The organism is Myxococcales bacterium, assembly GCA_016712525.1.
Classification (GTDB): Bacteria; Myxococcota_A; Polyangia; order Polyangiales; family Polyangiaceae; genus JAAFHV01.
In genome coordinates, this window is record JADJQX010000001.1 from 402,437 (window position 1) to 517,779 (window position 115,343).

Genomic DNA, 115,343 nt, shown 5'->3' on the forward strand with positions numbered 1-115,343 from the left:
GTTTCAGCCGCACGGTCGCGATCAAGCGCCTCCACGAGGGGTTCGCGCAAGACCCGGACTTCGTCGCCATGCTGCTCGACGAGGCGCGCCTCGCAGGGCGCATCTTGCACCCGAACGTCGTCTCGATCGTGGACGTGGTCGCCGAGCAGGGCGAGGTGTTCCTCGTCATGGACTACGTCGCGGGGGAAGCGGTCGGCACGATCGCCCGCTCGATCGCCGAGAAAAACAGCCTTATTCCGCTCCGCATCCTCTCCGCGATCCTGACGGGCGCGCTGTCCGGCCTCCACGCCGCGCACGAGGCGAAGAGCGATCGCGGAGAGCCGCTCCTCATCGTTCACCGCGACATGTCCCCGCAGAACATCTTGCTCGGGGCCGACGGTGTCCCTCGCGTGATCGACTTCGGCGTCGCCAAGGCCGCGGCGCGCATCCAGGTCACTCAAGACGGCCAGGTGAAGGGCAAGCTCCGCTACATGTCGCCCGAGCAGGTCATGGGCGGCGAGGTGACGCGCGCGACGGACATCTACGCCGTGGGTGTGATGCTGTGGGAGCTCGCGACCGGGCTCAAGCTCCGCGAAGGCGAGAGCACCGCGCAGATCGCGCTCTCCATCATCTCCGACGAGATCCCCGACCCGATGGAGGCCCTCCGCTCTCGAGGGATCGCCTTCGACGAACAACACGCGAAGTACCTGCCCGAGATCGGTCGAGTGGTGCGCCGCGCCACCTGCATGGCCCCCGAGAACCGCTACGAGAGCGCCAAGGAGATGGCGCGGGATCTGGCCGAATCGGTGCCCGTGGCGACGACGGCCGAGATCGCTGACTGGCTCGAGTCCGTCGCGGGTCCGTCGCTCGCCGAACGGGCGGCCCTGGTCGCCGAGGTCGAGAGGGAGGTGGCCGACGCCTCGGGAGAAGCGCGACCGTCGCAGGTCATGCGCGCGCTCGCCGCGTCGCGCCCCGATCCCATCGAGATCGCCTTAGGCACCCCGAGCGGCATCGCGCGTTTCACCCCGACCGTCCCCCCACCGCAGGTGTCGACCGTCCCCGCTCCGGAGGTACCGAAAGACACATCGGGTGGTCCGAACGCGAGCCACAAAACGGCCATCCTGGTCGCGATCTTCTTGTGCCTCGGGGCCTTCTTCCTGTGGCTCTCTCGCGGTGAGCCCCACGGGCCCACGGTCGACGCCGCGGTGCCCCTCCCGCCTCTCACGGGGGTCATCTCCCCGATCGCGTCGAGCTCGGCCACGCTCTCGGCCGACGCGAGCACCTCGGCGACCGGCACGAGCGCCCCGAGCGCCGCGCCGCCCCCCACATCGAAGGGCCCTCCCCCGCCGCCAACCCCTTGCCAACCGTTCACGTACGACGAGCAAGGCGTGAAACGCTACAACCCGAAGTGCCTTCAATAAGCGCACCCTCCCCTACACTTCGTGTTTGACGTCGCCCCCGCTGGCCGCATCATGGTAGCGAGTCTTTCGTGGGGAACCTTCGCTTGTCCTGGAAACGGCTGCTGGTCGCGACGTTGGTCGTGGCTCCACCCGCTTCCATGCTCGCGTGTTACTCGGTCGATGGCCTCGTAGGGCCGGGCGTCGCGCCGGCAGACGCAGCACCGGAGGCGGACACCTCGTCGCCTCCGCCCGACGCGCCCCTCCCCCCCGCGGACGCCGACGCCGGACACGACGCCCACGACGCCGAGGACTCGGCCATCACGCCGTTCGATGCCTCGTGCGGCACGCCCGCCTTCGCGGACGACTTCGACGATCCCGCGGTCGATCTCAACCTCTGGTCTCCCGATTTTTCGTCCGGGAACGGGGTGAGGATCGAGCCCGGGCGCGGGGGCACGGGTGGAGCCGCGGAGCTCTCCGTCGATCCAGGCGCCATCGGGTACGCGCAGCTCGGGTACTCCATGGAGCTCGCCGATCGAACGGTGGTGCGCTTCTTCTTCCGGGTCACCGAGGCGACGGCGGCCGTGAACGTGTTCGAGGCGCTGAACGGCCCGAATTTCCGCATCGTCGTCGAGGCCCCCACAGGAGACGCCAGCGCCCCCGAGCGCACGATCACCGCCATCGTGCCGGGCAACACGGCGCAGCGGTGGGTGAACATCCGCGTCAACGAGTGGCACGAGATGCAGGTCGTCCTCGACAAGCGCAAGACCGACGGAGGCTTCATGCTCGTCGCGCAGGTGACGCTCGACGACATGTTCGTCCGGAGCTTCCCCGCGCGCTTCTTGGCGCCCGAGATCTCGTCGTTTTTCCTCACGGCGCGGAGGGTCACCGCGCGCCCCACGCGGGCCGCCGTCGAGTTCGACGACGCGCGCTTCTGGGCGTGCACGCCTCAAGACGAATAGGGCGAGAGCGCCCTACTTCGAGCGAGAGAACAGGCGACGGACAGCGAGCCACAGCCTGTGGAACCGCTCGCCGACTCGGTCGAGGCGCATCTTGAGCAGGTTACGCTTCACGTTGCCCCGGGCGACGAGGTTCGTCGGGCGCGCGGCGGCGTGCATGCCGTACGTGGAGTAGAGCCCGATGAGATCGGCCACGAGATCGCTGATGCCACGCGTCTCGAGGTCGTGCGGCTGGCAGTAGCTGTCGGGTTTGTTGCGAATCATGCACTTTGCAATGATCAGCATCACGTTGCCGTCGATGAGGTCGCCGTTGCCGTCGAGGTAGTGTTTGTAGGAGAAAAAGCGGTCCGCCGGGGCCACCTCGCCGCCGTCTTGGCGGGGGGTGCGGAGAGACTGGATGACGCCGTACTCGTGCTGGAGGTAGGCCTCGATCGTGTTGGTCTCTTCGGCCTTCTCGTACTCGACGAACTTGTGGAACGCGTCGTAGAGGGTCTTCGGGTTCGCGTACGCGCCCGAGATCAAATAGTAGAGCATGGCGCCGAGCGAGTAGATGTCGGCCGGCCGCCCTACCGCCTTCTGGATGCGCGCGCGGACGTTCGACTCGGTCACGTCCTTGTAGGGCCGACCGAGCACGAGGCGCTTGCGCGACCGGTCCGCGTACAGGATGGGATACTGGTCGCCCCGGTTGAAGAGCGAGAACGAGTCGTTCTTGGCGATCTGGATGTAGAAGTCCTCGAAGAACTCGACCTCGGGGGACCCTTGCTGCACGTTCACGAGCAGCTCGATGATGTTCGTCTCTTGCTCGGGGCTCTGGAAAAATAGGGTCCCCGGGACGGCGGTGCGCATCTGCGTCATGCCGAAGCTCACCTCTTCGTCGTTCAACTTGGCGACGTTGAAGTCGGCGAGGCGCACCTGGAGCGCCGAGCCTCGCAGGTTCGGATCGGGCAGCGCGATGAGCACGTTCGCCGGCTTGAGATCCCGGTGGCAGATGTTCCTCACGAGGTGCGCGTACTCGATGGCCGACGCGATCGGGATCACGTAGTCGAGCACGCGGAACACACGCTCGGCCATGTTGGCGCCGAGCAGGTCGTCCTTCTGGCCACGCGAGCGCGACCCCTTGAGCCGCTCCTCGAGGGACATCTCGAGGCGCTCCAGGATCATGAACTCGGGGTCGACCTTGTCGCGGATCGAGGGCGGTACGAACGAGTCGTCGCCCTCGCCCGAGGCGAGCAGCTCCACCACGTTCGGGTGCCCCTGCACCCTCTCGAGGAGCTCCTTCTCCATCTGGAAACGCATGTGATCTTCGTCACTTACGCCCTTCTGGAGGATTTTGATGACGACCTCGCGGCGAAAGTCGGTCTTCGACTCGAGCCAGCGCTCTTCGCCGAGGTAGGCCTTGGCGAAGCGGCCCGAGCCGAGCTCGATCGGCATGCCTCGCGCGTCGAGCACGAACGAATACGCGCGCGAGCGGACCACGTGGAAGGGGCTCTGCGAGCGCTGGCCTTGAGGAAGAGACGGACCTTGCGCCTGGACGGGAGGGAACGCTTGCGGTGGAGCCGGGGTGAAGCCCTGCGGCATCGGCGCGACCTGCTGCGGGGGCGGGGTGAACCCGGTAGCCGGAGCGGCCTGGCCGAACGACGGCGCCGGCGGTGCGAACCCCATGAGAGTCGCGGGGTGCGCTTGGGGCGGCGGCGCGGCGGGGGCGGGGTGCTGCGCCGCACCGTTGACGTCGTGAGGTGTCGTCGCGGGAGCGGGTGGCACCTCGGGCATGGCCGACCCGGTGAGCACGGAGACGCCCACGGGCGGCGCTTTGGCGGGTGGAGGGCGCGACGGCACCGCAGGCACGGGGGGAGCCGTCACGACGGGGAGCGTCCCCATCGGGGCTCGCATGGGAGAGACGGGAGGCTGCGAGGGCGGCGCGGCCGAGCCGATCATGGCGCTCCTCGGCGGAGTGACCGCCGGGGGAAGCGACGGGCTGCGCGGCGACGAGGGGCCCGCCGAAGCCCCGACCTCACGCCCGTCGTGAGGCGTGAAGGCCGTGGGGGTCGAGGTCGACACGTTGTACGCGGGCGGCGAGATACGAGGAGCGGGGCGCTCGGCCGTGGACGGCTCGTCGGTCAGGTCGACGATGGCCGTAGCCTTCGCGTCCCCGTCGGAGTCGGGGTCGAGGTCGAACGTGAGGAGGTTCAGGTCGTCTCGGTCTTCTGTCACGGCCGTTCCAGGAGCAGGTTATTTTCGAGCCACCACGACGACTTCGCGCGTGTCGGCGACGAAGAGGGCCACGGCCTGCGACGCCCGCGACGAGGGTACCAGAACGGGCTGACCGTCTACGAGAAACACGGTGCCTTCGGCGGTTCGCTGGCCGAACGAGAGGCTCGCCGTGAGGTGCACCGACTGATCGGCCGCCACGAGCTGGAACGCGCTGTCCTCTTCGACGAGGAGCGCAGCCGACGGGCGAGCTCCTTCGCGGCGCACGAAGCCCGACAAGCTCTTGACGTTCACCCGCCCGTTCGTGGGCTGGAACGTGAGCCTCACGCGGCTCTCGCCCTTCGGTCCGACGAACGCGAGATCGGCGCGCTCCGAGGTCTCGACGAAGCGGACACGCGCCTCGATGGGCGCGAGCGCCGGGGACGACGAGACGGGGCTCGACGAAGGGCCTGTCGCGCGACGAGAAGAGACAGGCGCGGGGACGTGCATGAGCGCCGCCCGCGCCGCGTTCGCGAACGAAGGCGCGTCGGGGAAACGCTCCGCGGGGTTCGTACGAAGGCACCGGAGGAGCAGCGGCTCGACCGCGGGACCGAGCCCCGCGCGACGCACGAGCCCGGAGACCCACCCGTCGTCGGCGAGGCGCGGGCCGAACGTGTCACGGATGCGCGGGACGTCGAACAGGGGGGCACCGACCAGCATGAAATGCAGCACGAGACCGAGGGCGTACACGTCGGTCGAGGGGCCCTCGCCGGCGTTGGCGAGCTGCTCGGGCGCGGCCCACCGAGGTGAGCACAGCGTGAGGTTCGCCATGGTGTCCCCTCCGCTGCCGAGCGGCGCCGCCGAGCGCGCGATGCCGAAGTCCGCGAGCTTGGGGACGAACGTACCCGACACCTCCGCGAAGAGGATGTTCGACGGCTTGATGTCCCTGTGGAGGATGCCGTGCGAGTGCGCCTCCGCGAGCGCGCCCGCGATCTTCTCGACCACGTCGATCGCCACGGCGGGGCCCACCGGGCCGCCCTCGCGGACGCGTGTGTCGAGGTTTCCACCCGACAAAAACTCGGACACGTGAAACGGGGAGCGCTCCTCGAGGGGGAGCGCCGGATCCCCGTAGAAGCCGAAATCGTAGATGCGCAGCGTGTGCGGGTGCTGCAGCTTCGAGAGCGCGAGCGCCTCTTTCAAGAAATGCGTGTAGGTCGACCGGTACACGGCCGTGTTGCCCGTCGAGCCCGAGCCCTCGGCCATCGTCGTCCGAAGGACCTTCACGCAGACCACACGCTCGAGTCGCTCGTCCCATGCGCGATAGATCGACGCCATGCCGCCGCCATCGAAGCGATCGTGCACGACGTAGCGATCGAGGAGCCGCGTTCCCTGCGGAATCTCCGTTTCGGGACGAGGTAGGCCCATTCCTTACGGCAGCCTACTCTGGATACGCTTCGTTGCCAGCGCCCACGGCATGGACGCCCGAAGATCCATGTAGGCTACAAATTTATGCCCGAGCTGCTCTCGGCGAGGCGCTCACGATCCGTGGCGACGCTTGGGCTTCTTGTCGGCCTTGCCGCGCCGCTCGAGCGCCGACTCGTAGGCTCGCCGCACCTCGCGGAACGCGGCGTCCGAACCGCCTCGATCGGGGTGCGTCTCGAGAGCCTTCGTGCGGTACGCGCGCTTGATCTCGTCGGCCGTGGCCGCGGGCGTGATCCCGAGGATGTCCCACACCGAACGCGGGGTCGTGGGCTCGTCGGGCTTCGTGACCACGGCCTCGGTGCGAGACGTCGCGGGAAACGGCGCCTCGCCGCGCAGCGTGCGGGCGTACGCGCGGGCCCACGTGCCCTCGATCTCGACGAGGCGCGCGCCCGCGAGCGCCGAGGCCTCGGACAAGGCCTCTTCGCGCGTCCTCGCGCCTCCGCTCGAAGCATCGGGCTTTCGGAATGGAACGCGCGTGGGCGGCCCGGTCCACCAAGCCGCCCACAGGAACCTGCGCCGCTTCGTCGCCGTGATCGACACCACGGGGACGAAGAGATCGCTCATGGTTCGCGCCGAAGAGGCGAGCGCCGAGCGCCCCGCGCCTACTTCTTCTTGCCCTGGGTGGCCTTCATGAGAAGGTCGCCGAAGGTGCCGAGGGAGGTGGGCGCCTTGACCTTGGCGCGGGCCTCTTCGTACTGCGCGCGCTCTTCCGCGTCTTTCGCGGCGCGGAACGAGAGGCGCACCTTGCCTTCGCCCGTCTCGAGCACCTTGGCGGTGACCTTGGTGCCCTCGGGGAAGGCCTTACGGAGATCGGTGCCGCGCGGGACGCCCGTCTCGGCGTTCGGGACGAGACCACGACCACCGCGACCGGTCACGCCGTCGATCTGGACGAAGAGGCCGAAGGTCTCGTGCTTCTCGACGACGCCCGTGACGAGCGCGTTCACGCGGACCACGTTGCCCGCCGCCTTCACCTCGACACGGCTGCCGGCCTCGGCCCCCTCGGGCGCGACGCCGAGCCCGATCTTCTTCGTGCCGCGGTCGAGCTTCTTGACCACGACGCGCAGGGTCGTGCCCTCGGCGAGCTCTTGGCCCTTCGCCGTCTCGCTGACGTGAAGGAGCCCTTCGACCGCGGGCGCGATGCGCACGAACGCGCCGAACGGCTGCGTGCGAACGACGGTGCCGTCGAGCACGGAGCCCTCGGAGAGCGCGAGGCCCTCCCAAGGGTCGGCCATGAGCGCCTTCAGAGAGAGCGTGATCTTGAGCTGAGGGCCCGAACGACGGCCTTTGCCTTCGGCCGGGGGCGCGTCCTTCACCTCGCGGACGAGCACCTCGACGGTCTCGCCGGGGCGGAGCGCATCGGCGACCGCGACGGACCGGTCGTGCCCGATCTCGGAGCGCGGGATCATGCCCTCGATGCCGCCGAGGTCCACGAAGGCGCCGAAATCACGCACGGAGGTGACCGTTCCGCGGAGCGTGGCGCCCGGGACGATCTTCTCCTGCACCTTCCCGAAGGCCTCCTGCGCTTCACGCTCGAGCAGCGCGCGCCGCGAGAGGACGACGCTCTTGCCGCCGTCTTTGATCTCGTTCACGAGGAACGAGAGCGTCTGGCCGATGAAGGTATTTGCATCTTGCACGAACTTCGCGTCGAGCTGGCCCATCGGGCAGAACGCGCGCACGCCCCCGACCTCGACCTCGGCGCCACCCTTGTTGATGGCCGTGACCTTGCCCTCGACGGGGACCCCGGCGGCCTTCGCGCGCTCGAGCCCATCGACCCCGCTCGTGCGACCGAACGACCGGCCGAGGCGGAACATGCCCTGGGCGTCGTTCGCTTCGAGCACGTGGGCCGTGATGCGGTCCCCGGCCTTGACGGTGATCTCGCCGGACTCGTCCCGGAGCTCGTCGGCCTCGAGGAAGCCTTGCCGCTTGCCGTCGAGCTCGACGAACACGGCGTCTTTGCCCACTTGAACGACGAGGACATCGAGCTTTTGCCCGACCTTCACGCCGCGGCTGCGCTTGGGGGTGGCCTGCTGCTCGAAGAGGGCTGCGAACGACTCGCCGGGAGATTCGGAGGACGACATGGTAGGCGTCTCCTACCACGCTCCTCGCGGGGCGAAAGAGGCACGGAGAGGCTTTTTTTCTCCCCGCCGCCGAGGGACCGCGGGCTACGCGCCGCGACGGCGCCGAGCCATGCGGCGCGACCCGACGAGGAAGGCGGCCACGGCGCCCGCCGCAAAAACACCCGAGAGGGAGAGCGAAGCGCCCGAGGTGTTGCAGCCTCCGCCGTCGTCGCCGCCGTCGAGCGTACCGCCGCTGCCGTTTCCGTTGCCGTTTCCGCTGCCGTTCCCATTCCCGTTTCCGCTCGGGAGCGGAGTGACCGCGCCGTCCGGGAAGGTGACCACGGCGCCGCCGTCCGGGAGAGGTGTCACGGTGCCGCCGTCCGGGATGGGCGGGAGGCCGCTGTCGGTGCCGGGGTTCGTGCCGCTGTCGGGGCGACCTGCGTCGGTGCCGCCGCCACCCCCCGTCACGGTGATGTTCATCGTCTGGCGGGCGTAACCGTCGCCCCCGGTTCCGTTTCCGTTCGCCGCGAGGCCCGCGTAGTAGAGCGTGAACGAGCCCGCCGAAGCTCCAGTGATGGTGAACTGATAGGTCTTCGTGCTGGTGTTGATCGGCGTAAGCTCTTGGTTCGAGGCAAACGGCTTCTCGAGACCCGAGACCGCGGTGATCGTGCCCGAGCCGTTCGGGATCGCGACCATGCCTTGGCCGAGGGGAAGACCGGTCGTCACCGTAAGCGTGTAGGATGCAGCCACCCCGGCCTGAATGGTCGACGGCCCCGTCAGGTTCAGCGTGGGCGCCCCGCCGCCGCTGTGGCAGTTGTTGCACCCGCTCGACACGCCCATCGAATTCGGGAGCCCCGTGTAGCCCGGAAGGGCCGGGCGGTTCGCCTGCGCGTCGTGGACGAGACCGACCGAAGCCAGGAGGAGCGCGAACGTGAAGGCGGAGCGTTTCATTCTGAAATTCGTGATAGCAGACGCAAAAGCTTCGCCAACTGGAAGACTTTTGCCCGGTCAAGGCGCGATCCACGCGCATGTTCATGATGCCCCGGCGCCCCGCGGGCGAGCTGCTACTCTTGGGATTCGTGACCGAAGCCGGTGAACAGTGTTTGGAGCGGGCCTGCCGAGAGATGGGCCTCGCGCCCGAGTACCTCGACTGTGTGAAGCCGCTCCTGCGCCTCCCCGAGAGCGCCTACCCTCGCTGTTGTGGGGGCGGGTGCGAGCCGTGCGCCGAGGCGCTCATTCGGGTCGCGCGGCGCACGCTCGAGCTCATGGACGAGAGCGCGAAGGCCGCGCCCTGAACGCGGTCGAGGTCACTGTCGAAGCGCCTTGGCGAGCGCGCGCCCCCAGGGCAAATCCGGGGCGTGCGCGTGGCCTTCGACACATGCGCCCGCGAGCTTGATCGCGTGGTCGTCGCCGCTCGCGATCGCGGCGCGGACGAGGTCGACGTCGAGCTGCTCGGGCACGTAGGCGACCGGGCGCACGTCGGGCACGTAGGCGATCCGGAGCGCCGTGAGCGCCGTGGCCATCGCCGACAGCAGGTGGGGAGTGGCGGGACCAGCGAACGGGACGAGCGCCGCGACGGCATCGACGGCGGTCACCCCATGGAGGAGCACGAAGTCGGCGCTCGGGTCGTGCGAGGTGCCCAGATAGAGGCTCAACGCGGCGCGACGCAGGTCGCCCTCGGCCACGCGCGGATCCCCTGATATTTCCAGGGTTTCACAGGCGGCGCGGAGGAGGTCCCCGCCCCCAAGGCGCGCCTCGAGGTCGGGTGTGATGAGCCCCTTGCGCGGCGAGACGGCGCCAGGTGACGCCATGACCCGCGCGAGCGCCTCCGAGAAGGTGCGAGGAGCCCCGCCCGAGGACGGACGCACGTAGGCCACGGGCGACGCAGAGGCGCGGACCTCGGCGTACGCGAGGGCCCGCGCGAGCTCCTCTCGGCGCTCCGGGGTGTCGGCGCGGCCGATCGCGCGCGCGGCGTGAGAGACGCGAATGAGCCCGTGGAACGCCGCTCCGAGCAGGCCCGAAGCGAGGTCGGGCATGGCATCGGCGAGCGCTCCGAAGGGTCCGAGTCGATCGACCCGAGAACGAGCGCGCTCGAGGGCGACGGGGTACGCGTCGAGCTCCGGATCCGTGCGCGGCGCAAGGGGCCGAAGGCGCCGCGTCCAAACACCAAGGTAGCCTTCGGCTGCGTCGAGGCGGCCCACCCGGTCGAGCACCTCGAGCACCATCGGCACGTGCGAAGAGAGGCTCGGCCCGTATTCGGGGCCGAACGGAGCGAGGCGGGAGAGTGCAGCGTCGAGCGAGAGCATGTCCCGAACATGAGCCGTCGCGCGCGAACGTCTCGTCGTTTGCTCACGCGTTGGAGCCTGTCCAACACGAGAGAGCGCCCTACCTCGCGAACGTCGGACCGCGCCTGACGCGAAACGGCCCACGTGGCACGACGTCGAGGCGAAGCTCGGTCTCCCCTTGCGTGAGCCGCACGACGCCGCGGCCTGCGAGCCGAAACGCCGCCGCGCGAACGGGATCCATCACGCTCCTGAATTTCTGCCCCGAGAGCGCTCGCGCCGCCTCGGAAGGGCAGATGGACGCCTGTTCCCCTCGCGACGCGAGCAGCGCCACGATCGCCTGCTCGAAGCGCTCCCCGGCGCTCGAGGTCTTCCCTCGGCGGCACCCCTCGGAGCAATGGCGCACATCGCCCCACACTCGCTCCCAGCGTTTTCTCCACGCGAAAGGGCGACCGCACGTAGCGCAGATTTTCTCGACGGTTTCGGGCACCTCGCCGTTGGATGCCGCACGAGCGCTCGGCTGGCACCGCCGCGGCCATGTGCCACGATGAGTTTTTCGTCGGGCGACCCACACCTTTCGGCGGGTCGCACGTCGAACGCTCCCCATGACCTACCGCAGCGCCGAAGACGCCCTCGTGGAACGCACAGCAGCCCTCGAGGCGGAGCTTCGGGCTCTCGAGCAGAAGCGCGCCTCGGCCACGGCGATCGACGGCGCCATCGCGCGCGTCGTAGGCGAGCTCCAGAAGACACGCGCGCTGCTCGACCGGGTCGAGAAGAAGCGCGGCCTCCCCATGCTCGATCAGGTCCGCGTCGCATCGCCGTGCGACGCGAGCTGGGCCGAGATGACCGGCGACGACAAAGCACGCTTCTGCGGCAAGTGCGAAAAACACGTCTTCAACCTCTCGGCCATGACACGCGAAGAGGCCGAGCTCGTCATGCTCGAGCGCGAAGGCTCGATCTGCGTGCGGCTCTATCGCCGAAAGGACGGCACCGTCATCACGGCCGACTGCCCCGTCGGGGTGCGGCGAAAGCGCCTGCGGCTCGTCGGAGTCCTCGCGATCGGCGGAGGGGTCGTCGCGGCGGGAGCGGGGTTCGCGGCGGCCATGTTCACGCGCACGCAGGGAGAGGTCGGCCCACCGCGCTCGGGATGCGACAAGACCCAGCCCGCCGCGAGCTCGGCCCCCTTCGTCCCACCCCACGACGCGGTGCCCACCATGGGCGAAGCACCGATGATCGACGACGACCCCGGTCAGGTCGAAATGGGCCAAAAGGCAGCCACTCCCAAGCCCGTACCCGCTCCGAAGAAGAAATAGAGCGCCCCCGAGAACCTTTTTTGCTCACGCCCGTTCGAGGCAGACCGATGACGTACCGAAGCGCCGAAGACGCCCTCCGCGAACGCACACGCCTCCTCGAAGGGGAGCTCTCCTCCCTTCGTGAAAAACGCGCAGCCTCCGAGCGGCTCGACGACGACATCGCGCGCGCGCAGGAGCGGCTCGACAAGGCCAAGATCCTCGGCGAGCGGTTCGCCCAGAAACGCGCGCTGCCCATGTTGGACAAGGTGCAGATCGCGTCCCCCTGCGGCGAGAGCTGGGCCGACATGACCGGCGACGACAAGGCTCGCTACTGCGGAAAGTGCGAGAAGCACGTCTACAACCTCTCGGCGATGACCCGCGAAGAGGCCGAGCTCGTCATGCTCGAGAAAGAGGGCAACCTCTGCGTGCGCCTCTACCGCCGAAAAGACGGCACCGTGATCACCGCCGACTGCCCCGTCGGGGTTCGACGAAAGCGCCTTCGCCTCGTGGGCGTGCTCACCGTGGGCGCGGCGGCCATGGCGGCAGGCGTCTCGGCGGCGCTCCTTACGCAGTCACGTCACGCGACCGTGGTGCAGGGAGGGATGGAGCCGATCCCCACGGCGGTCCTTCAACCCCAGCCCATCGAGCAGGTAGAAATGGGGGACATCGCCGAGCCGCCACCGCCGAAGGCGGCCCCGAAGCCTCCGCACGTGCAGAAGCCCCAAGGAGGCGTGCGATGACCGAGCGCGATCCCGTCGAGGCCCTCCGCGAGCGAACCGCGCTGCTCGAAGAGGAGCTCCGGCAGCTCGACGCGAGAAAACGCGAGCGGGCCGCCCTCGAGGGAGAGCTCCACCGCGTGACCGACGAGCTCGACAAGAGCCGCGCGCTCCTCGATAGGTTCGGGAAGAAGCGCGCGCTCCCCATGCTCGATCGCCTCGAGATCGCGTCGCCCTGCTCGGCGAGCTGGGACGACATGAGGGGAGACGAAAAGTCTCGGTATTGCCTGAAATGCGAGAAGCACGTCTACAACCTCTCGGCGATGTCTCGCGAGGAGGCCGAGCTCACCATCCTCGCGAAAGAGGGCGACCTCTGCGTGCGCCTCTACCAGCGCGCGGACGGCACGGTGCTCACGCAAGATTGCCCCGTAGGAGTGCGACGAAAACGCCTTCGGCTCGTGGGCGTGCTCGCCATGGGCTCTTCACTGGCGGGCGCGACCGCGGCGATCTTCGCGGGCATGGGCGACGACTTCGGCGACGATGCGCCGTGCGATGCGGTCGTGGAGGCCCCGATCGAGTACGTCCCGCAGGCGACCATTCCCGTGCCGACCGTGCGCGTCGACCCTCCTTCTGACCTGCAGCCCGTCGTCGGGCCCGACAAGCCCGTGGGTCGCTGGATGGCCGGGGCGCCGCGGGTCGTTCCCCCTCCGCCGGCTCACACGACGAGGGAGGTCATGGGCAAACCTTCGGTCTCGCCGCCGCGGTCGACGAAAGACGAAGAGGCCAAGGCCCGCGAGGCCCTCGCCAAGGCAAGGCTCGAAAAATCGCTCTAGATCCAAGGACATAGAGCACACGGCGCGCCGCTCGACGGGGACGGCGCGCCGTTCTCGTTGCCTATTTGATCTCGTCCTCGAGCTTCCGAAGCTCCGATTCGAGGTTCGCTTCGTTGATCTGCGAATCGCTCTCGTCCTCGAAGTCTTCTTCGGTCTCGAGGTCGTCTTCGGCCGCTGCGACGGCCGAGGCGGAGGGGGCCGCCGAGGGAGCGACGCTCGCCGCCGCGGGCGCCACGGAGGCCGAGGGAGCCGCGCTCGTGACGGGCTTGGGCTCCTCTTTTTTCTCGTCTTTGCAGGCGACGAGGCCCGCGCCGAGCACGAGGGCGACGGCACACAGCGATACGTTTCGAGCTTTCATTTTGCACCTCCCGACGCGGCCGGGGCCGGCTGGGCCTTGAGCTCGTCCATCTTCTTCTGGTGGCGCGCCTTCTCCTTTTCCTGGGCGGCGACCGCGCGCTTCACGAGCGCGTCTTTCTTCTTCTCGGTCGCGACCTTCTCGATGCGACGGAGGCGAGCCATCCGCCTCGAGTGAAGGCCCATCTCGGCCTTCACGCCGGGCTTCTTGAGGATCTCTCCCCACTTGGCGCGCATCTCGGCCATGTGCTCGGCGCGCTTCTTCTTTTTCTCTTCGCTGAGCTCCTTCTTGGCCGCCTTGACGTCCTTCTTCTCGTCGGCGACGGCGCCCGCATCACCCGACTTGCGGGCCTCTTTGAGCTCTTTCTTCTCTTCTTTGACCTTCTCCTTGGCGTCCTTCACCGGGTTGTCGGCAAAGGCCGGCCCGGAGAGGGCGAGGGCGCCGAGAAGCGTGGCGACCCAGAGGACGGCTTTTTTCATGGGCGCGATGATTCCACACGCGCCTCGACAAACCGAAATTTCGGGGACTCGGAGATGCCCCCGCGACACGACACTACGGCTTCGTAAGGTGGCGATGCAGGACCACCCAACGCACGCCGAGCGCAGCCACCACGAACACGAGGACGAGCGCCGCCCACCTCGCCACGGAGAACGAGGTATCGCGACCTTTCGGGCGCTCGTACACCCCCGAAGCGGGACCGTGAGGGGACGACGCCGGCTGCCCGTCCGGCACCCTTCGCTCGAGCACGAACGCCTGTGTGGGTGGGCTCGCGGCGCCGTGCGGAGGGATGTCGGCGAACGAGCGGGCCTCTCGGAGCGTGGGCACGTTCGACGCGCTCGGGGGGCGGGATGGGTCGTAGGCCGTCCTCGCGAGCTCGTCGGGGCTCGTCGCTCGAACGGCGTGCTCGAGGTCGGCACGCATCTCGGCGGCGGTGGGATAACGAGCGTCGACGTGGAACGACACGGCGCGCTCGAAGACGCGGAAGATCTCTCGCGGCCCGCGGAGCCCCATGTCCTCCGCGCTCGGGAGCGGCTCGATGGCGGCGAGAGCGAGCTCGTTTCCTTCGCGGAGCGGGCCCGCCTTGAGCAGCACGAACGCCGACGCGCCCATCGCGAAGATGTCGGTCTGAGGTCCGACGAGGTCGCGGCGCGCGAGCGCCTGCTCGGGTGACATGAACGCCGGAGTGCCGAGCATCATCCCCGACTGCGTGAGCTCGTCGAGATCGCGGGTGCGCGCGATGCCGAAATCGAGCAGCTTGAGGTCGCCGTTCGAACAGAGGAAGAAATTCGAGGGCTTCAGATCGCGGTGCACGATCCCTTGCGCGTGGGCCGCTTCGAGCACCGACAGGAACGTCGAGACGATCGTGACCACCTCGCCCACGGTGCGGGGCTCGCCGCGCTGCACGCCGGCGCCGAGCGGCTCCCCTTCGAGGAGCTCCATGACGAAGAACGGGAGGCCGTCCTCGGTGGTGCCGTCGTCGAAGACCTTCACCACGGCCGGGTGGCCGACCCGGTTCGCCAGGTAGGGCTCCCGCCGGAAGCGCTCGAGCTCGCTCGGATTCATGAGCGGCCCGGGGTGCGCGATCTTGATCGCCACGCGGCGACCCGCGCGGTGCGTGGCCGAGTACACGGCCGCGCTCCCTCCCACCCCGAGCAGGGAGTCGATGCGCCACTTTCCGAGCAGGGTCGTACCCTCCCGCGCGCGGAGGTGCGCGAGCGGATCGGTCGACGGCCGAGGTGGAGCTTGCATCGCCCTCCAAAGAGACCCGTCTCTCGTGAGGATTTCAACGTTGGCGCGCTCTCGAAACGACGTTTCGCCGCACGGGTGGACGGGTGTACCGTGATGGGAATGATCGCGTCCGCACTCGTCACCGGGGCCACCGACGGCATCGGAAAGCAGACCGCCCGAGCGCTAATTTCCAAGGGGTTTCGGGTATTTGTACATGGGCGCACCCTCGCGAAGGCCGAGGCGACGTGCAACGACCTGGGCGGAGGAGAGCCCGTCTTCGGCGATCTGTCTCGCCTCTCCGAGGTGCGAGGCCTCGCCGAGCGCATGCTCCGGGCGACGCCCACGTTGGACGTGCTCGTGAACAACGCCGGTGTGTTCGTGCACGAGCGCTCGACGACGGAGGACGGCTTCGAGCTCACGATGGCGGTGAACCACTTCGCGCCCTTCGTCCTCACGCACGCGCTCCTTCCTGCCCTCGACGCGGCGCGCGCGGCCCGCTGCGTGCACGTGAGCTCGGTCGCCCATCAACGAGGCGGGCTCGATCCGGACGACCTCGACGCCGCGAAGGGCTTCGACGGGTACGGCGCCTACGCGCGGTCCAAGCTCGCGAACGTGCTGTTCTCGTCGGCCATGGCGCGGCGAACGAAGACCACGCACAACGCGCTCCACCCGGGCGTCATCACGACGAAGCTCCTCAAGAGCGGCTTCGGGATGAGCGGCGCGGGCGTCGAGACGGGCCAGAAGACCTCCGTCATGGTCGCGACCGATCCGGCGCTCGAAGGCGTCACGGGCAAGTACTTCTCGGACGAGCGCGAGGTCACGCCGTCGAAGCTCGCGCGTGACACGGAGCTCGCAGAGCGCCTCTACGCGGTCTCGTGTGCGCGCACGGGTGTCACGCCGCTGCCTCTTCGCGGGTGAGGGTCAGAGCTTCGCACGGGCGAGGATCTCGCGCGCCGCGACCACGTCTCCACCGGCGGGGAGCGCAGGACCACGGCGCTCGGCCCGCGTTGCGCGGCGGATCGCGTCCTCGAGGTCGCCAGCGTAGAGCGCCTCGGTCGGGAGCATCACGGAGCGGAGAGAGCGGTCGAGCGCCTCGACGAGGATCGGCTGCTCGCGAAAGGCGTCACGAGGAGACCACACGATGGGCTTGTCGTTCACGGCGCACTCCGAGACAACGCCGTATCCGGGCTTCGTGACCACGACGTCGCACGACGCGAGGAGGTCCGAGTACGAGACGACGGCGCGGTCGAGCACCTTGAGCCGTGGGCTCGCGAGCTCGAGCGGCGGCAAGGACAAGAACGAGATGCCCCGCGTCGCCGCCACCTTCTCGAGGGCGCGCGCGCCCCACTCGATCGACGTGAACGACAAGAGCGCCCACACGTCGTCCAACGGGAGCCCGTATCGCTCCGCGAGCTCGGCGCGGCGGTTCACGCCCGGGGTGGCGACGAGGGGGAGATCCACACGCGCGCGAAACGGCCGCATCGGCTCGGCGAACGGGAGGCGAAGGAGCACGTCGGCGCGCGCGTAGCCTTCGCGAAAATGAGAGACGAGCGGGGCCCAGCGTGCGTCGTGCTCGGCGTGCTCTTCGTAGATGTAGTCCCACCCGAAGTTGCCGACGGCGATCGACGGGAGACCTAGGTTCGCTGCGGCCACGAGCGGAATGGCCGGGATGTCCGCCACGACGGCTGCCACGCCCTGCTCGCGGAGGAAGGCCTCTTCGGCGTGGACGAGTGACGCCACGCTCGCGAGGAACGTGTCGCCCTCGGCGAGGGTGGCCTCGAGATCGACCCGAAGCGAGTCTCTTTGGACCATGCCTACGTCGAAGCGTCCGCGCCGAATCGAGACGTTCGCGAACGGGAGGCGAGAGCGAAGGAAGCCCTCGGCGAGATCCGTGACGACCACGAGGCCGACATCGGGGCGCGCCCTGGCGAGCGCGGCGAGCACGTCGCACGAACGCGTGCCGTGGCCGAACCCGTGCGCCGTGACGTAGTACGCGACCTTGCCGCTCATGCCCCCGAGGGTAGCGCCGCACTCGAGACGAACCGTGCGACATCGCCGAGGTCGCGGCTCTTCGTCCCCGAGCTCGCTGACACACGGGTTCGACGAGAGGCATGGCACGTGCACATCGAGCCCGACAACGGTCGGGCGGCCGACTCCTAAACCATTGAAAGAACTTAACAATGCTCAAGAAGCTCTCTACGCTGGCCGCGCTCGTCGGCGTGTCAGCCTGTGCCACTCTCTCGGCGTGCACGGTCGAAGGGATCGTCATTCAAGACGACGACGCCAGCGACTCCGGCGCGGCCGTCTCGTGCGACGCGGCGATCTGGCAAGAAGCGAGCCCCGACGGATCGCGCGAAGCGGGCCCCGACGCGACGCGGCCACGCGACGCAGGTCCGGACTCGACCCCTCCACGGGATGCGAGCCCCGATGTCATTCGCCCCATCGATGCGGGCCCCGATGTCATTCGCCCCATCGATGCGGGCCCCGACGCCGACGCAGGTCCCGATGGCTCGACGCGTCCACCGGCGTGCTACGACGAGACGGCGGCACTGGCGCTCCCGGGTACGGCGCCCACCTTCGGCCAGAACGTCTGTACCCAGGCCGACGTTCAATCGCTCTTCACGGCGTGTTTCGGACCTGGCGCATCGGCGGCCACGTGCAACGCGTTCTCGGCCTCGCACCCCGACTGCATGCGCTGCGTCGTCGGACCGCTCCCGGGTGACGCACCGGCGACCACGCCCATCTCCGCGCTCATCCCGGCCGGAGATGCGTCGCTCATGGTGAACGTCGGCTCGTGCGCGGCGCTCGCGATCGGGCGCCCCGACTGCGCGGTCACGGTGCCGAAGCAGCTCACGTGCACGGCGTCCGCATGCGAGACGTGCGCAGACGAACCCTCGGACACGGCGTGCCGCGAGGCCGCGGAGGTCGGCATCTGCAGCTCGACGGTCGACTCGGCGTGTATGGCGGCGCTGACGAGCACGGCGGCGACGTGGAGCCCCATCTGCCGCGGCCCCGATTTCGTCGCGACCTACCAAAAGGTGGCGATGGCGCTCTGCGGTCCCTGATTCGCCGTGCGACGGCGGCGCGGGCTCGATCCGCGCCGCCCGCGTACACGCCGCAGTGGAAGTTGACCTCGAGTCGACTTCACGTACACATCCTTGGCGGTCGAGGCAGGACCTCGCCCCAACGGAGCCTTCATGCGCAAGTCGACCCTTGTCCTTCTTCCTCTCGCCCTCGTCACCTGCGCGGGCGGTGCCCTCGGGATCGCGTGCGGCTCGACGAGCGCCACGTCGATCGACGCCGATGCAAGCGCCACCGCGACGAGCACCTCGCCCACGGGCACCACGACCGGCACCGGCACGACCGTGACACCTGGGAAGAACACGACCTACGTCGTCGCGCCGAGCGGGAACGACGCGAACCCGGGCACGGCCGAGCTGCCCTTCGCGACCCTGCAAAAAGCGGCTGACGTCGCCGGCGCGGGCGACACCGTGGTGGCGAAGCCCGGCGAGTACGCAGGGTTCAACGTCGAGGACAAGAACGGCACCGCCGAGGCGCCGATCGTGTTTCGTGGCGAGACGGGAGCCAAGGTCGTGCGCCCCGGCCCCACGGCCAAGAAGCCACCCGTCAACACGGCCTCCAAGAGCTTCGATTGGCCACGGTGGCCTCACGGCATCACGGTGCAGCGCGCGAGCTACGTCGTGATCGAGGGCTTCGAGGTGACCGGGATGCCCGGGGAAGAGCGCGAGGGAGCGAAGCTCCTCCACCGTGGAGGCGCGGGCATTCGGCTCGAGGCGACTCGCCACGTCACGGTGCGAAAGAACAACTCCCACGACAACGGGCGCTGGGCCATCTTCGGGGGCTTCTGCGACGACGCGATCGTCGGAGAGAACACGGCCGCGGGCTCGAAGCTCGAGCACGGGATCTACCTCTCGAACAGCGGCGACCGACCGATCATCCGGAAAAACAAGGTGTTCGGCAACCTCGCGTCGGGAATCCAGATCAACGCGGACAACAACTTCGACAGCGAGGAGTACAAAGCGTTCGCGATGGTCGACGGCGTCACCACCGGCGCCCGCATCGAGGAGAACGAGATCCGCGACAACGGGCGCGGCGGCGGCGCGGCGATCAACCTGGACGGCGTCTCCGACTCGACGATCCGCGGGAACACCCTCACCAACAACCACGCCACGGGCATCGCCCTCTTTCAGGAGAACGGCGCCACGGGCTCGCGGAACAACACGGTCACCGAGAACACCATCGACATGGCGGCCGACGCGCGCTGGGCCATCCAGATGGTCGGCTGCCAAGACATCTCGGGTACGACCTGCACCACGGCGAGCGAGCCGCCCCTTGTTTCGTGGACGCGCCCGGCCGCGAACGCCACGGGCAGCACGGGGAACACGATCACCAAGAACACGCTAGGAAACCGCAGCGCGACCAGCGGGAGCATCCGCATCGACGCGCGGAGCCTCGCCACCGACGGGGCCAAGGCCTTCACGAGCAACGACAACGTGGTCGTCGACCGCTTCGGCGTCGACGCGCAGACGCTCACGCTCGCCGCGTGGCGCACACGGACCGGGCAAGACGCGGCCTCCAGGCTTGCTCCGTAAATAGAAGCAACTTCAAAGACTTACGGCAGATCACGGGGCCTCCGAAGCGAGGCCCCCGACGACCGGTGGTCTACGCGCGGCGACGTTTGGCAGCGACGAGCGCGACTCCCGCGAGGGCCAGGACCGCGAACGAGCCGCCGTTCGACGAGCCGGACGTGCTGCATCCACCCGACTCGGACGATCCGTCGGCAGGGAGCGGCTGCCCGTCGGGACCGATCCCCGGCCCTGCGCCGCCGTCGGCATCGCCGCCACCGCCGCCACCGCCGCCGCCACCACCACCACCACCACCGCCACCACCACCGCTCGGGGGCGCACCTCCGATGAGCTTGTCGGCGACGTCGTTGATGTACTCCTCGATGGCCGTGTACTCGGAGGGCATCACCTTCTTGTTGTCGGTGGCGTCGTTCGGGTTGAGGCCCTTGGCCGTCTCCCAGTCGTCGGGCATGCCGTCGTTGTCGGTGTCTTTCGGGGCCGCACCTGCGGTGAGGCCGGTCATGAGATCGGCCGGAGGCTTGGCGCCGAACGACCCGGTGCGAGCCTTCACCTCGTCGATGGTGCGCAAAGTGACGCTGTCGCGGGGGAAGGCGCCGGCCTTCTCGAGCACCAGCTTGTAGGCGTCCTGCACGGGCTGGGTCGTCACCTTGTAGGTGAGGTTGGGGAGGTTGTTCTCGGCGCCGACCTTGCGGTTGCCGTTCTCGATCCCGGAGAGGCCCGAGTACTTCGACGACTCGGCCCACGGGTCGTTGATGACTCCCGAGAAGGACGCGTCGTCGATGTACGTGTCACGCACGTAGTACGCGGGGTTCGCCGTCGTGGGCTCCTCGTCGTCGAAGACGAGCGGGAAGAGCTGCGCCGAGGGGCCCTTCTTGAAGTAGTTTCCGACGATGTTGAACGCGCCCGTCGCCGGGTTGTGGTGAACGAAGCCCTGGCGCACGTCGTAGATGACGTTGTTGCGGATCTCGGTCGGCCCGGTGGCGACGGCCGGCGTGCGCGCGAGGTGATGCGCGAAGAGGTTGTGGTGGATGGACATGCGGATGCCATCGGGGCCGTTGATGAAGCCGTAGTTGTGCGCGCCCTCGGAGTGACCGCGGTTCGACGACTCCTCGATCGTGCAGTACTGGATGGTGGCGTCTTTCGCCTCGTACATGTCGACCGTCTCGTCGGAGGCCCACGACGCCGTCACGTGATCGAGGATGAAGCGCGTGTTCAGCGAGAACTGGATGGCGTCGTACTGATCGCCACCCGAGGTGCCGGTGAGGGGGCGCGGCCTCACGCGGATGTGCCGCACGATGATGTTCGAGACGGCGGCGTCGTACTCGGCCCAGAGGTGACCGTTGATGGTGATTCCGGCGCCGGGGGCGGTCTGCCCCGCGATGGTGACGTTGCCCGTGGGGATGTCGATGTCGCCGGTGATGACACCCGAGACGGCGAACACGATGATGCGCGGGCCTGCCTGGTTCAGCGCGTCTTGGAGGGACCCGGGCCCCGTGCGGTTCAGGGTGGTCACCTTGATGACTCGCCCGCCGCGCCCGCCCGTAGCGACCGCGCCGTAGCCCTCGGCCCCGGGGAACGCTGGCACGGCCGCGCTCGCGAGTGAGCTTGTGAGGAGCCCGAGGGCCAAAGCGGTGGCGAAGAGGCTTTTGCGCATGTGCGTCAGACTAGCCCATGCGCCCACATCTTCAATCGAGGTCGCACGAAGCGCCGAACACCTCGAAATTGCTCGGTTCGGGGGCCGAAAACGCCGCACGGACGTTCACCCCTCGACGAAGCCCTTCCACGAACGCATGTAGGTTGCAAACTTCGGGGAGAGCCCGTTCGCGACGAGCTCGTCCTCGGTGTGCGGCGGGCGGCGCGGCTCCCACGCGGGGTCGTGCACGCGGCGGGGCCAGTCGGGGTTCGCGAGGGCGATGCGGCCGAGGGCCACCATGTCTGCGCCTTTGGAGAGGAGCGCCTCGGCCTCGGCGCGCGTTGCGATTTGACCGGCGACGACGAGCCGCACGTCGGCTGGCAGCACCTCCTTGAACACCTCGAGCGCGTGCGCCTCGGGCCGCTTGGTGGTCGGCAGCGCGGACCTCCAGAGAGACAGGTGCACGTAGTCGACGCTCGCCGCGAGCGACCGAGCGACCTCTGCGGACTCGTCGAGGTCGAGACCGACCGCGTTTCCGAAGTCCTCCGGGGAGAGGCGGATCCCCACGACGAAGCCCGGACCGACCGCGGCGCGCACCGCGGCCACGACCTCGCGAGCGAGCCGCGCGCGGTTCTCGAGAGATCCGCCGTAGGCGTCGCCGCGTTGGTTCTGGGTGCGGCTCAGGAATTGGGTGAGCAGGTAGCCGTGCGCGCCGTGGATCTCCACACCATGGCACCCCGCGCGCTTCGCCCTCGCGGCCGCCGCAGCGAAGGCATCGACGATGCGCGCGATGTCCTCGAGGGTGGCCTCGCGGCACCCGTCGACGGCAGATGGACCGAGTCGCTCGAGCCCGCTCGCCGCCTCGTTCGCGCGCAGACCGCCGTGGAAGATCTGGACGATCGTCTTGGCGCCGCGAGCCTCGAGGCCGCGCGCGACACGGGCGAGGCTCGGCACGTGGGCGTCGTCGAAGGAGCCGAGCTCCCCGGGCCAGCCCTGCCCGTCCTTCGTGACGTGCGACGCACAGGTCATGATCGACCCGAAGCCGCCGTCGGCGCGGCGCAAGAGGAAGTGGAGCTCGTCGTCTCCGAGGGTGCCGTCGTCGTGGCTCTGCTGGTTCGTCATCGGCGCGAGGGCGATGCGATTCGGGACCTCGAGGCCCGAGCGGAAGGTGAGCGGCGCGAAGAGCGGAGAGGACATGGTCCTCCCATAGCCGACAGAGCGGTCCGTGCGCACCCCTCTTGGCGCTGCCTGAAGCCCCGGCAAGGAGAAGCAAAAACCATATACAATCAAAGACTTGAGAGCACGCAGCATGGCAAACCGGGGCGGCGACGCAGGCTTTTACGGGCGTCGACCAGGCCACGTGCTACGCGGGAGTGCATGCGCGTTCGCCGTGGGGCTTGGCTGCTCTCCACCATCGTCGTGACGGGGCTCGGGTGCGAGCACGTGGACGACGCTCGTGAGGAACGAGACGCGTCACCGACGGCGGTCCCCACGCCCGTGACCGCTCCGGCTCCTGTCGACGCGAGCGCGGACACGGGCGAAGCCGGGGTGACGGCGCCCTCTCGGCTCGCACGGCTCGAGGCGCTCGTCGCGGCGCTCCGGGCCGAGCCCGATGCCGCGAAGCGCGACACGCTCGTCGACGGGTTCATCACCACCACGGAGGGCGACGGAGGCTTTCCGATCCTCGAGGCGGGCAAGCTGGCGATCGTCCACGTGGATCGCGAGCGGCGGGGCGGGACGTTCGCGGTCGCCGGCGATCACAACGGCTGGAGCGTCACCGCGTCTCCGCTCGAGCGCGTCGTTTCGGGGTCGGACCTCTACGTGCGCGTCGAGCCGTTTTCCCCGGCGGGGGTGCGTTCGCGCTACAAAATCGTGCGCGGCGGCGCGGAGTACTTCGCCGACCCGCTCGCCCGTCGTTTTGCGTTCGACACGTTCGGAGAGCACTCGCTCGCCGTCGCGGGCAGCGCGGAGAGCCATCGACAGCGCCTCCGCGACGTCCGAGATCGGACAGGGCGCCTCCCCATGCGCACCGTGGAGATCCATGTCCCCGCCGTGTACGAGGCCACTCCGGGAGAGGGGCTCCCCGTCCTCGTCATGCAAGACGGGCAGAACCTCTTCGCGAGCAAAGGCGCGGGGAGCTGGAACGTCGACGTAGCCGTCGACTCGGCGATCACGCGCGCCGAAGTGCGACCGTTCCTCGTGGTCGCCGTGCCCCACGGCCCCGACCGATTTGCAGAGTACACGCACACGACGGACTCCCTCCCAGGGATCGGCGCGGTCGGAGGGCTCGCGGACGCCTACGCGGCCTATGTCGTGGACGACGTGCTCCCGGCGGTACGACGGCAGCTGCGGACTCGTGAAGGCGCGGCGAGCACGGCGATCGGGGGCTCCTCGCTCGGGGGGCTCGTGAGCCTCTACGTCGCGCGCGCGAGGCCCGACGTCTTCGGTGCGGCGCTCTCGTTCTCGGGCACCATGAGCTGGGGGACGCTCGGCCGCACGAACCCCACGATCGAGGCGCTCTACCGGGCGCGCGCTCCGCGAGGCCTCGCGATCTACCTCGACAGCGGAGGGAGCGACGGAGGTGGCTGCGCGACCCTCACGCCCCTCGTCTCGGAGGAGCGCTTCGATCAGTACTGCGAGTCACGAGCGATGCGCGACGCGCTCGTCACGCTGGGATGGACGCCCGGGAGCGACCTCCACTACGCCTGGGAGCGCGACGCTCTCCACGACGAGGCCGCGTGGGCGAGGCGCTTTCCGTCCGCGATTCGAGCCGTTTTTCCGCGCCGCTGACGACGAAGCCCTCCCTGCCGGAGCAGAGAGGGCTTCTTGTGTCGAGGTTCGCCTCGGCTCAGACCTTGAGGCCGGGGTGGGCGTTGGCGCCGAAGGGGTTGCCCGGGGCGTTGACGAGCGACGAGAGGAGCGACCAGAAGCCGCGGCCGCTCGGGATGTTCGGGTCGAAGCCGACGTTCGCGGTGACCTGCTGGAAGCCGCCGACCTTCACGTTGGCGCCGATGACCGTCGCCGCGCAGCCCGTCGCGTGGTCGCTGCCGGGCAGGCTTCGCGAGAAGTCGCCCATGATGACCACGTTCACGTTGCGGTCGACCGGCTCGGGGTTGTTCACCCACATGCGGTTGAAGAACGTGATGAGCGGCGGAATGATGCGTGTATTCATCATGTTACGCACGTTCGAGCCGTCGCGGTCGCCGTGCGTGTCCCACCCGCCGTCGATCGCGAACACCACGTTCGTCCCCGACCGGATCATGAGCTCCGCCGCCGCGATCTTCGAGTTGAAGTTGTTGACCGCGGTGCCGTTGGTGATGCCGTACCCCGGCAAGATCGACGCGTAGTCGTACGCCGCCGCGCTCTTCGCGAGCGTCGCGCGCACCGTGTCGTAGCCGTCCTTCAGGTGCGTGAGGCCCTTCGGGCTCGAGGCCAATCGACCCGCGCTCATGTTCTGCGACTGCTCGATCGCCTTGCCCGAGATCGCGCGGTCCGGGAGCGTGTCGTTGCCCTTCAGGGCGTCGATCGTCGAGCGCACGTCGCCGATGTTCTGCACCGACACGCCGTTCATCGTGCCCGCGAGGCCGTTGACGTTGCCGCCGCCGACCGTCGCCATCTTGATGCTCGCGTCGCCGCCCATCGCCGCCGCGAGCTGCACCGCGAAGCCCACCGCGCCCTCGGTCATCCCGTTGCGCTGCGCGCCGCCGTGATCGCTCGAGCGGTGGTTGATCTGCACCGTGCTGATTTTGTTGAACGCCGCCGCCGGGAGCCGGTTGAACGACGCGTCGACGAGCGGGCCGCCAGGGACCTGCGCCGTGTTGCCGGCCGTGACGCCGAACGTCTGGTTGAGGAACGAGCGGGCGCTCGGGAAGAGCGCGTTGTACCCGCCGCCGAGGTACACGACGAGGACCGCGCCTTTGCCGGTCGGCGTGTTCGCGGCCCGAGCTTCACCGAGCAGGCCCGGCGCCATACGCGCGCCCATCGCGGCGCCTGCGCCGACACCCACCGCCTTGAGGAACGAACGACGATTGAATTTGCTCATGGTCTCGCTCCAGCTTTCAGTAGGTCAAAAACCCAGCAGAGGTGAGGACGCTCGCGCAAGCATACGCCCAGCGCCGAACCGGCGTCGTCTGACGTGCGCCCGTCGCCGGGTTCTCCGTCACCGAGTCGGTCACTGCCACCTTCACGCACGCGTCGATCTCCGCCGGGGTCGGCGTGCGGCTCCAGTACTTGCGCTCCCAGTTCGTGCACTCCGTGCGCGCCGTCGCGTCGCTCGGGGCCGTCGCGTAGGTGCCGCCCGTGTTGTTCGCCTCGCAGAGGCGGAACGCCACTTGATAGGCCTCGAACAGGTTCACCGCCGTGGCCTTGGGCTCCGCGTAGAAGCGCGCGGGCGCCTCGCCGAACGTCGCCGCGGACGACTGAAGGTTCGGCGCGGTCGTGAGCCCCATCACCCGACGAAACTCGCCCGACAGCGACGAGAACGGCTTGAACCGGTCGCGGTCGACACCCGCCACGGCCTCGGCGCGCGTGCCGTGCAGCGCAATGCCGCCGAGCCCCACGTAACCCGTCTGCGTCTCGGCGCAGGTCTTCTCGGGCGAGTTGGGGTTGTTCGGGTTATTGGGGTTGTTCGGGTTATTGGGGTTGTTCGGGTTATTGGGGTTGTTCGGGTCGTTCGGGTCGAGCCCGCCCGTGAGCTCGTCGGAGCCGCCCGAACAGGCCGCGAGGGCCACGAACACCGGAATTGCGAAAAGGAACGTCGATGCTTTCATGATGCCCTCCGTTCTCACTGGCAAAATCCGGGATCCTTCGCGACGCTGGCGAGCGCCGCTTGGATCGTGCCCTTGGACTTGAACTCGGTGACGCACGCGTCGAACACCTTCGACTCGCACACGTTCTCGGCGCGCCCGTAGAGGAACTTGAACGCGAGACGGCACGCGTTGAAGCTGAAGTTCGGCGAGTCGACGAGGGCCTGCACGAGCTCCTTGTCGTCGTTCACCATCTTGTCGGCCACCATCTGCGGCGCCTCGGTGGGCGGCGTGAAGGTCACCATGCCGTTCTGACGGCGGACCTTCGTGAGCACCTTCGCCGCGCGATCGAGCGCGAACCAGGGCGCCGCCGCGTTCTTGTCGGCAGGGCCGTGACAGCCCGTGCAGCCCGGGTTCGACGTACGCGCCGCCGTGCTGATGTCCGCGCCCGGCACGTTCGTCGACGCCACCAGGTTGAGGCCCACCGTGTTCCACATGATGCGGTACGCGGTCACGAGCTTGTAGCCCTCGAGCTCGTTGCCCGCGTAGCGGAGCTGCCACGGCTGGCTGCGGAAGTACCCGAGCCCGTTCGGGTCGGCCGTGACCTGCACGTTGTTGCCCTGAGCGTCGCCCGCCACGCGGTACTGCCCGAGGAACATGTCTTTGTACGGGAGCTTCTGCTCGAGCACGTACTTCATCATGTGGTACGACGAGTCCTCCGCGGAGGTCGCGCCGGGCGTCTCGTTGAAGTCGCCGTTGATGAAGCGGGAGAACCGCTCGATGAACGCCGCGTCCGTGAGGAGCGTGTCGATCGACCCCTGCGGGTTCGCGAGCACAGCCGCGCTCGCCTCTTTGCCCGTGAAGGCGATCGAGACGCGCGTCGCGCAGCGCTCGTTCTTGGCGGTCGGGTCGGTGTCTTCGGCGGAGGCGCTCTTGCCGCTGCCCGCCATCACCGCTCCGACGATCATGGCCGGGACGAGAAGAAGGGTCGCTCGCCGACCGAGGTGTGCCACGCTCATGGGTCCTCCTGGGGGGCGCCTCGTCCAACCGTGGATTCGCGCCGCACTGACCATTAAGCACCGGCCGTGCCAAGGTCGGGCGCACCTCATTTCGCGCAATTGCAGCACGATAGAAGCCTTCACCTGGATGGTCGGTGATCCATGACGGGAAAGGGGCCCAGCCGGGGGCCAGCCCCCGCTCCTGGTTCGACCCCTAAATGCGCAGAAACACCTACATTGTCGACATCGCGGGCTATCGTGCACCCGTGAGGGCTCGCTCGAGCCCCGCCGCGCCCACGAGCCCCGCATCGTCGCCTAGCGAGGCCTTGGCGAGGCGCACGGTCATGCCGGGCGGGCCTTCGGCGTCGAGCTGCGCGCGAATCGCGGGGTGGAGAAGGTCGTCGTTCAACCCGAGGCCTCCGCCGATGACCACGAGCTCGGGGGTGTAGGCGTAGGCGACGTTGCGGATCCCGATCGCGAGGGCGTCGCGCGCTTCGGCGAGGGCGGCGAGCGCGCCTTCGTGACCCGAGCGGGCGAGCTCGACCACGTCTCTCGCAGAGCCCGTGAGCCCGTGACGCCCTGCGATCCTTGCGAGCGCGGTGCCCGACGCGAGCTGCTCGAGGGTGGACGGCTCGCCACGAGCGTGCGCCGCCCTGTCGATGACCATGTGCCCGATCTCGGCGAGCGAGCGGCGCCCGACGAGGAGCTTCCCGCCGAGCACGATGCCCCCGCCGACCCCCGTCGACACGGTCACGAAGGCCACGTCGTCGACCCCGCGCCCCGCCCCGAAGAACGCCTCCCCGACCGCCGCGAGATCCGCGTCGTTGACGAAGCGGACCGGCAGCCCGACAGCCGCGGCGAGCCTCGCCTCCGTGAGGTGCGGCTTCCACGAGGGCGGCAAATTGGGTGCATGATCCAGGCAACCCTCGCGATGATCGACCCGGCCCGGGACGCCCACGATCGCCCGTTCGGGCCTCGGCTCGCGGGCCGCGAGGTCTCGCATCAGCCCGATCAACGCGGACGGCTCGCTGTCTCCCTGGGGCGTGTCACGCACGTCGCGGTACAGGATGGCGCCATCGTCCCCGAGGATCGCGCCACGCATACGGGTTCCACCGAGGTCTACGGAGAGGACGGTCATGCGCGCATCGTAGTGCGAGGCCCTGCGGGCGAACCACGGTTTTCCGAGGGCGCTTCGTCGCGCTCCCACGTAGGCTTGGGGCATACTCTCACGCCCCGACCACGTCGCCGAGCGCCGCTCGCCCCCCATCGGTATCGCATGAAAGACGCAGCACTCGAGGAGCTCTGGGCCACGACGCCACCGTCGACGGAGACGTTCTCTCGTTCGAGGATCACGCACCTGCCAGCGCAGGCTCGCGCCTATCTCTCGCACACGCTCGCCGAGGGGGCGCTGCTCGCCCGGGCCGTGCGCATCTCCATGCACGGGCGCATCAAGCTCGGTGAGGCGTGGAGCCCCTTCCACGCGACGCAGGTCATCTCGTGGGCGCGTGGCTTCGTGTGGCACGCCCACACCCTCGTCAAAGGGCTGCCCGTCTCGGGATCCGACGTCGAAATCGACGGTCGCGGCGCGATGAAGTGGCGCATCCTCGGCATCGTGCCGGTGATGGAAGCGAGCGGCCCCGAGATCACGCGGAGCGCCATCGGGAGGCTCCACGCCGAGGCGATGTGGCTCCCTGGCGCGCTCCTCACCGAGGAGGTCGAGTGGAGCGACGGACGCCACGGCCCCGCCTTCACCGTGCGAGCGCACGGGGAAGAGTCCCACGTGGAGCTCCGAACCGACGCCGACGGCGCCGTCGGCGCGCTGAGCCTTCTCAGGTGGGGAGACGTCGGTCACCCGGGGACGTTCGGGTACGAGCCCTTCGGCGGATACGCCAGCGAGGAGAAGACGTTCTCGGGCGTCACGATCCCGACCGAGTACAGGATCGGTTGGCACTTCGGCACCGACCGCTTCGACGAGGGCGAGTTCTTTCGGTGCACGCTCGACTCGGTCGAGTACCGCTGACCCTCGAGCCTACTCGGTCGGCGAGGAGGACGCGGCCCGGGGCGTGGGTGCGGGGGAAGGGGCGGCCGATCCGGACGTGGCGGGGGTCGCGCTCGGGAGCGCGCACGACGAGGTGGGCACGTACATGGGCTCGCCCGCCGTGGCCCTCGACGCGGAGGGCCCGCACGCCATGAGGCTGGAGAGCCCCGCCGCGACGAGGCCTGCCCCGAGCGCGACGCGCCGCCGAGACGACGCGCGCACGTTGGCGAGGGGCACGAAGCCCGGCTCGGGCGCGCCGTAGAGAACATTGCCATCGGCGTCCGACAAAAAGCGCACGCAGACCCTCGACGTGCGGGCCGCGAGGAGCTCTCGAGCCTCGTGCTCCGTCATGCGAGAGACGTCATGAACATGCATATTGCACAGGTTGCAGAAGCGCCCCCTTCCGTCCTCCTCCATGGCGGACCAGTCTTCGGAGCACGGCACACGCACACGCAGGAGGGGTTCGGTCGGCGGCATTCCATGAGCGTTCCTCGTCGCGGCCGAGGATTCAAGGGGAGACTCCCGGGCGCGCCCCGCCCCGTCTCGACCCGCCACCCAACCTGTCGGAACCCATGGTCTTTCGTGGATTCGTGCGACAGGTGAGCCTCCGAAGGGGCTGCGGGGCCGAAGCTTTTTTCCCACGATCGCGCTCGCGATGGCCCGCGGCCCTCCCGAGGCCGTCTATAAACGTCGAGTGGACGACCGGACCGCATCCTTCGACGACGTGGACGTGCTGCGTGCCCGCATCCGCGATCTCGAGGCCGAGCTCGCGAGGGCCCGGGCGCGCGTGGGGTTCTTCGACGAGATCCTCGCCAATGTGCCCATCTACGTCGTGCGCGCGAACGCGGATCATCGCATCACGTTCGTGAGCCGCACGCAGGCACCCATGCGCAACGAGGACGTCGTCGGGGGGGACCTCTACGACTTCGTCGCTCCGCCGGCGCGCGAGGCGATGCGACAAGCGATCGCCGAGAGCCGCACCCTCGGGAAGGTGGTCCGCTACGAGACCCTCGCCCCTGGGCCCGGGGGCACGACGGCCGCCTACGAGTCGTACGTGTGGCCCTCGGCCGACGGGTCCGAGATCGTCTTCGCGGCCCTCGACGTCAGCGAGCTCCGGAGGCAGAGCGCGACGATCGGAGAGCGCGACGTCACGCTCCGCCTCGCCGCCGAAGCCACGGGCCTCGCGCTTTGGACGTTCGACCTTCGCACGGGCGAGGTCGTGTGGGACGAGGCGATGTACGCGCTCTGCGGCTGCGAGCGCCCCCTCGCCCCCGAGGCCTATATCACCATCGTCCACCCCGACGACCGCGCGAGGGTGCTCGCGTCGATGGAGGAGACCCGAAGCACGGGCAGCTTCGCCTCGCCATCGCACCGGATCGTGCGCCCCGACGGTCAGGTTCGCTGGGTCTTCACCATGGGGCGGGTGCTCACCGACGAGACGGGTGCACCCTACAAGTACATCGGGGGCTCCCTCGACATCACCAAAGACAAAGAGGCCGAGAGCGCGCTCCGCGTCGCCCAGCGCATGGAGGCCGTCGGGCAGCTCACGGCCGGAGTGGCCCACAATTTCAACAACATGTTGTCGGTCATGTTGCCGACCCTCGAGCTCGTGGGGCGCACGGCCGGAGAGCGCGAACGGCGCCTCATTCGGGCGGCGCTCGAGGCAGGGGAGCGCGCGTCACGCCTCGTCGCGAACATGATGACGCTCGCGGCCGATCGCTCGAGCCAGCACAAGGTCGGCGCGCCGCTGACCGAGCTCGTCGCCCACGCCGTCGAGATCGGCCAGACGTTGATCGGCGAGCACGTCGAGATTCGCCTCGACCTCGGCGCCGACGAGGCGCGCGCGCTCGTCGACGTGGGAGACATCGAGCAGGTCGTGGTGAACCTGCTCGTCAACGCCCGGGACGCGCTCGAGTCGACGCCGAGCCCACGCATCGACGTACGCCTCACGAGGAGCGCGGGGCACGTGGAGGTCGCGGTCGCTGACAACGGCCCGGGGATCCCGCTCGAGGTTCGTGACCACATCTTCGAGCCGTTCTTCACGACGAAACCACCGGGAAAGGGCACCGGGCTCGGGCTCGCCAACGCGTACGCCGTGATGCGTGATCACGGGGGCTCGATCACGTGCGAGTCCGATGTAGGTCGAGGTACGGTGTTCACCCTGCGTCTGCCGAGCGCGGAGCCACGAGCGCCCGGTGAGGCGGCTCCGCCCGTGGCGCCCGTGAGCGCCGCGCCCGCGCCCGCGATGGTGCTCGTGGTCGACGACGAGCCCCACATCCGCGCCATCCTCGAGCGTGTGCTCGCCGACGCGGGACATCACGTCCTCCTGGCCGAGTGTGCGAGCGCCGCGCTCGCGGTGGTGGCAGGCGAGCCGCGTGTGCGGGTCGCCCTCGTGGACCAGGGGATGCCAGGAGGCGTGACACCTCGGGATCTCGACGGCCTCCGCGCGGGCGCGCCGGGGCTCCGCGTCGTGCTCCACACCGGGAACGACGCGCTCCCCGAGCTCGCGGCCGTCGCGGATCTGGTGCTGACGAAGCCGGTCTCCATCCCCGTCATGCTCGCCACGATCGAGCAGCTCATCGCCGACCCACGGAGGTGATCCTCGCGCCGCGCCCTGGCGAGGCTCGACGCGCGGGGCGCGATTCGCGATGATGCGAGCATGCCAATCCCCACGACGACAGCGCTCTACGGCGCGCTGAACGCGATCTTCACCATCGCTCTCGCGGCTCGGGTCACGGCGTACCGTGTGCGCGAGAAGGTGAGCCTCGGGACGGGCAAGTCGGATCCGCTCTTGGTCGCGGTGCGGACCCACGGGAACGCCGCCGAGCACGTGCCGCTCGCCATCGTGATGATGCTCGTGGTCGAGCTGTGTAGCGGCTCCAGCACCTGGCTCCACGTCGCCGGAGGCGCGATCTTCGTCGCGCGCATCGCCCACGCGATCGGCATGCCCCGGCCGGCGCCGAACCCGTTCCGCTTCCTCGGCACCGCCATCACGTGGACGACGATCGTGCTGCTCTCGGCGTGGGCCCTGTGGCTCCGCCGCGGAGCCTGAGGGGCGTCACGGCTCGAAGATGCCGCCGAGGTTCGTGCGCACCTTCGCGATCGACATCGCGTCCTTGAGGATCCCAGGGTGGTCGACGCCGGGGACGACCTCGTGCTGCATCGCTTGGGGGTGATCCGCCGAGCCGAAGCCCACGAGCAGATCGCGTTGCCCGCTCATGACCCAAAACTGCGGCGCGATGCGGGAGGTGGTCTCGTGCGCGAGGAGGTGCGAAGGCCACCCGCCCACGCCCGCGAGACCGCAACGCTCGAATTTGATCGCCGACAAGAGGCCGCCCGAGTCGAGCTCGGCCATCTCGTGTTTTCCCATCCACGGCTCTCCGAGCCCCACGATCGACCCGAGCTGGGCGAGCGACACTCCGCCGACCGGGCTCGCGAGCAAGAGCAACCTGTCGACCTTGGCGTTCCCGCCATGAAACGCGAGGAAGCTGCGGGTGATCACGCCACCCATGCTGTGGGCGACGATGTCGACCTTGGGCTCCCCCGTGGCGCGGATCAGGTCGTCCACAAAATCCGACAAATCTTGAGCGTATTCGTGGGTATAGCCAAGGTCGTAGTCGGCCTTGTCGGCCAGGATGTGGCCCTTCCCCGCGGGCTGGTTGCAGACGTACGAGGCGTTCGAGCCGATGCGCCCTGGCCCCGCCGTGTAGCTGCCGCGCGCGTCCTTGGCGGACTCGACGTAGTAGTCGAACGCGAAGAGGTACTTGCGACGCGGCAGGGAGCCCGAGGGGTAGCTGTGGTCGCCTCGCCCCGCGAGCACGTAGCCGTCGTAGCGGCCGTCGTTCGCGACGAGCGCGTCCATCATGGGCAGCCAATCGTGGTTCGAGCCCGTGAAACCGTGCACGAACACGATCGGGCGATCGGCGCAGGGGAGCTTCGGGCAAGGCGGGCGGAGCGGGGCGGCGTCGAGGACGGGGACGTCCGGAGGGCCGGCGTCGACGATCGGCGGCGTCGGCGCGGGTCGTGGCGCGCTCGAGGCCGTGGCCGACGGGGCCGTCGCGTCGGGAGCGTCGAGAGGCGGCGCCTCGCCTCCGCAGGCCGCGAAGAGCCCCGAGGCCGACGTCATCGCGACTGCCAAGCACCGAAGGCCACGGCTCGACCTCGCGACGTGAGACAACCTTGGACCGCTCCGCATCCTCGAAAGGTCGGCGAGAGACGAAGGCGCGTCAAGGCACGTGGGGCCGATCACGCGGGCGACCATCATGTAAGGTAGGAGGGCCTTGCCCGCCATCGCACTCTCCGCGCTCGATCTTTCTCCCATCGCCGAGGGGGAGTCCGCCACGTCGGCCCTCCACGCGACCGCCGAGCTCGCGGGGCACGTCGAGTCGCTCGGGTATACGCGCTTTTGGGTGGCCGAGCACCACAACGCGGGCGGCTTGGCGTGCCCTTCGCCCGAGCTCGTCGCGTCGTTCGTGCTGTCGCGGACGTCGACGATCCGTGTCGGCTCGGGGGGCGTGATGCTCCCGAATCACGCGCCGCTCCGCGTGGCCGAGGCGTTTCGAGTGCTGTCGGCGATGTTCCCGGGTCGCGTCGACCTCGGGATAGGCCGCGCACCCGGCACCGACAAGCGCACCGCCAAGAAGCTTCGGCGCGCCCCCGAAGAGGAGCTCCCTGCGATGCTGGAGGAGCTCCTCGGCTACCTCGGAGACGCGACGACTCGGCGTGAGCCCTTCGCGACGAGCGTCGTCGCGGCCCCGCTGGGTGTGCCGGCGCCGCCGACGTGGCTCCTCGGTACGAGCGTCGAGAGCGCCGAGCTCTCCGGCCGTATGGGGCTCGGGTACGCGTTCGCCCAGCATTTTTCGCCTCTCGGTGCGGTCGAGGCCCTCGCGGCGTACCGGCGCGCGTTCACCCCTTCGCCCCGCCTCGCCGCGCCGCACGCGATCCTCGCGGTCGCCTGCGGCGCATCCGACGACCCGCAGACGGCCGAGGACCTCGTCGCCCTCGCGCGGCTCGGAGCCCTTCGTATGGCCCGCGGGGAGCGCGATCTCCCCTCCCCCTCGGTCGCGACGGCGCGCACCACCGAGCTCGACGACGAAGCACGTGCCATCGTAGCTCCGTACGCCGAGCGTGCGTTCGTCGGGCGCACCCGGGACGTCGTCTCGGGCCTCGCGAGGCTCGTCGAGACAACGTCGCCGGACGAGCTCATGATCACCACCACCAGCGCACCCACGCACTTGCGGCGCGACACGTACACGGTGCTCGCGAGGGAGCTCTCGACGAGAAAAGCCCATTCGTCACGATGACGAGAGGGCGCTTCTATCGGCCGGGCTCGTGTGATGGGATGGCCGAATGACACCGCACGACGACGACGCGCTCGCCCTGCGAGAGGCCATGGTGCGCACCGTCGCGCGCGACGTGAGCGCGACCTCCGTGCTCGAGGCGCTCCGCGAGATCCCGCGTCACCTCTTCATGCCCGGAGCTTCGCTCGAGCGGGCCTACCACGATTCGCCCGCCGCCATCGGCTACGGCCAGACGATCTCGCAGCCGACCATCGTGGGGATCATGACCGAGGCGCTCGACCTCTCGGGCAACGAGCGCGTCCTCGAGATCGGCACGGGCTCCGGATATCAGGCCGCCGTGCTGTCGCTCCTCGCGCGGGAGGTCTTCTCGATCGAGGTGGTCGCGCCCTTGGCCGACGAGGCCAGAGAGCGGCTCGCGCGGCTCGGCTACACGAACGTGCACGTGAGGTCCGGCGACGGGTACCTCGGCTGGCCCGAGGCCGCGCCCTTCGATCGCATCGTGCTCACGGCAGCCCCCGAGACGGTCCCCAGCCAGCTACTCTCCGAGCTCGGGGACGGCGGCGTCCTTGTGGCTCCCGTAGGCGCAGACGGCACGGACCAGCGCCTCGTCCGCATCGTGCGACAGGGCGACACGTTCCTCCGCGACGACCTCATGGGCGTCCGTTTCGTCCCCATGGTGGCGCTCGGAGAGGCGCGCGAAGCGGACGGCTAGAACGGCCGGGCACCCTCGTTTTCCTCGGGCGCGCGCTTCGCGGCGAGGCGCACGAAGCGCAAATATGTCAACACTTCCAGAACCTTAGGCATCTCTGGACCACGCGCGCCGCAGGGAATCGTCCCTCTTGCGTGTCCACGCGCGCACGGGCAAAAGGCCTTCGGGCATCGTACCCGTGATCGAGCGCCCTCACCGCCACACGCGCCCTCGCGCCTCGGAAACGAACTAGCCCATGTCCGACGAGCCCCAGAACCTCGAAGCTCCCGCCGCGCCGCCGCGGAGGACGAGCGCGCTCTCCGTCGTGCTCACGGTCGTGGCCCTCGTCGCCATCGTGGCGACCCTCGCCGGCATCAAGGGCTCGCAGATCGGCATGCTCATCGGCATGGGCAAGCAGATGGAGAAGGACGGGCCGCCGCCCGAGTCGGTGCGCACGCAGGTAGCGAAGGCCGACGCGTGGGAGACGACGGTCCCGTCGGTCGGGAACGTGGTCACGGTGCGCGGCGTCGCCGTATCGAACGACGTGCCCGGGGTGGTCAAGGCACTTTACTTCGACTCGGGCAAGGTCGTGAAACAGGGAGAGCTCTTGGCCGTGCTCGACTCGAGCGTAGAGCAGGCGCAGCTCGCCTCGGCCAAGTCCCGAGTCCAGCTGGCGCAGGTCACCTACGACCGTTCGCAAGCCCTCGCGAAGACGAGCTCGATCCCCCAAGCCCAGCTCGACGCCGACGAGGCGCAGCTCCGCACGACGAAGACCGATATCGCCGCGATCGAGGCTCAAATCGCCAAAAAGTCGATCCGCGCGCCGTTCGCCGGGAAGCTCGGGATCCGCACGGCGAACCTCGGGCAGTACCTCGCGCCGGGCACGCCCCTCACGGTGCTCGAGTCGCAAGGCTCGGGGGCCGTCGACTTCTCGATCCCGCAGAAGCGCCTGCCCGAGCTCGCCCTCGGCCTCCCCGTGCGGATCACGTTGCCCGGTGGGCCGCCGATCGTGGCGACCGTCTCCGCCGTGGAGCCGACGGTCGACGCGGCTTCGCGCAGCATCAAGGTGCGCGCGACCTTCACGTCGGACGCGAAGACCGAGGCGCTGCTGCGGCCAGGGATGTTCGTGAACGTCGCCGTCGTGCTCCCGACCAAGGTGAACGTGGTGGTCGTCCCGCGCACGGCGGTGGTCTCGGCGCCGTACGGAGACTCGGTGTTCGCCGTCGAGGACAAAAAGCCCGAAGAGACGGGGCTTCGCCAGACCTCGGACGGGAAGCCCGTGCGTATGGCGCGCCAACGCTTCGTGAAGCTCGGCGAGGCGCGAGGCGATTTCGTGGCGGTGCTGAACGGGCTCGCGGCAGGGACCGAGGTCGTCTCGTCGGGCGCTTTCAAGCTGCAGAACAACGCGCCCGTCTACCTGACCACCGCGACGGAGCCCTCCCCCGAAGAGAACCCCCACCCGGTCGAGCGCTGACATGAAGCTCACCGATCTCTTCATTCGGCGGCCGGTGCTCGCCATCGTGGTCAATCTGCTCCTGCTCATCGCGGGGCTCCAGGCCATTCGCTCGGTCAACGTAAGGCAGTATCCGAAGCTCGAGAGCGCGACGGTCACCGTGCGCACGGTGTACGTGGGGGCGAGCGCCGATCTCGTGCGCGGCTTCGTGACGACCCCCCTCGAGCGCGCCATCGCCGCGGCCGACGGGATCGACTTCATCGAGTCCCAAAGCGTGCAGAGCGCATCGACCATCAACGTGCGCTTGAAGCTGAATTTCAGCGCGTCGGCCGCGTTGGCCGACATCAGCGCGCGCGTGAACCAGGTGAGGGCGGAGCTCCCTCCCGAGGCCGAGGTGCCGGCGATCTCGATCGAGCCCTCGGACGCGCAGATCGCGGCGATGTACCTGAGCTTCGGCTCCGACATCCTCGAAGAGAACCAGGTCACCGACTACCTCATACGCATCGTGCAACCGCGGCTCTCGGCCATCGAGGGGGTGCAGCGCGCGGACATCCTCGGGGCGCGCACGTTCGCGCTCCGGGCGTGGTTGAAGCCCGATCGCATGGCCGCGCTCAACCTGAGCCCGTCCCAGGTGCGTCAGGCGCTCGCCGGGCAGAACGCGCTCGCCGCGGTGGGCCAAGCCAAGGGCTCGCTCGTGCAGCTCAACGTGACGGCGAACACCGACCTGCGCTCGGTCGAGGAGTTCAAGCGGCTCGTGGTTCGGAACGAGGGCGGCGCGCTCGTTCGCCTCGAGGACATCGCCGAGGTCTCCCTGGGCGCGGACTCGTACGAGCAAGACGTCCGCATGAACGGCGAAAAGGCCGTGTTCATGGGCATTTGGGTGCTCCCGAACGCGAACTCGCTCGACGTGATTCGGGCGGTGCGCAAAGAGATGACCGCGCTCCAGCGGGATCTGCCGACCGGCATGAAGGCGAGCGTCTCGTTCGACTCGACCGAGTACATCGACGACGCGCTCGCCGAGGTGTCGCACACGCTGCTCGAGACGGTGCTCATCGTGGTCGTCGTGATCTTCCTCTTCTTGGGGTCGATGCGCACGGTGCTCGTGCCGCTCGTGGCCATTCCGGTGTCCCTCGTCGGGGCGATTTTCTTCATGCAGCTCCTCGGGTTCACGCTGAACCTGCTCACGCTGCTCGCGATCGTGCTCGCCGTGGGCCTCGTGGTGGACGACGCGATCGTCGTGGTCGAGAACGTGGAGCGCAACATCCGCGACGGGAAGACCCCGGTGGACGCGGCCATTCACGGCGCACGCGAGCTCGTGGGCCCGATCATCGCCATGACCATCACGCTCGCCGCGGTGTACGCGCCGGTGGGCTTCCAGGGTGGCCTCACGGGAGTGCTCTTCCGCGAGTTCGCGTTCACGCTCGCGGGCGCGGTGTTCATCTCGGGCATCGTGGCGCTCACGCTCTCTCCGATGATGTCGTCGCGGCTCCTCAAGGCCGAGGCGTCGCACTCGATCTTGACCAAGAAGATCGACGCCGGCTTCGACGCGCTCCGGCGCCTCTACGGCCGCATGCTCGACGCGACCCTCGCGCGGCGACCGCTCGTGTACGGGGTGTGGCTCACCCTGAGCGCGCTCGTCGTGCCGCTCTACATGTTCTCTCCGGGCGAGCTCGCGCCGAACGAAGATCAGGGGATCGTCTTCGGCGCCATCGACGTGCCCGCCAACGCGACCCTCGAGCAGACGACGCACTACACGCAGCAAATCGGCAATGTGTTCAAAGGTGTTCCGGAGTTCGAGCAGAGCTTCCAGATCACCTTCGCGAGTGGCGGCTTCGGGGGCATGCTGCTCAAGCCGTGGAGCCAGCGGAAGCGCACGGTCTTCCCCATTCAAGGGGAGCTCGGCGACAAGCTCAACGCGATCTCCGGCGTGCGCGCGCCCGTGTTTTTGCCCTCGGCGCTGCCGAGCGCGGGCTTCTTCCCCGTCGAGGTCGTGATCGCCTCGACGGCGAGCCACGAAGAGCTGCTCAAGTACGCCCAGAAGCTCGCGGACGCCGCGGCGGCGAGCGGGCAGTTCGCGTTCCCCCCGATCATCGACGTGCGCATCGACCAGGCGACGACCGAGATCGTGGTCGACCGCGACGAGGTCGCCTCGATGGGCATGTCGATGCAGGGCGTCGCGTTCGATCTCGGGTCGATGTTGAGCGGCGCGTTCGTGAACCGGTTCAACCTGGACGGGCGCAGCTACAAGGTCATTCCGCAGGTCGAGCGCGCCTCGCGCCTCACCCCGGAGCAGCTCGCACAGATCCACATCGGCGGGCCCGCGGGCAAGGTGATCCCGCTCGGCGCCGTGGCCTCGTTCCAGAGGCACGTCGAGCCTCGCACGCTGAACCGCTTTCAACAGCTCAACGCGATCAAGCTCTCGGGCGTGACGACGCGCTCGCTCGAAGGCGGTTTGAAGGTGCTCGAGGACAAGGCCGCCGAGATCCTGCCTCCAGGCACGCGCGTCGACTACACGGGCGAGTCGCGTCAGCTCCGCCAAGAGGGGCAAAAGTTCCTCCCGGCGATGGGGCTCGCGGTGGTGCTCATCTTCTTGGTGCTCGCCGCGCAGTTCAACTCGTTCCGAGATCCGTTCGTCATCCTCGGCGGCTCGGTGCCGCTCGCGATCTTCGGCGCGCTGGTGTTCACGTTCTTGAAGTTCGCCGGGCCCCCGGGCATGGGCTTCGCCCTCACCGATGGGTGGACCACCACGCTGAACATCTACTCGCAGGTCGGGCTCGTGACGCTCGTCGGGCTCGTGTCCAAGAACGGCATCTTGATCGTCGAGTTCGCGAACGCCGAGCAGGAGCGCGGAAAGACCAAGCTCGAGGCCGTCCGAGAGGCCGCCCGCACCCGCCTCCGCCCCATCCTCATGACGACGGTCGCGACGGTCGTCGGCCACTTCCCGCTCACGCTGGTCTCGGGCCCCGGCGCCGCCGCACGAAACTCGATCGGCATCGTGCTCGTCGGCGGCATGACGATCGGCACCCTCTTCACGCTGTTCGTCGTGCCGTCGGTCTACATGCTCCTCGCGAAGGACCGCGGCGGCAAACGCGCGGCCTCCGAGAGTGTGCCGACCGAGGCCGTGCCCGCCTGACCCTGCCGCCGGCCCGTGGGGGCGTGTCGCTCGTCGCCGCCACGCCGAGACATCCGCCAAATGGCCGACTTTACGAGTATTTTCGCTCACGGAGCCACCGAGGCGCGCCTTCGGGCATCGGTTCGGGGAGACGCTTCGGGTTTCCGCGGTGGCCATCTGCGCAGGGCGCGGCGGGCTCGCTCGAGTGGTACCCTACGCGCTCACGTCATCGAGTGAAGGAGCAGAGCCCATGTTCAAGAAGGTCGTCGAGGCCGCATCGTCCGCCGTCAACCGCGCCGTCTACGGGAAGGCCCCCGAGGGTGGACCCGGGTCGCTCGACGCGATCCCGTTCTCCCGCCTCGACGGGACCGACATGCCCCACGCCGACCTCACGGGCAAGGTGGTGCTCTTCGTGAACGTGGCGAGCCGCTGCGGCCTCACGCCCCAGTACGAGGGCCTCGTGAAGCTCTACGAGAAGTACAAGGACAAGGGCTTCCTCGTCGTAGGTGCACCCTGCAATCAATTTTTGGGGCAAGAGCCCGGCTCGGAGGCCGAGATCGCGTCGTTCTGCAGCGCGACCTACGGGGTCGACTTTCCCCTGCTCGCCAAACAAGACGTGAACGGCGCAGGCCGCAGCCCGCTCTACCAGTTCCTCGTGGGCAGTGAGGCCGGCGGCGGCGCGGACATCGCCTGGAATTTCGAGAAGTTCCTCGTCGGCCGCGACGGCAAGGTCGCGAAGCGCTTTTCGCCGCGCACCGTCCCGGAGGATCCCGAGGTCATCGCGGCCATCGAAGCGGCGCTCTGAATCGGAGGTTCGGAGGAGAAGAGGCGAAGAGGAGAAGAGGAGAAGAGGAGAAGAGGAGAAAAGAGGGGTGCCCCCTCCCGCCGCGGGACAGAAAGCGCGCGGTCCCCACGGCCCCCGTGGTTTCCCACGGCCCGGCGTTTTCCCCGTGATTTTGCTTTCTGCCCGCGTCGACCTCCCCCAAATCGCGAGCTCACGCTCGCTCAGGGGGAGGTAGAGAAGTCGCGGCGCCACGTGGCGCCCTCTCGGCACGACCTGGCCTTGGTGATTGGTGCTATCCGGGCGGCCCTTTGACGGCCCATGGAGGGCTCGCGTGGTTTCGCGAGCCCTCTCCCATTTCGACCTATTTGGCCTCGAACACGTCCGCGTGCGCTCCGTCGACTCCCTTGTTGCTCGCTCCTTCTCTCCTTTTTCTCAAAGACTTACACGTGACAAAGCTCCGCCCAGGACCGCCGCGGGAGACCCCACGGCGGTTCGGGCCACCTTCGGACTTCGGCGACTAGAGCGACAGCTCCGCGGCCGTTTTTCCGTCTGCGCCCGCCGTCGCGGCGGTCGCGCCCGCCCCGGTCGACCCGGGATCTCCGCCCTTCGCCGCGGCCGTCGCGGGCTCGGCCGTGACGCTCTTTTGGGTCGGCTTCGTCCCCGAGTAGGCGACCGCGACGGAGTGCCCACCCGCGCCACCTCCGCCGCCTCCCCCTTGGCCTCCTTGACCTCCGGAGCCACCGGGACAGCCGATTCCTGCGCCGGCCTGCGAACCAGCGAGCCCGCCCGCTTGGCCCGTTTGGCCGGCCGAGCCCGCGCCGCCCTTGCCGCCCGCGCCAGCCTTCACCGTCACGTTCTCCAGCGTCACCGTCGCGCCGAGCGACAACACGCCGAAGCTCGAGCCGCCGCTCTGGCCGCCCTGCCCCTTCGCTCCACCGCAGCCCCCGCAGCCTCCGCCGCCTCCACCGCCCACGGCCGCAGATGCGCCTCCCGAGCCACCGCCGCCGCCTTGTCCGGGCCTCGCCGTCTCTCCCGACGCGCCTCGGCTAACTTGCCACTTCCCGCCTTCGACGCTCCCGGGAGTCGTCGCCCCGGCTCCGCCGTTCGCGGCACGACCCGCGACTCCTTGAATTCCGTTTCCACAGGCCGGAACGGGTACCGTTTGGTACGTGCCGCCCTTACCGAACGCCTCAGATCCGGCCACTACCGTCTTGCCGTCTCCGCCGGGTGCGCCTCCCGTGCCCCCGCCAACACCTCCTTCGCCGCCCTCTACTGCGACTGCAGGCGCCTCGGCGCATAGCGCGGCGCACGTCTGTTTCGCTCCGCCCATGTTACCACTCGCGTTGTTCCCCTTGATTTTCGGGTCACTCGCGTCCAGCGCTACATCGTAGTTCGTGCCCGTCGTGCCCGCGCCTCCGGCAGCTCCGGCCCCGGCCGTCACGGTCCCGCCAATGACCGTCAGGACCACTCCACTCTCGGCGAGCACGCCGACGCTCGACTCGCCTGCCGTCGCCGCGTCCGTCGCCGTCACGTTCACGCCGTTCAGCGTCACCGCGCCTTGGCTCGCCGTCAGCCCTACGGCTTTCCCGCTCGCGATCGCCGTCGCTCCGCCGGCTTTGCCGAAGTCGCACGCCACTCCACCATAGAGCCCCACCGTTCGACCGATGCCGAGGCTCTCTCCGTACGTCCCCTCGCACGCCACGATGAGAGGCTTCGCTCCCTCCAGCGCCTTCCCGATCGTCTTGTACGGCTGCGCCTTCGTCCCGGGGTTCGCGTCGTTCCCATTCGGAGACACGAACGCCCACACCTCGTCCGTGAAGCATTTCTCGGGGTTCTTCAGCGGCTCCTTCACCGACTCGCACCCGGGAGGGTTCGGCACGTTCGAGTCCGGTCCTGCGTCGGGGATGCTCACGTCCGGACCGGGGCCCGTCTCCGAGGTCGAGCCGTCGGCGTCCAAGCAGCCGCCGTAGTCACACGCCGACGGAAACGACGGACACCCCACGACCAGCACCGAAACGCCCACCACCCCCAGCACGGCCAATAGCTTCTTCATCGTTAAGCTCCTCAAAAAGTCCCCACCAGCGCGCCGCCACCAAGACCGGGCACGAGCTGTACCTTGGTCTCCTTCACGCGCGCCTGCCACGGCTTCATCACCACGGCCGTCACGATCGCTGCCCCAAGAAACACACCTCCGCCCACATATCCAATCACCGACCCGGTTCCCAGCCCGCTCGCCGACGACGCCTTGTCCTCGAGCTCGGCGCACGCGACGCCGCTGCCAGCTCGGCACGGGTTCGTCGCGCTCAGCGACTTGAGCTCGTCGTTCTGGCTCGACGACAACGCGCCGAGCACGCTGCCCACCGCGATGCCCGCCACACCGACCCCGCCGAGCACGATCGTCGGAACCCAGCTCGGGTAGACGGCCTTCTCCCCCGGGGGTGCGATGGGAACCTTCGGGTCTTCCTTCACTTCGAGCTCCACGGTCACCGTCTGCGACAAGGGGCACGACACGGGAGACTTCTTCTCCTTGTCGGCATACCGCAGCACGATGTCGTGGGTCCCGGCGCTCACCACAATTGGCTCCGCGAGCGGCGTTTCACCCGCGTCGACGCCGTCGATGATCACCTTCGTCCCCTTGGGCGTCTGCGAAGTCACCGTGACGAGAGAGACCTTCTTCGCAAGCTCTCCATAATACTTCCGAGCCAGCATCGAGCGGTCCAAGTCAGTCTGAGGCATCTTCAAGAAGTCACGAAAGAGCTTGTAGGCCTCCACATCGTGACCCACCGTCATCTCCGCCCGAGCCAAATTGAACAACACCCCAGGAAACTTCAGAACCGCATAAGCCTGCACATATTTCAGACGCGCCTCCTCATGTTTCCCTGCCGCCCAAGACAGAGAGAGAGGTGCCCCCACCCGCCACGGGGAAGAAAGCGCCTGGAAGCCCGCGGCCCCGTGGTTCCCCGCGGCGCGGCGTTTTGCCCGCGATTTTTGCTTCTGCCCATCGCGATCGGCCGTTTCGGCGCATCGCGATCACGGAAATCGGGTCATCGCGATCGGAGCGAAGCGGTCTCCCTGAGGCTCTGGATGATCGGTTCCAGGCTCGCGAGCAGGGTAAGCGGCCCGCCTTGCTGGGCTCAAGTTTCTGACTTCGATTCTTCCTGGTCTTGCGCCGCAGGGCCCGGTGAGGCGATCTTGTGAGCGCCGTGGAGCACACGATCGCAGATGGCGTCCGCGACGGTGGGGTCGGCCAGGTGCGTGCCTCGGTCGGGTCCGATCTGGCTCGTGAAGACGGTCGCGCGAAGGCCGTAGCGGTCTTCGAGGATCTGGAGAGACTCTGGGGCGCCTCCTCGGTAAGGGGCGAGCGCGAAGTCGTCGAGCACGAGGACGTCCGCCTTCGGGATCCGAGACAGGACGCGGTGGTAGCTGCCGTCGCGCGATGCGGAGCTCGTCGAAGAGGCGCCACGCGTCGATAGACGACGCGGAAGCCTTTGCGGCACGCTTCATGGGCGAGGGCGCATGCGAGGTAGCCTTGCCCGTCCGGTGGCTCCCGTGACGATCACCGTCTGGTGCTCGGTGACCCAACGACATGTCGCGAGCCGGCGCACCATGGGCTTGTCGAGCTGACGCTCACGGGCGAAGGAGATTCCCTCGATGCACGCGTCGGTGATCCGGCGCCGCGTCGCGGAGATTTTCGCGAGCCGAGCATTTTCGCGAGCGAGCATCTCGGCTTCGACGAGGAGTGCGAAGCGATCGTCGAAGGCCATCGCGAGGGGTGTCGGGAGACTTGTCCTGCTCGGCCAGGCGGAGGCGAGCACGCCCAACCGCATGGCGTGAAGTTTCTCTAGAGTCGGTTCTCTCAGCATGTCTTCTCCTTGTTTCTCTCAGTGGTAGTAGTCGGCGCCGCGGACGTTTTCGTGGACTGGACCGGTCGCGGCGGGGCTTCGGGCTGGGGCAGCGGCTGCGTGTCGAGGTTGTGTTTCAGGATCGTCAGCACGGAGCGGTAGCTGCGCGGCCCCGTAGAGCGCTCGACGGCAGGCCGCGTCAGTCGCTCGTTCCCGCACTTTTTCGCGAGCCGAAACAGTCCGAGGCACGAGCGGTAGCCCAGCTCCGGGTGATGACGCCCTCCGAGGATGGCTTCGCAGAGGCTGCGTGTGTGAGGGCCGATCTGCTCGGCCCAGTCGAGGATGCGCGAGGGGGTCCACTCGGCCTGAGCACGGTGGCTGCTCGGCATGTGCTCGGTCGTGGTCGTGAAGCCTCCGGGTGTAGCTCGACGCGCGGCAACGCGCTCGCGCCCGTGGAAGACTTCGATCCGCTTGGCGTCGCCCGAAGCCAGAGCTCGACGTCGTCATGACGCAGGCCGTGCGGGACCGAGTAAAAGTGGCCGTCAACGCGACGTGGTAGTCGACGTTGAGGCCAACCTTCTTCCACGTCTGCGTCTCGAACTCCCTGCTGGGGAGCGGCCCGAGGGCAGGCTTGTCAGGCGCTCGAAGAGCTCGCGGCGGCTCGCCTTGTACGTCTTCATCGTCCGCGTGTTGGGGTCGAAACGAGCTCACGCAGCGCGCGTTGAGCTCGCAGGCTCAGAACCTCGTCCCGGATGCGCGCGAGCAACCACCGCTCGGCAACCTGGACGCCACCTCCACCTTCGCCTTGTCGCGCGGCGACTTCGGCCGCGCCGGCAAATCGTGGTGCCGTAGTGGCGCGCGAGCTCGGCGGTGGTGCGTTGCACGCCAGGGTCGTAGCGGCACGCCTTCACCGGGCTCTTGAGTTGATCGGGCACGATCGCGCGCGGCACACCGCCAAGAACGAGCGCCCGCGCAACGCTCGCGACGAAGTCGGGCACCTGCTGCGTCCGCGTCGCCTCGGCGTACGTGAGTTGCTCGCCCCAGAACGGCGACGAACAGCTCGACCTCGACGACCTCTCCCGTCTCGGGCTCCACGAATCGCGGACGCATCCCGGCGTAGTCGACGAACATCTTGTCGCCCGCGACGTGCGTCTGCCGCATCACGGGTGAGCGTCGCTTCTGCCACGCCCGGTAGCGATCGCAGAACGCGGTGTACCGTAGCCCGTCCGGCTGGGCCGCCAGGTACTCCATGTGCAGGAGCGCGGCGTCACCCCGGTCGCCGCAGCTCGACGTGCACGCCGCGCAGTCGGGCTCAGGACGCATGCACGACGGTGGAGCTGGGGATAGAGGTACGTCTCGAGCTCCGCGTCGGAGAGCGCTTCACGCTCGCCGCGTCAGCCCGTGCGACCTCGCGTCGGCGAAGACCGCCGCCACGGTGCTCGGGCTCACGCCGACCGAGCGCGCGACCTCCCGGTGGCTGAGGCCGAGGGCCAGCTTTTGCCTTAAAATCTCTCGTAGACGGTGCATCGGAAGTCTCTCGGTCGCCATGCCGCCGTCGTAGACGCCATGGGCTGGAGCCCCCAGGAGACCGTCACCTCATGCCGCGATCGCGATGCCCGTTTTGGGTGATCGGCATCCCCCGTTTTGGGTGATCGCGATGCGCCGTTTTGTCCGATCGCGATGGTCCGAAATACGCAATTTTGCTTTCTTCCCCGTGTCGACCTCCCCCAAATCGCGTGCTCGGGCTTCGCCCTCCGCGCGCTCAGGGGGAGGTAGAGACCTCGCGGCGCGACTCGGAGCCCTCGACAAGCACACGACGCCCATTCCGGCAGACCGTGTCACCCGCGTATTCGGCCCTCTCTCGCGTAGCACTCGTTGACAGTGCACCATTCCGTCCTCCGTCGCAACGTTTACGTCGCCTTACTGCTCTCTCGGCAGTCTCGGCCTCCACCATCGGCCTGGCACCTTCGCCGCGGCGAATGCCGCCCTCGCGAGCTCGCGCACGCCTCGCGCCAGCTCTCCCTCGCCTCTCTCTTCACCTGCGTCGCTGGCACGGGGCCTGCGCGTTTCCTCGCGTTGCCGGCATTCCCCACGGCTCGGAGGTCCCTATGCGCTCTCGGTTTCTCGGCTCTCCTCTGTCCCCCCGTCTCACCCTTCACGCCCGCGCCATGCGCTCTTCACCCACTCCCTCCGAGCGCATCCTTTGGCTCCACCTACGTAGCTCTGCCCTCGGCGTCCGCTTTCGACGGCAGGTCCCCCTCGACCGCTTCATCGTCGACTTCTTTGCACCCTCCCGCTCCCTCGCCATCGAGGTCGACGGCGCTTCCCACCCCGCTCATTCCGCCTACGACGCCGCTCGTGATGCACGTCTCGCCTCCCTCGGCGTACGCACTCTCCGATTCAAGGCTTGGCGCGTTGAACGCGACGTGGCCTCGGTGATTCGCGCTATCCAGGGGGCGCTCCATCGAGGGTAGGCCCGTGTGTGCCTACCCTCGACGAACCATTCGCGCTTACAGCGCTTCCAGCTCTTCCCCGGCCGTCCCGGCGGGGCCGTGCTCCATCACACCAGCGCCGTTCGCGCCGCCTTTGCCGGGAGTTCCCGCGCTGACTGTGGTCGACGTCCTAACAGGCTTCGTGCCCTTGTAGACGATTCCGTAGGAGATTCCGCCAGCGCCGCCGCCACCGGCGCCGCCGCCACCGCCCATTCCGCCTTCACCGCCGCTGCACCCGCCGATTCCACCATTTCCACCCGGACCGCCCCCGCCCCCGGTGCCCCCGGTGCCCCCGGTGCCCCCGGTGCCCCCGGTGCCCGACTTCAGCGTGCTGCCTTCGAGGACGACTCCTGAGGAAACCGCGAGAATCGCGATGCTCGCGCCGCCGCCACCGCCGCCCTTTCCACCCGAGCCACCGCACCCACCGCAGCCGCCACCGCCTCCGGCGCTCGACGCATCACGGCCGCCACCACCGCCGCCGCCCTGCCCGGACTTTCCGTCTTCACCAGCCATACCATTAGCACCCGACCAGCTAGCCCCTGAAACGGCGCCGAGTTGGCTTGCCTTGGCTGCCGGCCCGCCGGGACTGCCACCGGACCCCGTGCCTCCCATGCCACCCGCCCCGCAGTTCGTTGCTCCAGCGCCGGCCCCGCCCCCTCCGAGGTTTGGAATACCACCTTGGCCGCCTCCCTCCGGCAGCCCTCCGGCTCCACCGCCCGTATTTCCACCGATGGCACACACACAGGACTTGCTCGGTCCCGCCGTAGTGTTGCCAGTTGCCGGATATCCATTTATCGTCCCGCCAATCGCCGCAAGGTTCGAGACGACTCCCGTCGTGCCCCCAGCGCCCGCTGGGCCGTCGAATCCCTTCTTTGCGGTCGCGCTCACCCCGATCAGTGTCACCTTCGTCACGTCGTTCGCGACGATCGCTACGCTGTTCACGCTCGACGCCGTCCCGTCCGAGGCTTCCACCTCGAGGTCTCTCAGCGCCACGTTCCCCGCCGGCTTCGCCACGCTCACCGCGTAGTCTGGCTTCGTCCCCACGACCTTCGCCTTCGCCCCCGCCTTCGTGAAGTCGCACGAGAAGCCCGATTGGATCGTCACGTCGCGCGTCACTTCCACGCTCTCCGTGTACGTGCCCTCGCACACCGCGATCCGGATCTTGCCCCCCTCGAGCGCCTTCTTCAGGCTCTTGAAGGGCTTCCCTTTCGTCCCTGCGCCTCCGTCGTCCCCACTCGGCGACACGTACGCCCAGTTTTCGTCTGTGAAACATTTCTCGGGGTTCTTCAACGGGTCGTTCAACGAGTCGCACCCGGGCGGCGGAACGTCTCCGTCTTTGCCGGAATCGGGGATGCTCACGTCCGGACCGGGGCCCGTTTCGGGCGAGGACCCGTCCGCCGTGCCGCAGGGGCCTTCGGCGCATCCGTCCACCCATGTGGGGCAACCGGTAAGAGAGGCCATACCGAGCGCCAAGAGACTGCCAGCTAGAAAGATTTTCGTCTTCATGGTTACCCCTCAAAAGCTCCCGCCGATGGCGCCGCCAGACAGGCTCGGCGCGACCCAAAGACCAAGATTTTTTCGTGGCCGCTCCTTCCAGGGCGCGATGACCACGGCCGAAATCACGGCGGCCGCCACGAAGGCACCGCCCGCCACGTACCCGATCACGCTCCCGGTCGCGAGCCCGGAGGTCGACGACTCCTTGTCTTTCGCCGCCTGACAGTTCGCGCTCCCGAGGTCGGCGCACGCCCCACCCTGGAAAAGCGCCTTGGCGTCCGACGCACTCGACCCCGAAGCGGCGCCAAGGCCTATCCCGACTCCCAGGCCCACCACGCCCACTCCGGCGAGCACTCCGGGGACGAGCCAGCTCCCCTTCTCGCCTTTTTCTGCGGGTGGCGTGATGGGGACCTTCGGGTCTTCCTTCACTTCGAGCTCCACGGTCACAGTCTGCGACAAGGGGCACGACACGGGAGACTTCTTCTCTTTATCGGCATATCGCAGCACGATGTCGTGGGTGCCGGCGCTGACCACGATCGGCTCGGCGAGCGGGGTTTCTCCCGCGTCGACGCCGTCGATGATGACCTTGGTACCTTTGGGGGTCTGCGCACTTACGGTGACGAGGGAGACCTTCTTCGCCAGCTCTCCGTAGTACTTTCGGGCCAACATCGACCGATCGAGATCGGTTTGGGGCATCTTCAGAAAATCACGGAACAGCTTGTACGCCTCGACATCGTGACCCACGGTCATCTCAGCCCGAGCCAAATTGAACAACACCCCAGGAAACTTCAGCACCGCATACGCCTGAACATATTTCAGCCGCGCTTCCTCATGTTTCCCTGCCGCCCAAGACAGAGAGAGAGGTGCCCCCACCCGCCACGGGGAAGAAAGCCTGTGAAGCCCGCGGCTCCCGTGGTTTCCCGCGGCGCGGCGTTTTGCCCGCGATTTTGCTTTCTTCCCCGTGTCGACCTCCCCCAAATCGCGTGCTCGGGCTTCGCCCTCCGCGCGCTCAGGGGGAGGTAGAGACCTCGCGGCACGACGCGCGACCCTCGACAAGCACGTGGAGCCCACGGACCTTGTCACCCGCGTATTCGGCCCTCTCTCGCGTAGCACTCGTTGACAGTGCACCATTCCGTCCTCCGTCGCAACGTTTACGTCGCTTTACTGCTCTCTCGGCACTCTCGGCCTCCACCATAGGCCTGGCACCTTCGCCGCGGCGAATGCCGCCCTCGCGAGCTCGCGCACGCCTCGCGCCAGCTCTCCCTCGCCTCTCTCTTCACCTGCGTCGCTGGCACGGGGCCTGCGCGTTTCCTCGCGTTGCCGGCATTCCCCACGGCTCGGAGGTCCCTATGCGCTCTCGTTTTCTCGGCTCTCCTCTGTCCCCTCGTCTCACCCTTCACGCTCGCGCCATGCGCTCTTCACCCACTCCCTCCGAGCGCATCCTTTGGCTCCACCTACGCCATTCCGCCCTCGGCGTACGCTTTCGCAGGCAGGTCCCCCTCGACCGCTTCATCGTCGACTTCTTTGCCCCCTCCCGCTCCCTCGCCATCGAGGTCGACGGCGCTTCCCACCCCGCTCATTCCGCCTACGACGCCGCTCGTGATGCACGTCTCGCCTCCCTCGGCGTACGCACTCTCCGCTTCAAGGCTTGGCACGTCGAGCGCGACACGGCCTCGGTGATTCGCGCTATCCGCGCGGCCCTTTGACGGGCCATCGAGGGCTCGCGTGGTTTCGCGAGCCCTCCATGCCGAGACTATTCCTTTGACACTTTCACTACGGCCTTCGACGCCCCCTCAGCCCCTGGTGTCCCATTCGCTCCAGCAGAGCTATTAGGCATTCCGGCAGTGTACCCGGCACCGCCGCCACCACCAGCCCCCGTCTCTCCCTTGGAGCCGACCGAGATTCCGCTTCGGCTGTCAGCGCTGTCAACTGCCTGACCATCCACCCTCGGCGCATTTCCCGAATATGCGATACCGAAGCTTGAGCCACCTGCTCCGCCACCGCCACCGCCACCGCCGGCGCCAGGGCCCCCGGCTGCGCCTGAGCATGCTCCCACCGTGCCGCCGCCGCCGCCGCCGCCGCCTGCTTGACCCGTGCCACCCATCTTTCCGGCGCCACCTTTGCCGCTCTTGAGTTCAACAGAATCGATCGCGATTGCGGCATCAAATGCAAGGATTGCTATCGAAGCGCCGCCGCCTCCACCGCCCGCGGCACCAGCCCCACCGCAGCCGCCGCAGCCGCCTCCGCCTCCACCGGCCGAAGTCACGTTGAAATAGCTCCCCCCGCCTCCACCGCCGCCCTGTCCGGGGTTGCCGCTTTCGCCCGATGAGCCATCCCTTGTCTTCCAGCCCATCGCGGTAACGGCGCCGACGTCCTTCGCTCCAGCCCCACCTTGGCGGGCTACCCCAGGAGCGCCGACTCGACCGTTTCTGCAACTGTCTCCGAGCGCAGCTTCGCCCGCGCCACCCTCTCCGGTAAATATCCCGACGGGCGTCGTTGTTGGCGTGGAGAGTCCGTTTCCGCCCTTCGCACCTGCGGGTGCACCGAGGTTCTTGCCGCCATCACCTCCTGACCCGCCCGTGCTCTCACCATGAAGCGAGCACGTGCACTTCTTGTCGATGCCGCCCGTTGCACCACTAGCCGGCGCTCCAGTCGGCTCTTTATCAAGCCGATTGTCACCAGTCGCTTTCGCGTCGGCGCCATCCGCGCCGTCCCCTGCCTCCACGCGCCCGCGCTGGATCTCCAGTGCCGTTCCCGCTTTTGCAAAAATTCCGATGCTTGAGGCCCCGGGTTCCGTTGCACTCTTCGCGATAACTTCCACATCGAAGAGCTTCAGCGTCCCGCTCCCGACCGTGAGCCCCGTCGACGCCGCGGGCGCGATCTTCGCCTTCGCGCCGGCCTTGTCGAACGCGCACGTCACTCCACCGTAGAGCGCAGCGCTCCGCGATATCGTCAGTGCTTCGTCGTAAGTGCCTTCGCACACGACGATCCGGTCCTTTTCGCCTGCAAGAGCCTTCCCAATCGTCTTGTACGGCAGCGCCTTCGTGCCCGGATTTGCGTCGTTCCCGTTCGGCGACACGAACGCTCCGAACCCATCCACCAGGCACTTCTCTGGGTTTTTCGCAGGCTCGGTTGGCGTATCGCAGCCTGTAGGGATCGGGTCGGCGTCTTTTCCGGTATCGGCCGATGCATCGACCGAGCCGTCTCCGCTCACGGCACCATCCGAGCCGCACGGCCCCTCTTCACACACATCGACCCACCGCGGGCACCCGGGCAGCGCAAGGAGCCCCAGCCCGACGATACCCGTCACAATCGTAGTCTTCTTAAGCATGGTTCTCTTCCCCTCAGAACGTTCCGACAACCGTGGCTCCGCCGAACCCGGGATGTATCGTGATACGCCGCGGACGTTCCACCCACGGTTTGATGATCAGAGTGCTGATGACGGCCGCGCCGAGGAATGCACCACCGGCCACGTACCCAATTACGCTGCCCGTCCCAAGACCACTCGCGGAAGACGCTCCATCTTGCGCCTCTTTGCATGCCGCGCTCCCGAGGTCCGCACACGCACCACCGCGCGCAAGCGTCGCCGCATCGCCGCCCTTCGATCCCGAAGCCGCGCCGAGGCCTATCCCGACTCCCAGGCCCACCACGCCCACTCCGGCTAGTACTCCGGGGACGAGCCAGCTCCCCTTCTCGCCTTTTTCCGCGGGCGGCGTGATGGGAACCTTCGGGTCTTCCTTCACTTCGAGCTCCACGGTCACCGTCTGCGACAACGGGCACGACACGGGAGACTTCTTCTCCTTATCGGCATAGCGCAACACGATGTCGTGGGTGCCGGCGCTGACCACGATCGGCTCGGCGAGCGGCGTTTCGCCCGCGTCGACTCCGTCGATGATGACCTTGGTGCCCTTCGGCGTCGTGGCGCTTACGGTGACGAGCGAGACCTTCTTCGCCAGCTCTCCATAATACTTCCGAGCCAACATCGACCGATCCAAGTCGGTCTGCGGCATCTTCAAGAAGTCACGAAAGAGCTTATACGCCTCGACATCGTGACCCACGGTCATCTCAGCCCGAGCCAAATTGAACAACACTCCGGGAAACTTCAGAACCGCATACGCCTGCACATATTTCAGCCGTGCTTCTTCATGTTTCCCTGCCGCCCAAGCCAGAGAAAGAGGTGCCCCCACCCGCCACGGGGAAGAAAGCCTGCGAAGCGCTCGGCCCCCGTGGTTCCCCGCGACCCGGCTTTTTCCCCGCGATTTTGCTTTCTTCCCCGTGTCGACCTCCCCCAAATCGCGTGCTCGGGCTTCGCCCTCCGCGCGCTCAGGGGAGGTAGAGACCTCGCGGCGCGACGCGGAGCCCTCGACAAGCACGACGCCCATTCCGGCAGACCGTGTCACGCGCGTATTCGGCCCTCTCTCCCGTAGCACTCGTTGACAGTGCACCATTCCGTCCTCCGTCGCAACGTTTACGTCGCTTCACTGCTCTCTCGGCACTCTCGGCCTCCACCATAGGCCTGGCACCTTCGCCGCGGCGAATGCCGCCCTCGCGAGCTCGCGCACGCCTCGCGCCAGCTCTCTCTCGCCTCTCTCTTCACCTGCGTCGCTGGCACGGGGCCTGCGCGTTTCCTCGCGTTGCCGGCAGTCCCCACGGCTTGGAGGTTCCTTTGCGCTCTCGTTTTCTCGCCTCTCCTCTGTCCCCTCGTCTCACCCTTCACGCTCGCGCCATGCGCTCTTCACCCACTCCCTCCGAGCGCATCCTCTGGCTCCACCTGCGCAATTCCGCCCTCGGCGTCCGCTTTCGCAGGCAGGTCCCACTCGACCGCTTCATCGTCGACTTCTTTGCCCCCTCCCGCTCCCTCGCCATCGAGGTCGACGGCGCTTCCCACCCCGCGCATTCCGCCTACGACACCGCGCGTGATGCACGTCTCGCCTCCCTCGGCGTACGCACTCTCCGCTTCAAGGCTTGGGTCGTCGAGCGCGATATCCACTCCGTGCTTCGTGCCATTCGCGGGGCGCTCTAGGCCTATTTTTACGGGCTCGCGGCCTTCCACGAGCCCGTAGGGCCTTCCGCTCTACTTCACCTCGAACACGTCCGCGTGCGTTCCGTCGACGCCCTTGTTGCTCGCTCCCGCGCCGCCCATGCCACCCGCCGGAGCAGGCCCAGCCGGGCGGGTCACCTTCGTCGCCGCGTCTTTCGTCGGCTCCTTGCCAGACCAGACGATACCCGCCGCTACCCCTCCGGCGCCACCTCCGCCCGCTCCCCCGTCTCCACCTTTGGCCCCGTTGCCACCATTGCACGCGAGGTTACTGCCGACTCCGCGAGCTCCGCCGTTTTGACCGGTTTGGCCGCTCCCTCCGGCTCCGCCGGGCTTGGCCACCTTCGCCACGAGCTCCGTCCCCTCCAGCGTCACCGTGCTCGCGAACGACGCCAACGCGACACTCGAGCCGCCAGCTCCGCCGCCGAATCCGCCCTGCCCGCCGCAGCCTCCGGCGCCCCCGCCGCCTCCGGCGCCACTGAATCCATATCCGCCACCACCCGCTCCACCCGGGCCTCCGTTACCACCCGCCTCTCCTCCACTCCCGACAAGTCCCGTTGCCGATAGGGTTGCAACCCGGCTAGCGCCCGGTTGAAGGGTGCCTGCAGACCCGGGATCCCCGCTGAATCCGCCACCCATGGCGCTGCAGTCCCCAACTCCCCCCTTTGCGCCTCCAGGCGGTCGCGGTGCACCGTCGACACCCTGGAAGCCGAAGTCGCCCCCTTTGCCACCGCTGCTCGTTCCGCCACCCGGACAGGCTCCCGTGGAGCCACCCGCTCCCCCGGTGTCGTCGGTGACCGTGCCATTTCCCTTGTCGTCCCCGTTGGCGCCTTTCAGCGCCGCGTCGGCAGGGAACGTGTAGTTGCCATCTCGTTTCGCGGGGGCGTCCGCTCCGTCTCCCGCTTCGATGCGCGAACGCAGCACCTTCACATTGCCGCTCTCCGTCACGAACACTCCTACGCTGCTCTCGCTCGGGGTCGCTCCGTTCGCTCCCACGACCTCCACGTCGGCGAGCACCACCGCGTCGCTGACTTTCTCGACCTTTACGCCGTACGCCGCCTTCGACGACACGATCTTCGCTTTCCCGCCCGCCTTCGTGAAGTCGCAGCTCACTCCCCCGTACACCTCCACACCTCGCTTCACCTCCACGCTCCCGGCGTAGTCCCCCTCGCACACCACGATACGCGTCCGCGCGCTCTCCAGCGCTTTCCCGATCGTCTTGTACGGCTGCGCCTTCGTCCCGGGGTTCGCGTCGTTGCCATTCGGGGCGACGTACGCACCGAACTCGTCCGTCAGGCACTTCTCGGGGTTCTTCGCGGGCGCCGTCGGAGTGTCGCAGCCCGTCGGGACGGGATCTCCATCTTTGCCGGCGTCGGGAATGCTCACGTCCGGGCCGGGGCCCGTTTCGGGCGTCGACCCGTCCGCCGTGCCGCACGGGCCTTCATCGCACACCGAGAACGTCGAGGGACAGCCTGCGAGCGCGCTCGCTCCGATACCAAAGGCCGCCAGCACCAAAATCGTCTTTGTCTTCATCGGATTCCCCTCAAAAGCTACCGCCAAAAGCCCCACCACCGACCGTGGGGGATACCCAAAGATTCGAGGTCTTCTTCGACCGTTCTCTCCACGGCGCGATGACTACAGCCGAAATCACGGCCGCAGCGACGAACGCCCCTCCCGCCACGTATCCGACGATGCTCACCGTCGCGAGCCCGCTCGCCGAGCCCTCCTTGTCTTTTGCCGTAGCGCACGCGGCGCTCGACAGGTCGGCGCACGCTCCCCCCTGGGCCAACGCCTTTCCATCCGAGGTCGCGCTACCCGAAGCCGCGCCGAGGCCAATCCCCACTCCCAAGCCTACCACCCCCACTCCGGCGAGCACTCCGGGGACTAGCCAGCTCCCCTTCTCGCCTTTTTCCGCGGGCGGCGTGATGGGAACCTTCGGATCTTCCTTCACCTCGAGCTCCACGGTCACCGTCTGCGACAACGGGCACGACACGGGAGACTTCTTCTCCTTATCGGCATATCGCAGCACGATGTCGTGGGTGCCGGCACTGACCACGATCGGCTCGGCGAGCGGGGTTTCTCCCGCGTCGACTCCGTCGATGATCACTTTGGTGCCCTTCGGCGTCGTGGCGCTCACAGACACCAGCGACACCTTCTTCGCCAGCTCTCCATAATACTTCCGAGCCAACATCGACCGATCGAGATCGGTTTGCGGCATCTTCAGGAAGTCACGAAAGAGCCTATACGCCTCGACATCGTGCCCCACCGTCATCTCAGCCCGAGCCAAATTGAACAACACCCCGGGAAACTTCAGCACCGCATACGCCTGCACATATTTCAGACGCGCTTCCTCATGTTTCCCCGCAGCCCACGCCTTATTGCCCTCTTCGAATCTCGCCTTCGCCTCCGCCTCCGCCGGTGTATCGGCGTACGCCATCGGCGCCACGAGCACCGTCGCGGCGGCAAAGAGTGCGGCTGTCGTATTCTTCGCGTTCATCGTCGTTCGTCTCGAAAAGTAAAGTGCGCCCCTCGGGCCTTCCCCTCGGCGGCTATCGTGAGGTGTGAGCCACACCCCGCTCAGTAGATGTTGTGCGTGATGTCCGAAGGGAGCGGGGCGGCGCTCGGGCGGGGGTGGGGGTCGGTCGTGGGAGGGGGCGCCGCCGTGGGCTTCGCCGTCGACTCGAAGATGCCCGCGCTCGGCGTTGGACCCTTCGGATCGTGCGTGGCCTTCGCCGGCGGCGGGACCGCGATCGTCGTCTCCGTCGCGGGGGGCGGTGGTGGGGGCGGTGAGAGGAGCTTCGGTTGCGTGTCGACCGGGACCACCGTCGCCTGCGCCGTTCCTGGGACCTTGGGCGGGTTCGGCGCGGCCTCGGGGACCTTCGGGTCGCGCGTCGCCTTCGCGATGAGCACCACCACCGCCACGATCCCGAAGATCACGAGCGCCGCGAGGATGAGCGCGTTCCTCGTGCGACGACGCTCGGCCTCCGCTCGCGCAGCCTCGACCGCGCGGGACGACGGGCCCGTCGCCACGTCGCGACGTGAGACCATCGGGCCGTCGGGGGTAGCCTCGGGGGTCGACGTGGGCTCGCTCGTGGGCTCGACGAGCACCTCTCCCGTCGGCACCGTCACCGCCACCGCCTTCATCGGCTTTCCCTCGGCCGCATAACGCGCCACACGCGCGCCGTCCGAGTCGGGGCGCTCGGGGATCGCCGGGGTCGCCAGCGCCGCGTTCGCCAAATCGTCGAGATCGTCGTCGAGGCCGGGAGGCGCCATCGGCTCCGTGTCGGCCGCGCGGCGGCGTCGTGTCTGGCTCGGGCGCTCGTCGTCGTGGTCGGCCGTGGGCGGGCGAGGCGTGATGCCAGGGTCGGTCGTCTTCTCGACCTTCGCCTCGGGCGCCATGGGCTGAGTGTGGCGTTGTTTCATCACGACGGCTCCGAGATCTCCCGCGGGAAAGCATAGTCTCCCAGGGTGCGATGGGTCGAATCCTCCGCGAGGACGCGGGTGGCTCGACGGCATGGGGGAACGTGACGAGGGCGCGAGATCGTCGACGAGATCAGGGGCGAGGCCTTCCATGAACACGGGGTCGGCGGCTCCCCACGACGTGTTGCGAGAAAAAACGAGGGTACCGAAAGAAACTCGTAACCACTCAGAACCATTGAGGCTTTCGTGAACCTCCGGGAGGCGCGGCTCATGGCGACACCATCGCGTGCACGAGGCCGAGCATCACGAGCCCCACGACGAGGCCCGCCACGATCTCGAGCCAGAGCTCGCCGAGACGCACCGGGCGCGAGGGCAGGCCGGCCTTGAGCAGCGTGTCGTCCGAGAACGACGCGGACCCGGCCCCCGAAGGCATCGGAGCCGTGCGCCCTTTTCCCCCGGGCGGAGGCACCCGCACCTTGGTGACCGCCGGGATGGCCGCGCGGCCTCGCACCGCCTCGTTCGGCGCGCGGTAGCCCACCGCCGCGTCGAGCGCCTCACGAAAGGCCTTCGCGCTCGGGGGTCGCTTCTCGGGCTCACGCTCGAGCGCCTGAAGCACGAGCCTCGCCACGGGCTCCGGCACCCACGGCGCGAGCTTCGCGAGCGGCTTCGGCTTGTGTTTGACCTTCGCGCGCCCGACCTCGGTGGCCGTGGGCGCGTCGTACGGCATGCGCCCGGAGAGCATCTCGTAGAGCACCCCGCCCACCGCGTAGAGATCCGCGCTGCCCGTCACGGGCTCGCCGAGGATTTGCTCGGGCGCGGCGTAGTGGATCGAACCGGCGAAGTCTTTCTCTTGCGTGCCGGCCTCGGCCACGAGCCCGAAGTCGATGAGCTTGAGCACGGGCTCTCCGTGCCTCGGCTGATGAAGAAAGATGTTCTCGGGCTTGATGTCGCGGTGGACGACAGGCGTGTCGTGCGTGTGCGCGACGTGGAGCGCGTCGAGGAGCTGGCGCGTGATCTCGTAGGCCTCGTCGGGCTCGACGCGGCCCCGTTTCTCGATGAGATCCGCGACGTTACGGCCGGTGAGGCGCTCCATCACCATGAAGGGCACGCCGAAGCCGTCGGTGTCGAAGTCTTGCACGCGCACGATGTGAGGGTGGTCGAGCTCGGCGAGCGCGCGCACCTCGGTCAAGAAGAGCTCCTTGGCCTTGGGGAACTTCGCCATCTCGGGCGCGAGCCTCTTGAGCACTCCCATGATCTGCGGGGGCTTCACGACCTCGAAGACCTCGCCCATGCCGCCGCGACCGAGCTTGGCCACGATGAGGTACTTGGTGCCGAAGAGCACCTTGCCCACCTCGGGCGAGCGGATCTCCCGAGCCTCTTCTTGGGGGCCCCAGGGCTTCGTCATCTGTGCAACCTGAGGAAGGCGCCTACGACGCCGAGGATGACGAGCGCGATGACGATGCCCACGACGACGGCCACGAGGGCGCGTCCTCCGCGGCCCTTCTCTTCGGTGGCGGCGGCGCGCGCGGCGGCGACCGCGTCGGCCGTCTCGCGGGGGTTCGAGCCGGGTCGAGCGGAACGAACGAGCGCCGAGGCGGCCGAGTGCCCCGCGTGACCGTGAGCCGAGCCCGCGACGGCGGGTGGAGGAGCGACGCTGTCCCGGGAGAATGCGGCCTGCATGGGCAGCGTGCCGCTCTGCGTGCGCGGCGCCACCGAGTGCCCCGACTGGAGGGGCATCGTCTTGCTCGCGCCCTTCGCGAACGACGAGGGCCCCGTGGGCTCGGCCGTCGACGGGGTGGACGGGAGCATGCCCTCGACCACACGCGCGGTGTTCGGGGCCGGCATTCCCGACGACGTGAGCGAGCGTGTGTGCGCCATGCGCAAAGCCGCGCGCTGGGCCATGGCCATGGCTTGAGCCGCGATGTCGAACTCGCCGCTTCCGGGTTTGACGGCGCTCTCGGGGGCGAGCTCCGTGTGCGCGAGCACGTTCACCGAGCTCTCGCTGAAGCCGCGGCCGAGACCCTCGAGGGACTGACCACGAACCGTGGGGGCGAGCGCACGACGCGCGGCCTCCATGATTTCCATGGGCGGGCCACCGGGCATGGTGTGCGAATCCAGATCCGCCGGGAGGAGCGGCGTCGCGTGGAGCGGAGAGATCGAGAGCAGCTCGGCGTTCGTGATCTCGTCGTCCCCGAGGCGCGATTGGGGTTGCGCTTGGGACTCGCGGCACTGGAGCAGCCGATCGGAGACCTGCCGCGCGGTGGGGCGCTGGGCCGGGTCGAGGGAGAGCATGTCGGCCACGAGGCTCGCGAGATCGTCGCTCACGCGCTTGGCGCGGCCGGTCTCGCTGAGCCGAGGAGCGGGGCGGGCGATGCGCTCGAGCGGGCTGTCGAAGTCCTCGTAGGGCTCGTGGCGCGAGAGCATTTGGTACGCGACGCAGCCGAGGGCGAAGATGTCGAACTTGACCGTCGGGAGCTCGCCTTTGAGCTGCTCGGGCGCGGCGTATTTGGGAGTGCCGCAGAAGCCCTCGTGCACGTCGTCGGCGAGGAGCTTCATGACGCCGAAGTCGAGCAAGGTCGCGCGGATACCGGCCGACTCACGCCAGACGAGCACGTTGTCGGGTTTCACGTCACGGTGGACGATGCCGGCGGCGTGCACGGCCTCGAGCCCCGAGGCGAGCTGCATCAAGATGGGGAGCGCCACACGTGGCTCGAGAGGCGCGTGTTTGGCCAAAAACGCCGCGAGGCTGCGGCCCGCCACGAACTCCATGACGTAGAACGGGGTGCCGTCGGCGAGGCGGTCGGAAAGCAGCACGGGCACGACGCTCGGGTGGCGGAGCTTGGCGAGGCCGCGGCTCTCACGGATGAAGCGGTCGACCAGGTGGGGGCGCGCGTGCACGAGCTCGGGCCGGAGGAGCTTCATGACGCGGGTCACGCCGAGGTTTTGGTCCTCGACCTCGTACACCTCGCCCATGGCGCCGAGCCCGAGGCACCGGGTGAGACGGAACGCCTGGTTGCCTGCGCGCAGAATCTCGCCCTTTTTGTACGAGGCCGTCACGAGGGAGGCGCTCGAAGGCTCGTTCTGACCGGCGGGGGACGGGGGCATGAGGGCTCTTTGCGGCAGTCGCGGTGGGCGTTTCGGGCCCTGGTTCGGCTCGGGGGCGGGTTTCGTTTCGTGAAATCCACGCCGCGCGTACTCGGTGCGCCGCCCCTCCGTTTTTTTACGAAGCCCAGGCCCCGAACGCGAGGCGAAAGGTTGGGATTTGCCGGGAGGACTGGCCTGGTCCTGGGGGGGCAGGGCCCCATCGGAGGGCGTGGGCGCGGGGGCGTGCGGGGGGGAGCGGGGCGCGGGGGGTGGAATCCGGGGGGCCGGGGGCGGGTGGACCGGGGGGCGGGGGCTCTCGGTCCGCGCGACGTGATTTCAATGCCTTGGCGCCAACGTCGGTCGGTTCTTCCCGGGCTGCTGACCTGATTTCAGCTACTTGGCGTCAACGTCGGTCGGTCCCTCCGGGCCTCTCGGTCGGTCCCAACGGGCCCCCGGTCAGGCGTGGCGGCGCGCGGAGGGAGGCGGGGCGACGGCGAACGCGAGCAACGCACAGGTCGCGAACCCGAAGGCGTTGGCCGACCCGTGGAGGAGGGCCATGGTCCCGTACGGGATGAAGCTCTGCCCTGCCCCTCGGCCCGCCGACCCGGTGAGCGCGAACGCCACGGCCAGCATCATCGACCCGAGCAGGGCGAGCCCCGCCACGAAGAAGAGCGGCGCCCCGAGCTTCCGCGCCCACCGCTCGGCCGGGGGAGCCTCGACGCGCTCGAACAGCCTGCGCAGCGCGAGCAGCCAGAGCAGCGCCGCGACCACGAGCATCCCCACGCCCAAGAGCACGGCCGCCGGGCCCTCGAGGGCACGCGACACGGTGATGCCCGCGGCGACGAGCGGCACTCCCGCCATGACCACCGCGGCCGCCCCGCGGTACACGACCGAGGGGGCCCGCTCCGCATAGAGCGCTCGCCCCAAGAGGCCCACGACCACGCACGCCGCGAAGCCCGCGAAGTGAAAGTGCGCCGCCGTGTAGAGCACGATGGGCTCGAAGAAACCGAAGGGTGACATGCCCGCCCGCGACGCGAAGAGCCACGCCCCGCCCACGGGCAAGAGCAGGTGGCCAAGATCGATCGCGAGCTCGTCGAGTGGGAAAAACCCTCGTGCTCGCACACGAACGAGGCCTCGAGCCGCCACCGCCAAGGTCGCCGCGAGCCACACGGCGGCGAGCGCGGCCGAGGTGCGCCCGGGCGGGAACGCGAACGCCACCATGCCAACGGGAGCGCAGAGCCCCACGACCCGCTGCACACGCTCGTACGCGAGGTCACCTTCGCCCCGCGTCGCCCGCAGCCCGAGCGGCACGACGACCGCGATCGCGAACGACACGATGAGCTCGCCGATGCCGACGAACGCCTGAGCTCCCACCAGGAAGAGCCACGCCCCGAACGTCAGGAACCCGAGCGCTGCGCGGAGCACGGTACGCGGGTGGGGAAGGGCGTCGCTCACGCACGCAAACTTGCGCGTCGCGTCGGGCCAGACAACCGAAATCGTTCACGAACCGGCCACGTTGGCCCGTCGGTGGGGGAAGGTCCTCGGGCGCGGCGTGGTACCTTGGAGGGATGCGTCCTTGCTTTCGTCCGGGCTACGGGCTCGCGCTCGTTCTCGCCTCGCTCGTGGCCTCGTCGCCCCTCGCCTGCTCGGCGCTCAAGACCGACTCTGGGCAGACCGACGCCTCGGTGGACGCGAGCGATCCCCCGAACGACGACGCCACCCCTCCCCTCGACGGCGGTTCGCTCGAGACGTCGACCCCCGACGCTCCGGCCGCGCCGACCACCTACGACGAGGCGCAGGCCCTGCTCCAGACGCTGCGAACGCCGGGGCCCGTGACGTCCCAAGGGTCTCGTGTAGTATGCACGGATTCGTACGTGGCGTGGCGAGACTCGGACGGCTCCGTGCACACGTGGTCGGGCCGAACGACGCTACGCCAAGACTACAGGTTCAAAGCGCCACGCCTCGTCGGGTTCGCGCCGTCGGACATGTACATCCCCGCCGACGCGCCCGACTTTTCGACGCTCGACGCCTACCTGACCGAGAACGGCGCGAAGCCGGGGAGCGCCGCCTACGCCACCTACCATTGGGCCACGAACGACGGGATCATTCGCCTGGATCAGTTCGTGAACGGCATCGACCAGAACGGCACACGGGTACGCTTTTGGGATCTGTCCCAAGGCTCGACACCGAGCGACATCGGCGGCGTTCTCGCCACCCGACAGCCTCCTCTCGCGTATGGCCTCGGCAAGATCGTGATCCCCGGAGGCACGACGTTCCCCACGCCGCTCTACGTCGTGGACGTCACCACCAAGACGACCGACACGCTCACGTTCGACGCGGCCATCGCCATTCGAGAGGCCGCGGTGTCGGAGCTCGGGCTGCTGGTCTCGTACGCGAGGACGGGCCCTCAGTCGGCCCTCCGGCTCTACCGAAAATCGAACGGCATGCGCACCGAGGTGGGAGACGAGGTCGCCGTGCGCCCCGGGCTCTTCCCCGACTCACCGGTGGACGAGCACAAGCTCCTCAACCGGATCGCGGCGTACGAGGGGTGGGTGCTCTACGACTCGGCGTACGGGATCTTCGGCTTCCATTTGGACCGGGGGTTGCTCGTCGCGCTCCAGCTCGGCCAAGGGAAAAAGGCGTTTTTGGTCGACTCGATGTGCGTGATGAACAAGCTCGGGCTCCTTGCGTATCGGCTGAACGGCGACGCGACCGGGCAGGTGTTCACGGTGCCGCTCGCCCGCGTCTTGCCGCCCTGATGCCGCACGCCACGACCGGCACCGGCGCGCGCGCACCGGCCGCGCGTGCTACGCCTCGAGAGAGATGATCTTCAAGGCCGCCCCTCACGTCGTCGCCCTCACCGTCGCCCTCGCCGCGTGCTCGAGCGACGTGGAGCCCATCTCGCCCCTCCCGGCCCCGAGCCCCACCGGGACCTCCACGACCCCGCCAGGCACCGACGGGGGACCTACGCTCCCCACCGACGGCGGCGCGCTCCCGACGGACGGCGCGACCCCCCAGGGCGACGGCGGCCAACCTTCGACCGGCCCCGAGAAGCCTGCGTGCAAGTACCAGGCGCACAAAACCGGGCTCTCGTCGCTGCGCCAGGCGGGCGGCCTCGCGTTCTCGGTGTACGCGCCTCCGCGCTACGACAAGAACGTGGGCCACACGATGGTGGTGCTCATGCACGGCCAAGACTCGACCGGCGTCCCCGAGCTCGAGGCACTCTGGAAGCCCATCGCGGACGCCGAGGGCCTCGTGCTCGTCGCGCCCCAGGGCTCGCGCCCCCCGACCGCAGGTGCCACCGGCGGCAACTGGGCGCAGGCCGACTTGCCCAAGGTGCTGTCGGTCATGAGCGAGGTCGACGACTGCTACAACGTGCTCACGAAGAAGCACATCCTCTGGGGTTTCTCGGCCGGGACGTTCTACGGGTACCTCTTGGGGCTCTCGTCCGCGGGGCGTTTCTCGGGGCTCGCGATGGGCGGGGCGAACACGTCGTTCGCGCGGCAGAACGGCGTCGGCCCCGCGCAGGCCTCGTGGAAGATCCCGGTGAGCCACGTGCACGGCGCGCAGGACCAGAACCCCATCTCGCTCACCTACCAGGACCGCACCGACTTTCAGAACCGCGGGCACGTCTTCACCCTGCGCGAGCACGCGGGCGGCCACAGCATCACCCCGGCCCAGGTGCGCACGCAGTTCGACGACCTCAAGGCCTCCGTCTCGCCCTGACGCGCGCCACCCGAGCCTCGGAGAGCCCACGTTTCGCCCGGATTTCCCGGAGCACGGGGCAAACCCGAGGGAAGGGCTTGCGCCGGGGCGAGAGGGCGACTAAACCGACGCGGACCTTGGAGAGGTGGCCGAGTGGCCGAAGGCACTCCCTTGCTAAGGGAGCGTGGGTCAAAAGCCCACCGCGGGTTCGAATCCCGCCCTCTCCGCCAACGAGCTCTCCGTGAAGGTGTCCCCTACCGGAGAGCTTTTTTGCGTTCGGTGGTCCGCCGAAATAGGGCGTGGTTTCGCTGCCTTGGCGCGACCGTCGGTCGGTTTTCCACAGGGTGGGCCGGGCGCGCCAGGGTCAGGTGAACGCGCCGCGGTATGCCTCGCCCGGGACGAAGCTCATGACGCCGAAGCCCTCGACGTACCGCGCACGGTCCACCGCGAGGACCCAGGGCGCGAAGTCTCCGAAGGTCGCGTAGCGCGCGGCCTCCGGGTGCCGCGCGACGAAGGCCTCGACGAGCGCGGCGGACACCTCGGCCGGCGCAGGCTGGAATCGCCCCACGAGCGTGACCCGCGGCGACGCGAGCGGCTCGGGGCCCATCGCGGCGACGAGGAGCGAGGCGCGAGGATCGCGCGCGAGGTTCTTCGTGTGCTCGGCGAGCCGCGACACGAAGACGAAGGGCTCCCCCGCCGAAGTCAGCGCGTACCCCACGAGCGAGCCGAAGGGTGCGCCATCGTCGGCCAACGTCGCGAGGGTCGCGAGCCTCGCGGCCTCGACGAGCGCACGGACCTTCGCCGCGTGCGCGCTCACGACCCCTCCTTGGTGAAGGTGAGCGGGATCTGGAGGCGCATGGTCGACGCCGCGCCGTCGTGGAAGGGGCGCGCCTTGAAGACACGCGACATGCACTTCACCGCGTCGTCGTCGATGCCGGTCCTCCGCCCCTCGAGCACGCGGGTCGCGCGGCCGTCTTGGGCGATTTCGAGCACGATCGTGACGTGCCCCTCGATCGGCGACGAGTCCCGGAGGCCCTTGCGATAACAGGCCCAGAGCTCGTTCCGCCGCGCGTCGATCGACTCGTGCACGAGCTTCTCAAGATCGGCCTGCGCGTCGTGCGACGACACCGGGATCGTGTCCGGGGGCGAAGGCCGCGGCTCGGCGACGGGCGCCACCGAGGGACCACAGCCCGCGATCCCGAGAGCCACGAAGACGATGACTTTCGCGTCCACGGAGAGAGTTTTACGCGCTCTCCGGCCGAGCAGCTACCCGAACGGCGCGTCCTTGGGCACCATGGGCGCGTGCCGCCCCTCGACGAAGCCTCCCCGCGCGAGCTCCCCGAGCGCACCTACGCGCGCTTCGCTCACGCGCTCGAGGGTGTGGCGCGGCCCTACGCGTTCATCGACGAGGACGCGCTCGATCGAAACATCGATCTTTTGCTCGGGGTCGCCACCGCGCACGGAAAGCCGCTCCGTGTCGCCACCAAGTCGATCCGCTGCCCCGACGTCCTCGTGCGCATCCGCGCACGCGCCGCCGAGCGTTTGCTCCCGGCCGTGACGTTCATGACCTACACGGCCCGGGAGACCGCGCTCCTCGCGGGCCTCGGGCTCGACCACTTCCTCCTCGCGTACCCCGTGGCGAGCCGCGCCGACGCCGACGTGCTCGCGGGCCTCGCCAAAAAGGGCACTCGCGTCTCGGTCGTGGTCGACGATCCGCATCACCTCGCCGTGCTCTCGGCCGCCGCCGAGCACGCGGGGGCCACCCTGGACGTGATCGTCGAGGTCGACATGGCCTACCGCCCCGTGGGCAGCGCCGTGCACCTCGGCGTCCGAAGGAGCCCCCTCCGCACCATCTCCGACGTGCTCGCGTTCGTGTCGCGCATCGAGCGCACGCGGCACCTCGGCTTCGCCGGAATCATGGGCTACGAAGCGCAAATCGCGGGCGTCGGCGACGCGATCGAGAACGACCGCGCGCGCTCGACCGTCGTCCGCGCGCTCCGCTCCCTCTCCCGCCGCGACGTAGAAACCACCCGCAAGTCCCTCGTCGATGCGCTCGTCTCGCGAGGGAGCCCGCCGCGCATCGTGAACGGCGGAGGCACCGGCAACCTCGCGTGGTGCGCGCGCGAGCCCACCCTCACCGAGACCACCGCCGGCTCCGGTTTTCTATGCGGTCATCTCTTCGATCGGTACCGCGACCTCAAGCCCGAGCCGTGCGCGTACTTCGCGCTCGACGTCGTCCGGCACCCGGCACCCGGGATCGTCACGTGTGCAGGAGGAGGCTTCGTCGCCTCGGGCCCCGCCGGCGACGATCGCCTGCCCATCCCCGCGCTCCCGCGAGGCCTCTCGCTCCTCCCCCTCGAGGGCGCGGGAGAGGTACAGACGCCCCTGCGCGCGCCGCGAGGCGGAGAGCCGCGCATCGGTTCTCCCGTGTTTTTTCGCCACGCCAAAGCCGGCGAGCTCGCCGAGCACTTCACCGAGTACGGGCTCGTGTCGGGGCGCACCCTCACCGGCTCTGCAAAAACCTACCGCGGCCTCGGCCACACGTTCCTAGGGTGAAACCATGAACGCGATCCGCCTCGACTACACCCGGAAAGACCCCGCCGCCTGGGCGCGCGAGCTCGGCATCTCGCGCGAGGCCGTCGAGCTCTACCTCGCGAGCGACGTCGTCGATCTCCACATCGACACGTTCATCTGGACGCGCATCTTCGGGTACGACCTCACGAAGCGCCACGGCACCGGCCCGTTCGGCGCGCGCTTCCTCGGCCAAGCCGACCTGCCACGCATTCGCGAGGCGCGGATCACCGGCGGCATCTGGGTCATCACCACGAACCCGCTCCGCCCCTCCGAGAACCGCAAGAAGACCTTCGCTAAGAACCTCGACCGGCTGACGTCGATCCTCTCCTCCGTCCCCGAGGAGGTCGCGCTCGTCGAGGACGCCAAGGGCTACGCCGAGGCGCGCGCCTCGGGAAAACACGCCGCGTTCATCGGGGTGCAAGGCGGCAACGCGCTCGACGCCGAAGGCGCGCTCGAGCTCCTCGACCGTCGTGTCGTGAGGGTCACGCTCGTGCACCTCTCGACCTCGTCGCTCGGCGTCACGAGCGCCCCGGTGCGCGCGTCGGCCGGCGGGCACTACGGGCTCACCACGCGCGGCCTCGACTACGTCCGCGCCCTCAACGAAAAGCGCATCTTCGTCGATCTCGCCCACGTCTCGCGGCGCGGCTTCTTCGACGCCGTGCGCGTGCACGACAAATCCCAGCCGCTCATCGTGACGCACACCGGGGTCTCGGGCGTGCACAACCACTGGCGCAACCTCGACGACGAACAGCTCCGCGCGGTGGCCGACACGGGCGGCGTCGTCGGTGTCATGTACCAGGCGGGCTTCTTGGGGCCCTCGTCGTTCTTCGGCCGGGCGAGCGCGATTGCCGCGCACCTCGACCACATCGTGCACACCGTCGGAGAAGATTTCGCCGCCCTCGGGAGCGACTGGGACGGCGCCATCGTGCCCCCGGTCGACCTCAAGACGTGCCTCGAGCTGCCTCGCCTCGTCGAGCTGTTGCTCCAGCGCGGCATGCGCCCGGAGACCATCCAAAAGATCCTCGGGAAGAACTTCCTCCGGGCCCTCGGCGACCTCCGCGGGTGACGTCGGCGTACCTGCCCGAGATTCGTCAACGTTGACGAACGCAATCGTCAACGTTGACGATTGGGAAATTCGCCCTCCACGAAGGGCCTATTTTTCTTGAGGAGTACGTTCGTCAACGTTGACGAACGCCATCGTCAACGTTGACGATTGGGAAAGATTCGAGCTTCGGCGGATCGCCGCGGGACGGGGGCTTCCTCGCTCGCGAGCACGTCGCGTATGACGCCGCGCAGGAAGATGTGGGCCGGGTCGTGGTGCACGCGGTCGTGCCACACCGCCGCGAGCTCGTACGGTGGGACCGGGATCGGGGGCGCCGCCTCGACGAGCGGGAGGAGCCCCGCGTACGCGTGCGCGACGGACATGGGGCACGTGAGGAGCGCGTCGGTCCGCGCGACGATGACCGGGGCGGTCATGAAGTGCCTCACCACGGCGACCACCCTCCGCGCCTCCCCGATCTTGGCGAGCGCGTCGTCGACGAAGCTCCCGGGCGCGCCCGTCGGCGCGACGAGCACGTGCGGGTGCGCGAGGTAGGTCTTCAGCGTGAGCGCGCGCTTCGCGGCCGGGTGGCCCTCGCGCATGAGCACCACGAAGGAGTCCTCGAAGAGTCGCATCGAGCGGAGCGACGGAGACGCCTGGAAACGCGGCACGAACGCGAGGTCGGCCTTCCCTGCCCCGAGCCGGTGCGGAAGATCCGGGCTCGGGCGCTCGATCTCGAGCGTCATGTGGGGGGCGCGCTTCGCGAGCGCGGCGAGGAGCACCGGAACGGCCGAGGCCTCGACGAGGTCCGCCCCGACGATCACGAACCTGCGCTGCGACGTCCGCGGATCGAAATCGAGGCGCGCGATCGACTCCGAGAGGGTCACGAGGGCCTCGCGCACGGGGCCGGCGAGGGCGAGGCCACGCTCGGTGAGCAGCATGAGCGGACGCGCGTCGACGAGGAGCGGGTCCCCGAACGCCTCGCGCAGGCGCCGCAGCCGAACGCTGGCCGCCGACTGCGAGATCCCGAGCTTCTTCGCGGCGCGGGTCACGTGGCGCTCGGTGAGGAGGACGTCGAGATCGCGGAGGAGGTTGAGGTCGTCGGGCAAACTATGCATGGGGCGAATGGTTCGTATCACGAGGGCTCGTTTCCGGCCGCTCGGGCCATCGCGCAGGGTGGGTCCATGAACCTCGCCTCCCCGCTCCGCGCCCCGTCCCGCTCCCGCTTCGTCGCCTCCGTCGCCTCCGTCGCCTCCGTCGTCGCCGCGCTCGGCCTCTCGTCCCCGTCGCTCGTGCACGCGGACGAGCCCCGCGCGGATCCCTCGGTCGAGCTCCGTGCGCAGGCGGGTGCCGGAGCGTTCGGTGGGCACGCCCTCGTCGGTGCGCGTGTCGCGTGGCCGTCCCGCCTCGCCCTCTCGGTGAACGCGACGGGCGCGTACGGCACCTGGTTCGTCGGCGGAAAAGAGAGCGACCGCGCGACCACGACGGGCGGGCACATGACCCTCGAGCTGCCCCTCGTCACCGACGGCCCACGCCACCTCGCGCTCCGCACGTCGCTCGGGGCGCGCACCACGGGCGCCGCGGGCCTGCCCGACGATCCGCGCTCGTTCGTCGTGACGTCCGAAGTGGGACTGCGGGGGACGGCCGAGGTGGGAGAGCGTACCGAGCTCTTCATGGGCGTCGGGGTGCCCGTCGCGGTCGCCGTGCGGCCCTCCGTGGACATCGAGCAGCTCGGCCAGTTCGTCGAGCTCGGCGCCGACGTCTGGCTCTCGCGGCGCGTGGCGCTCTCGGCCTCGGCGCGCGGCGGAGGTGACTACGGGTACGACGGCGACGGCCCGAAGGCGATCGTGCAAGGCACGCTCGGGGTGCGGATCGCCCTGGACGATCGCCCCTCGCCTCGGGAGGTCTCGCCTCGCGCCCCGGGGTCGGTCGGCGTCTTCGTCGCGAGCGAGTGGCGCGCACACGGCCTCGCGGAGCACCTGTCGCACGGGCCCGCGTTCTCCGCGGGGGTGTCGCTCTTCGGCCGTCACCTGAAGCTCGGCCTCGTCGCCGCGATGCGCCCCGGCGCGCTGAACGGGGAGACCTTCCCCACCTCGACGGTGAACGGCGCGACCTACCGCGGGAGGCAACGCCTCGACCTCCGCAGCGACGGCGGGTTCGTGGGTCTGCTCGTCGCGCCCGCGTTCGAGCTCCCCTTCGCGCCGCGTGTCTCGGTCGAGCTGCCCTTCGCGGTAGGTCAAGGCGCTTACGGCTTCTACCTGCCCGCGAAGGACCGCGTGACACCGGACGGACGCCGCGTGTCGGAGTGGGAGAACGAGCTCTTCGGCGGGAAGGACTCTTCGCCCGCGCTCGGGATCGAGGCCGGGCTCAAGGTCGGCGTGAAGCTCCCGTTCGCGGAGTGGGTCTCGCCCTACGGCGCGCTCCGCTACACGTGGTCGGTCGGGTTCGACACGCTCGTGCGCTCCTCGTACGACGGCCCGAGCGCCGCCCTCGGCCTCGAGATGCACCTCTGATCCGATCGGGGAGATCGCCCCGAAGGTGCCTGGGGGGAAGCCTTCCCGAGATTCGTCAACGTTGACGAACGCAACCGTCAACGTTGACGATTGCGGATCGAGCCCTCCACGATCGCCCTATTTTTCTCGCCGATTTGGTTCGTCAACGTTGACGAACGCAATCGTCAACGTTGACGATTGGGCTACTTTCGGAGCTTCGACGGGTCTTCGATCGCGAGCGGCGTGCACTCCTTGGGGCCGTCTTCGGGTTGCAGCGCGAGGGCGTGCCATCCGGGATCGTGAGCGCGTAGTCGAGGCCGGGCACGGGCGCGGGGAAGTCGGTGCTGACGATGTGCGCGCCCGACGCGAGCGCCACCTCGCGGGACGCCGTGTCCCCCGCGCGCACCGTGCCGGGGTTCGAGTCGGCGCGCGTGCGCACGATCACGTTCTTCGCGAGCGCCGCCTCGATGGCCTTCGTGTCCTCCGGCCCGTTCGAGACCTGCACCCCGACGAACGGCTCGCCGAGCGTGCCCTCGGCGAACATGACCTTCCCGTCGAGGTCCTTTCGCCCGCTCGTGTACGCGTCGCGGATGGCGCCGCCCGTGTTCAGGTAGAAGACGAACCGCCCGCGCGCCTCACCGAGCGTGGGCCACCCACGCACCTCGAGCCCGGCGGCCACGGAGGCCGAGCCGCCCTTCACGTCGTCGGGTCTCACGATCCACGCCTTGTCGAAGACCGAGAGCACCTCGCGATCGAGCGCGGCGAGCCGCTCGCCGTCCGTCGCGGGAGACGACGCGAACTTCGGCTCGATCTGGACGAAGATCGGGTGGTGCCCGGGATTTTCCTTCGAGAACGTGCGGAGCGCGACGAGGCAGTCGGTGAGGTAGGTGCAGGTCGTGCCGTCGTCGAGGAGGCCGATGTGGAACACGCGGTACCTTTGGCACTCGTCGTCCCAGTGGATGTCGAGCTCGACGCCGCGCACGCCTTGTTTCGCGAGCTGCTCGCCGAGCGGCAGGTGCTCGTAGCGCCAGTCCGGGATCGGGTCCTTCGGCATGAGGTGGTAGCTGTTGTGCGTCGCCTTCGCCTGGACGTGGCTCACACGAAGCACGCCGTCGAGCGGGAGCACGTGCGGCCCCTTCACGAAGGGCTCCGGCGTGGGCATGGCCGGGCAAACGGGGGACGCGTCGGCCTCGGAGCCCGCGTCGACCTCCACCGCGGGAGAGGGGGTGGAGCACGCGGACGCCGCGCCTGCGATCACGAACACGAAGAGCGCCGAGACCCCACGGGCGAGAGCGTGCATCCTCGAAGGTGTAGCAGAGCCGGGAGGGGGTGGGGCGCGCCCTCCGCAGAAGCCTCGCCTCTACGCAAGGGCTGCGCTCCGGGCGCACACCGAGGCTGAATTTCCAGGGGAAGGCTCCGGAGATCGGTCCTCGGCAAGGGCTTTGCACCTCGTCCTGGATCATGCCTCGCTCGACCTCCCCCAAGACGCGACTCGCTGGGCTCACGGCGCTCCTCGTGACCTCGCTCACCGCCCTCGGCGCGTGCTCGTCCGACGACGGGACGACCACTCCCCCCGCGCCGGCGGGCTTCGGAGGAGCCGTGAACGACGACTGGGACCTCACGCCGCCGCGATGCACGGGCGCGGTGACGGGCGGTACGTTCTCGTCCGGCGCGTTCTCCGTGACCGTGGGAGAAGGCGAGATCAGCCGCTGCGTGAACGCGAGCGCCCCCTCGGCGCGCGGGGCGAGCAAGCCCGCGGAGCTCCCCATCGGCGCCGGCGAGACGATCGTCACCGGGGGCGCCGAGGCGTACCGGCTCGATCTCGGGGAGCGCGGCTTCCACACCGCGAAGCCCGGGGCCGTCGTCGTGAAGGTGCCCTTCGACGCGGCCAAGGTGCCCGCGGCCTCGCGCTCGCCGCGCTCCGTCTTCTTGCGCCTGCACGACCCGAAGGACCACGCCGTCGTGGACGTGACGGGGAGGCTCGAAGGGGACGCGGTCGTCGCCGAGCTCCGTGGGCTCCCCGCCTCCATGGACGTGGTCGTGGTGCTGAACCCGGCCATGCGCGCCATGGCGATCCCGGCGCCGAAGCGGGCGAAGGCCGCTGTGGGCCACGTGACCCCCGAGACCTGGGGCGCGCACACGTTCTGCGTCGTCTACGATCCCACCGAGCCCTCGGTGGTCGAGGCCACGGCGCGCGCCCTCGCGCTGACCGGCCCGCCGAGCCTCGCCGACATCGACACCGTCGCCAAGACCAAGATCGGCGCTCCCGCCGCGAAGGCCTCCCAAGAGTACGAGGCCACGGGCTTTCGCCAGCCCGACCTCGCGATCGGCGCGACGGAGGCCGAGCCCTGCGGCGGGACCGATCCGCGCTTTTTCGTGCACTGGGCGAAGGAAGGAAATTTCTTCCGCGGCCTCGATCCCGCCGAGGTCGTCGCCCCCGACGGGAACCACTACGGGCGCATCTACATCGCCACCAAGTCCACGACCTGGACGCTCGCCGCGAACCGCGCCACGGTCGACGAGGTCATCGCGCACGAGCTCTTCCACGCGGTGCAGGCCGGCTACGCGCTCATGGCCGGCTCCATGCGCGGCTACAAAGAGGGCACCGCCACGACGTACGGGCGCTCGCTCGCGCTCGGCGCACGCGAGGCCCAAGTGAGGTCGCTCTCACCCGCCGAGACGTTCATGCTCTCGCAGTACCTGATGATCTCCGTCCAGGGGAGCGCCCTCCCCTACTCGAACCAAGACTTTTTCGCGTACGTGGCGCGGGCGAAGAACGGAGGGAACCTCGGCTACCTCACGGGCACGTTCAACGCGCTCCATGACGCCATCGAGCGCGCCGCCGCGGCGCTCCCCACCGAAGAAGCCAAAGACGCCCTGCGCTGGTCACCGCCACGCACCACCCTGCTCGATGCCATGGACGAGGCCTTCCGAAAGAACCTCGGGACCGACCTCCGGAGCGAGTACGTCGAGTTCCTGCGCGAGCGCGCCGCCGACCATGGCCCGAACGGGTTCTTCGGCCGCGAGGGTGAGCCCCAGCAGGGCTTCGCCCGAGACCTCTTCGTGACCGACGCCGATCCCGCCAAGAGCGCGCGCTTCGAGACGACCATCGACCCTCGGACGTGCACCGTGACGACGCCCGTCTTCGGCCTCGCGCAGGTCGCGCCTCTCGCCGCCCGCACGGTCCGCCTCACCCCCACGGCGACGAGCGAGAGCCCCGTCGCCATCCACGTGAAGGTCGACGGCGACGGCGCGGGCACCCGCTTCGGAGGCATCGCCACGATCGCCGGCGCGACCCAGAAGCTCGAGAACGAGACCATCGTCGAGAGCTTCGGGAAGACGAACGAGCCCATCGATCTCGTGTTCGCGAACCTCGACTTCGGGGGGCGACGCGACCTCGCCGTGCGTGTCACCTGCGAGGCCATGGTCGACACGTCCGTCGCGCTCGCGCCCTTCACGTGGGACGTGGGCGACGGGCACGCCTTCACCGTGAACGCCAACGTGAGCGGCCCAGGGGTCAAGCTCTCCGCCCAGGAGGTGCGGCCGTCGCTCGCGAACGTGGCCGAGGTCGAGCTCGCGTCGAGCCTGCCCACGAGCCTCGGCGTGGCGCTGCGGGTCACGCCTCCCGCGACGAAGACCCAAGCGGGGACCACCACGACCTACACCATCGTCGGCTACGCGTACCAGACGAAGGAGCCCTCGACGCAGCCGAAGACGGACACGGGCGCGACGACGCGCTTCACCCTCGACGGCGGGACGACGAAAGACCTCGGAGGGGGCCTGCGGCTCTTCAGCGCCGACCTCGTGGTGAAGTACCGCATCACCTCGACCTACGTCGACGCCGAGGGAGCGACCCAGACCACGAGCTCGACGCACGAGCTCCCTGCCCTCACGCTCATCGCGTACGTGAACGTCCCCTGAGCGGGACGTCCCGCCTTCTATCGAGGCGGTGATGTCGAGTAGGGTTCGACCGATGGCCGAGCCCTTCAAGAACCTCGTCTCCCCGAAGCTCGTCGACGACATGGGAAAGGCGCTCGGGCGCTCGGCGAAGAGCGCCGGGGTGCCCTTCGACGCCCGGAGGTTCACGAGAGAAGCGAAGAGCGGCCTCGAGGTCCTCGAGCTCAAGGGGCGCGCTCTGCACGTCGCGACGGCGCTCCGTGCCGCGCCGCCCGAGTCGTTCGACACCATCGCCACCATCCTCGAGGGCTCGCTCGCGCCACCCGCCACCTCCGACGCCCTCGGGAGCCTGCGCTCCGGCCCCGACGGGCTCGCAGGGTGGGCCGTGTGGCCGCTCACCCTCGTCGTCGAGCACACGGGCCTCACGCATCCGAAGCGCGCCCTCGCCTGCCTCCGCGAGCTCACGATGCGCTTCTCGTCGGAGTGGGCCATCCGCGCGTTCGTGGAGCATCACCCCGAGCTCACCTTCAAGACCCTCGCGCGCTGGACGCGCGATCCGAACCTCCACGTGCGCAGGCTCGTGAGCGAAGGCACGAGGCCTCGTCTCCCCTGGGGACAGCGCCTCGTGTCGCTCGTGAAAGACCCGAGCCCGACGCTCCCGCTCCTCGAGGCCCTGCGCGACGATCCGGAGGAGTACGTACGCCGCAGCGTCGCGAACCACCTGAACGACATCGCCAAAGACCACCCCGACCTCGTCGCGGAGCTGCTCGCCGCGTGGATGAAGGGCGCCACCAAGGAGCGCGCGAAGCTCGTGCGGCACGCGTCGCGCAGCCTCGTCAAGGCCGGGCACACGAGCACCCTCGCCGTGCACGGCGCGTCCGAGCCGTTCCAGGGGCGGGCGTCCCTCACCGTGGAGAAGGCGAAGCTCCGGATGGGCGACGCGCTGAGCTTTCGGGTCGTGCTCGCCTCCACGGCGAAGCGGGCGCAGCGGCTCGTCGTCGACTACGTGATCCACCACGTGAAAAAGAGCGGCGGCACGAGCCCCAAGGTCTTCAAAGGGTGGACCCTCGATCTGCCTCCGAACGAGACCCGCGAGCTCCGAAAGGCCCACAAAATCGTCCCGATCACGACGCGCACGTACTACGCGGGCACGCACGCGGTGGAGTGCGTCGTGAACGGCAAGCCCGTCGCGCGCGCGGACTTCGAGCTCCGCGTCGCCGAGGGTGAGGGCGGCGGGCCACGGCGCCCGTAGCGAGCGGGCCTCCGATCAAAGCACGGCGAGGTCGGTCACGTAGGGGAGCTCGGCGAGCTTCTTCGCGGCACCCGAGGCCGAGAGCGTGTGGAGCGAGACGCCGTCCGTGAAGACGAACCGCTCGCCATGGCGGTCGAACGCCGCGACCCGGTCGACGACGACCTCGGGCGCGCGCTTGGGCGCGATCCGCACGAGCTGCCACGACGTGGGGACCCTTGCGTCCTTCGGGGTGTCGTCGGTGAGGCCCCGCTCGACCCCGCGCACCGCGCGACCCAGGTTGCCGAGCTCGAGCATGCGGCGCGCGTCGGCCGCCTTGTCGCGCGTGGAGCCCGACGAAGCCAAGGGTTTTCCCGTGTAGCGCATGGTGAAATAGTCGAGGTAGTTGAAGACGGCCGAGCCGAGCCGGAACGGGAGGAGCGCCGCGTCTTTGATCGAGGCCGAGGCGTTCGGGCGGTCGAACGGCGAGACGTACGGGCGGCGCACGCAGTAGAGCGTCCCGTCAGGGGCCATGCGCGGGTTCGTGTAGTCGTACGCCGGGTCCTCCACGAGGGTCTGCATGGTGCCGTGCTCCGCGTCGAGCAGCACGACGCTGCGAGGCCCGAGCCCCGCGAACTGCCCGGCCTCGTCGCGCCCGATTCCTGCGCTCGAGTAGACGAGCTCGTGCACGCACTTGTCTCCCTTGGGCGGGGTGGGCACCCACGACGGATCGTCGTCGAACGAATCGCCCTCGGTGATTTGAGCCATCTCGCTGCCGTCGTCCTTCATGACGGCGATGCCGCGGCGCATCTTGCCCTGGGTCGTCGCCGTGGCGAGGACCGTGTGGTACTCGCTCGACGAGAGGCCCATGAAGTCGTGCCCGGTGCCGTGAAAGACACGGCTCTCTTCGCCCTTGGCGAGATCGTAGGCGAAGAGCCCACCGACCGCCGGGGTGCGGAGCGTGTAAAGGACCTCGCCGGCCGAACGACCCCGCGCGACCGACGTCGCCACGATGGGCATGTCGTCCACGTCTTCGGCCCAGAGCTGACCTGCGCCCATGAAGGCCGCGCCCGAGCCCCCCTTCTTCCACGACGACTTGCGATCGATCTGAGCCGCACGCGCGCGCACTTCGGCGGCGTACTTGCTGTCGACCTTTTCGGTCGCGCCATCGTCGTAGACGAGGTGCACGTTGGCTGAGGCGATGCACGCGGCGACTGGACGCTTCGTGGCTGAGGTCATGGCCGATGGTTTTGCACGCCGCGGCCCGGAACGCGAGCGCCGAGAAGGCACCCGAGGCGGTCGCGGGGCCTTGCAGCCGCCTTCCGACGAAAGGTACCTTACCGTTGATGTTTCCTACCTTGACCGGCACGATCGCGAGCCGGTTCGAGATCTTGTCTCGGCTCGGCACCGGCGGCATGGGGGTCGTGTACGAGGCGCTGGACCACGAGCGGGGCACGAAGGTCGCCTTGAAGACGCTCGTGCGCGCGGGCCCCTCCGAGGTCCACCAGCTCAAGCGCGAATTTCGCGCGATCGCGGACATCGTCCACCCGAACCTCGTCGAGCTGCACGAGCTCATCTCCGCGCCCGACTGCGACGCCTTCTTCACGATGGAGCTCGTCACGGGGGCCGACTTCCTCCGCTACGTGCGCAGCTCGACCGGCCCGGAGGACACGACGCCGCTCGTGTCGCGCGTGAGGCTCGCCGACGAGGCCTCCCGCTCCTACGACATCGCCCCGCCCTACCCCGGTGGCGCGCTCGACGAGGCCCGCCTCCGCGAGGCTTTGGCGCAGCTCGTGCGGGGCCTCGGCGCCATCCATCGAGCCGGAAAGATCCACCGCGACCTCAAGCCCTCGAACGTGCTCGTCCGCGACGACGGCAGGCTCGTCATCCTCGACTTCGGCCTCGCTCGCAGCCGGCGCGCGATGCCCGAGGACGAGGATCTCTCGATGGCCTTCTTGGGCACGCCGGCCTACATGTCGCCCGAACAAGCGTCGGCCGAAGAGCTCTCGCCCGCGTCCGATTTCTACGCCGTCGGCGTCATGCTGTACGAGGCCCTCACCGGGGTGCAGCCCTTCCGAGGCCGTCCGTACGAGATCCTGCTCAAGAAGCGCACGAGCGACCCGCCGTCTCCGCTCGCGATCCCGTACGTGGCGCGGTACGGCGGCAGCGTCCCTAGGGATCTCGTCGACCTCTGCATGCGCCTCCTCGATCGCACACCCGCGAAGCGGCCGCAGGAGCACGAGATCCTCACCGCCCTCGGAGAGCCTCCCACGACGAAGTCCCTCGCGATCGCGCTGCCGGACCCGGTGTTCGTCGGGCGCGCGCACGAGAGCTCGACGCTCGCTGCCGCCGTCGCTCGCCTCTCGGAAGGCGGCCCCGTCGTGGTCACCGTGTGCGGGCGCTCGGGCATGGGGAAGAGCGCCCTCGTCGAGCGGCTCCTCGAGTCGTTTCGCTCCAAGCCCGAGTCGCTCGTGCTCCGCGGCCGCTGCTACGAGCGGGAGTCGGTGCCGTACAAATCGATCGACGGCGTGCTCGACTCGCTCGGGCACAACCTGTCCTTTTTGCCACCGTCCGAGGTCGAGGCGCTCGTCTCCCACGACCTCGGCGCCCTCTCGCGCGTCTTCCCTTCGCTCCTCCGGGTGCCGACGATCGCGGCCATCGCACAAGGTGCGCCGCTGCTCGCCCAAGACGACCGCGAGGCGCGGTGGCGAGCCTTCTCGGCGTTGAAGGTGCTCGTCGGGGAGCTGTCGCGCACACGCACGGTGGTCGTCCACATCGACGACCTCCAATGGGGAGACGCCGACGGCACGAGCGCGCTCGTCGAGCTCTTGCGCCCACCGGACGCGCCGCGCTTCGTGCTCGTCGCGAGCTACCGGAGCGAAGAGGCCGCACGCAGCGAGCCCCTACGGACGTTCTTGGCCGAGCTCGACGGGCCGTCGTTCCACGGGGTCCGCGCCCACGTCGACGTCGCCCCGCTCACCACGCCCGAGGCCTTCGATCTCGCGCGGACGCTCCTCCTCCAGGGGCGCCTCGCCGGCACCCAAGACGACGTCGATCGCATCGCGCGCACGATCGCGCAAGAATCGGCCGGGAGCCCGTATTTCGTCGGCGAGCTGTCGCACGCGGCGCTCCGCGGTGAAGGCCCGGACGTGAGCCTCTCGCGCCTCCTCGACGCCCGCGTCGCCGGCCTCGCGCCCGACGCACGCCGCCTCCTCGCCATCGTCTCGGCCGCCGGGAGCCCGCTCGCCCAAGACGTCGCCGCCGACGCCGCCGACGTCCCCGATCCTCGCGCGGCGCTCGCGATGCTGCGGTTCCAGCGCCTCGTCCGCGCCCGAGGGCTCTCGGACCACGACGCGGTCGAGAGCTACCACGACAGGATCCGCGAGCACGTCGTGCGCACGATGCCGGACGACGAACGCGCCTCGTGCCACAGGAGGCTCGCGATCTCGCTCGACAAACACGGGAGCGAAGACCCCGAGCGGCTCGCCGAGCACTGGCTCTTGGCGGGCGACGCGGAGAAGGCAGGCGACCTCTACGAGCACGCGGCCCACCGCGCCGCCCAAGCGCTCGCCTTCGACCGCGCCGCCCGGCTCTATGCGCGCGCCGCCGAACGACCGGGACTGCGTCGTGCGCGCCTCGAGCTGCTCGAGAGCCGACGGGGCGAGGCCCTCGCCAACGCAGGGCGCGGGACCGAGGCCGCGGCGGCCTTTTTGTCGGCCGCGACGTACGCCGACACGGATCGCGCCCTCGAGCTCCGGCGGCTCGCGGGGGAGCGCTTGCTCGCCGCGGGTCACGTCGACCAGGGCCTCGAGGTACTGCGCGAGGTGCTGCGCGAGCTCGATCTGTGGATGCCGTCGTCGCCCCAGCTCGCCCTCTTGTCGTTCTTGGTGCGCCGCGCCGAGCTCGGTGTGAGGGGCCTCGAGTTCCGCGAGAAGACCCCCGAAGAGGTCAAAAAACGAGACCGCCTCCGCATCGACACCTGCTGGGCGCTCACCGTGGGCTTGAACGGCGTCGACATGATGCGTGGAGCCGACTTCGCGGCCCGGAGCCTCCTCCTCTCGCTTCGCGCCGGAGATCCGTTCCGTATCGGCCGCGCGCTCGCCTTCGAGACGACCTCGACGGCCTTCGTCGGCACCACGAACGAGGCTCGCGCCGACGCGCTCGCGAAGAGCCTCCTCGAGCTCGCCGATCGCCTGAACGACCCGCATTTGCTGGGTTTCGGCCACCTCGTCACGGGCATGTGCGACGCCTTCACACGCGGACGATGGACCTCCGCGCTCGAGCACTACGCCAAGGCCGAGAAGGTCTTCCGAGACGAGTGCCGCGGGGTCTCGTGGGAGGTCGACACGACCGACATGGTCACGTCGTGGTCCCTCTTCTACACGGGTCGCCTGCGCGAGCTTTCGGCCCGGCTCCCCGCGACGCTGAAGGCCGCCGAGCAGCGCCGGGATCTCTACGCGCAAGCGAACCTCACGACGTCCCACGCGTGGGTCATGCTCGCCCGGGGCGACATCGAAGCCGCGCGCGCCCAGCCGGCCCTCGTGATGGCGCGGTGGTCGAGCGAGGATTTCCACCTCCAGCACTACGTCGCGCTGCTCGCCGAGACGTACGTCGCGCGGTACGCCTCCGAGGGAAAAGAAGCCTACGACCGCATCGCGGCCGCGTTCCCCGCGCTCGAGTCGTCGCTGCTCCTCCGCGCTCAGAACAACCGCATCGTCGCGCACTACGAGCGGGGGCTCTCCGCAATCGCCGCCGCCGCGACCCGGCGCGAGGCCAAGGGCCACCTCTTGGCCGTAGCGAAACACGACGCCCACGTCGTGCTCTCCGAGCGCGCGGCTTGGGCGCGCCCCTTCGCGGACCTCGTCTTGGCCGGGGCCGCAGCGCTCGAGGGGCGAGACGACGACGCCGTGCTCGCCCTCGGCCGCGCCGAGACGTCGTTCCGTCAGGGCGACATGAAGCTCTACGCCGCCGCGGCGCGGACGGCCCGCGGGCAACGGCTCGGCGGCGCCTCGGGCGAGTTCCTGGTGCGCAGCGCGAGCGAGGTGTTCCGCGCCGAGGGCGTCTCCGATCCCTCGGCGTTCGCGGCCATGCTCGCTCCGGGCTTCAGCGCGTGAGCTCGGGGAAGGTCTTCTCGAGGAAGCGGTTCACGAGCACGCCCTTCGGATCGACGCGCCGCTTGAGCGCGCCGAACTCCGCGATCGCGGGCCCGAACATGCGCTTTAGCACCTCGGGCGAGGCGCACACGCTCTTCACGAGGTGAATCTTCCCGCCGACGCTCGCGCAGATCTCGGAGAGGTCGGAGAGCGCCTCGATGCGCGCTTCGAGCTCGGCCTCGTTCATGGTCTCGAAGGCGACGGTGACCGCGAACCCGTCTCCGCCGCGGCTCGCCGAGAGGATCATCTCGTCGCCCGGGACGAAGAGCACGTCGAAGAGGACGGGCAAGAGCCCTCGCTCGTCGAAGAAGGCCAAGGTCCTCTCGAGGAACGACTCGAGCAAGTCCGGGCGAAACGGGACGACGTAGGTCTGCTGGAGGGTGTACGTGCGGAGCCCGAGGCGGCGCTCGAGGGCGTGGGTGCGGACGTTCCCGTCCATGAAGAACGTGTACCCGAAGAGCTCGTCGACGTAGTCGACCCCCTCCTGGAACATCTGGAACGTGCCCGCCCAGAAGAGCGAGCTCGTGGGCCCGAAGCGCGCGACCCACTCGGCGAGCGGCCGGAACGTGTGCTCGGGCTGGTGCTGGAGCATCGGGTTCGTGGCGTCGCTCCGCACGTAGACCGACTCGAACGCGAGGCCCCGCGGGCGTGGGCCGGGGCACACGACGCCGTAGAACGCGCGCGGCTTCTCGCGGAGGTCCGCCTGGGTGGTCGAGCGAGCGGCCGCGTTCGCCTCGGAGAAGCTCGCGTGCAGCTCTCTCGCGATCGTGCGGCACGCGCCCGCGCGACGAGGAGCCACCGCGGTAGGCGACGGAGGCAACGGCGGAGAGACCCCGTGCCCCGGGTCGGCGAACGTGTCGAACATGGCCGACTTCGTGACCCGGGTCTTCACGCGGAGCCGCTCGCGCGGCGGGCCCTCGGCCTTGGGGCGGAGCACGGCGTACGTCACCGAGACCACCGCGCCCAGGTACCCGAACCCTCCGATAACCCCACGAAACAACTCTAGTTCTTGTGGATCGGTCGCGTCGCGTGAGAGCTCGTGGAATGCGCCGTCGACCGTGAGCAGCGTGAGCTTCTCGATGAAGGCCGACTCCTTCCCGAGCGTCGACGAGAAGCGCGAGACCCCGTCTGCCGAGGCGGTGCCACCGGCCGTGGCGCGGCTCGCCGTGACGACGATGCCCGGCACGAGCCCACGAGGCTCGAGCGCGCGGACGATGTTCCCCCACGTGGCCCCGGGCCCGACGGTGACCGTGGGGTGCGTCGGGTGATCGTCGATCACGATGCCGTCGAGCTCGTCGAGGAAGACGACCACGTCGTCGTTCAAGGACTGACCGTCGAGCGAGCACCCGCCGGCGCGGAAGGTGACTTTGCGGCCATCGTTCGCGAGGCGCACGAGCAGCGCGCGGAGCTCGTCGACCGTCTCGGGGGTGTGCACCTCGGCGTGGCACCGCTCGATCTCGCCGTAGCTGCGGATCTCGGCGTGGTCGACGCGTTCGTCGGGGAGGCGCTCGCGCTCGACGATGCCTTCGTCGCGCAGGATCTCGACGCCCTCGGACCTCCGCACGCGGTTCGGGATCGGGCCCTTGCCCCACTCGATCACCCGTCGAAACGCTTTCATGAGCCCGCGGTCCCTCCCTGCGCGTGCCACCCGGCACGGTCTTTCGCGCTCGGGTTCTCCTCGCGCTCGAAAGACTCTACAGTCTGCTTATGGCTTTCGGAAGGCGCGAGAAGATCGCTGTGGTGGGTGGGGGCGCGGCAGGGCTCGGTGCGGCCTGGATGCTGTCTCAAAAACACGAGGTGACGATCTACGAGGCGGGGGAGGCGCTCGGTGGGCACGCGTTCGCGCACCCCTTCGGGGACACGGGCCGCAAGGTCGACATGGGCGTCATGATCACGCTCCCGTGGGCGTATCCGAACCTCTACTGCATGTTCCAGAGGTACAACATCCGCACCACGGCCGCGGGCGCCACCCTGCTCGTGTCGTTCCCCGGGAAAGAGGGCGCCGAGCGCGAGACGTGGGGCACCGACGCGACCTTCCGCCAGACGGCGCTCTGGAGCCGCATCGAGGCGCAGGCGAGCCGCTTCGAGCAGCTCATGTTCGAGATCCCGGCGCTGCCCTTCAAGATGCAGATGAAGCCGATCTCGTACTACCTGAACGGCGCCGTGCCCGGGGTGCCGCACTCGGGAGGGTACGAGCCCGAGTTCTTGGCGAAGGGCCTCGCGCCGCTCCTCTCGCTCTTCCTCGTCACGAGGGACGCCCTCCTCGACACGCCGGCGTGGTCGTTGTCGATGATGTTCCGCTTCGGCACGATCTCGTTCTTCAGCCCTACGACGTGGCGCACGATCGACGGGGGCACGCCCGAGTACGTCTCGAAGCTCACGCAGAGCTTCTCGTCGCGGCAGTTCCTCGGGAAGAAGGTCACGCGCGTCGTCCGTAACAACCAGAGCGTGGCCGTCACCGACGAGGACGGGAACACCGAGCGCTACGATCAGGTGGTCATCGCGACCGACGCGATCTCCGCGCTCGCGATGCTCGACACCCCGAGCGACGAAGAGAAGCGCCTGCTCGGCACGTTCTCGTACGAGCCCGCGGTCGCGTACCTTCACTCCGACGAGGCGCCGCTCGCCGGGACACAGCCCGGGGTCTTCTTCCACTACCGCTCCGAGAACCCCACGCCCGGGCCCACGCTCGACGGCGTCATGACGTACGACATGAAGCGCGTGTCGGGGCTCGACGGAGTGACCCCACGGCGCGTGCTCGTCTCGGTCATGACGAACGAGCGCCCCGCGCCCTACGAGGGCACGGAGAAGATCCAGAAGTTTTCGCACATGATCGCCGACGAAAAGGCCATGAACGCGCGCCTCGACTTCTACAAAATCCAGGGCAAAGACCGCGTCTGGTTCGCGGGCGACTACCTCACCTTCGCGAGCCACGAGGACGCGTTCGTCTCGGGCATGGTCATCGGCGAGGCGCTCGGGGGCTCGTACCTCTTTCGTGAGCACGCGCCCGCGTTCGAGCGATTCCGGCAGAATCGCATGCTCATGCTCCGCTTCGGCCTCGGCACGCGGCTCGGCGTGGTGGCGCGCCTCGAGCTCGTGGGCGACCTCGCGAAGACCGTCGTGAACGAGGCATGGATCCGCTGGAACGAGTGGTTCCCCGATTGATGCGCGGGGCTCCGTGTCGGTATTTTCCCCACCATCCTGCCTAGCGTCGACGCGGGGGCTCGACCGTGGGCGATTCGTGTATCGTGGGCGAGTGCGGTCCATCGTGTCGGCCCTCGCGTTCGCTCTCGTGTCGCTCGGCGCGCCCGTGCTCGCTCACGCCGCCGACGCGGCCCCCGCCTCGAAGGAGCTCGGCGCGGTCGACCTGTCGGGCACGGCGCTGAGCCGCGCCGAAGCCAAGCCCGACACCCCCGACGCCGACGAGGCGCCTCCGCTCCCTCCGCGCAAGAAGGGCGTCGTCCTCGACTCGCGCATCGGCGTGATGGGCTTCACGGGCGATCTCGCGCAGCTCGTGACGACGGCCCCGTGGGCGAACCTCCAGGTCGGCTACGAGATCTTCAGCTGGCTCATGATCTACGGGCAGGGCGAGCTCGCCTTCAGCACCACCGGGGGCGACGGGCGGACCCGCACCCGCGCGTTCCCCATCCTCGGCTTCGGCGGAGGGCTACGGATCACCGTGCACGCGACCGAGCGCGTGGCGCTGTTTCTCCAGCCTGGAATCGGGGCCATCGTCGCCGACGTGCCCGAGCGCGCCCTCGCCATCTACGGGTACGAAGCGCTCGAGTCGCTCGGCCTCTCGCTCAACGGGCGCCTCGGCGTCGAGTGGTACGCGCTGAGCCGCCACTTCGCGCTCGGTCTGTCCGGCGGGCCCCGCTTCGCGCCGAGCCTCGCGCGAGCCACGGCGAACGCCACGGCGGGCCTCGCGTGGGACGCGGGCGCAGGCCTCCGGTACACGTTCTGAGCGTCGAGTCGGCTACTCGGCCGCGAAGACACGCACCGTGCGTGCCGGCACGGTGACCGTAAACACTCCGGACTCGGGGACCACGACCTCGCCGTGGCTCGAGCTCAAGACGTCGCGCAGGCCGAGCACCTTGGCGACCGGGAACGTGGCCTCGACGCGCGCGTCGGTCGGGTTCATCAAGAAGACCACCTTGGCGACCCCGAGCACGTCCTCGTGCACGGTCACGAAACACGACGACGGGCTCACCGGGTAGGTCGGGAGCTGGCTCACGCGCACGTGCTCCGCCACGATGCGATCGGCCTCGGTCCCGTCCTCGAGGGACGAGAGCTCGAACCCGGTCGTGTCGAGCGGGGCCGCGAGCGGGCGAAAATGGCCGTCGCGCGTCGGCACTCGGGGACCGAGCGTCACGTGCACGCCGGACTTACGTGCACTCTGCAACATGTCCACGAGCTCGGGTTTCATGCCCGCGGCGCTCGTGCAGACGACCCACGAGGCCCCGCGCGTCGATTCGACGAGCGAGTCACCCCCGGCGTAGGCGAACGGGACGCCACGCGCCAAGAGGGCGCGCTCGAACGCGTGCAGGAAGGCCTCGGCCGCGAGGGTCGGCACCTCTCCCGTGCCGAGATCGTCCTCGAGGCACGACTCGCGGAACCCGATCCCGACCACGTTGAAGAAGGCCGGCGTGACCGGGCCGAACGCGTGGGTCGCGCGCGCGAGCCGCCGGAGCGCACGAGGGACGACGAGCCTCACGGGCGCCCTGCGACGGAGCTCGTGGAGCTTCATCGCGTCGTAGAGAGACGCGATCTTGCGGTACGTGTCGGCGAGCTTTCGTGGCACGCCGTGCGCGTCGATCGGGGCGCCGATCCAGCGCTCGCGGTCGACGGCCATGTAGAGGTTCCACCCGCGGAGCCCGTACGCCATGGCCGCGAGCAGCGTGTAGACCGAGTCGTGCTCGTCGAGCGGGGCGAAGATCGGAGGATACCCCGCGCCCATCTCGGCCGCGAACGGCGGGCCACCGAACCCCTCGACGCGCGTGACGAGCTCGGTCGTGCGACGGAGCAGGGTCATGTGCGCCGCGGGCGTGGCCGGGTGGTAGTAGTCGAGCCCGACGAGGTCGACGACCTTCGAGATCCGGCCCGCGTTGAGCGCCGTCGCCGCCTCGCCCGGGGGCAAATTGTGGGACGTTGGAACGGCAGAAAACCCAGCAGTTTTCGCTACTTCGGCAAACCTGGTCATGGCGCTTCCGAGCAGGTGCTCGTGGAACTCCATCCAGTCGATGTGGCGCACGAGCTCGTCGGCCGAGGTGGCGTCGAAGCGGACGGGCGGCATGACCGCGCTGAACGACGGCGCGAAGTCGAGGTCTTCGCCCCACGCGCGCGCGAGCTCCGCGAGGCTCCCGTACTTGTCCCGGAGAAACTGCCGGAACATGCGGATCGCGTCGGGGTGGTAGTCCTGATCGTAGGGTCCGTCGCGGAAGTAGAGCGCGCCCTCGTTGTCGACCTGGAAGAGCACGATCGGGCCGCGCGGGTACACGAGGTCCGAGAGCTCGCGCCCCACCGCGCGGATCCACTCGGCGGCCTCGTCGTGGAAGGCGTCGCTCGCGTAGCTCGGCACGGGGAACGCCACGGGCACCATCGGGAGCACGACCGGGTTGCCCTTGGGCGTGCGCGCCTGGCAGTCAGGGTCCCATACGACACGCTCCGGGATCCCGAAGTACGTGAGCTCTGCATTGATATGCGGGCCGGGCCGCAAGATGACGAAGAGGCCTCGCTCGTGGGCCATCGTGACGAACGCGCGCACGTCGAGCCGCGGATCGCGGGCGCCGAAATCGTACTCGTTGCGCCCGAGCTCGTGCACGCCCCACGGGACGTAGATGTCGACGAGGCGCATGCCCATCGCGACGAGCGCGTCGAGCGCGGGGCCCCACTCCGAGCGCTCGTGGCGAAAGTAGTGCATCGAGCCGGAGACGAGCGGCAAGGTGGCCGAGCGCCCACGGAGCGCGAGCCCGTTCGGGTGGACGGTGACGTCGGGAGAGGCAGTGTCGCGGGCGGGTCGTGCGTCGCTCATCGTACGGAGGTCGGGTTCTTTCGTGCCCGCGCTCGCGGCGGGCGCATGCGGTCACGCGCGGAGCTCGTCGCCCACGACACGCGAGAGGATGGCGTGGAGGGCCGCCATGTCGCGATCGTGAGGGGCGAGGCGCTCCAAGGCCTTGCCCACCTTGCCCACCGTGGGGACGACGAACTTGAGGAACGAGGGGTTCTGCTTCTGCCGATCGATGAACACGAAGCGCCCGGCGTCTTTCAGCTTTCGCTGCACGGTGACGAGGTCGAACTCCATCACCAGCGCCTCGCGGCTCGACGCGTCGAGGCCGGCGCGATCGGCGTAGTCCCCGAGGCGGGCCTCGACGAACGCGCGGTCGAACGTCTGGTAGCTGTCGTTGAGGAGCGCGACGAGATCGTAGACCCGAGGGCCGAGGAGGGCGTCCTGGAAGTCGAGCCAGACGAGCCCGAACGGCTTGCCCTTCCGCGAGGGCGAGGCGCGCACCATGAGGTTTCGGGACTGGTAGTCGCGGTGGGTGAACCCCACGGGGAGCCCCGCGATCTTCTTCGCGAGCCCATCGGCGATGGAGGCGAACGATGCCGCGTCGTCCGAGAGGAGCGGCTTCTTGCGGGCGTCGAGGCCCCACTCGCGGAAGTGCTCGATCTCCCAGCGCAGGAGCTCGTAGTCGAACCGGCGGGTGCCGACGATCGAGCCCTCGGGGAGGTCGGCGAGGCTCGCCTGGGCCTCGGCGAGGTCCTGCACCGCACACGTGTAGATCGCAGGTTTGTCCCCCGGGACGCGCGACAGGTAGTTGGCGAGCGTGTCTTCCCCCAGGTCCTCGAGGACGAGCCACCCGTGCGACGTGTCCTCGGCGAGCACACGCGGCACGTCGACCCCCCGCGCCTCGAGCAGATCCCGCACCTCGAGGAAGGGCCAGCGCTCGGGCAGATGACCGTTGTGCACCTCTTCGGGCGTGGGCCCGTCGGGCACGAACATGGCGACGGCGCTCTTGCCTCCGCCCGACCTCGGCGTGACCCGGTAGTACTTTCGTGTCGACGCGCCCCCCGTCATGGCGGTCACTTCGAGCGCGTCACCGGCCTCGGGCCAGACGCCCGCGCAGAGGCGCGTCAAAACCGAAAAGTCGAGCTCCATGGGGGTCATCGTCTTTCGAAAAGGCGCGGGTTGGCCAGCGTTTTCGCAGGCATTTTCGCCGAGCTCGCCCGAGGGGCCGGCCCCCGGTACCAGGGAGCGCACGAGGCGCGGGCGAAAGGCCGAACGGCCCCTCTCGGCCCGGGAAATTCAGGTGAACCGGCCGGTCAGTCGAGCACGTTGTCCTTGGCTTTGGCGGGTGGGGGCACGTCCTCGGCGCCGATGCGGCGCAGGAGGTTTATCTCGATGGTGCGCGAGATCGCGAAGAGCGCGAGGTCGTTCGTGTCGGTGCCGAAGGGTTGCTCGAGCTCGTCGCCGATCGCGTCCAACCCGAAGAGCGCGTACGAGATGAACACGACCACGAGCACCGAGGCCCAGCCGAGATCTTGCGCGAGCCCGAACGGCAGCAAGATGCAATACACCGCGACGATGCGGTGGAGCAGCACGTTGTACGAGTGAGGGAGCGGGGTCGACTTGATCCGCTCGCACGCCCCCTGGACGTCCGTCATCGAGACGAGGCACTGCTCGATGACCGGGGCGTGCATCGGGTGGATGGCGCCGCGTCGACGGAGCCCGGCGATGCGATCGCCGAGCATTCCCAAGATGCCCACCGGCACGTTCTCGTGCTTCGCGAGGACGGCGAGCTCCTCCTTCGACAGCGCGTCGTCGAGGCCCACGCGCGTGTCCTGGTCGCGGAGGTGGTGGCGGAAGGAGTGCACGTAGGCCACCACCATGCGCACGAGGGCCTCGCGCTCGGCCACGATCTCGCGGGCGGTCTCTTCGCTCGAGCCCTCGGGGACGTCGACGAAGGTGGTGAGCTGCCGCGCGAGGCTGCGCGACGTATTCACGAGCGATCCCCACAACTTACGACCTTCCCAAAACCGGTCGTAGCTGGCGTTGTTCCGGAACCCGAGGAAGATGCCGAGCGGCACGCCGAGCAGCGTGAACGGCGTGACCTTCAGGTTGAGCCAGGGGAACCTGTGGTAGCCGAGCTCGGCCACGAGCGCGAGCGCCCCCACGACACCGACGCGCGACCAGATCTTCGGCAACGTGCGGCCACCGAAGAGAACCTGAGAGATCCACGTTCGCTTGGAGGGTACCCACATGGGCCCCCGATGCTACGGGGGCCCGTGCCGAGAGGAAAGGCGAAGCCGCGTGGGCGCGCTCGGCGGCTACTCGGCGGGGCTCGGCGGGGCCTCGGCGGGCTTCGGCGTGAGCCCGAAGACCCTCGCGAAGAAGGCCTTGGCGTTCTCGATCGCGAGGTACACCACCGGCACCACGACGAGCGACAGGATCGTCGAGCTTATGACACCTCCGATGACGGCGATCGCCATCGGCGAGCGGAACTCGCTCCCCTCCCCGTTCGACGTGGCCGTGGGGAGCATGCCGAGGATCATGGCCGCCGAGGTCATCAAGATCGGGCGAAGGCGCTCGGGCCCCGCCTCGAGGATGGCCTGGAGCGGCGGCTCGCCGAGCTCGCGCACACGCACGAGCGCGCGGTCGAGGAGCAAGATGGCGTTCTTGGTGACGAGCCCCATGAGCAAGATGATGCCGATCATCGCGCCCATGGCCATGGAGGTCTTGGCGAGGAACAGCGCCACGATGGCCCCCACGAAGGCGAGCGGCAGCGTGAGCATGATCGTGAGCGGGTGGATGAAGCTCTCGAACTGCGACGCGAGGATGAGATAGATGAAGATGATACCGAGGCCCATGGCGGCGCCCATGGAGCTGTTCGTCTCGTTCATCTGGCGGATCTGACCGTCGAAGTGGAACGACGCGCCGGGCGGCATTTTCACCTTGGCGAACGCGGCGTTCAGCTCCGGGACGAGCTCGCCGAGGGACCTGCCCTTGGTCGACGCCCAGATCACGATCTGACGCTCGCGGTCCTCGCGCTCGATGACGCTCGGGCCCTCGCCACGCTCGACGCTCGCGAGATCTCCGAGGGCGACCGGCCCGACCGGGGTCTGGATGGTGAGGCGGAGCACGTCGTCGACGTTGGCGCGGTCGGTCTGCCGGAGGCGCACACGAATGGGCACCTCGTCCTTGCCTTGGCGCATCTTGCCGGCCTCGTCACCCTCGACCGACGCGCGGAGCGCCATGGCGAGCTGAGCGACGGGAACACCCGCGCGCGCGGCCTTGTCACGGTCGACGCCGACGCGGAGCTCGGGCTGGCCCGGGCTGTATTTGACCTGCAGGTCGGTAATTCCGGGGATGCCCTTCATGGCCGTCTCGAACTCGTGCGCGAGGGGCGCGAGCTCGTCGTACGTGGCGCCGCGCACCTGCACCATGATGGGCGCCTCGGTGGCCGCGCCTTCGACGAACGGAGGGTCGGTGACCGTGACCTTGGCGCCCGGCAGCATCGTGTGGGCGATCTCGCGGGCGCGGTCCTTCAGCACCGCGATGCCGACGTCGCGCTCGCTCTTCGGCACGGTGAGGATGCGCCACTGCACCTTGTTGACCTCGCCGTTCTTGCCGATCGTCGAGAGCACCGTGCGGAAGCGCTTGTCCTCGAGGATCTTGAGCTCGGGGGCGAGCGTGACGCGGGCCGTCTCGTCGAGCTTGGTGCCCGCGCCGAGCTCGGCCTCGAGCACGAACTGGCCGCGGTCCTCGGCGTTCACGAACTCGTTGCCCATGAGGCTCGAGATCGGCCCGATGGAGAAGAGCGCCAAGAACGCGCCCACGCCCACCAGGATTTTGTTTCGAAGGGCGAAGCCGAGGAGCCCACGATAGAGGGACTCGATCCCCTCGAAGACCCACAAAAACGGCCGCTTGATGGCCATGAAGCGGTCGACCGCGCCGTGCACGTGGGCCTTCGAGAAGCGGCTCGACAGCATCGGGTCGAGCGTGAACGCCACGAAGAGCGAGACGAGCACCGCCGCCGAGATCGTGAGCCCGAACTGGCGGAAGAACTGCCCGACGATGCCCGACATGAACGCGACCGGCACGAACACCGCCACGATGGTGAGCGTGGTCGCGAGCACCGAGAGCGAGATCTCCTTCGTGCCCTCGAGGGCCGCGGTCTTCGGGTCGACGCCGCGCTCGAGGTGCTTCGAGATGTTCTCGCGCACGACCACCGCGTCGTCGATGAGGAGGCCGATCGCCAGCGAGAGCGCGAGCAGCGTCATCATGTTGAGCGTGAAATTCAGCGCGTACATGACGAAGAACGTCGAGACCACGCTCGTCGGCAGCGCGACCGCCGAGATGATCGTGGAGCGTAGGTCGAGCATGAACACCAAGATGACCAAGATGGCCATGGCGCCGCCGAACAGGATGGCGACCTCGACCTCGTGCGCGTTCTCGCGGATGAACTTCGACTGATCGACGATGACGGCGGTCTTCACGCCCGCGGGGAACGTGGCCTCGATCGTCGCGAGCTTCGTCTTGACCGCGTCGGCCACGGCGACGGTGTTCTGTCCCGACTGCTTCACGACGTCGAACGAGACGGCCGGCTGCCCGTTCGTGCGGATGCGCGTGCGGAGCTCTTGGTAGCCGTCCTCGACGTTGGCCACGTCGCGGAGGCGCACGCTCGAGCCGTCCCTCGCCGTCGCCACGATGATCTCGCGGATGGCCTCGACCGTGCGGAGCTCGCCGACGGTGCGCACGCTGATCTCCTTCGTGCCTTCGTCGAAGTGACCGGCGGGTACGTTGAGATTTTCGGCCTTGAGCTGCTGGAGGATCGCGAGCGGCGAGAGGTGGAGCGCGTCGATCCGAGCCATGTCGAGATCGACGTGGACCTCGCGCTCGGCGCCGCCTTGCACGTTGACCGACGCGACGCCGTCGACCTGCTCGAGCGCGGGTTTCACCACGTCGCGCGCGAATTTGGCCGTCTCGGCGAGGGAGCGCCCGCCGCCCTCGAGGGTGTAGGTGATGACCGGCGCCGCGCCCACGTCGAGGCGCGAGATGATCGGCTCCTTGATCTCGGTCGGGAGCTTGTAGCGCGACTGGGCCACGCGCTCGCGCACCTCGGTCGATGCCTTCTGGATGTCGACGTCGAGCTTGAAGAGCACGATGACCTGCGACACCCCCTCGCGGGAGTAGGTCTTCAGGCGATCGATGCCGTTCAAGGACACGATCGCGTCCTCGAGGGGCTTCGTGACGAGCTGCTCGACCTCGCCCGGGGCCGCGCCCGGATAAGGCACGGTGACCGAGACGACCGGGAACGAGACGTCCGGGAAGAGGTCCGTCCCGAGGTTTTTGTAGCCCATGATGCCGAGCACCATGAGGGCCACCGTGACCATCACGGTGAAGACAGGGCGCTTGATCGCGATCGCGGAAAGGTTCACGGAAGGCTCCGTTCTCCGGAAAAACTCGTCGATTTCTACTTGGCGGGCGCCGCGGGCTTCTGGGCCACCTCGAGCGCGTCACCGTCGCGGACGTCGTCCGACGGGGCGAGCACGAGCTTGTCGCCCGCGCCGAGCCCCTGCGTGACGATCCAGGAGCCGTCGGTGTCGACCACGTGCACGACCTTGGTGCGCTGGGCCTTGCCGTCGACCAGGCGGACGACCTCGTTCTGAGAGCCGGGGCGGCGCGCGGCGGCGGGCACGCGGAGGGCGTCCATCTCTTCGGACCCTTCGATGCGGGCGCGCACGAAGCCGTAGCCGAGGAGCGGAGACTTCGGGTCGTTCGGCACCTCGATCTCGACCGGCACGCGGCGCGTGGCCTGATCGAGCGAGGGCACCACGGCGATGACCTTGCCGGTCACTTTTCGCCCTTGGTAGGTGATCACGGCGGGGATGCCGGTGTGCACGAGGGTGGCCTCGTCCTCTCCGACCGAGGCGCTCAGGCGGAATTTGCTCACGTCCTCGACGCGCACGAGCGGCGCGCCGGGCGCAACGACGCTGCCGATCGCGGTGGGCGCGCGGGTCACGATGCCGTCGAACGGGGCGACGATGGCGTGCATGCCGGCGCCTTGCTGGGCGAGCACGGTGGTGGCCTTGGCGCCCTCGAGCTGCGCCTTGGCGAGGGCGACCTGTTGGCGCGCGGCCTCGGCCTGCGCCTCGGGGATCGACTTCGACGCGACGAGCGCCTCGGTGCGCTTCAAGTTGTCCTCGGCGAGGGCGAGGTTCGCTTCGGCCGCCTTGGACTGGGCGACCGCCTGACCGACCTGGGCGCCCGCGCGGGAGCCGTCGAGCACGGCGAGGACCGAGCCTTGTTTGACCTTGTCGCCCGTGGCGACGTTCAGCTTCACGAGCCGGCCCGACGTCTCGAAGCCGATGTCGGCCTCGCGGAAGGGGCGGAGCGTACCCGTGAGCTCGACGGCCGGCTTCCAGCGCATGGGGATGGGAGACGTGACCTCGACGGGCACCTTCTTCGCGAGCTCGACGACCTGCGCCTCGCGCTCGGCGGCCGTGTCCTTCCGTTTGTCGAGGGCCTTCATGACCTTCGATCCCATGAGGCCGGCGAAGGCGACGCCGACCACCAAGCCGACCACGACGATCGCTTTGTTGCCCGACTTTCGAGGCTCGGCGCCGACGACCGGGCGCTCGATGGGGTGGTTCGAATCCATGGAGAACTATTCCTTATTTCGCGGAGCGGCGGCGGGGCGCGCGGGCCTTGGGCGTGGGCTCGGAGGGGAGTGGCTCGGGGACGTCGACGTCGGGGAGGAGGATCTGACTGACCCGCTGGTCTTCCCAGCGAGACGGGTCGGCGGCCAAGCCGATGGAGAACACCCGACGGGCCGCGACGAGCCACTCGCGGAGCGGTGGCTTCTTCTCGCTTTGGAGCATCGCGTTGGCGAGGGCATCGAACGCGCCTACCGTTAGGGTCGCGACGAGCTCGACGTCCAGGTCCTTTCGGTAGAGCCCTCGGTCGACGAGCGCGACGATCCACCGGCGCACCTTGCCCCGGAGCTCCCGATGGAAGGCCTCGAAGAGGTAGGCGTACTGCCCCTGACAGGTGTGCAGGATCGAGAGAAGATCGCGGTTTTGCCAGAGAAACTCGAAGAGCTGGACGTCCTGCTCGAGCCCGAGCTCCATGAGCGCCTCGGCGCTGTCGGGCAGATCGGCCGGCTCCGCGACCATCCCGTCGCACCGGGCCAAGAACGACTCGACCACCTGGAGGAAGGCCTCTTCTTTGCCCTCGAAGTGGAGGTAGAAGGCGCCCTTCGAGCACCCGGCGCGCTTGGCGATGTCCTCGACCTTGGCGGCCTCCAGCCCCTTCTTGGCGAAGACCTCCTCGGCGGCGCGGAGGAGCGAGATGCGGGTCGTGGGATCGGCGACGCGGGACATGGGTTTCTGACCGGTGGGTCATTTATAGACACCCAGCCCGGGCTGGCAAGGCGGCCTTTTCGAAATTTTGCGGAAATGCCCGGGGCTCGGCCTCCCCCGAACGCCCATTTCTTGGCCCGTCGGGCCGCGTCATGCGACGCCCTACACCGATGACCAGTCGTTCGGAGCCGGAGCTCGTCGAGATTCGAAAGTCCGCCGAAGCCCTCGCGAAGGATCGCGGGGAGCGCTTCTCCACGGCCCACGTGTTGGCCGCCCTCGCGGGGCGCCCGGGCGACGTGGCCCAGCTCCTCGCCGATCGGCGGCTCGATCAGGACACCCTCCTCCGGGCGGCGCGGGTGGCGTCGGACACCACGCCCGACGCGCTCGCCCGGGCGGTCACACGCGCGCGCGATTTCGCTCAACGCGCGGTCCAGCGTGCGCCGCTCGCCAAGGGGGAGCTCGACAAACGCGCCCCGACCGCGCTTCATCTCCTCTTCGCGCTCTGCCACGACACGACGTCCGCCGCGTACCGCGCGATGGTCCAGTGCGGGACCGACGTCGCCAAGCTCCGCGGGGCCACGCTGCAGCTCGCCACGGGCGCCACGCTGCCACGAAGGCCCGTCGAGACGCCGACTGCGGGCATGGGCCCCGGGCCCCGACGCGAGACCCAGCCTTCACCGCGGGGGCCGCTCGGCGCTCGCCCCGACGCGCCCGCCGCGCGCACGACCTGGACGCTCCCTCGCGAGGTCGCACCGCCCGCGAGCCAACCGAGGCCGACGCTCCGCACCCCCACGAAGGCGCCCACGACGGAGCCACACGAGGGGACGAAGGCCGACGCGGGCCAAGCCTCGTCCGACACGCCTCGGGCGACACCACCCGCGACCACGAAGCCGAAGAAGGCGCCCGCGGGAGACCTCGCGAAACACGAGCTCTGCCCGAAGACGTTCCCGCTCCTCGCCGCGATCGGAAAGAACCTCACGCTCATGGCGGCGCGCGGTGAGCTCGACCCGGTCGTCGGTCGCGACGAAGAGATCGAGCGCACCCTCGACGTGCTCGCGAAGCGCACCGCGAACAACCCGTGCCTCGTGGGCCAAGCCGGCGTCGGGAAGACGAGCGTCGTGTACGGGCTCGCGCGGAGGATCGCCGAGGGGAACCAGGTGCTCTCCCTGGATGACCGGCTGGTCATCGAGATCGAGCTGCCGCAGCTCCTCGCGGGCACCGCCGTGCGCGGCTCGCTCGCCGAGCGGCTCGGACAGATCCGCGCCGAGGTCAAGAAGGCCCACGGCAAGATCGTCCTCTTCTTCGACGAGATCCACACGCTCTTCGGCCCGGACGCGGGCGACGAGGCCCAAGCCGAGCTCAAGATCGCCCTCTCGCGCGGCGAGCTCCCGTGTGTCGGCGCGACTACGGTCGACGAGTACCGAAAGTACATCGACCACGATCCGGCGCTCGCCCGGCGCTTCTCGCCCATCGAGGTCGTCGAGCTCGGGCCCGAAGAGGCGTACCTCGCGATCGAGCAGCTTTGCCCGGCCTACGAGGGACACCACAAGGCCACGTACGCCAAGGAGGCCATCGCGCGCGCGGTCACGTGGAGCGTGCGCTATCTGCCGGGCCGCGCGCTGCCCGACAAGGCGATCTCGATCTTGGACCTCGCGGGAGCGCGGGCGCGGAGACGCGGCGAGCGCGAGGTGACCAAAGAGGGCGTGGCCGAGGTCGTGAGCGAGCTCTCGGGGGTGCCCGAGGAGCGCCTGCTCGAGACCGACGGAGAGCGCCTCTTGAAGTTCGAGGAGCTGCTCGCCGAGCGGATCGTGGGCCACAAAGACGCCCTCGCGAAGATCGCGACCGTGCTCCGGCGAAACGCGTCCGGCTTCCGCTCGCGGCGCCCGGTCGGCACGTTCCTCTTGCTCGGCCCCACGGGCGTGGGAAAGACCGAGACCGCCAAGGCCGTGGCCGAGTGCCTCTTCTACTCCGAGTCGGCGATGACCCGCATCGACATGAGCGAGTACGCCGAGGCCCACGCCCTCGCGAGGATGCTCGGCGCACCGCCTGGGTACGTGGGGCACGACGCCGGTGGGCAGCTCACCGAGGCCGTGCGCCGGAGGCCCTACCAGGTCGTGCTGCTCGACGAGATCGAGAAGGCGCACCGCGACGTGCTGGAGGGCTTCCTCCAGGTGTTCGACGAGGGCCGCATGACCGACGGCAAAGGCCGCACGGTCGACTTCACGAACACGGTGATCTTGCTCACGTCGAACATCGGGGCGCACCTCGCGAGCGACGAGCACAAGGAGCGCGGGCGCATCGGGTTCGGCCAGAAGGCCCAGGCGAACGGCGCGGCTGCCTACGAGAGCGCGATGCACAAGGCGGCGCGCGAGGCCCTGCCGCCCGAGCTTTACAACCGCATCGACGAGGTGCTCGCCTTCGCGCCGCTCGGCCGTGACGACGTGGCCGAGGTCGCGCGGCGCATCCTCGCGGGGCTCTCGGCGGAGCTGATGATGCAGAGGGGCGTCGAGCTCCGCGTGTCGCAAGGCGCGATCGAGGCGCTGCTCGATCACGGTGGCTTCGACAAAGGCCTCGGCGCGCGCCCGATGCGACGCACCATCGGGCGCTACGTGGAGGCCAAGGTGGCCGAGATGCTCCTCCGCGGAGAGCTCGTCCGAGGGGACACGGCGAGCGTCGACGTGCAGGGCACCGAGCTCACGGTGACCGCGCGGTCAGGCGGGAAAACCAAGCCTACGAGCGCCTTCGCGGCCCTCGGGTGAACCCCGCGTGGTAGCCTCGGGTCGCGCCACGGGCTCGAGCTCGGGCGGCGCGACGAAGCCCTGCGGCGCGGCTCAGAGGTACGGGCAGGGCTTCCCGAAGACCGCCTCGTAGTCTTCGATCGGGGCCACGGTGACGGCGATCGAGAGCTCGTGCTCGCCACCGCCCAAGAGCACACCGCGCAGCGGGATGACGTCGTCGTAGTCGCGGCCCCACGCCACCGTGACGTGCTCGAGCGAAGGGAGCATGTCGTTCGTGGGGTCCATGTCGACCCAACCGAAGCCTGGAAAGTACACGGAGATCCAGGCGTGCGAGGCGTCGGCTCCGACGAGGCGTCGCTTGCCTTCGGGGGGCCGAGTGAGCAGGTAGCCGCTCACGTACCGCGCCGCGAGGCCGAGGGACCGGAGGCACGAGAGCATGAGGTGGGCGTAGTCTTGGCAGACGCCGCGCCGGCGCTCGAAGGCCTCCATGACCGGCGTCGAGACGTTCGTGGCCTTCGGGTCGAACGTCATCTCGGCGTGGATCTTCTTCATGAGCGCGAGCGACCCTTCGAGCAGGGTGCCGCCAGGCGGGAAGCAGTCGGCCGCGAACGCGGCGAGCTCGCGTTTGTTGCGCACGCGGGGGGACTCGAAGGCGTAGCGCAGCGCCTCGAGCACCTCGGCGGACGGCTTCTTCGCGGCCGAATAAGACAAGCGATCGCGGACGCTCTCCCACGAGATACGCTCGGCCCCCTCGGGGACGACGCGCGGCCGAACCTCCACGCACGAGGCGGCGCGCACGAAGAGCGAGTCGTGGTCCCGTTCGATGCAGAATGCATGCACCACGTTGCCGAAGGCGTCCGTCGAGGTGCCGAGCGGCTCGCCCTCGGGGAGGACCTCGAGCGTGTGCGCGACGACGCGCTGGCCGGGGAACTCGCGCGGAGACAGGTGGAGCACCTGCCGCGAGAGGCTCACGGGGTGGGCGTAGTCGTAGCGGGTGTCGTGCACCACGGCGTACGTGCGAGGCGAGATGCGGTCCTCCGTCACGCGCCCTCGATGCCGAGCGGCACGGGTGTGCCGGCGTGGGTGAAGAAGCGCCGGTGGGCCTCGTCCGAGAGGTCGTACGCGGCGCGTTCGCAGCGATCGAGCAGCTTCCCCAAGGCCTCGGCGGCGCGCTCGACCTCGGGCCCCTCTTCGGGCTCGAAGCCCTCGAGCGGGCACCTCCGGAGCTCGAGGCCCAGCGCGGCGAGGGAGCGACCTACGGGATCCCCGCCGATCTCGTCGACGATGCGGAGGGACGACGAGACGAGCTCGCGCACCTGGAAGGCGACCGCGTGGGGGTTCGTCTCGTCGAAGCCGACCAAGTGGAGCACGGGCAGGAGCTCGGGCTGACGCCTGTATCGTGCACGGAACGTGACGATCGAGTTGGCGGCCTCGAGCAGCCACTCGAGGGCCTCGGGCCGCTCGTTCGGCTGGAGACGCAGCACGTTCCCGAGCGTCGACGAGAGGAACGCGAGCCGCTCGAGCCTGCGGCCCATGAGCAAGAACTGCCAGCTCTCGTCGCGGGTCATGTCGTCCATGGCGAAGCCGGCGAGCGACACGCAGGTGGTCATGACCTCGTCGAGCGTGGAGAGCGCGGCGCCGAGCTGGGGCTCCTTCGTGGGCATACGCGCGCCGAGCTTCGAGAGGATGTGCCAGTTGTCGATCGAGAGGCGCTCGCGCACGTGAGAGGCGGCGCCCACGAGCCTCGCGACGTTCGCAGCGAGGCCGCCCGTGTACTCCTTGTCCCACACGGCGGCGAGGAAGGCGTCCCCTCGTGAGCGGACGGGGGCGTCCTTCGGAGGGGTCGTGACGTCGAGGGACCGCGCCACGACCTCGAGCGTCGCGAGGGCGGCTTGTTCGTCCGGAGACGCGTCGGCGATGCGCACGAGCGCGGCACGAATCACGCGCGCCGTGGCCTCGCACCGTTCGGCGTAGCGGCCCATCCAGAAGAGGTTTTCACCGACGCGCGAGGGAATGTCGACGACGCTCCGCGAGACGTCGACCGCGGTGACGCGCGCGCGCTTCGTGTGAGGCAACGGACGCCCTTGGGTGCCCTCGGAGAGCACCCAGGTGTCCTTGCTCGAGCCGCCCCACTGCATCGACGCGACGTCGCCGTCCGGAGGCGCGACGCGAGCCAGCGCACCGGGCATGACCTCGTATCCGTCGGGGGTGGCGACGGCGAACACACGCAGGGTGGTGGCCCGAGGGACGAGGCCCGACGTGCTCGCGTCCCAGGTAGGCGCTTGGGAGAGCCGCACCCACTCCTGCGCCACGTAGGCGTGAGGGGTCTTCTGGATGCGATCGACGAGCTCCCGTCGGGCGGCGGCGTCGAGGGTGTGGCCGAGCACGGGGGCCATGCGAATCGACGGGTACGCGGGCTTCACGACCAGCTCGTCGAGGTGGCTCGTGACGTAGTCGAGGGCGGGCCGCTCGCCGCACCACCACGTGGCGATCGAAGGCATGAGCAGACGCTCGCCGAAGAGGCGCTCGGCCACCGCAGGGAAAAAACCGGTGAACGCGCCCGTCTCGAGGACGCCGCTGCCGAGCGCGTTCGCGACGATGACGTTCCGTGCGCGCACCACGTGGAGGAGCCCGGGCACGCCGAGGGCCGAGTCCGCGCGGAGCTCGACGGGATCGCAGAAGTCGTCGTCGAGGCGGCGCAGGATCGCGTGCACACGCTGCAGGCCGCGCAGGGTCTTCAGGTACACCTTGTCGCCCCGGACGATGAGGTCTTGCCCCTCGACGAGGGGGAAGCCGAGCTGCTTCGCGAGGAAGGAGTGCTCGAAGTACGTCTCGTTGTAGGGGCCCGGCGTGAGCACCACGGCGAGGGGGGCTTCGTCGTCGAGCCGAGGGCGGGACACGCGGCCGACGGTGTGCTCCTGCGCGCGCTTCGTGAGGGTGTCGCGGAGCGCGGAAAAGAAGGGCAAGAGGTGCTCGACCTGCACGTCGCGGAACGCGTCCGGGAACGCACGGGCGAGCGTCATTCGGTTCTGGAGCGCGTACCCCGCGCCGGCCGGGCCACGCGTACGGTCGGCGAGCACCCAGAACCGCCCGTCCGGCGAGCGGGCCAGGTCGGCCGCGTAAATGTGGAGCGCGACGCCGTCGGGGGGCACGATGCCGTGCGCGGGCCAGAGGAACGTACGCTGCCCGAAGACGAGCGCGGGAGGGACGAGCCCCTCGGCGAGCAAGGTCTGGGGGCCGTAGAGATCCTTCAGGATCGCGTCGAGCAGCTTGGCGCGCTGGGCCACCGCGGCGGCGACCATGCGCCACTCCTCGGCCGGCAGCACGAGGGGCATCACGTCGAGCTCCCACGAGCGGCTCGTGCCGATCGGGTCCGCGTACACGTTGTAGGAGACACCGTCGGACGCGATCGCGTCGTTGACGAAGGCGCTGCGCCTCCGCATGACGTCGGCGGGCAGGCCGGCGAGGTGCGACAGGAGCGGGCGCCAATGGGCCCTCGGGGCGCGGCTCGTGTCGACCATCTCGTCGAAGCGGGCCTCGGACGGTGCGTAGCGGAGGAGGAGGCTCACGGAATCCCTAGGAGAATCGAGAGAGTACCGCAGACCGGGGCTGCCGTCGCGGGGACGTCGGCGGGGCCGGAGGTGTCCCCCACACCTCGACTAGACCCCAGGACGCCGCTTCGAGTTGTTGCGAACTTGTTTCTTCGAACGCAACGGACTGTTGCGAAGGGGCCGCTCGCGCGGTGCGGAGCCCTCGAGGATGAGGTCGACGAGTCGGGTGAGGAAGAGGTCGTCGAGGGGCTGACAGAGGATGAAGAGGCGGTTGTGGATGGTGCCCATGAGCACGCACTTGACGAGCTCCGGATCCACGTTCGGGCGAAGCTCTCCGCGTGCGATGGCGCGTTCGAACACCTCGCGGGTGGCGCCGTCCTTCCGCGAGCGGAGCGAGTCGGAGATGGATGCGACCTCCGGGTCCATGCTCTCGGCCATGAGCATGCGGACGACGCCTTGCCCCTCGATCGACGCCATGAAGCGCGCCATTTCCCGCACGAACGCGAGCAAATCCGAGCGAAAGCTCCCCGTGTCCGAGAGATCGGCCAGCGGGTCGACGAGATCGACCATGGCCTCGTGGACGAGATCTCGTTTGGTGCTCCAACGCCGGTAGACCGTCGTCTTGTGAACCTTCGCGCGGATGGCCACGTCTTCGACGCGAAGCGCACGATAGCCTACGGAGGCAAGCTCCTCGCGGGTGGCCTCGAGGACACGGCGAACGACGCATGCGCCTCGACCGAAGGTCGCGGGGTCGGAGCCAACCATGTCGCACGCCGGCTCGGGCTCGGGCGCTCGTCGTTTCGCAGACATCCCTACTTCCACTCCTACCACGCGGCGATCGGGCTCCGTTTACAAAGCTTCACGGACGGCCGCCCCCGTTCTCGACACCTATCGCGTCTACAAGTTGCGATCTTGCGACAGGCGTGGCAAGTATCGCAACGAAATGATGCGATACTCGGGCCCAACGGCGGCGCACGCACCCGACGACCAGGCAGGTCGGGAGAGGGGCGGCGCGCGCAGCGCGGAGGGGTCCGTGGGTGAGCGATCAACACGCGGGCGTCTCGTGACGAAGCTCGCGCTCGGCCTCGTCGGGCTCGGTGCGCTCGGATGGCTCGTCGCCAGGAGCCACCCGGCCGGGGTGCTCGCCGTGCTCCGAGGGCTCCCGGCGGCCGGGGTGCTCGTCCTCCTGCTCTTCCCCGCGGGAATCGCGCTCGACGCGCTCGCGTGGACGAGGCTCCTCGCGCGGGCTGGTGCGCCCGCGTCGTTCGTACCCGCGTATCTCTCGCGGCTGGCAGCCGAGGCCGTCGCCGCCTCGTTGCCGCTCGGTGGGGTGGGAGCCGAGGCCCTCGGGCCGAGCCTGCTCTCGCGCCGCACCGGCCTGCCGCTCACACTCACCGTGGCGACGAGCCTCGCAAGACGTTGGGTCATCGCCCGGGCGCACGCGGTGTACGTCCTCGTCGGCGTCGCGATCGCCGCGTCGATCGCGACGCGCGCGGCGTCGATGCGCCTCGACGTTGCGCTCGTGACCGCGTTCGTCATCGCCGTAGCCTCGATCGTCGCTCAGTTGTCGGCGGCCTATGGACGTCCGGCCGGGGCGACCCTAAAGGCCCTCGTGAAGCTCCCGTTCCTCGAGTCCAACCTCGGGGGTCGGGCAGAGGCGTTCTCCGCGACCGACAGGACCCTCTCCGCGCTCGCCACCTCCGGCACGTGGGACGCCTTCACGTGCGTGATGGGTGCGTGGATTCTCGAGGGTACGGAGACCTACGTGCTCCTCCGTCTCGTCGGCATCGACATCGACTACCCGAACGCCCTCGCCCTCGACGGAGTGCTCACTGCGCTCCGCTCGGCGGCGGTCGTCGTGCCCTCCGGCCTCGGGATCCAAGACGCCGGCTTCACCGCGTTCCTCGGGGCGAGCCCGGAGAGCGCCGCCTTCCTCCTCGCCAAACGAGCGAAAGAGCTCGTTTTTGTCGCCCTCGGATACCTGGTCCTGTTCGCGCTCGGCGGGCCCGAGAGCCCCCGGGTGCCCCCCCGTGCCCCCTCATCGCATATCCCCATTTCGTGACATTCCCGACGCACCGACGTGACTCCCCATCCCTCGGATGGCGGGCGACGTCGGCACCACCGGCGACGCCCCTGACCCCGGAAGCCCATGCCTCCTCCCACGATTCTCTACATCTGTGGATCCATCAACCAGACCGAACAACTCCACGCCGTGTCGAAGGCCGTGGGCTCGCACGTCGCCCGTTTCTCTCCGTACTTCGGTGACGCGCACGTCGGGCTCGCGCGCCGGCTAGGCTTCCTCGAGGCGACGATCGCCGGGAACAAGCGCCGGGGCTGGTGCCTCGACTACCTCCGCGATCACGGCCTGGAGATCGACGAGGATGGCCGACGTGACGACTACGACCTCGTCGTCACGTGCTCCGACCTCATCCTCCCGCGCATCGCGAGAACGAAGCCGCTCGTCGCGGTGCAAGAGGGCATTTTCGACCCGGACACATGGATGTCGGAGCTCTGGCGACGCGCGCGCTTCCTGCCCATGTGGCTCGCGGGCACGTCGTTGACGGGAGAGAGCCACGTCTACGATCGGTACTGCGTCGCCAGCCAAGGGTTCAAGGATCGACTCGTCGAGAAAGGCGCCGACCCCGACGCCATCTGCGTGACGGGGATACCCAACTTCGACGACTGCAAGACCTTCTACGACAACGACTTCCCGCACCGGGGCTTCGTGCTCGTGTGCACCTCCGACGGGAGAGAGACGTTCAAGTCGGACGACCGCGCGGCCCTCGTGAAGCGGGCGCAGGAGATCGCGGGAGGGAGGGAGCTCGTCTTCAAGCTCCATCCGAACGAGGACCCGATCGCCGGGCCCGCGGAGATCCTCCGGCTCGCCCCCGAGGCGAAAGTGTATACGAAAGGCAAGGCCGAGCACATGATCGCGAACTGCGACGTGCTCGTCACGGAGTGGTCGTCGACCGCGTTCGTAGGGCTCGCGCTCGGGAAGGAGCTCCACTCGAACTTCCCGCGCGAGGAGCTCGAGAGGCTCGCGCCGGTACAGAACGACGGGCGCGCGGCGGCCAACATCGCCGCCGTGGTGCACGAGGTCGATCGCGAGCTCCGTGGCCAGAAGCGGAGGCGATTCCCGAGCCGCGCGCGATCGGCCGCCGAGGCGACCACCGCCGCCCCCTCTCCGGCCGCCGAGGGGTCGCGATGACGATCGCCCTCGTGGTCCAGGCCCGCATGGGCTCGACACGATGCCCCGGCAAGGTGCTCGCCGACATCCATGGGGAGCCCTTGCTCGCGCGGATGCTCACGCGGCTCGCGCTCGTCCAGACACCGGTGAAGGTCGTCGTGGCGACGACGAGGGCCTCAGAGGACGACGCGATCGTCCGCCTCGCTGAGCGCGAAGGCGTCTCGTTCTACCGAGGACACACCGAGGACCTGCTCGACCGCCACGTCGAAGCGGCGCGCGCCGTCGGCGCCGACGTCGTCGCCAAGGTCCCCTCGGATTGCCCGCTCGTCGATCCGAAGATCATCGACGAGGTTCTCCTGGCCTTCCTCGCGAGCGACGGCGCCGACTACGTCGGGAACCTGCACCCCGCCTCTTGGCCCGACGGGAACGACGTGGAGGTCATGCCGCTCCGCGCGCTCGAGCTCGCCCGAACCGAGGCAACGCGCGCGCACGAGCGCGAGCACACCACCCCCTACTTGTGGGACAGACCGGACCGCTTCCGCATCGGCTCGGTCGTCCGCAAGGACGGCCGCGACCTCTCGATGACCCACCGCATCACCGTCGATTACCCCGAGGATCTCGCCCTCGTTCGCGCCGTCTTCGCGGCGCTCCTCCCCGAGAAGGGGCCCGCCTTCACGGCCGACGACGTCGTCGCGCTGCTCGACGCCCGCCCCGACATCTACGCCCTGAATGCCCACTACGCAGGCGTGAATTGGTACCGGAACCACCTCCGCGACCTCAAGACCGTAACCGCCAAGGAGACGCGATGGCCATCCCGACCGTGACACCGAGGACCGACGACGAGCTGACGGACCTCTCGCTCCGTGTCCGAGAGCACATCATTCGAATGTCTACCGACGGTGGGTGCTTCATCGGCGCGTCGCTCTCGTGCGCCGACCTCCTCGTGCACCTCTACACGCGGGTGCTCCGCATCACGCCGGACACCCTCGACTCGCCGGACCGAGACGTCCTCCTGCTCTCGAAGGGCCACGACGTCCCGGCGCTGTACGGCACCCTCGCCGAGCTCGGATACTTCCCGAAGGAGCGGCTCCGGCATCACCTCAAGACGAGCGATCATCTCTATTGGCACCCGAACCGGAACATCCCCGGCGTCGAGTTCCATTCCGGCTCTCTCGGTCACCTCCCGTCCGTTGGCGTCGGGCTCGCGATGGACGCGAAGCTACGTGGCTCGCCCCGGCGCGTCTTCGTCGTCACGGGAGACGGAGAGCTCAACGAAGGCTCCGTGTGGGAGGCGCTGCTCGTCGCACAGGCGCACGGCCTCGACAACCTGGTCATCGTGGTCGATCGCAACGAGTTCCAGGCCAACGATCGCACCGAGGCGATCTTGCCCTTGGAGCCTCTGCTGCCGAAGTTCGAAGCGTTCGGTGCTCACGCTACGTCCGTCGACGGGCACGCGTTCGACGAGCTCGACCGCGCCTTCCGACACCTCCCCTTGCGAAAAGGGAGGCCGTCCGTCGTCGTCGCGCGCACGGTTCGAGGAAAGGGCCTCCCGAGCATCGAGGCCCGGGCCGACCGCTGGTTCGTGAACTTCAAAGCGGAAGAGGTCGAGGGCCTCCTCCGCGAGCTCCGCGGCGGCGATGGCGCCCGTCTCACCTCCACCCCCCTCGTCGTCCGCTGAGAGGCCCATGAACTACGAGACCTTGCTCGCCGACTTCGCTCGCGACGACGACCGATTGGTCGTCATGACCGCCGAGAATCGCGCCGCTATCCGCAACTTGCCTCCTATCCTCGGGCCGCGCTTCATCGACGTCGGCATCGCCGAACAGACCATGATCGGCGCGGCCGCGGGCCTCGCCCTCGCTGGGCGGATCCCGGTGGTCCACGCGCTCGCGACCTTCCTCGTGCTGCGCGCGTTCGAGTTCATCCGCACCGACGTCGGCATCGCCGGGCTGCCCGTGAAGCTCGTCGGCGGCGTGCCGGGCGTCCTCTCCGAAGCGAACGGCCCGACCCATCAGGCGATCGAGGACATCGGCATTCTCCGCGGAATACCGAAGATGCGAGTGGTCTGCCCCTCGGACGAGGTGGAGCTCCTGTCGATGATGCCGCACGTGATCGCGGATACTGCCCCCGTGTACGTGCGCTACAACGCGCTGCCCGCCGTGGTGCCTCACCACGAGCCGTTCGCGATGGGCCGCGCCGAGGTCCTCTCGGCGGGAAAGCACGTGACGCTGCTCACCTACGGCGTCATGTTGCGCGAGGTGTGGGCCGCGCGCGCCCTCCTCGAAAAGCAGGGGATTTCGGCGCGCGTCGTCAACGTGCGATCTCTTTCTCCGGTGGACGAGCGCGCGCTGCTCGACGCGAGCTCCGGGACCGAGCTCGTCGTCACGGTCGAAGACCATTTCACGAAAGGGGGTCTCGCCACCATCTTCGCCGAGACGCTCCTCCGCTTCGGCAGGACGTGCCGATTCCATCCGTTCGCCTTCGACGACCGGTGGTTCCGCCCTGGCCTGCTCGGGGACGTCCTCGCGTACGAGCGCCTCGACGGCCCCGGGATCGCCGGGCGTGTCTCGGACCTCCTTCGCGAGAAGAACCCCAAGCCCGCCCCCTTCACCACGGAGCCCACCGCGTGAAACCACTCCCCGATATCACCCGCTCGCTGGCGCTCGCAGAGCGCGCTCGCGGCCTCGTGCCCGCCCAGACGCAGACCCTCGCAAAGGGCCCCGGGCAATACGTCCGAGGGGTCGCGCCGCAGTTCCTCGTCCGCGGCAAAGGGGCGCGCGTCTGGGACGTCGACGGCAACGAGCTCGTCGATCTGCAGATGGCCATCGGGCCACTCTCGCTCGGATACGCCTACCCCGCCGTGGACGAGGCGATCCGCCGTCAGCTCGAGGATGGCATCACCTTCTCCCTCGTCCACCCTCTCGAGGTGGAGGTCGCCGAGACGATTCGTGACATCGTCCCGAATGCCGAGTCTGTCCGATTCAGCAAGACGGGCGCCGACGTCACGCAGGCGGCGGTCCGGCTCGCCCGGGCGTTCACCGGGCGAAATCAGGTCCTGTGCTGCGGTTACCACGGTTGGCACGATTGGCACATCGGCGTCACCGATCGCGACAAGGGCATCCCCGAGGCGGTGAAGGACCTGGTCGCCACGTTCGAGTACAACGACATCGACTCGCTGACGAGCGCGATCGACGACGACACCGCGTGCGTCATCCTCGAACCGACGGTCTTCGAGCCGCCGAAACCCGGATTCCTCGCCGCCGTGCGAGAGGCCTGCGATCGAGTGGGTGCGCTCCTCATCTTCGACGAGATGTGGACGGGCTTCCGACTGGCCCTCGGTGGCGCCCAAGAGGCGTACGGTGTGCGCGCCGACCTCGCTTGCTTCTCGAAGGCGGTCGCGAACGGGATGCCCCTCTCCGTGCTCACGGGCAGACGTGACGTGATGCGCCTCCTCGAGAAGGAGGTCTTCTTCTTCACGACGTTCGGCGGCGAGGCGCTCTCGCTCGCGGCCGCCAAGGCGACCCTGGAGGAGATGCGGAAGCGCCCCGTTCTCGAGACCATCGCCCGCCAGGGGAAGAAGCTCGCAGATGGATACCGGGCCATCGCGGAGGAGCACGGCGCCACCTTCACCAACGTGATCGGGTATCCCGCGCGAACGCTCATGACCTTCGCGACCGAGGCGCCGCTCGTGGTCAAGTCACTATTCCAGCAGGAGATGATCCGACGCGGGGTGCTCTGGTCGGGCTTCCACAACGTGTCGTTCTCCCACGGCGACGCGGAGGTCGATCACGTGCTCGCCGCCTACCGCGAGGTGATCCCACTCGTGAAGCGGGCCGTCGAAGAGGGCACCGCCGCGACCGAGCTCCGCGGGGAACCGGTCGAGCCCGTATTTCGGAAAGTGACGAAATTCCACACGAAACCGAGGGTCCACCGTGACCGCTGACCTCTTCGCCCTCGACCGACGGGTCGCCGTCGTGACCGGCGCGCTCGGCCTCCTCGGGCGGGAGCACGTGCGCGCGCTCGCCGAGCGTGGCGCCCGAGTCGTCGTGACGGATCGAGATCACGCTGCCTGCGAGGCGTTCGCCGAGGAGCTCCGCGCGGAGGGATTCGACGCCCTCGGACGAGGCGCGGACGTCACGGACAAGGCCTCCCTCGAGGCGCTCCATGAGGCCATCCTAGCGCGCTTCGACGGTGTCGACGTCCTCGTCAACAACGCCGCGATCGACGAGAAGGTGGAGGGCGCGCCCGGCGGCGGCGCGCTCGAAGCGTCGCGCTTCGAGAACCTCGACGTGGAGGTCTTCCGGCGCGCGCTCGACGTCAACGTGACCGGGGTCTTCCTCGCGTCGCAGGTGCTCGGTCGGACGATGGTGGCGAGGAGGCGGGGCAGCGTGGTGAACGTCGCGTCCACGTACGGGCTCGTCGCCCCGGACCAGTCGCTCTACCGCGCGAAGGACGGGAGACAGCTCTTCTTCAAGTCCGCCGCATACCCGACGACGAAGGGGGCCGTCCTCCAGCTGACGCGCTACCTCGCGGCCTACTGGGGAGACGTGGGGGTCCGTGTGAACGCGCTTTGCCCCGGCGGGGTCTCCAACGGTCAGTCCGAGGACTTCGTCGTCCGTTATGCGCAGAAGACCCCGTTGGGCCGAATGGCCGACAGAGCCGACTACCGCGGCGCGATCGTATTTCTCGCGAGCGACGCGTCTTCTTACATGACGGGCGCGACGCTCGTCGTCGATGGCGGGTTCACGGCATGGTGACTTCGAACGTGTTGTGTCGGCTCGAGCCTTCGGAGATCGGTCGACGCGCCCGATCCCTCTCCCTCGTCTTGACGGACTGCGACGGCGTGCTTACGGATGCCGGGGTTTATTACGGACATTCCGGCGACGAGCTCCGCAAGTTCTCCGTGCGTGACGGAATGGGCTTCGCCCTCCTCCGCGAGGCTGGGATCGCCTGCGGCATCATCTCCGGTGAAGGGGCCCGCTCCATCGCCGCCCGAGCGGACAAGCTCGGAATCGACGAGGTGCACCTCGGTATCCGGGAGAAGGGTGCGTGCCTCGCCCGCGTCCTCGAACGTCGTGCGCTCGCGCCCTCGGCGTGCGCCTACATCGGCGACGACATCAATGATCTCCCGATATTCACGGCCCTCTCCGAGGGCATTACGGCCTGCCCGTCCGACGCCGCCGAGCCGGTGCTGGCCAGGGCGCACGTGGTCCTTCCGGTGAGGGGCGGCGAGCACGCGTTCCGAGCATTCTCAGACTTCATTCTCTCCCATCGATCCTGACGGAGGCTCCATGTCTCGAAAGATTACCCATTCCGTGCCCATCGGTCGCCACATCGTGGGGCGCGGGCAATCCTGCTACGTGATCGCCGAGATTGGCATCAACCACAATGGCAGCCTCGACGTCGCCAAGCGGCTCATCGACGGTGCCGTGCTCGCGGGCTGCAACGCCGTCAAGTTCCAGAAGCGCACGCCCGAGCTGTGCGTCCCGAAGGACCAGTGGAACGTCGAGCGTGACACCCCGTGGGGGAGGCTCACGTACATCGAGTACCGTCACAAGGTCGAGCTCTCGAAGGCCGACTATCAGGCGATCGCCGCCTACTGCGACGAGAGGAACATCGACTGGTTCGCGTCGCCGTGGGACGAGCTCAGCGTCGATTTTCTCGAGGGCTTCGACGTGCCTTGTTACAAGGTCGCGTCGGCCAGCGTGACGGATCTGGCGCTGCTCGATCGCATCGCACGGACGAAGCGGCCCGTCATCATGTCGACGGGGATGTCGACGCTCGAGGAGATCGATCGGGCTGTCGCGCTGCTCGGGACGGACCGCCTCGTCTTGGGCCACACGACCTCGGCCTACCCTGCGGCGCTCGCAGACCTCAACCTTCGAGCCATGCCCTTCCTCGAAGACCGGTACGGCGTGCCGGTCGGGTACTCGGGGCACGAGACCGGCCTCGCGCCCACGCTCGCGGCGGTCGCCCTCGGGGCCACCTGGATCGAACGCCACATCACGCTCGACCGCGCGATGTGGGGGACGGACCAGGCCGCGAGCGTCGAAGTCGGTGGGATGATGCGCCTCGTCGCGAACATCCGCGACATCGAGCTGGCGCTCGGTGACGGCGTCAAGCGAGTGACCGAGACGGAGCTCAAGATGGCCAAGAAGCTCCGGCGAGTCGCGAGCGCGGCGTAGCTCGCCCAAGCCACAACGCCCTCGCCGTGCGCGAGGTCGACCCCACGAAAGCCTCATCATGAACCACGCCTTCGGCATCGATTGGGCGTTCTGGTCGCCTATCGTCATCGGCGTCTGGGCGCTCCTCATGGTCGCCCTCGAACGCGCCTTCCCCTACGACCGGCGACAGAAGCTCTTCCGTGAGGGCTTCGTGCTCGACATGTTCCTCTACACGTTTGCCCAGAGCTACGTGCTGGGGCTCGTGATCGCGAAGATCATCGAGGGGCTCGATCGGCTCGGGGGCGGGAGGCTTCATGCCGTATCCGGCTGGCCTCTTTGGGCGCAAGTGGGGTTCTTCTTCGTCACCCACGACCTCTACATCTACCTCTTTCATCGGCTCCAACACCGAAACCGCTGGCTCTGGCGCACCCACGAGGCGCACCACTCCGGGCACGACGTCGACTGGCTATCCGGGTCGCGCTCTCATCCCCTCGAGATCCTCGTCAACCAGACGGTGGAGTATGCCCCCATCGTCCTCCTCGGTGCGCACCCCGAGGTCGCGCTCGTCAAGGGCGTCCTAGACGCGACGTGGGGAATGTTCATTCATTCGAACATCGACGTTCGTCTGGGGGTGCTTCAATACGTCATCAACGGCCCGGAGATGCATCGGTGGCACCACTCCTCGGACGAGGGGTTGGGGCCCGAGAACAAGGGGGTCAACTTCGCGACCAAGATCGCGGTCTGGGACTGGCTGTTCGGCACGGGATACCTCCCCGCCGGGAAGAAGCCCGAGACCTACGGCATCTATGGGAATCCTGACTTCCCGAAAGGGTATCTCGGGCAGATCGTCCATGCGTTTCGGCCGTTTCCGCGCCCGAAGGACGTCGCCCAGGAGGCCGCCGAGTAGGCGGCTCCTTCGAGTGCACTCTCTTCGCGGGGCCATCACACGATGGGCCCTCTCGGTCGGGCTCGTTCTCGCGCCCGGGGCCGCACGCGCCGCCATGGCGACGGGATCGCCCGAAGTCGACGGAGGGAGCGCGGATCCTCCCTCACCAGAGGCGAGCGCCGACGCGGGCCCCCGGAGCGCCATCCCGTCGGCTGTCGTACTGGGCGCGACATCCTCCGCCGAGGCCGTGGGCCCCGCTGCGGCCCCGCCCGAGCCACGCGATCTGGCTACGCGCCCGACGAGCTCCGGAGGGGGCTCGGACGACCGAAAGACGGAGTGGGCCGCGCTCCCGGTGCTCGGCGGCGGGTCGGATATCGGCGTGCTCTTCGGCGCGACCGCGGTCATCACGGGGGTCGGCGGCGAGACGAAACCCTACCGTTGGCAGCTCGACGTCATCGCGTCGACCAGCGTCAAGAGCGGGCCCCGAGGCGCCGAGCTCGTCCAACAGGGGTGGGGCGGGAGGCTCGACGTGCCGCGGATCTTCGGGACTCGCTACCGCTACACCTTCGGGGCGTTCTACAGCCGCACGGTCAACGAGCTCTATTTTGGAGTCGGCAACCAAGCGGCGCCCGATCCCTCGACGGTGACGAGCGCAACCCTTGGGCTAGGCCAGTATGTCAACGAGGAGGTGCGCATCCGAAACGTCCTCCGCTTCCCGCTCGTGGCCGAGGCGGTCGCCTCGAATCGCGCCAACGAGACCTGGACGGGTCAGGTGGGCCTCCAACTCCGCGCGCTGCACGCTCAACCCTATGCCGGTTCGTTCCTCGCGAACGACCTCGCCGCGCGCACCTCTTCGGGTGAACGTGTCATCCAAGGGGAAGGGCTCCAGGGCGTGCTCGTTCCTTCTCTCGGAGTCCTCTACGACACCCGCGACCGTGAGGTGCTCACTCGTACCGGCGCGTTCCACGAGGTGTCACTCCGCTTCGCGGGTGTCGCGCCCGCGACCGAGAGCACGTACGGCGCGGCCCACGCGACCTTCCGAGGCTACACGCTGCTCCCCGGGAAGGTCATCCTCGCCGGACGGGTCGTCGTCGACGCCATCTTCGGCGATGCGCCCGTGTTCGATCTGAGCCAGTACGGCTCGTTCACCCCGTCGAGCGCGATCGGCGGGGAGGATGGCGTCCGGGGCGTCCCTGCGGCGCTCTTCTACGGTCGCCTCAAGGCCTTCGGGAACGTCGAGGTCCGGAGGATGCTCTTCGGTGCGCGCCCCTTCGGGACGTCGCTCGAGGTCGGTGTGGACGCGTTCTTCGACGCGGGCCGAGTTTGGCAGAGTTACACCTTCGACGACCGACGTGACGGACGGACGCTCGGCCTCAAGGTCGGAGTGGGCGGCGGGCTCCTCGTGCTCTGGGGCCAGGCGGCGCTCTTCCGCGCCGAGATCGCCTATTCACCGGACGCCAACATCGCGAACCCAGGGTTTCCTGCGGCGATCTACGTCGCCGACGACGTCATCTTCTAGCCGTCCGTGATGTCGCGTCGTCGTCCGCGTCCGTGGAGCCTCCCCCTTCGTAAGCACTTCGAGGATCGTGTCCTCGGCGAACCGGCGACGCAGGATCGCAACGAAGGCACGCCGATTCGGCCGCGGCACGACGGGAGCGAACCAACGATCCGTTTGGGACTAGCAGCCTGTTGATTTTCGGACCGAGGCCGTTCGACTTCCGCGCCCGAGCCGCCGAGGCGCGACCCGAGGAGCGCCCGGAGCCTACTTTTGTACTTTTGTAGGTGAGGACGACCCTTGGAAGTCCCCGACGGGGGACGCCCCGCAGGATCGCAACGTAGGCGGTCGGGATGCGGCGGCGAGCGGCCGACGGGAGAAAATCAACGGGCTGCTAGCGTGCACCCGAGGCGTCCGGCCGCCGAAGGTCGAGGGTGAAAGGAAAGTCCTCGTTTTCCTCGGCGGGACCGACCTCGACGGTGCCGGTGGTGTGGCCGATGCGCTCGAACCTCCCGAGCCTTCGGCCTTCGGCCTCGAGCGCGTTCACGGGGCGAACGTCGTAGCTGCGGCCGCCCGGGTGCGAAACATGCATCTTGCACCCACCGAGGCTCCGCCGGGTCCAGGTGTCGACGAGATCGAAGGTGAGCGGCGTATGTACGCCGATGTAGGGATGGAGGCACCGCGGAGGCTGCCACGCGCGGTACCGGACCCCTCCCGCCACGTCGCCCTCGCCGGAGCGGGCGACCGGGTGCATCGGGACCCTTCGACCGTTGCAGGTGAGCACGAAGCGCTCGGGGGTGAGGCCGCGCACACGGACCTCGAGCCGCTCGACCGACGAGTCGACGTAGCGCGCGGTGCCCCCGGAGGTGACGTCCTCCCCCATGACGTGCCACGGCTCGAGCGCCGACCGAAGGGTCACGTGCACCCCCTCCACGGTGAGCTCGCCGATCGTGGGGAATCGAAACTCGAAGTGGGGCAAAAACCACGCGGGCTCGAAGGCGAAGCCCGAAGCTCCGAGGTCGTCGAGCACCGTGAGGAAGTCGTCCCAGACGAACGACGGGAGCATGAACCGGTCGTGCAGCGCCGTGCGAAACCGGACGAGCCTGCGTGACCCCTCGGGTCGCTCCCAGAGGCGCGCCACGAGCGCGCGAAGGAGGAGCTGCTGCGCGAGGCACATGCGCGCGTGCGGCGGCATCTCGAAGCCGCGCATCTCGACGAGCCCGAGCCTGCCGGCGGCCCCGTCGGGCGAATAGAGCTTGTCGATGCAGATCTCGGCGCGGTGGGTGTTCCCCGTGACGTCGATCAGGAGATCGCGAAAGAGCCTATCGGTGAGCCAAGGGGGAATTCCCTCTTTTGCCTCTTCGAGCTTTCGTGTCACCTCGGCGAAGGCGATCTCCATCTCGTAGAGGGCGTCGTTCCGGGCCTCGTCGATGCGTGGAGCCTGGGAGGTGGGGCCGATGAAGAGCCCCGAGAAGAGATACGAGAGCGACGGGTGTCGCTGGAAATACGCGATGAGGCTCCGGAGGAGGTCGGGCCTGCGGAGGAAGGGCGAGTCGCTCGTGGTCCTCGCGCCGAGGACGAGGTGGTGCCCTCCGCCCGTGCCGGCGTGGCGGCCGTCGACCATGAATTTCTCGGCGCCGAGGCGGGACGTCCGGGCGGCTTCGTAGAGGTGCTCGGTCTGCGCGACGAGCTCTCGCCACGACGCCGTCGGCTGCACGTTCACCTCGATGACCCCGGGGTCCGGCGTCACCGAGAGGCTCGAGAGGCGTGGATCACGCGGCGGCGTGTACCCCTCGACGAGCACGGGCACGCCGATCTTCGCGGCGGCGGCCTCGACCGCGGCCACCACGACGAGGTAGTCGTCGAGGGTCTCGAGCGGCGGCATGAACACGTAGAGCACGCCCGCGCGAGCCTCGGCGCACATGGCGGTCCTCACGACCTCCTTGCCCGAGTCTCCCACGGCGGGCGGCTTCGTCGACGCGCGGCGCGATTTGCGGCGCGGCGCGGCGAGCTCCGCGGGCGGCTCGAGCGCCTCGACCTCACGGGACGGGTCGGGGTGCCCGAGGGGCTCACGATCACCCTCGGCGACCCACGGGAGGGCATCGAGCGGGAGCCTGAGGCCCACCGGCGAGTCTCCGGGGACGAGGAAACAATGGCCACCGCGGAGGTACCAGGGGCTCGAGCGGAACGCGCCACCGGACTTGGCCCCGCCGAGCTTCGCCACCGGGAGCACGTAGCCCTTCACGGCGCCGAGGCCGGCCTCGAAGATGCGCCGGAGGCGCTCGCGCTCGAGAGGATCGTCGATTTTGGTGTCCTTCGGGTCGACGTTGATGGGCAATTTGCGCTCACGCCAGAGGGCATATGCCGCGTCCTCGTAGGCGGGGAATACGGTGTCGGACCGCACGCCCAAGTGCTCGGCCACGGCCACGAGGAGCCGCTCGCCGTCTTCGGTGCGTGCGCCGCTCGGGCTCGCTTCGTCGGCCACGAGCTTCGGGTCGTTCCAAATGGGCTGTCCGTCGACTCGAAAGTATAGCGAGAGGCACCACCGCGGCAGGGGCTCGCCCGGGTACCATTTGCCCTGACCGAAATGGACGAGCCCGTGCGGGGCGTACCGCTCGCGGAGCTTCTGGTAGAGGTCGCCCGCGAGCTTGCGCTTCTTCTCGCCGAGCGCCGCCGTGTTCCACTCCGGTCCGTCCGGATCGTCGATCGAGACGAACGTCGGCTCTCCGCCCATGGTGAGGCGCACGTCGCCCTCGGTGAGGCGCGCGTCCACGGCGTCACCCAAGGCCAGAATGGCCTCCCACGCGCCGTCCGTGTAGGGCTTCGTGACCCGCGGCGTCTCGACGACGCGCGTGACGTGCATCGTGTGCTCGAAGGTGGTCTCGCAAGGATCGAGGAGGCCGGAGACGGGCGCGGCGAGGCCTGGCTCGGCCGTGCACGCGAGCGGCAAATGCCCCTCCCCCGCGAAGAGGCCCGACGTCGGATCGAGGCCCACCCAGCCGGCGCCGGGTAGGTAGACCTCGCACCATGCGTGCAGATCGCAGAAGTCTTTCTCGGGCCCGGCGGGCCCTTCGATGGGCTTCTCGTCGGCCGTGAGCTGGATGAGGTACCCCGAGGCGAAGCGGGCGGCGAGGCCGAGCCTGCGGAGGATCTGCACGAGCAACCACGCCGAATCACGGCACGAGCCGGAGCTCTTCTCGAGCGTCTCTTCGGGTGTCTGGAGGCCCGGCTCGAGGCGAACATTGTAAAATACATGATTCGCCACACGCTGGTTCAGGGCGACCAGCATGGGCGTCGTGCCGAGCGACGCGGCGGGCCGGACGTCGGCCAGGAACGCGTCGAACAAGGGAGACTCGGGCAGCGTCCGGAGGTACGGGCGGAGCTCCTCGGCGAGCTCGGCGTCGTACGTGAACGGCCACTCTTCGGCGTAGGGCTCCAAGAAGAAGTCGAACGGGTTTCGAGCCTCGATCGCAGCGACGAGGTCGACCACGATCTCGAACGACGTCGTCTTCTCGGGGAAGACCAGGCGCGCCTGGTAGTTCGACTGCGGGTCCTGGAGCCAGTTCAGGAAGTGCTTCGCCGGCCGGACCTCGAGCGCGTACGAGAGCACCCTCGTGCGGCAGTGCGGCGCGGGCCGCAGCCGAACGACCTGCGGGCCGAGCGAGACCGGGCGGTCGTAGCGGTAGGTCGTGCGGTGGTGGAGGGCGACCTGGATGGACATCGCGACTCGGGAACGTACTTGGGGAAATGTTTCCGGAGAAGGCACGTCACCCGGCCGGGAGCACGAGCGGCGCACCGCGACCGCGCGGAGGCCCGAGCCACGCCGCGCGAGGCCGCGTCATGCTTCGAGCCGCGTAGGGGAGCCCCCTACCTTTCACTT

At 68.9% G+C, this 115,343-nt stretch carries 93 protein-coding genes, 1 tRNA gene and 1 pseudogene (2 of these 95 running past the window's edge); 44 read left to right on the plus strand and 51 right to left on the minus strand.

All coding sequences use genetic code 11. The annotated features are described in order from the left end of the window. Together IPK71_01730 and IPK71_01735 are read left to right on the plus strand one after the other, a co-directional pair. Positions 1-1,400 carry the 3' portion of a serine/threonine protein kinase gene (locus tag IPK71_01730; protein ID MBK8212443.1) on the plus strand. Its footprint begins 127 nt before the window's first position, so the window shows 1,400 of its 1,527 coding nt (coding positions 128-1,527); the start codon falls outside the window, past its left edge; the stop codon is at positions 1,398-1,400. Between the two features lie 68 nt (positions 1,401-1,468). Next, the gene (locus IPK71_01735) at positions 1,469-2,338 is read left to right on the plus strand and encodes a hypothetical protein (GenBank protein ID MBK8212444.1); all 870 of its coding nucleotides are present in this window, start codon (positions 1,469-1,471) and stop codon (positions 2,336-2,338) included. Positions 2,339-2,350: 12 nt separating this feature from the next. On the opposite strand, the gene IPK71_01740 is transcribed toward IPK71_01735, so the two are convergent. From IPK71_01740 to IPK71_01760, 5 genes are all read right to left on the minus strand, one after another. After that, on the minus strand, positions 2,351-4,546 hold the full coding sequence (locus IPK71_01740) for a protein kinase (GenBank protein ID MBK8212445.1): 2,196 nt from the start codon (positions 4,544-4,546) through the stop codon (positions 2,351-2,353). An 18-nt stretch (positions 4,547-4,564) separates the two neighbouring features. Then, positions 4,565-5,947 carry a serine/threonine protein kinase gene (locus IPK71_01745; GenBank protein ID MBK8212446.1) on the minus strand — a complete coding sequence of 461 codons (1,383 nt, stop codon included), beginning with the start codon at positions 5,945-5,947 and terminating at the stop codon, positions 4,565-4,567. Between the two features lie 111 nt (positions 5,948-6,058). Further along, positions 6,059-6,568: a J domain-containing protein gene (locus IPK71_01750; GenBank protein MBK8212447.1), complete on the minus strand. Its 510-nt coding sequence runs from the start codon at positions 6,566-6,568 to the stop codon at positions 6,059-6,061. Positions 6,569-6,606: 38 nt separating this feature from the next. Further along, positions 6,607-8,082, minus strand: a complete 1,476-nt coding sequence (locus IPK71_01755; GenBank protein MBK8212448.1) for a S1 RNA-binding domain-containing protein — start codon at positions 8,080-8,082, stop codon at positions 6,607-6,609. 84 nt (positions 8,083-8,166) lie between these two features. After that, complete coding sequence (locus tag IPK71_01760) at positions 8,167-9,012, minus strand: hypothetical protein (GenBank protein MBK8212449.1); 846 nt, start codon at positions 9,010-9,012, stop codon at positions 8,167-8,169. Positions 9,013-9,122: 110 nt separating this feature from the next. Here IPK71_01760 and IPK71_01765 point away from each other — a divergent pair, with 110 nt between their 5' ends. Beyond that, positions 9,123-9,356 carry a hypothetical protein gene (locus IPK71_01765; protein ID MBK8212450.1) on the plus strand — a complete coding sequence of 78 codons (234 nt, stop codon included), beginning with the start codon at positions 9,123-9,125 and terminating at the stop codon, positions 9,354-9,356. Between the two features lie 12 nt (positions 9,357-9,368). Here IPK71_01765 and IPK71_01770 read toward each other — a convergent pair whose 3' ends face one another. Both IPK71_01770 and IPK71_01775 read right to left on the minus strand, forming a co-directional pair. Then, positions 9,369-10,367 (minus strand): DUF4243 domain-containing protein, encoded by a 999-nt coding sequence (locus tag IPK71_01770; GenBank protein ID MBK8212451.1) that lies wholly within the window; start codon positions 10,365-10,367, stop codon positions 9,369-9,371. Positions 10,368-10,446: 79 nt separating this feature from the next. Then, complete coding sequence (locus IPK71_01775; protein MBK8212452.1) at positions 10,447-10,950, minus strand: DUF2256 and DUF3253 domain-containing protein; 504 nt, start codon at positions 10,948-10,950, stop codon at positions 10,447-10,449. Here IPK71_01775 and IPK71_01780 point away from each other — a divergent pair. The 3 genes from IPK71_01780 to IPK71_01790 are packed head-to-tail and all read left to right on the plus strand — an operon-like array spanning position 10,949 to position 13,184. After that, a complete protein-coding gene (locus IPK71_01780; GenBank protein MBK8212453.1) occupies positions 10,949-11,656 on the plus strand; it encodes a hypothetical protein in 708 nt (235 codons plus the stop codon). The two genes, IPK71_01775 and IPK71_01780, sit on opposite strands and share 2 nt — an antisense overlap. A gap of 47 nt (positions 11,657-11,703) precedes the next feature. Further along, positions 11,704-12,375, plus strand: a complete 672-nt coding sequence (locus IPK71_01785; protein ID MBK8212454.1) for a hypothetical protein — start codon at positions 11,704-11,706, stop codon at positions 12,373-12,375. Next, a complete protein-coding gene (locus IPK71_01790) occupies positions 12,372-13,184 on the plus strand; it encodes a hypothetical protein (protein ID MBK8212455.1) in 813 nt (270 codons plus the stop codon). Before IPK71_01785 ends, IPK71_01790 begins: the two co-directional genes overlap by 4 nt. 61 nt (positions 13,185-13,245) lie before the next feature. Here IPK71_01790 and IPK71_01795 read toward each other — a convergent pair whose 3' ends face one another. From IPK71_01795 to IPK71_01805, 3 genes are all read right to left on the minus strand, one after another. Then, positions 13,246-13,542, minus strand: coding sequence for a hypothetical protein (locus IPK71_01795; GenBank protein MBK8212456.1), 297 nt, complete (start codon positions 13,540-13,542; stop codon positions 13,246-13,248). Continuing rightward, entirely contained in the window at positions 13,539-14,018 is a 480-nt protein-coding gene (locus IPK71_01800; GenBank protein ID MBK8212457.1) for a hypothetical protein, read from the minus strand. The genes IPK71_01795 and IPK71_01800 overlap by 4 nt, the downstream gene beginning before the upstream one ends. Positions 14,019-14,091: 73 nt before the next feature. Further along, on the minus strand, positions 14,092-15,288 hold the full coding sequence (locus tag IPK71_01805; protein MBK8212458.1) for a serine/threonine protein kinase: 1,197 nt from the start codon (positions 15,286-15,288) through the stop codon (positions 14,092-14,094). Between the two features lie 99 nt (positions 15,289-15,387). On the opposite strand from IPK71_01805, the gene IPK71_01810 reads away from it, so the two are divergent. Further along, positions 15,388-16,185, plus strand: coding sequence for an SDR family oxidoreductase (locus tag IPK71_01810; protein ID MBK8212459.1), 798 nt, complete (start codon positions 15,388-15,390; stop codon positions 16,183-16,185). A 3-nt stretch (positions 16,186-16,188) separates the two neighbouring features. Here the strand turns inward: IPK71_01810 and IPK71_01815 are convergent, their stop codons facing one another. Then, positions 16,189-17,277: a hypothetical protein gene (locus IPK71_01815; GenBank protein MBK8212460.1), complete on the minus strand. Its 1,089-nt coding sequence runs from the start codon at positions 17,275-17,277 to the stop codon at positions 16,189-16,191. A gap of 170 nt (positions 17,278-17,447) precedes the next feature. Here IPK71_01815 and IPK71_01820 point away from each other — a divergent pair, with 170 nt between their 5' ends. Both IPK71_01820 and IPK71_01825 read left to right on the plus strand, forming a co-directional pair. Further along, a complete protein-coding gene (locus IPK71_01820; protein ID MBK8212461.1) occupies positions 17,448-18,332 on the plus strand; it encodes a hypothetical protein in 885 nt (294 codons plus the stop codon). Positions 18,333-18,464: 132 nt separating this feature from the next. Then, positions 18,465-19,880: a right-handed parallel beta-helix repeat-containing protein gene (locus IPK71_01825; protein ID MBK8212462.1), complete on the plus strand. Its 1,416-nt coding sequence runs from the start codon at positions 18,465-18,467 to the stop codon at positions 19,878-19,880. A gap of 70 nt (positions 19,881-19,950) precedes the next feature. Here IPK71_01825 and IPK71_01830 read toward each other — a convergent pair whose 3' ends face one another. Next, positions 19,951-21,528: a pectate lyase precursor gene (locus IPK71_01830; GenBank protein ID MBK8212463.1), complete on the minus strand. Its 1,578-nt coding sequence runs from the start codon at positions 21,526-21,528 to the stop codon at positions 19,951-19,953. Positions 21,529-21,633: 105 nt separating this feature from the next. After that, on the minus strand, positions 21,634-22,704 hold the full coding sequence (locus tag IPK71_01835) for an NADH:flavin oxidoreductase (protein MBK8212464.1): 1,071 nt from the start codon (positions 22,702-22,704) through the stop codon (positions 21,634-21,636). Between the two features lie 180 nt (positions 22,705-22,884). Here IPK71_01835 and IPK71_01840 point away from each other — a divergent pair, with 180 nt between their 5' ends. Then, positions 22,885-24,297, plus strand: coding sequence for a hypothetical protein (locus tag IPK71_01840; protein ID MBK8212465.1), 1,413 nt, complete (start codon positions 22,885-22,887; stop codon positions 24,295-24,297). Between the two features lie 58 nt (positions 24,298-24,355). On the opposite strand, the gene IPK71_01845 is transcribed toward IPK71_01840, so the two are convergent. The 4 genes from IPK71_01845 to IPK71_01860 all read right to left on the minus strand — a co-directional run bounded on the left by IPK71_01845 (position 24,356) and on the right by IPK71_01860 (position 28,388). Then, complete coding sequence (locus IPK71_01845) at positions 24,356-25,549, minus strand: DUF1501 domain-containing protein (GenBank protein ID MBK8212466.1); 1,194 nt, start codon at positions 25,547-25,549, stop codon at positions 24,356-24,358. Between the two features lie 16 nt (positions 25,550-25,565). After that, complete coding sequence (locus tag IPK71_01850) at positions 25,566-26,276, minus strand: hypothetical protein (protein MBK8212467.1); 711 nt, start codon at positions 26,274-26,276, stop codon at positions 25,566-25,568. A 14-nt stretch (positions 26,277-26,290) separates the two neighbouring features. Next, on the minus strand, positions 26,291-27,271 hold the full coding sequence (locus IPK71_01855; GenBank protein MBK8212468.1) for a hypothetical protein: 981 nt from the start codon (positions 27,269-27,271) through the stop codon (positions 26,291-26,293). Positions 27,272-27,503: 232 nt separating this feature from the next. Next, positions 27,504-28,388: an ROK family protein gene (locus IPK71_01860; GenBank protein ID MBK8212469.1), complete on the minus strand. Its 885-nt coding sequence runs from the start codon at positions 28,386-28,388 to the stop codon at positions 27,504-27,506. 138 nt (positions 28,389-28,526) lie between these two features. Here IPK71_01860 and IPK71_01865 point away from each other — a divergent pair, with 138 nt between their 5' ends. Next, a complete protein-coding gene (locus IPK71_01865) occupies positions 28,527-29,270 on the plus strand; it encodes a hypothetical protein (GenBank protein MBK8212470.1) in 744 nt (247 codons plus the stop codon). A 9-nt stretch (positions 29,271-29,279) separates the two neighbouring features. Here IPK71_01865 and IPK71_01870 read toward each other — a convergent pair whose 3' ends face one another. Continuing rightward, on the minus strand, positions 29,280-29,765 hold the full coding sequence (locus IPK71_01870) for a hypothetical protein (GenBank protein MBK8212471.1): 486 nt from the start codon (positions 29,763-29,765) through the stop codon (positions 29,280-29,282). Between the two features lie 217 nt (positions 29,766-29,982). Here IPK71_01870 and IPK71_01875 point away from each other — a divergent pair, with 217 nt between their 5' ends. Together IPK71_01875 and IPK71_01880 are read left to right on the plus strand one after the other, a co-directional pair. Continuing rightward, a complete protein-coding gene (locus IPK71_01875; protein MBK8212472.1) occupies positions 29,983-31,887 on the plus strand; it encodes a PAS domain-containing protein in 1,905 nt (634 codons plus the stop codon). 60 nt (positions 31,888-31,947) lie between these two features. Continuing rightward, positions 31,948-32,340, plus strand: coding sequence for an MAPEG family protein (locus tag IPK71_01880; protein MBK8212473.1), 393 nt, complete (start codon positions 31,948-31,950; stop codon positions 32,338-32,340). 6 nt (positions 32,341-32,346) lie between these two features. On the opposite strand, the gene IPK71_01885 is transcribed toward IPK71_01880, so the two are convergent. Further along, complete coding sequence (locus IPK71_01885; protein MBK8212474.1) at positions 32,347-33,414, minus strand: alpha/beta fold hydrolase; 1,068 nt, start codon at positions 33,412-33,414, stop codon at positions 32,347-32,349. Between the two features lie 154 nt (positions 33,415-33,568). Between IPK71_01885 and IPK71_01890 the strand changes: the two genes are divergently transcribed. The 5 genes from IPK71_01890 to IPK71_01910 all read left to right on the plus strand — a co-directional run bounded on the left by IPK71_01890 (position 33,569) and on the right by IPK71_01910 (position 40,646). Further along, positions 33,569-34,591 (plus strand): LLM class flavin-dependent oxidoreductase, encoded by a 1,023-nt coding sequence (locus IPK71_01890; GenBank protein ID MBK8212475.1) that lies wholly within the window; start codon positions 33,569-33,571, stop codon positions 34,589-34,591. Positions 34,592-34,637: 46 nt separating this feature from the next. Then, positions 34,638-35,300 carry a protein-L-isoaspartate(D-aspartate) O-methyltransferase gene (locus IPK71_01895; protein ID MBK8212476.1) on the plus strand — a complete coding sequence of 221 codons (663 nt, stop codon included), beginning with the start codon at positions 34,638-34,640 and terminating at the stop codon, positions 35,298-35,300. 232 nt (positions 35,301-35,532) lie between these two features. After that, positions 35,533-36,750 carry an efflux RND transporter periplasmic adaptor subunit gene (locus tag IPK71_01900; GenBank protein ID MBK8212477.1) on the plus strand — a complete coding sequence of 406 codons (1,218 nt, stop codon included), beginning with the start codon at positions 35,533-35,535 and terminating at the stop codon, positions 36,748-36,750. 1 nt (position 36,751) lies between these two features. Further along, on the plus strand, positions 36,752-39,862 hold the full coding sequence (locus tag IPK71_01905; GenBank protein MBK8212478.1) for an efflux RND transporter permease subunit: 3,111 nt from the start codon (positions 36,752-36,754) through the stop codon (positions 39,860-39,862). A gap of 229 nt (positions 39,863-40,091) precedes the next feature. Next, complete coding sequence (locus IPK71_01910) at positions 40,092-40,646, plus strand: glutathione peroxidase (protein ID MBK8212479.1); 555 nt, start codon at positions 40,092-40,094, stop codon at positions 40,644-40,646. Between the two features lie 496 nt (positions 40,647-41,142). Here the strand turns inward: IPK71_01910 and IPK71_01915 are convergent, their stop codons facing one another. From IPK71_01915 to IPK71_01935, 5 genes are all read right to left on the minus strand, one after another. Then, positions 41,143-42,678 carry a DUF1565 domain-containing protein gene (locus IPK71_01915; GenBank protein MBK8212480.1) on the minus strand — a complete coding sequence of 512 codons (1,536 nt, stop codon included), beginning with the start codon at positions 42,676-42,678 and terminating at the stop codon, positions 41,143-41,145. A gap of 11 nt (positions 42,679-42,689) precedes the next feature. After that, the gene (locus tag IPK71_01920) at positions 42,690-43,538 is read right to left on the minus strand and encodes a PEGA domain-containing protein (GenBank protein ID MBK8212481.1); all 849 of its coding nucleotides are present in this window, start codon (positions 43,536-43,538) and stop codon (positions 42,690-42,692) included. Between the two features lie 221 nt (positions 43,539-43,759). Further along, positions 43,760-44,122, minus strand: coding sequence for an ATP-binding protein (locus IPK71_01925; GenBank protein MBK8212482.1), 363 nt, complete (start codon positions 44,120-44,122; stop codon positions 43,760-43,762). 3 nt (positions 44,123-44,125) lie between these two features. Next, a complete protein-coding gene (locus tag IPK71_01930; GenBank protein MBK8212483.1) occupies positions 44,126-44,389 on the minus strand; it encodes an ATP-binding protein in 264 nt (87 codons plus the stop codon). A 1,458-nt stretch (positions 44,390-45,847) separates the two neighbouring features. Further along, positions 45,848-45,994 carry a helix-turn-helix transcriptional regulator gene (locus tag IPK71_01935; GenBank protein ID MBK8212484.1) on the minus strand — a complete coding sequence of 49 codons (147 nt, stop codon included), beginning with the start codon at positions 45,992-45,994 and terminating at the stop codon, positions 45,848-45,850. A gap of 641 nt (positions 45,995-46,635) precedes the next feature. Here IPK71_01935 and IPK71_01940 point away from each other — a divergent pair. Next, the gene (locus tag IPK71_01940) at positions 46,636-46,941 is read left to right on the plus strand and encodes a DUF559 domain-containing protein (GenBank protein MBK8212485.1); all 306 of its coding nucleotides are present in this window, start codon (positions 46,636-46,638) and stop codon (positions 46,939-46,941) included. A 603-nt stretch (positions 46,942-47,544) separates the two neighbouring features. Here the strand turns inward: IPK71_01940 and IPK71_01945 are convergent. Both IPK71_01945 and IPK71_01950 read right to left on the minus strand, forming a co-directional pair. Next, a pseudogene (locus IPK71_01945) lies at positions 47,545-47,750 on the minus strand (hypothetical protein). 724 nt (positions 47,751-48,474) lie between these two features. Continuing rightward, a complete protein-coding gene (locus tag IPK71_01950; GenBank protein ID MBK8212486.1) occupies positions 48,475-49,197 on the minus strand; it encodes a PEGA domain-containing protein in 723 nt (240 codons plus the stop codon). Positions 49,198-49,862: 665 nt separating this feature from the next. Here IPK71_01950 and IPK71_01955 point away from each other — a divergent pair. Beyond that, on the plus strand, positions 49,863-50,159 hold the full coding sequence (locus IPK71_01955) for a DUF559 domain-containing protein (GenBank protein ID MBK8212487.1): 297 nt from the start codon (positions 49,863-49,865) through the stop codon (positions 50,157-50,159). 47 nt (positions 50,160-50,206) lie between these two features. On the opposite strand, the gene IPK71_01960 is transcribed toward IPK71_01955, so the two are convergent. Both IPK71_01960 and IPK71_01965 read right to left on the minus strand, forming a co-directional pair. Next, positions 50,207-51,784 (minus strand): DUF1565 domain-containing protein, encoded by a 1,578-nt coding sequence (locus IPK71_01960; protein ID MBK8212488.1) that lies wholly within the window; start codon positions 51,782-51,784, stop codon positions 50,207-50,209. A gap of 13 nt (positions 51,785-51,797) precedes the next feature. Next, positions 51,798-52,835 (minus strand): PEGA domain-containing protein, encoded by a 1,038-nt coding sequence (locus IPK71_01965; GenBank protein ID MBK8212489.1) that lies wholly within the window; start codon positions 52,833-52,835, stop codon positions 51,798-51,800. A gap of 155 nt (positions 52,836-52,990) precedes the next feature. Here IPK71_01965 and IPK71_01970 point away from each other — a divergent pair, with 155 nt between their 5' ends. Continuing rightward, positions 52,991-53,476: an endonuclease domain-containing protein gene (locus IPK71_01970; GenBank protein ID MBK8212490.1), complete on the plus strand. Its 486-nt coding sequence runs from the start codon at positions 52,991-52,993 to the stop codon at positions 53,474-53,476. 51 nt (positions 53,477-53,527) lie between these two features. Here IPK71_01970 and IPK71_01975 read toward each other — a convergent pair whose 3' ends face one another. The 6 genes from IPK71_01975 to IPK71_02000 form a co-directional block, all read right to left on the minus strand. After that, the gene (locus IPK71_01975; GenBank protein ID MBK8212491.1) at positions 53,528-55,024 is read right to left on the minus strand and encodes a DUF1565 domain-containing protein; all 1,497 of its coding nucleotides are present in this window, start codon (positions 55,022-55,024) and stop codon (positions 53,528-53,530) included. A gap of 10 nt (positions 55,025-55,034) precedes the next feature. Beyond that, positions 55,035-55,988: a PEGA domain-containing protein gene (locus tag IPK71_01980; GenBank protein MBK8212492.1), complete on the minus strand. Its 954-nt coding sequence runs from the start codon at positions 55,986-55,988 to the stop codon at positions 55,035-55,037. Positions 55,989-56,068: 80 nt separating this feature from the next. Next, complete coding sequence (locus IPK71_01985) at positions 56,069-56,914, minus strand: hypothetical protein (GenBank protein MBK8212493.1); 846 nt, start codon at positions 56,912-56,914, stop codon at positions 56,069-56,071. A 265-nt stretch (positions 56,915-57,179) separates the two neighbouring features. Continuing rightward, positions 57,180-58,316, minus strand: coding sequence for a protein kinase (locus IPK71_01990; GenBank protein ID MBK8212494.1), 1,137 nt, complete (start codon positions 58,314-58,316; stop codon positions 57,180-57,182). After that, complete coding sequence (locus IPK71_01995) at positions 58,313-60,016, minus strand: serine/threonine protein kinase (protein ID MBK8212495.1); 1,704 nt, start codon at positions 60,014-60,016, stop codon at positions 58,313-58,315. The genes IPK71_01990 and IPK71_01995 overlap by 4 nt, the downstream gene beginning before the upstream one ends. Positions 60,017-60,451: 435 nt before the next feature. Then, positions 60,452-61,450: a YndJ family protein gene (locus tag IPK71_02000; protein MBK8212496.1), complete on the minus strand. Its 999-nt coding sequence runs from the start codon at positions 61,448-61,450 to the stop codon at positions 60,452-60,454. Positions 61,451-61,563: 113 nt separating this feature from the next. Here IPK71_02000 and IPK71_02005 point away from each other — a divergent pair, with 113 nt between their 5' ends. From IPK71_02005 to IPK71_02015, 3 genes are all read left to right on the plus strand, one after another. Further along, complete coding sequence (locus IPK71_02005) at positions 61,564-62,754, plus strand: hypothetical protein (protein ID MBK8212497.1); 1,191 nt, start codon at positions 61,564-61,566, stop codon at positions 62,752-62,754. Between the two features lie 64 nt (positions 62,755-62,818). Next, positions 62,819-63,721 (plus strand): hypothetical protein, encoded by a 903-nt coding sequence (locus tag IPK71_02010; GenBank protein ID MBK8212498.1) that lies wholly within the window; start codon positions 62,819-62,821, stop codon positions 63,719-63,721. A gap of 118 nt (positions 63,722-63,839) precedes the next feature. Beyond that, positions 63,840-63,930, plus strand: a tRNA-Ser gene (locus IPK71_02015). A 134-nt stretch (positions 63,931-64,064) separates the two neighbouring features. Here the strand turns inward: IPK71_02015 and IPK71_02020 are convergent. Together IPK71_02020 and IPK71_02025 are read right to left on the minus strand one after the other, a co-directional pair. Then, positions 64,065-64,517 (minus strand): pyridoxamine 5'-phosphate oxidase family protein, encoded by a 453-nt coding sequence (locus IPK71_02020; protein MBK8212499.1) that lies wholly within the window; start codon positions 64,515-64,517, stop codon positions 64,065-64,067. Beyond that, positions 64,514-64,933: a hypothetical protein gene (locus IPK71_02025; GenBank protein MBK8212500.1), complete on the minus strand. Its 420-nt coding sequence runs from the start codon at positions 64,931-64,933 to the stop codon at positions 64,514-64,516. The genes IPK71_02020 and IPK71_02025 overlap by 4 nt, the downstream gene beginning before the upstream one ends. Positions 64,934-65,002: 69 nt before the next feature. On the opposite strand from IPK71_02025, the gene IPK71_02030 reads away from it, so the two are divergent. Next, positions 65,003-66,256: an alanine racemase gene (locus IPK71_02030; GenBank protein MBK8212501.1), complete on the plus strand. Its 1,254-nt coding sequence runs from the start codon at positions 65,003-65,005 to the stop codon at positions 66,254-66,256. 4 nt (positions 66,257-66,260) lie between these two features. After that, positions 66,261-67,340, plus strand: a complete 1,080-nt coding sequence (locus tag IPK71_02035) for a membrane dipeptidase (protein MBK8212502.1) — start codon at positions 66,261-66,263, stop codon at positions 67,338-67,340. A 134-nt stretch (positions 67,341-67,474) separates the two neighbouring features. Here IPK71_02035 and IPK71_02040 read toward each other — a convergent pair whose 3' ends face one another. Further along, positions 67,475-68,431: a LysR family transcriptional regulator gene (locus IPK71_02040; protein MBK8212503.1), complete on the minus strand. Its 957-nt coding sequence runs from the start codon at positions 68,429-68,431 to the stop codon at positions 67,475-67,477. Positions 68,432-68,497: 66 nt separating this feature from the next. On the opposite strand from IPK71_02040, the gene IPK71_02045 reads away from it, so the two are divergent. Further along, positions 68,498-69,826, plus strand: coding sequence for a hypothetical protein (locus IPK71_02045; protein ID MBK8212504.1), 1,329 nt, complete (start codon positions 68,498-68,500; stop codon positions 69,824-69,826). Positions 69,827-69,968: 142 nt separating this feature from the next. Here the strand turns inward: IPK71_02045 and IPK71_02050 are convergent, their stop codons facing one another. Next, entirely contained in the window at positions 69,969-71,105 is a 1,137-nt protein-coding gene (locus tag IPK71_02050; GenBank protein ID MBK8212505.1) for a hypothetical protein, read from the minus strand. 161 nt (positions 71,106-71,266) lie between these two features. Between IPK71_02050 and IPK71_02055 the strand changes: the two genes are divergently transcribed. Next, complete coding sequence (locus IPK71_02055; protein MBK8212506.1) at positions 71,267-73,726, plus strand: hypothetical protein; 2,460 nt, start codon at positions 71,267-71,269, stop codon at positions 73,724-73,726. Between the two features lie 52 nt (positions 73,727-73,778). Further along, on the plus strand, positions 73,779-74,954 hold the full coding sequence (locus IPK71_02060) for a DNA alkylation repair protein (protein MBK8212507.1): 1,176 nt from the start codon (positions 73,779-73,781) through the stop codon (positions 74,952-74,954). A gap of 15 nt (positions 74,955-74,969) precedes the next feature. On the opposite strand, the gene IPK71_02065 is transcribed toward IPK71_02060, so the two are convergent. Next, positions 74,970-76,169: a hypothetical protein gene (locus IPK71_02065; protein MBK8212508.1), complete on the minus strand. Its 1,200-nt coding sequence runs from the start codon at positions 76,167-76,169 to the stop codon at positions 74,970-74,972. A 107-nt stretch (positions 76,170-76,276) separates the two neighbouring features. On the opposite strand from IPK71_02065, the gene IPK71_02070 reads away from it, so the two are divergent. After that, positions 76,277-80,044 carry a protein kinase gene (locus IPK71_02070; protein MBK8212509.1) on the plus strand — a complete coding sequence of 1,256 codons (3,768 nt, stop codon included), beginning with the start codon at positions 76,277-76,279 and terminating at the stop codon, positions 80,042-80,044. On the opposite strand, the gene IPK71_02075 is transcribed toward IPK71_02070, so the two are convergent. Next, positions 80,034-81,701, minus strand: a complete 1,668-nt coding sequence (locus tag IPK71_02075; protein MBK8212510.1) for an FAD-binding oxidoreductase — start codon at positions 81,699-81,701, stop codon at positions 80,034-80,036. The genes IPK71_02070 and IPK71_02075 overlap by 11 nt on opposite strands. Positions 81,702-81,790: 89 nt before the next feature. Between IPK71_02075 and IPK71_02080 the strand changes: the two genes are divergently transcribed. Further along, positions 81,791-83,248, plus strand: a complete 1,458-nt coding sequence (locus IPK71_02080; protein MBK8212511.1) for an FAD-dependent oxidoreductase — start codon at positions 81,791-81,793, stop codon at positions 83,246-83,248. Between the two features lie 91 nt (positions 83,249-83,339). Then, the gene (locus IPK71_02085; protein ID MBK8212512.1) at positions 83,340-84,047 is read left to right on the plus strand and encodes a hypothetical protein; all 708 of its coding nucleotides are present in this window, start codon (positions 83,340-83,342) and stop codon (positions 84,045-84,047) included. 12 nt (positions 84,048-84,059) lie between these two features. Here the strand turns inward: IPK71_02085 and IPK71_02090 are convergent, their stop codons facing one another. The 6 genes from IPK71_02090 to IPK71_02115 form a co-directional block, all read right to left on the minus strand. Further along, positions 84,060-86,114: a beta-galactosidase gene (locus tag IPK71_02090; GenBank protein ID MBK8212513.1), complete on the minus strand. Its 2,055-nt coding sequence runs from the start codon at positions 86,112-86,114 to the stop codon at positions 84,060-84,062. A gap of 51 nt (positions 86,115-86,165) precedes the next feature. Then, the gene (locus IPK71_02095; protein MBK8212514.1) at positions 86,166-87,239 is read right to left on the minus strand and encodes a phosphotransferase; all 1,074 of its coding nucleotides are present in this window, start codon (positions 87,237-87,239) and stop codon (positions 86,166-86,168) included. A 164-nt stretch (positions 87,240-87,403) separates the two neighbouring features. Further along, entirely contained in the window at positions 87,404-88,342 is a 939-nt protein-coding gene (locus IPK71_02100) for a hypothetical protein (protein MBK8212515.1), read from the minus strand. A 66-nt stretch (positions 88,343-88,408) separates the two neighbouring features. Continuing rightward, on the minus strand, positions 88,409-91,519 hold the full coding sequence (locus tag IPK71_02105) for an efflux RND transporter permease subunit (protein ID MBK8212516.1): 3,111 nt from the start codon (positions 91,517-91,519) through the stop codon (positions 88,409-88,411). 35 nt (positions 91,520-91,554) lie between these two features. Then, positions 91,555-92,742, minus strand: a complete 1,188-nt coding sequence (locus tag IPK71_02110) for an efflux RND transporter periplasmic adaptor subunit (GenBank protein MBK8212517.1) — start codon at positions 92,740-92,742, stop codon at positions 91,555-91,557. A 13-nt stretch (positions 92,743-92,755) separates the two neighbouring features. Continuing rightward, positions 92,756-93,463 carry a TetR/AcrR family transcriptional regulator gene (locus IPK71_02115; protein MBK8212518.1) on the minus strand — a complete coding sequence of 236 codons (708 nt, stop codon included), beginning with the start codon at positions 93,461-93,463 and terminating at the stop codon, positions 92,756-92,758. Between the two features lie 149 nt (positions 93,464-93,612). On the opposite strand from IPK71_02115, the gene IPK71_02120 reads away from it, so the two are divergent. Continuing rightward, the gene (locus IPK71_02120) at positions 93,613-96,201 is read left to right on the plus strand and encodes an AAA family ATPase (protein ID MBK8212519.1); all 2,589 of its coding nucleotides are present in this window, start codon (positions 93,613-93,615) and stop codon (positions 96,199-96,201) included. Between the two features lie 72 nt (positions 96,202-96,273). On the opposite strand, the gene IPK71_02125 is transcribed toward IPK71_02120, so the two are convergent. From IPK71_02125 to IPK71_02135, 3 genes are all read right to left on the minus strand, one after another. Next, positions 96,274-97,209: a transglutaminase family protein gene (locus IPK71_02125; protein MBK8212520.1), complete on the minus strand. Its 936-nt coding sequence runs from the start codon at positions 97,207-97,209 to the stop codon at positions 96,274-96,276. 11 nt (positions 97,210-97,220) lie between these two features. Next, a complete protein-coding gene (locus IPK71_02130) occupies positions 97,221-99,701 on the minus strand; it encodes a circularly permuted type 2 ATP-grasp protein (GenBank protein ID MBK8212521.1) in 2,481 nt (826 codons plus the stop codon). Between the two features lie 138 nt (positions 99,702-99,839). Continuing rightward, positions 99,840-100,541 (minus strand): TetR/AcrR family transcriptional regulator, encoded by a 702-nt coding sequence (locus IPK71_02135; protein MBK8212522.1) that lies wholly within the window; start codon positions 100,539-100,541, stop codon positions 99,840-99,842. 223 nt (positions 100,542-100,764) lie between these two features. Between IPK71_02135 and IPK71_02140 the strand changes: the two genes are divergently transcribed. The 11 genes from IPK71_02140 to IPK71_02190 all read left to right on the plus strand — a co-directional run bounded on the left by IPK71_02140 (position 100,765) and on the right by IPK71_02190 (position 111,487). Beyond that, positions 100,765-101,793 carry a flippase-like domain-containing protein gene (locus tag IPK71_02140; protein ID MBK8212523.1) on the plus strand — a complete coding sequence of 343 codons (1,029 nt, stop codon included), beginning with the start codon at positions 100,765-100,767 and terminating at the stop codon, positions 101,791-101,793. Between the two features lie 87 nt (positions 101,794-101,880). Next, positions 101,881-102,939, plus strand: coding sequence for a hypothetical protein (locus tag IPK71_02145; GenBank protein MBK8212524.1), 1,059 nt, complete (start codon positions 101,881-101,883; stop codon positions 102,937-102,939). Beyond that, positions 102,936-103,742 (plus strand): glycosyltransferase family protein, encoded by an 807-nt coding sequence (locus tag IPK71_02150; protein ID MBK8212525.1) that lies wholly within the window; start codon positions 102,936-102,938, stop codon positions 103,740-103,742. The genes IPK71_02145 and IPK71_02150 overlap by 4 nt, the downstream gene beginning before the upstream one ends. Continuing rightward, complete coding sequence (locus tag IPK71_02155; GenBank protein MBK8212526.1) at positions 103,724-104,596, plus strand: transketolase; 873 nt, start codon at positions 103,724-103,726, stop codon at positions 104,594-104,596. Before IPK71_02150 ends, IPK71_02155 begins: the two co-directional genes overlap by 19 nt. Positions 104,597-104,603: 7 nt before the next feature. Then, positions 104,604-105,548, plus strand: coding sequence for a transketolase (locus tag IPK71_02160; GenBank protein ID MBK8212527.1), 945 nt, complete (start codon positions 104,604-104,606; stop codon positions 105,546-105,548). Then, positions 105,545-106,861, plus strand: a complete 1,317-nt coding sequence (locus IPK71_02165) for an aminotransferase class III-fold pyridoxal phosphate-dependent enzyme (GenBank protein ID MBK8212528.1) — start codon at positions 105,545-105,547, stop codon at positions 106,859-106,861. The genes IPK71_02160 and IPK71_02165 overlap by 4 nt, the downstream gene beginning before the upstream one ends. Then, positions 106,851-107,675: an SDR family oxidoreductase gene (locus tag IPK71_02170; protein MBK8212529.1), complete on the plus strand. Its 825-nt coding sequence runs from the start codon at positions 106,851-106,853 to the stop codon at positions 107,673-107,675. The genes IPK71_02165 and IPK71_02170 overlap by 11 nt, the downstream gene beginning before the upstream one ends. A gap of 68 nt (positions 107,676-107,743) precedes the next feature. Next, entirely contained in the window at positions 107,744-108,199 is a 456-nt protein-coding gene (locus tag IPK71_02175) for an HAD family hydrolase (protein MBK8212530.1), read from the plus strand. Between the two features lie 10 nt (positions 108,200-108,209). Next, on the plus strand, positions 108,210-109,103 hold the full coding sequence (locus IPK71_02180; protein ID MBK8212531.1) for an N-acetylneuraminate synthase family protein: 894 nt from the start codon (positions 108,210-108,212) through the stop codon (positions 109,101-109,103). Between the two features lie 58 nt (positions 109,104-109,161). Further along, entirely contained in the window at positions 109,162-109,989 is an 828-nt protein-coding gene (locus IPK71_02185) for a sterol desaturase family protein (GenBank protein MBK8212532.1), read from the plus strand. Positions 109,990-110,002: 13 nt separating this feature from the next. Next, the gene (locus tag IPK71_02190; GenBank protein ID MBK8212533.1) at positions 110,003-111,487 is read left to right on the plus strand and encodes a BamA/TamA family outer membrane protein; all 1,485 of its coding nucleotides are present in this window, start codon (positions 110,003-110,005) and stop codon (positions 111,485-111,487) included. A 370-nt stretch (positions 111,488-111,857) separates the two neighbouring features. Here IPK71_02190 and IPK71_02195 read toward each other — a convergent pair whose 3' ends face one another. After that, on the minus strand, positions 111,858-115,184 hold the full coding sequence (locus tag IPK71_02195) for a transglutaminase family protein (protein MBK8212534.1): 3,327 nt from the start codon (positions 115,182-115,184) through the stop codon (positions 111,858-111,860). A gap of 153 nt (positions 115,185-115,337) precedes the next feature. After that, positions 115,338-115,343 carry the 3' end of a hypothetical protein gene (locus tag IPK71_02200; protein ID MBK8212535.1) on the minus strand. Its footprint extends 1,581 nt past the window's final position, so only the last 6 of its 1,587 coding nucleotides appear in the window; its start codon lies off the right edge, out of view; it ends in the stop codon at positions 115,338-115,340.

Coding starts and splice junctions, on each gene's coding strand:
- IPK71_02145 (MBK8212524.1), top strand. CDS start 101,881: ATGCCTCCTCCCACGATTCTCTACATCTGTGGATCCATCAACCAGACC.
- IPK71_01770 (MBK8212451.1), bottom strand. CDS start 10,367: ATGCTCTCGCTCGACGCTGCACTCTCCCGCCTCGCTCCGTTCGGCCCC.
- IPK71_02080 (MBK8212511.1), top strand. CDS start 81,791: ATGGCTTTCGGAAGGCGCGAGAAGATCGCTGTGGTGGGTGGGGGCGCG.
- IPK71_01815 (MBK8212460.1), bottom strand. CDS start 17,277: ATGAGCGGCAAGGTCGCGTACTACGTCACGGCGCACGGGTTCGGCCAC.
- IPK71_01885 (MBK8212474.1), bottom strand. CDS start 33,414: ATGACGTCGGCCTCGGGGCTCTTCGCGGCCTGCGGAGGCGAGGCGCCG.
- IPK71_01970 (MBK8212490.1), top strand. CDS start 52,991: ATGCCGCCCTCGCGAGCTCGCGCACGCCTCGCGCCAGCTCTCTCTCGC.
- IPK71_01850 (MBK8212467.1), bottom strand. CDS start 26,276: ATGAAAGCATCGACGTTCCTTTTCGCAATTCCGGTGTTCGTGGCCCTC.
- IPK71_02060 (MBK8212507.1), top strand. CDS start 73,779: ATGGCCGAGCCCTTCAAGAACCTCGTCTCCCCGAAGCTCGTCGACGAC.
- IPK71_02050 (MBK8212505.1), bottom strand. CDS start 71,105: ATGCACGCTCTCGCCCGTGGGGTCTCGGCGCTCTTCGTGTTCGTGATC.
- IPK71_01800 (MBK8212457.1), bottom strand. CDS start 14,018: ATGAAAAAAGCCGTCCTCTGGGTCGCCACGCTTCTCGGCGCCCTCGCC.
- IPK71_01840 (MBK8212465.1), top strand. CDS start 22,885: ATGCGCGTTCGCCGTGGGGCTTGGCTGCTCTCCACCATCGTCGTGACG.
- IPK71_02150 (MBK8212525.1), top strand. CDS start 102,936: ATGACGATCGCCCTCGTGGTCCAGGCCCGCATGGGCTCGACACGATGC.
- IPK71_02135 (MBK8212522.1), bottom strand. CDS start 100,541: ATGTCTGCGAAACGACGAGCGCCCGAGCCCGAGCCGGCGTGCGACATG.
- IPK71_01810 (MBK8212459.1), top strand. CDS start 15,388: ATGATCGCGTCCGCACTCGTCACCGGGGCCACCGACGGCATCGGAAAG.
- IPK71_01975 (MBK8212491.1), bottom strand. CDS start 55,024: ATGAAGACAAAGACGATTTTGGTGCTGGCGGCCTTTGGTATCGGAGCG.
- IPK71_02010 (MBK8212498.1), top strand. CDS start 62,819: ATGATCTTCAAGGCCGCCCCTCACGTCGTCGCCCTCACCGTCGCCCTC.
- IPK71_02075 (MBK8212510.1), bottom strand. CDS start 81,701: ATGAAAGCGTTTCGACGGGTGATCGAGTGGGGCAAGGGCCCGATCCCG.
- IPK71_01805 (MBK8212458.1), bottom strand. CDS start 15,288: ATGCAAGCTCCACCTCGGCCGTCGACCGATCCGCTCGCGCACCTCCGC.
- IPK71_01990 (MBK8212494.1), bottom strand. CDS start 58,316: ATGACGAAGCCCTGGGGCCCCCAAGAAGAGGCTCGGGAGATCCGCTCG.
- IPK71_01965 (MBK8212489.1), bottom strand. CDS start 52,835: ATGGGCGTCGTGCTTGTCGAGGGCTCCGCGTCGCGCCGCGAGGTCTCT.
- IPK71_01845 (MBK8212466.1), bottom strand. CDS start 25,549: ATGAGCAAATTCAATCGTCGTTCGTTCCTCAAGGCGGTGGGTGTCGGC.
- IPK71_01825 (MBK8212462.1), top strand. CDS start 18,465: ATGCGCAAGTCGACCCTTGTCCTTCTTCCTCTCGCCCTCGTCACCTGC.
- IPK71_01820 (MBK8212461.1), top strand. CDS start 17,448: ATGCTCAAGAAGCTCTCTACGCTGGCCGCGCTCGTCGGCGTGTCAGCC.
- IPK71_01760 (MBK8212449.1), bottom strand. CDS start 9,012: ATGAAACGCTCCGCCTTCACGTTCGCGCTCCTCCTGGCTTCGGTCGGT.
- IPK71_02130 (MBK8212521.1), bottom strand. CDS start 99,701: ATGGTCGACACGAGCCGCGCCCCGAGGGCCCATTGGCGCCCGCTCCTG.
- IPK71_01880 (MBK8212473.1), top strand. CDS start 31,948: ATGCCAATCCCCACGACGACAGCGCTCTACGGCGCGCTGAACGCGATC.
- IPK71_01955 (MBK8212487.1), top strand. CDS start 49,863: ATGCGCTCTTCACCCACTCCCTCCGAGCGCATCCTTTGGCTCCACCTA.
- IPK71_02115 (MBK8212518.1), bottom strand. CDS start 93,463: ATGTCCCGCGTCGCCGATCCCACGACCCGCATCTCGCTCCTCCGCGCC.
- IPK71_01960 (MBK8212488.1), bottom strand. CDS start 51,784: ATGCTTAAGAAGACTACGATTGTGACGGGTATCGTCGGGCTGGGGCTC.
- IPK71_01870 (MBK8212471.1), bottom strand. CDS start 29,765: ATGCCGCCGACCGAACCCCTCCTGCGTGTGCGTGTGCCGTGCTCCGAA.
- IPK71_01995 (MBK8212495.1), bottom strand. CDS start 60,016: ATGCCCCCGTCCCCCGCCGGTCAGAACGAGCCTTCGAGCGCCTCCCTC.
- IPK71_02035 (MBK8212502.1), top strand. CDS start 66,261: ATGAACGCGATCCGCCTCGACTACACCCGGAAAGACCCCGCCGCCTGG.
- IPK71_01910 (MBK8212479.1), top strand. CDS start 40,092: ATGTTCAAGAAGGTCGTCGAGGCCGCATCGTCCGCCGTCAACCGCGCC.
- IPK71_01750 (MBK8212447.1), bottom strand. CDS start 6,568: ATGAGCGATCTCTTCGTCCCCGTGGTGTCGATCACGGCGACGAAGCGG.
- IPK71_01900 (MBK8212477.1), top strand. CDS start 35,533: ATGTCCGACGAGCCCCAGAACCTCGAAGCTCCCGCCGCGCCGCCGCGG.
- IPK71_01915 (MBK8212480.1), bottom strand. CDS start 42,678: ATGAAGAAGCTATTGGCCGTGCTGGGGGTGGTGGGCGTTTCGGTGCTG.
- IPK71_01755 (MBK8212448.1), bottom strand. CDS start 8,082: ATGTCGTCCTCCGAATCTCCCGGCGAGTCGTTCGCAGCCCTCTTCGAG.
- IPK71_01905 (MBK8212478.1), top strand. CDS start 36,752: ATGAAGCTCACCGATCTCTTCATTCGGCGGCCGGTGCTCGCCATCGTG.
- IPK71_01795 (MBK8212456.1), bottom strand. CDS start 13,542: ATGAAAGCTCGAAACGTATCGCTGTGTGCCGTCGCCCTCGTGCTCGGC.
- IPK71_02100 (MBK8212515.1), bottom strand. CDS start 88,342: ATGTGGGTACCCTCCAAGCGAACGTGGATCTCTCAGGTTCTCTTCGGT.
- IPK71_02185 (MBK8212532.1), top strand. CDS start 109,162: ATGAACCACGCCTTCGGCATCGATTGGGCGTTCTGGTCGCCTATCGTC.
- IPK71_02065 (MBK8212508.1), bottom strand. CDS start 76,169: ATGACCTCAGCCACGAAGCGTCCAGTCGCCGCGTGCATCGCCTCAGCC.
- IPK71_01985 (MBK8212493.1), bottom strand. CDS start 56,914: ATGAAACAACGCCACACTCAGCCCATGGCGCCCGAGGCGAAGGTCGAG.
- IPK71_02070 (MBK8212509.1), top strand. CDS start 76,277: ATGTTTCCTACCTTGACCGGCACGATCGCGAGCCGGTTCGAGATCTTG.
- IPK71_02195 (MBK8212534.1), bottom strand. CDS start 115,184: ATGTCCATCCAGGTCGCCCTCCACCACCGCACGACCTACCGCTACGAC.
- IPK71_01895 (MBK8212476.1), top strand. CDS start 34,638: ATGACACCGCACGACGACGACGCGCTCGCCCTGCGAGAGGCCATGGTG.
- IPK71_01855 (MBK8212468.1), bottom strand. CDS start 27,271: ATGAGCGTGGCACACCTCGGTCGGCGAGCGACCCTTCTTCTCGTCCCG.
- IPK71_02120 (MBK8212519.1), top strand. CDS start 93,613: ATGACCAGTCGTTCGGAGCCGGAGCTCGTCGAGATTCGAAAGTCCGCC.
- IPK71_02090 (MBK8212513.1), bottom strand. CDS start 86,114: ATGAGCGACGCACGACCCGCCCGCGACACTGCCTCTCCCGACGTCACC.
- IPK71_01830 (MBK8212463.1), bottom strand. CDS start 21,528: ATGCGCAAAAGCCTCTTCGCCACCGCTTTGGCCCTCGGGCTCCTCACA.
- IPK71_01980 (MBK8212492.1), bottom strand. CDS start 55,988: ATGAACGCGAAGAATACGACAGCCGCACTCTTTGCCGCCGCGACGGTG.
- IPK71_02180 (MBK8212531.1), top strand. CDS start 108,210: ATGTCTCGAAAGATTACCCATTCCGTGCCCATCGGTCGCCACATCGTG.
- IPK71_02055 (MBK8212506.1), top strand. CDS start 71,267: ATGCCTCGCTCGACCTCCCCCAAGACGCGACTCGCTGGGCTCACGGCG.
- IPK71_01860 (MBK8212469.1), bottom strand. CDS start 28,388: ATGACCGTCCTCTCCGTAGACCTCGGTGGAACCCGTATGCGTGGCGCG.
- IPK71_01780 (MBK8212453.1), top strand. CDS start 10,949: ATGACCTACCGCAGCGCCGAAGACGCCCTCGTGGAACGCACAGCAGCC.
- IPK71_02005 (MBK8212497.1), top strand. CDS start 61,564: ATGCGTCCTTGCTTTCGTCCGGGCTACGGGCTCGCGCTCGTTCTCGCC.
- IPK71_01775 (MBK8212452.1), bottom strand. CDS start 10,950: ATGGGGAGCGTTCGACGTGCGACCCGCCGAAAGGTGTGGGTCGCCCGA.
- IPK71_01930 (MBK8212483.1), bottom strand. CDS start 44,389: ATGGCCTTCGACGATCGCTTCGCACTCCTCGTCGAAGCCGAGATGCTC.
- IPK71_02045 (MBK8212504.1), top strand. CDS start 68,498: ATGAACCTCGCCTCCCCGCTCCGCGCCCCGTCCCGCTCCCGCTTCGTC.
- IPK71_01835 (MBK8212464.1), bottom strand. CDS start 22,704: ATGTCCTCTCCGCTCTTCGCGCCGCTCACCTTCCGCTCGGGCCTCGAG.
- IPK71_01745 (MBK8212446.1), bottom strand. CDS start 5,947: ATGGGCCTACCTCGTCCCGAAACGGAGATTCCGCAGGGAACGCGGCTC.
- IPK71_01785 (MBK8212454.1), top strand. CDS start 11,704: ATGACGTACCGAAGCGCCGAAGACGCCCTCCGCGAACGCACACGCCTC.
- IPK71_02110 (MBK8212517.1), bottom strand. CDS start 92,742: ATGGATTCGAACCACCCCATCGAGCGCCCGGTCGTCGGCGCCGAGCCT.
- IPK71_02040 (MBK8212503.1), bottom strand. CDS start 68,431: ATGCATAGTTTGCCCGACGACCTCAACCTCCTCCGCGATCTCGACGTC.
- IPK71_01935 (MBK8212484.1), bottom strand. CDS start 45,994: ATGCACCGTCTACGAGAGATTTTAAGGCAAAAGCTGGCCCTCGGCCTC.
- IPK71_01790 (MBK8212455.1), top strand. CDS start 12,372: ATGACCGAGCGCGATCCCGTCGAGGCCCTCCGCGAGCGAACCGCGCTG.
- IPK71_02095 (MBK8212514.1), bottom strand. CDS start 87,239: ATGGAGCTCGACTTTTCGGTTTTGACGCGCCTCTGCGCGGGCGTCTGG.
- IPK71_02155 (MBK8212526.1), top strand. CDS start 103,724: ATGGCCATCCCGACCGTGACACCGAGGACCGACGACGAGCTGACGGAC.
- IPK71_01940 (MBK8212485.1), top strand. CDS start 46,636: ATGCGCTCTTCACCCACTCCCTCCGAGCGCATCCTTTGGCTCCACCTA.
- IPK71_01865 (MBK8212470.1), top strand. CDS start 28,527: ATGAAAGACGCAGCACTCGAGGAGCTCTGGGCCACGACGCCACCGTCG.
- IPK71_02160 (MBK8212527.1), top strand. CDS start 104,604: ATGAACTACGAGACCTTGCTCGCCGACTTCGCTCGCGACGACGACCGA.